Genomic DNA, 115,343 nt, shown 5'->3' with positions numbered 1-115,343 from the left:
GCGCATGATGCTGGCCTGCCGTATGCCGGCATCATGATCGAAACGCCGGCCGCTGCCGTACAGGCCGCGTCATTGCTCGCCGTGGCGGATTTCGCGTCGATTGGCACCAATGATCTGGCGCAATACACGATGGCGGCTGACCGGCTTGACAGCAGCCTGTCCAGCCTGCTCGACCCATGGCAGCCCGCCCTGCTGCGCATGATGCGGATAGCCGTCGAGGGCGGTCTGGCAGCCGGAAAACCGATTAGCGTGTGCGGCGAAGCTGCGGGCGATCCTCTGCTGGCATTGGTGTTTGTGGGCTTAGGCATACGGTCGCTGTCGATGGCATGGCGGAAGACGGTCGCTGTACGGTCCGCGTTGCGGTTGCACAGTCTGGCTGATTGCAAGCGTATGGCACAAGCCGCGCTCGACGCGCGTTCGGCGGTGGAAGCCCGTCAATCCGCGTTGGCGCTCGCCGACGTCAGGCTGCGTGATGTGCTGTGATTTCGACGGTTTAACCGCGGAAGGTGCAAGTGGAGCACTCGTGGGACGCTGACATGGGGGTTCAGCGAATTGGCTCGAGCAGCGCGGTGGTTTCGGCGAAATCGGCCGTGGCGTTCGCCGCCGCCACTTGCGCGGTCTTCTCCAGAGAGGAGAGCGTCGATGCCGGCACGCGGACAATAAGCGCGCGACGGTCCACCGAGAAGCGGATGTGGCGCGTCTCCGGCAACATATCGCCGTCCACCTGCGCCTTAGCCGGCTTCTCCAGCGTGATTTCGGCGGCGGTGCCCTGAATCTGCTCCACGGTCGAGTTCGTGGACAGCGGGTTCTGCTCGGGCTTGCCGGTCAGCGTCTGATGCACCACGTCGCCGAACAGATTCGCCCAGCCCAGGATGCCGCCGGTGGTGTCGATGACCTCGAAATCGAGGATGCCGTCGTCATATGAGGCGGCCGGCATCAGAGAGAATACCGGAATCTGGCCGCAATTGCCGGCCATGATTGTACGGAAGTCGAGATTGCGGATGGAGTGCGAGGAGCCATCGGGACTGGTGATGGTCAGATTGGCCCGGTATTTCGGGGCGAACAGGTTCTTGAAACCGCCCACGAAGTAGGCGAGCCAGCTGATGTTGGCTTTCAAAGCGGGATCGGTGTCGTCGATCATGGCCGCGTCGAAACCGATGCCTGCGATGATGAGGAACGCATGGCCGTGGTCGTCCTCAGGATGGTCAAGCAGCCAGAGTCGCCCCATATCCACCAGACGTGAGCCGTGGGATGTCGCCACGGTCAGCGCCGCGTCGATGTCATCCACCGGAATGCCCATGTTGCGGGCGAACAGGTTGCCGGTGCCGATCGGGATGATGCCGAGGGCGTGGCCGGTGCCCGAAACGGCGCTCGCCACCGTGCGCACGGTGCCGTCGCCTCCCACTGCGATGACCACGTCGGCGCCGTCCGCCAGCGCCTCCTTGGCGCAGGCGCGCCCGTCCTTGTCGAGCTGCGTGTCATAGAAACGAATACGGTTCAGGCCTTTGGAGCGGCAGAACTCCTGTATGTGCAACCGCTGCGTCGCTGCCTGCGGTTTGGAGGGGTTGATCACGAAAGCGTACTGCACCTCGTCGTCACGACGTTTCTCCAATGATTCCGCCAATTTGCGGCGGCGTCGCGCTCGCAGCACGAGTGCTACGGCGGCTATGGCCACGATCACGAGGATAACAACGGCGACGATGAGCGCGGTGACGACAGGCTGAGACATGACTCCTATTGTTAGCGTGACCGTGGGAATAAGCGGCGCAAGATGCGTGAACATGAACAGTTTGTGCACGTCATGCGCGGCAGGGGTTGCTGTCGTGATGGTTTGTTGCGGTGGAGTTTGCGGTTGTTCGCGGGCAGACGGCATGCATGATGCGCGACGCACTCAAGGCCATTCGGCCAAATTGCTTGTGCGGTTCGGCTGGGGTGTGGGGTGACATTTCATTCGTTCGCTGTTCGGACTGTACGTCACAGCGGTGCAGGTGGCGTTTCCGGGGGTGCTTCCGGCATTCGATACGAATGCCGATTCGGGCTTGCTTGTGCATACCGCGTGTCGGCTTGCGGCGGTAGTGTTGGGCGCATGCTTGATATTCAATTCATTCGTGAACACGCCGATATCGTCAAGGAATCCCAGCGCAAACGCGGCGAGTCCGTGGAACTCGTCGATGAGGTGCTCTCCTCCGACGCCACCCGTCGTGAATCGCTGAAGGCCTTCGAGGAGGCCCGTGCCCAGCAGAAGGAGATCGGCAAGCAGGTGGCCGCTGCCCCCGCCGACGAGAAGGCCAAGCTCATCGCCCAGACCAAGGAGCTGGCAGCCAAGGTCGCCGAATACAAGGCCAAGGCCGATTCCGCAGCCGAGGAATACACCACCGCCATGTGGAAGCTGTCCAACATCGTCGAGCCCGAGGCTCCCGAAGGCGGCGAGGACGATTACGTGGTCGTCAAGAAGGTCGGCCAGATCCGTGACTTCGCAGCCGAGGGCTTCGAGCCGAAGGACCATCTGACTCTTGGCACCGAGGTCGCGGGCATCGACATGCGTCGTGGCGTCAAGGTCGGCGGCTCCCGCTTCTACTTCCTGCGCGGCGCGGTTGCGCGCATGCAAATCGCCATGCTGACCATGGCCGTCGACCAGGCGGAGCAGCACGGCTTCGTGCTCGCCATCACCCCGACGCTGGTGCGTCCCGAGGTCATGGCCGGCACCGGTTTCCTCAACTCCCACGCCGATGAGATCTACCGCCTGCGCGAGCCCGACGACCAGTACCTCGTCGGCACGTCCGAAGTGGCACTCGCCGGCATGCACGAGAACGAGATCCTCGACCTGTCCGATGGTCCGCTGCGTTACTGCGGCTGGTCGTCCTGCTACCGCCGCGAAGCCGGTGCCGCCGGCAAGGATACGTCCGGCATCATCCGCGTGCACCAGTTCGACAAGGTAGAGATGTTCGTGTACGCCAAGCAGGAGAACTCCTATGCTGAGCACCAGCACCTGCTCGAGATGGAGCAGGAGATGCTCGCCAAGGTCGAAGTGCCGTACCGCATCATCGACACCGCCGCCGGCGACCTTGGCTCCTCCGCCGCCCGCAAGTTCGACTGCGAGGCATGGGTGCCGACCCAGGGCCGCTATCGCGAGCTCACCTCCACCTCCAACTGCACCGAGTACCAGGCTCGCCGTCTCAACATCCGCGAGCGCACGGAAGACGGTTCCACCCGTCCGGTCTCCACGCTCAACGGCACGCTGGCCACCACCCGTTGGCTGGTCGCCATCCTCGAGAACCACCAGCAGAAGGACGGCTCCATCGAGATCCCGAAGGCCATGCGCCCCTACATGGGCGGTCGCGAGGTCATTGAGCCGACCAAGTGGGAAGCCTGATTCGTCAGGCATGTCGCCAATGTGCGTCACACGGCTGCGCAATGTGTGCTGCATATTGACCGGCAATCGCAGAAGATTCCATATTCCATACAATCCCAGAAGATGAGTGCATGTACTCGTTTTCTGGGATTGTGTATGTAACGCTGTTTGTATGATGCTTATAATCACGCCGAGAGAAGATAGGCTTTTTGTGGGCGGTCTAGATAGAGGACGAGGGCGCTGTGCGGCATCGGTTTCCGTTGATGCATCGTATCTATCAGATTGGTCTAATGACAGGCCGGAGAATGGTAGGGGTATGAAATGACTACGGATTCTGATTCGGTACAGCAGCGACAAGGTGATTCCGGAGTTGGCCCATCGTCCTCAGTGAGGGGTGTTATCGCCCGTCTGCTTATGGTGCCATACGCCATGCTGGTCGTGTTTGCAGTGGTTGCGGCTGCAGTCGTTGTTTTTTCGCAGTTTTTCCCGCATTTCAGTGTGTTTGGCGCGTCACCGGAATCTTGGGCCGGTCGTGCTATGAACTCTATTGCGAACGATATGGTGTCGGCCAATCCCGATAATGAGCTCAGCCGGCAGTATGTGGAGGCTAACCCCAATCGTTCCCTATCGTATGATGGCGCTGAAGGTGCGTACGTGGTGATGGGATCGATATCCGGTCTTTTCCGGTTGTTGTGGTGGGTATTCAGCAAATATGCGATTGTGTGCGTGGTACCGTTCGTTGTGTTGTTGTTCCGACATTGGAATCGGCCGGTTCGTGGCTATCTGGACTGTCTCGTTTGGCCGGCGAGGATGTGGACCAAACTGGTTGCCGGGAAGGTCGGCAAACTGTTCCTGATAGGCACTGGCATCATTATTCTGGTCAATGTAGCCGGTGGTGTGGCTATGGGCCTGGCGCTTCTGATGGCTCATATCCTAACAGGTAGCGGCGTCGGTGTGTTGAGCGGTCTTACGTGGGTTATGGCCGGGCCGATTAGGGTGCTGCATTGGGGTAATCAGTTCGGTTCCGGAATTCGTGGTGTGACCGGAGGCGGCATGGTTGACCCAGTGACCTGGCTGCTGTCTTTCTTCATGATCGTCGGGACCGTGTTGTTGGTTCCGGGGCTGGCTGCGCTTCTGGCCGATGTAGTGTGCTGGGGTGTGCTAACGTTGCCGGTTACGCTGCCGATACTTGGATATATGTCCGCTCATCGCATGATTGGCGATCCGCACACCGTGCTGTGGGGCTTCGTGGAAACATGGGTATTGTGGTGGCTGGCTGCATCGATAATTGCAAGCGTCGTGTTGTGTGCCATTCCATACTTCGCCGGTCTGGTGCTCAGTGCTGGAGACGTCGGGGCTGCAGCCGCAGCTGCTTCTGCTGAAGATCAACCGGATGAGGGAAGCGGCAATTGACCGCACAGACAGCCATAGCCTAACGACAAGTGTCGAGACTGTCTGATGCATGGTTCGATTTCATCGATGATATGCAGAACGACGTATGTCGGTGTTCGCTATTTTCGCCATGTTGCGCTACACTGTAACGGCTGACGTGCAAGACGTTTGCGAGTACGAATATATGGACAGATGTCTGAGCGGTCTAAAGAGACGGTCTTGAAAACCGTTGAGGGGCAACCCTCCGCGAGTTCGAATCTCGCTCTGTCCGCCACCAAGGGTTTCAGGCAATTGCCTGAAACCCTTTTTTCATGTCGAAATGCCTGTAATTCCAAGGGTTTTGGCGTATCTTCCCTTGTTTGTTTGATTATGCGCGATCGCTCGAATACACTATCGATGTGGGGCGGCTGGTGGGGCGATAATTTCCGTGTCGAATCCCGCCCGCTAACCCTGGGGAGGTTCAGGCTATGCCAAGGAAGGCGAAGCGCAATGCATTCGGCAGTATCAAGGCTCGCAATAACGCACATGGAGTGGTGTATCAAGCCCGCTATAAGACCCCTATTGAGATGTTCTCTAAATATGACGAACCTACGCGACCTACCGACCTACACCTACTGCCATAAGGGATTCAGCCGCCTACATATGCAGCCTACGCGGCCTACAAGCAGAATGCCTGTAGGCCGCGTAGGCTGCACGTGTAGGTTGCGAAACCCCAATGATTCCAAGGTGTAGGTCGGTAGGTCGCGTAGGTTGCACATGTAGAGAATGAAGAAGAAGGTAGAAGGGTGAGAAAGAATTGAGATAGGGTATGAGATCTGGTCTGACATCCATCGGCACCGTCCTCCGCCGGCTCTCCGCCGGCGTTCAACAGGTAGTATGCGTAGCCGACTAGGGGGCGGCAATTGCGGTGAGGATTCCTGTGGTCCACATGATGAACTGGTAATGGTTGCACCATGTGATGATTTTCCACAGGATGTTCATGCCTTCCATTGAACCAGTCATGCGTGGAGCACCGGTGCGAAAGGCGAAAAGATCGTGGCTCCGAGATTGTTTGTTACGTACAATCGCCGTACACTTATTGGCATGGAAACAATAACCAACAAAGCAAGCCGATTCGAAATGCGGCTCACCCCCACACAAAAGCAACGCCTCGACCAAGCCGCCGAACTCAAAGGGCTCAGCACATCACAATGGGCGCTCACCAACCTGCTCGACGCCGCAGAACGAGACATACACGAATCCCGCATCATCCGTCTTGACGACGAAAACTGGGACTCGTTCATTCGCGCCCTGGATGAGCCAATGCCCCAGCAGATGAAAGAGCTCCTGGAAAGCGAACCGATCTGGTCATGACCGCATTCGCCAAACCACGAAGACTGACCACCGACGACGACGTAGCGGGATTCGATTGCGGCCTACCAGTTGTGAACAACTGGCTTCAAAGGCATCTCAAAGGCGCATCAAAGCAACATACCGCCGTCGCATATGGCACTTTCGCTGACGGCTCCCTTGCCGGCTACTACACACTCAGCGCCTATAGCGTCGCTCATATCGAAGCGAACGGCTGGCTGAAACGTAACAGCCCCGATCCGGTTCCTGTCGTCTTGTTGGGCATGCTGGGGGTCGATATACGGTATCAGACCATGCATCTTGGCGCCCAGCTTCTGCGTGATGCCACTTTGCGCGCGTGCGCCGCTTCGGAGATCATCGGCGCACGCGCCTTGCTGGTCGAACCTGCCGGCGTGAAGGCGTCCGGATTCTATGCCCGGTATGGTTTTCGTCCGATCGGAGCCGGGCGTCGTATGTTCCTGCCTTTGCCGTGTTGATCGGTGTCATGCTGGGCGTCTCCTACCAGCGGATGCATCGGCCTGTTAACGCCTGAAGTCATTGACGACAACCCTACGGTGTGATGCTAGTCGATGACGCCGCTCTTATCATCTCCTGCACTAGGCCATGCGGGCTCTCACCGACCCGGCATTGGGAATCGGATTGATTTCATAGGAGAATTATCGACAGTGGATTCGGTGAATTTGCATGATCCCTATCGATGAATCTGCTGGATTGGTAAGGTTTGAGCTGCTGCCGCGCGACCACTTCGCTTCGTTCCGTTGGGTCGCTTGCCCTTCTCTGTCAAGGGTGCTTTTGCGAGAAGGATAGTGCAGCTTGGCAAGTGTTCTTATCGGTGCTGAATGCTTGGGCTGCTGCAAATCTATGCCATCGCGATCTGCCGTCGAAAAACCGAGAGTGACCACTTGTCTTCTCCTGTCCGTGTTGGATGGAACCAAGCTTCGCGAAAGGAGAATAACGATGAAATCGGCAGGTAGCTGCTCGCTGAATGGTGCGCGGCAAAAGGAACAGCAAGCATAGCAAGTGTGGCCACACTTGCTGCATCTCCGGTGTTCCCGTCGATGGCGGGACACCCGCGACCCGATAAATGTAAGCATGCTAAGGACGCATGATGACTACCACGGTTGAGGACATCAGAAAGGCGCTGAGCCCTGAGGCGGTTCGGCGACGCCAGGAAGAGCATCGTGCTGCACGAGAGCAAAAAAGAGAATCGTCTGAACGACTTCAGAGCAGTGGTATCAATGAAGCAATCGCCCGCGCCGAAGAGAGATTTGCTGCAGAATATGATGAATATCAGTCTCTGTCCGAGTTCTTAACCCGATTGTCGAAGAGGGGAGTGCCCAAGCCGGATGATTTCGTCTACGAATTGCGAGTGCGTGAGGCTAGAGTCTCGCTAGCCGCCAAAAAGCTTGAAGAATTACGGGCGGTCAAGCAATCGATGAGCGCACAGCATCAGCATCAACACATCTGTCAACGCAGACGGACAAGGGGAATAAGATAAGGTTCCCCGGAGATGCTGGGCTATCTTTCCTGATTGATTTTGGGTGTGCGCTGTGTATCGTTGATTGACCGCCAGTATGCATCGATGTCGCCGGACTGGGCGGCGGCATACCATTCCGGCTCATAGGTCGACCCGATGGCGAAGCCGAGCCATTGATCATACCTGTGTATGCGCTCCGTCCAGAACTCCTGCAGCAGCCTTCTTTCTTCAAGCTGCCCGGTCTTCTTCAATGTGCGACGCAAGGCGGTGATCTGCCCGACCGCGTACAGGTGCGAGGCGAGATAGGATCCAAGGTCTCTGAAGCGAGTCGAGGCTGTACGTCCGTCGTCCTTGCGGGCGGATTCCCACACACGGCAGAACGCATGCATATATGCGCGGGAGAAAACAACCTGCCAGTCATCGGAAGGTTTGACGGCGGGGATGTCCAGACAGACGAAGTCGATGATCTTCTCGTCTACGACTCCGAGCCACTGCGGGTTATCAGAGGTGGTTTTGCGATGCAGTGCATGGAGGAGTGTTTCAAGCTGCTGCCGGGACGTCGTCTTGCTCTCAGTGGCGTTGTCCTTCACGAAATCCCGAACCGATGGATCATGGTCAGTGCTGGTGCGAGAGGTCCATTCCTGTGTCCAGGACCACTCGATGCCCTTGTCGGATATGCCGCAGGGGATGAGCTTGGCCAACAGAGTGGCCTCAACCACGTCATCAAGCGGCACCCCGCTGACCAACACCGCTCTCACGCTTCGCTCAGCTCTCCACCGCACGGTATCAGTCAATCCACACATCACTGCCGCCCTCATCGAATAGTTTTGACACCATACTATCGTGGGCTTGAAAAAAAGATGTCCTCTCGAACTGAGCGGATTCGAGAGGACATGGTGTTGTCTTTTTTCAGGCGTGTTGCCGTTCCAATTCCCGGTGGCACGCCTCACGCATGATGTCCGCGAAAGAGATGCCGCGGCGCTCGGCGGCCTCACGCAGGGCGTTCGCGTCGTTTTCTGGTATACGGAATGTGATCGGAACCATCGGCTCCTCGTAAAGCGGTGGACGGCCCAGCGGTTTGTTGATGACAAGCTTGCCGGGCTTGCCGTGGAAGATGCCGTTGTCGGCGTCCTCGTCCCACTGGTCGATCATATCGTCGGTGATTTCGATTCCACCTTTTGCCTTGTAATCTGCCATCTTGGTCACCTCCTTCCGATGAGTTGTCGTATCTCTGCGTCCGAGAATCCCATCTCGGCCAGAAACTTCTTGCGTGCTGGCGCGACGTGGAAAATAATCCACTCGTTGTCCTCTTCGCCTTCATAGGCGATGAGTTCGGTGAGCCGTCCATGCCAGTCCCATCCGACGGCCATCTTCTGATTGGGCTCGTATTCGCCCTGACGGGGCAATATTCGTGCGGCGTCCATCCAAGTGGAGAGTATTTCTCTCTCGTTCAGCCAGGGGCGTTTCTGCAACACTCTTGGGTGTACGAGTATTGTCATCACACCTCCTCTCTGGAGTTTCGTATACGAAAAGAATACCATTATGTATACGAAAAGAAAAGGGGTCGTTGGTAGGGTGTGAGGGCGAGGGGGCGAGGGCTTCGAGGATTGTCGGGTCTTCTCTCAGAAATGCTCTGTGGTTATTTGGCTGCCCCTGCCGGTAGAATCGCCTGTAGCGGTTCGGTAATTGCTCGACTCCTGTGGAGTTGAGATGATGGGCCAAGTGAACGATATGGGGCGCGATGTGGTGCGTCCCATTATTGTATGGCTAGAAAACCCAATGTTTCCAATATCTGAACGCCAATATAATGGTGACCCTCGCTCTGTCCGCCACCAAGGGTTTCAGGCAATTGCCTGAAACCCTTTTTCGTGTCGAAACGCCTGTCATTTCAAGTGTAATTTCAAGGGCTCTGGCGTGTCTTCTCGTGTGTCTTCGCGAGTGATTAGGTCTCGTTGGATTGTCGGCGTTTGCTGATGATGATTGCCACGGGCAGCACGGACGTGAATCCGAGACACATGATTACTACGGCGCCGAGTACAACCAAGGAGGTGTAGTCGCCATCCGCCACGTACCGGTTCGGGTCGGCTGGATCGTACCGTATGATTATGGCCTGCCCCACCTTGTATCGCGGCGGGGATGACGATACCGAGGACTCCTGTTCGTAGATTCTTCCGTCTACGTCGTACCGGAACACCGGCTTCCAGGTGACGGAGTCGTCGTCCTCGACGCGGATCATCTGTGTCACGGTGCCGTCGGTGATTTCGGTACAGTCCATTCGCAGGTTTATTTCGCCGATGAGGGCTCCGGCGAAGCCCACCAGCAGAATCACGCCGACGAGACTGAACCATCCGCATATAGAGTCCCGCATCCATCGATTCCAGAAACCGCGGATGCCGCCGCCGTAACGGGCATGCTGTTGATTGGTGTCGCTGGTTGATTCGGAAATGCTGTGATCGTCTGAAACCATGATTTGCCTTCCGCGAGCTTCTGCGATACTGCGTGCAGGTCGACGACGTCGTTGTTCGTTATTCCACTCCTGACTATATCAGGAGTAATCGTCTTGCCGGGGTGGATTTGAGATGATGGGCCAACATGAACAATGTGGGGTTCGATGCGTGGCGGCCCATTTTTATGGCTGGAAAACTCAATGTTTCCAATATCTGAGCGTCAATACAATGGTGACTCTCGCTTTGTCCGCCGCCAAGGAGGGTCTAGATGACCTGTCTAGACCCCTTCTCGTTGTTGCGTAACGCCTTATGGCTCCACTAGTGTGTATTTCTGCGTTACGCGGGGCTGATTTGGACTGTCGGGAAGGTCTATCTGTGTTACGAGGGGCTGGTTGCTGGAGTAGCAACGCCGCAGAATGGCTGAATGGCGTTGGCGCAATGCGGTTTCCACGCACGGGGCTTGGGGAAGCCAGCCCCTCGTAACGCAGATGGATGTTCCGGCAAGCGGAAATCAGCCCCTCGTAAGCGAGTTGGCTGCATAACTGTGCCTCAACTATCCGCTCGTACTGGACTGTGTGGGTCGAAACATAAGGTAAACGCGTCTGCGGTTTATGTTTCGACCCATTTTGAGGGTAGAGAATGGGACGAAACATAAACCGATGCCATGAATAACTTATGTTTCGACCCATGTGCTGCCGAAGAAGTGCTGCCGAAGAAGTCATCTGAAAGGCCGGCACCGACGTCCAAATACAGATCCCACTGGTCCGGCGACGACTGGTCCGGCACCGACCGCCAAAACGGCGTTCAGGCCCAAACCACCCAAGCCTGTTTTGTTCCATTGATTGTTCAGCCGTGGTGCGCGGCGAGGGGCATGACGAATGGCACGGCGAATAGTATGGCGAATGGCATGGCGAGGGGCATGACGAATGGCACGGCGAATAGTATGGCGAATGGCATAGCAAATGAGACTTCGATCACAGCTTCACACTTTGTTCACAGAACGGATACATGTCCGAGTGGCGAGGCGCGCGATTGGTGATATCATGTAACCGGTCACGCGATCAAGCGAACATCAGGATATGCGCAAGGGAGGAGTCAATTAGTTAACAGACTTAATGTATGTCGAAACGGTTGAAACAACATGTTTTTCCGCGAGGCTCGCTGAGATTGTTAGCAAAGTTGACAATTCTTAACAGAAAGCATAGATTGAGATTGTTCGTCACAGAGAAGTGATGAAGCCATAACGAAGGAGTAGAGATATGGTATCGCACAACAAGCGCCTTGTGGCTGCGCTCGCGGCGGTCGCCGCTATGGGTATGGGTCTTGCCGGTTGCGGCAGCGACACTGCCGGCACGGACAACGGTGGCAGCAGCGACGGCGGCAAGGTCACCATTACGTACATGCACCGTCTTCCTGATTCCGAGGGCATGACCCTGGTCAAGGACATCGTCGCCAAGTGGAACAAGGAACACCCGGACATCCAGGTCACGGCCACCAAGTTCGATGGCAAGGCCTCCGAAATGATCAAGAAGCTTGAGACCGACGTCAAGTCCGGCGAGGCTCCGGATCTCGCCCAGGTCGGCTACGCCGAGCTGCCTGAGGTCTTCACCAAGGGTATGCTGCAGGACGTCAGCCAGTACGCCGATCAGTACAAGGACCACTACGCCGCCGGTCCGTTCAGCCTGGCACAGGTGGGTGGCAAGACCTATGGCCTGCCGCAGGACACCGGCCCGCTGGTGTACTTCTACAACAAGGCCGAGTTCGACAAGCTCGGCATCACCGAGGTTCCGCAGACCGAATCCGACTTCATCGAAGCCGCCAAGAAGGCCGCCGCTGCCGGCAAGTACATCATGTCCTACCAGCCCGATGAGGCCGGCAACATGATCTCCGGTCTGGCCGGTGCCTCCGGTGGCTGGTACAAGGTGGATGGTGACTCCTGGGTCGTCAACACCGAGACCGATGGCTCCAAGGCAACCGCCGACTTCTACCAGCAGTTGCTTGACGCCAAGGCCGTGACCACCAACCCGCGTTGGGATCCGTCTTTCGATGCGTCCATCAAGAACGGCCAGCTCATTGGCGCGGTGGCCGCCGCTTGGGAAGCCCCGCTGTTCATCACCTCCTCCGGTGGCACTGGTGCCGGTGAGTGGCAGGTCACCCAGCTTGGTGATTGGTTCGGCAATGCTGGCAAGACCGGCCCTGACGGTGGTTCCGCTGTGGCTGTGCTGAAGAGCTCCAAGCACCCGAAGGAAGCCATGGAGTTCCTGGATTGGTTCAACACCCAGGTTCCTGACCTGGTCTCCCAGGGTCTGGTTCCGGCAGCCACCACCGAGGATGCCAAGACCCCGTCCGACTGGTCCGACTTCTTCAGCAAGCAGGACATCATGAAGGAATTCAAGGACGCCAACAACAACATGGGTGATTTCACCTACATGCCTGGCTTCTCCGCCGTCGTCGCCAAGATGAACGAGACCGCCGCCAAGGCCTCTGATGGCTCTGGCAAGGTCGCCGACATCTTCTCCGAAGCGCAGACCACTTCCGTGGATACGCTGAAGAACCTCGGCCTGTCCGTCAAGGAGTGATAACGGCTAAGGTCCCTTCCAGCCGCTAATCTCATCACTTGCAAATTGAAAGGCCGGAGCTCGATACTCCGGCCTTTTTTCATCCATGATGCAATCGGTCATCTTCGTGGGCATCCGATTTGAAACACCACGCATGACTGTTCATACTTCTTCTTTTTCACTGTTCTTTTGAAAGACAGGTTTCCTATGACTGCAACAACACAAACGGCGAAGACGGGAGTCGCCAAGCGTGCCGCCAAACCGAAGGCTTCCGACGCCGCCAAGCGTGAGAACCGCACCGGCTGGGCCTTCATGGCACCGTTCGGCATCCTGTTCGCTCTGGTCTTCATTCTGCCCATCATCTGGGCCATCTATTCGAGCTTCTTCCGTCAGGTCACCGTGGGCGGTGGCGCATACGGCGGCGGCGAACTGGTGAACAAGTTCGTCGGTCTGCAGAACTTCCAATATGTCGTCACGTCCGGAAACTTCTGGGCCGGCGTGGGCAGGGTGGTCATCTACACCCTGGTCCAGGTGCCGATCATGATCATTGGCGCATTGGTGCTGGCCATGCTCATTGATTCCTACATCGTCAAGCACATCACCGCATTCCGTCTGAGCTACTTCCTGCCATACGCCATTCCTGGCGTGGTGGCGTCCATCATCTGGGTCTACCTGTACAACGGTCAGATTTCCCCGTTGGTCAAAATGCTGGCCGCAATCGGTATCAAAGTCGATTTCTTCGCTGACAATGTCGTGCTCGCTTCCATGGCCAACATCACCACATGGACGTTCACCGGTTACAACATGCTGATCTTCCTCGCCGCGTTGCAGGCCATTCCGCATGACCTCTATGAGGCCGCCCGCATCGATGGCGCCAACGGCTTCCAGATCGCCATGCGAATCAAGCTGCCGAACGTGCGTGCAGCCGCTCTGCTGGCCATGCTGCTGTCCATCGTCGGCACCATCCAGCTGTTCAACGAGCCTCAGGTCATGGCCATCTCCGATCCGAGCATCTCGAAGTCGTACACCCCGATGATGATGGCCCTCAACACTTCGCAGGGCACATTGACCCCGGGTGGCGACGGTCCGGCATCTGCAGTGGCCATCGTGATGGCATTGATCGCAGGCGTGCTCGCCGTGGTCTACACGCTCGTTGAAAGGAAGGTGAACGCAGAATGAGCACCGCAGAACTGAATGACAAAGAATCCCGTGCCGCTGCGCGAGCACGCAAGAAGGCCGACAAGATCCGCGACAAGCACGCGAACGACCTGCCTCGCTCCATGCAGCCGAATGCGCTGGTCAAGACCGTCACCATCCTCGTGCTGGTCTTTGCGCTGATCTATTTCCTGTTCCCGATTTACTGGGCCATCATCGCGTCCACCAAGACGCCGAGCCAGATGACCAGCGGCAATGGTCTGTGGTTCGCAGTGGGGCTGCCTGATCTGCCTGCCGCCATCGCCAAGAACTATTCCACGCTGCTCGGTTGGACCCGCGGCCAGTTCTGGCGTTGGGTGCTGAACTCTCTGATTTACTCCGGTGTATCCGCGTTGGTCGGAACCTTGGTGGCCGTAATGGCCGGTTATGCCACCGCGAAGTTCAACTTCAAGGGCAAGAACCTGGCCATCGGCGTCATCATGGGCTGCATGCTGATGCCGGCCGCCCTGCTGACCATCCCGCAGTACTCCATCTTCCATGCCGTGCACCTGACCAACACGATGCTGGCCATCATCATCCCGTGCTGCGTCTCGCCGTTCGGCTTCTTCCTGGGCCGCGTGTATGCGCAGACCTCGGTGCCGAACGAGCTGCTCGAAGCAGCCCGCATCGATGGCGCCAGCGAGGCGCGAATCTTCTTCACCATCGTGTTGAGGATTCTCGCCCCGGCCATGGTCACGATCTTCCTGTTCCTGTTCGTGGCTACGTGGAACAACTTCCTGCTGCCGTTGATGATGGTCTCCTCCGACACCCTCAAGCCGGTGACTCTGGGTCTGTACGGCATGGTTTCGCTGGCCACGTTCACCGATCGTGGCGCCCTGATGATGGGTGCCCTGCTCGGCGTGCTCCCGGTGATCGTTCTCTTCCTCGGTCTCCAGCGTTACTGGCAGGCCGGTCTGGCCGCCGGTGCCGTCAAGGGCTGAGAGCACTGCCGCACATTCCACGCCGCCCGACATACTTGTACCACTCCTTCGATGTCGGGCGGTGTCTTCCTTTTACCTTTGGAAGGAGTGGACGCCCCGCAATCGTTGAGATGATCGCCAGGTTGGCGATGTCCTTGATTGCGGGGTGTGATCATATGCTTCCGGTGCTGTGGTCGGTTCCGCAGGGTTCCCGCAGTCAGAATCCTGATTTGGAGCCGATTGCGGTGCCGGATTTTTTGTATGAACGTATGCCGGCGGCTTCTGTGATCGTTCTCATTGGACGTAGTCCGATGCATCGAGGTGCGTCACCGTATATTCACACCATATGTTCATGCGAACCGCCCGAGTTTGTTTGATTTTGTCACTATTTTTCAGTAAACTCAGAAGTGAAAGAACAAAAGCGCACATTCTGGAAACAGAAATGCACATCCTTCAAGGAGAGCACATGACCACTGTTCTGGTTACGGGTGGCGCGGGCTTCATTGCCACCCATACTGATGTAGAACTCTTGAACAAGGGATACGATGTGGTGTCCGTAGACAACTACGGCAACTCATCCCCGATCGCCCTCGACCGCGTCGAGCAGATCACCGGCAAGAAGATCAAGCGTTACGACGGCGACGTGCGTGACGAAGCTCTGATGAACAAGATCTTCGATGAGAATCCGATCGACTGGGTCATCCACTTCGCCGGCCTCAAGGCTGTGGGCGAGTCCGTGGCCAAGCCGATCGAATACTACGACAACAACCTGTACTCCACGCTGGTGCTGCTCAAGGTGATGCGCGCCCACAACGTGAAGAAGATCATCTTCTCCTCCTCCGCCACCGTCTACGGCACTCCGAAGGAGCTCCCGATCACCGAGGAGACCCCGACCGGCGGCACCACCAATCCGTACGGCACCTCCAAGCTGTTCCAGGAGCAGATCCTGCGCGATGTGCACGTGGCCGACCCGGAGTGGACCATCGTGCTGCTGCGCTACTTCAACCCGGTTGGCGCCCACGAGTCCGGCCTCCTCGGCGAGGATCCGAAGGGCATCCCGGCGAACCTCACCCCGTACGTGGCCAAGGTCGCCATCGGCGAGCTCAAGGCCGTGCAGGTCTTCGGCGACGACTACGACACCCCTGACGGCACCGGTGTGCGCGACTACATCCACGTGGTCGACCTGGCCAAGGGTCACGTCGCCGTCATCGATCACATCGACAAGACCGGCGTCTTCACCTACAATCTGGGCACCGGCCACGGCTACTCCGTGCTCGAGGTCATCAAGGCCTACGAGAAGGCCGCCGGCCACGCCATCCCGTACGTGATCAAGCCCCGCCGCCCCGGCGACATCGCCGCCTGCTACGCCGACGCCTCCAAGGCCGCACGCGAGCTGGATTGGAAGGCCGAGCTGACCATCGATGATATGGCCAAGTCCTCCCTCAACTGGCAGACCAAGAACCCGAACGGTTTCCGCGACGCCAAGTGACGAGACTCGGTTTACTCGGCTTATTTGCCGAGCCGCTGATTCGCTAATCATATGACTAAGTCCCCTCCAACGAGAGGGGACTTAGTCATATATGGGCTCCATACAAGATCGGCGCATGCGCGGTCATACGATTCGTCGGTCAGCCGCCCAGCGCGTGAGCTCGGTGCGGTTGGAAAGCTGAAGCTTTCTCAGCACCGAACTCACGTGCGTCTCCACGGTTTTGATGGAGATGAACAGCTCCGCAGCCACCTCCTTATAGGTGTATCCGCGGGCGATCAGACGCATCACCTCCTGCTCTCGTGCGGACAGCCTATTTAGTTCCTCGTCGTGAACCGGCGTGTCGGAAGCGGCCCCGAACGCGCCGCCTTGGAATGCCGACAAGACGAATCCGGCCAATTTCGGCGAAAAGACCGCATACCCTTCCTGTACCTGCTTGATGGAGGAGATCAAGTCGGCGCCGGTGATGGTCTTGGTCACATAGCCACGCGCGCCGGCGCGAATCACCGAACCCACGTCCTGCGGGGCATCGGAAACGGACAGTGCCAGAAACGCAGTGTTGGGGGAGTAGGGGCGCGATTTCAGCAGGATTTCCGCGCCTCCGCCGCCTTCACCGCCCGGCACGTGCACATCCAGCAACACCACTTGCGGCTTTGTCTGGGCGATCACCGCCACGGAACTCGGCACGTCGGCCGCCTGACCCACAATGTCGAATTCATCGCGCAGCGTGGCGATGACTCCCGCGCGGAACATCTCATGATCATCGACCACCGCCACGCGGATCCTCGTATCATCCGTCTCGCTCATGCTTTCTCCTTCCATGTCTGCCGTTCTCTTCTCCCGAAGCCGGAACGCGATGCTGCGCTCACATGCCGCCTGATGCGGTGTCCGCTGTGGTTTTCGGCGCACTTGGCGTTTTCGGCGTATTCGGCGCAATCGGCATATGCATGCGGACCTCCGTGCCCCATCCCGCTCTGGATACGATTTCAACTGTACCGCCCCGGCGTTCGACGCGGCCGACAATCGATTCCCGAATGCCCAGTCGGTCTTTGGGCACGGTGTGGATATCGAAACCGGTGCCATGGTCACGCACGAACACCTCCACCAATGAAGGACCGGCCTCACAATAGAGCGAAATCGGTTCTCCGCCATGCGTCACGGCATTGACTAGCGCCTGACGGGTGGCATCCAGCAAGGCATCGGTCTGTGCGCTGGGTCTTGCGTCCCCCACGGTGACCACTTCGATCGGCTTGCCGTGGCCATCTTCGACCTCGGCGGCGATGGACCTGAGCCCCGCGCTCACCGAGCGGTCGGTGGTGGAACGCTCCTGATACAGCCATTCGCGCAGTTCGCGCTCTTGGGCGCGCGCCAGGGTGAACACGCTTTCCGGCTCTGAGGAATGCAGCTGAATAAGCGCCAGCGTCTGTAACACGCCATCATGCAGATGCGCCGCCATGTCCGCGCGCTCCTCCTCGCGCTCCTTGAGGGACTGCTCGCGTGCGAGTTGTTGCAGCATGGTATTGGCCCATGGCAGTATGGCCACCACCATCGCAACGATCATCAGAAAACCGGACGCCATGATTCTCCGGGGCGAGGTGCCCCAGCCGATGAACGAAACGTTGGACACATACATGGCCCAGCCGATGAAGATCAGCAGCAGTCCACCCAGCATGGAGGCCAGTTGTATGCCTCGGGGTGCCATATTCATCCAAGCCAGTGCGATGCCGGCGAACACCAGGAGCAACGGCATGATGATCGCATCATCCACACCGGCGCTCATGAACAGCATGCCGATGGCCATCAATGCGAAACCGCCAAGGGCCACAAGCGCGGGTTTGGGGGCGCGCTGCACCGCTTCGGTCAGGGATTCATTGGTGCCGAAGACGTCTTCTGCGGGGATCGCGGATCCATGCGCGTTGACCGGTTGGTTGCCTTTGGACAAAGGTGCCTGATCGGGCGGAACCGTGTCCCTCCGGGCTGCCGTCGCGGCGACCGGGTCTCCGGCAGGTACGAAAATCCACAGGAAGACATACCCGATGATGCCGGAACCATACAGCATCGTCAATACGATGAACGCCAATCGGACCCAGACCACGGAGACGCCCAAATGCAAGGCGATGCCTTGGCATACGCCGGTCAGCCATCGGCCGTGCTTGGGGCGCATCAGGGGCATGCGCGACGGCAGCAGGGGCTCGGCGTCATGCAGGGTAGATGAGGTCATGATTCCATTGTGCCGCGTTCGGGGAGCCCACATCGGGTTTTACGCCGATGTTCAGGGACGAATCAGGGTGTTCTCCGGGGAGTATGCCGCGCGCCGCGCGCTGTAATGGAACCATGAGCAATCCGAATATGAATCACCATCAACCGCAGAGTCAGAACACTGTACTGCAGCGGTTCTTCACTTGGATACGTTCCAGCGGACTGATGCGTGGCGACGACCGGTGGGTCGGCGGCGTATGTAGCGGCATCGCCGCGCGACTCGGCTGGAGCCCGACCTTGGTACGTGCGCTGGTCATCGTCTTCACACTGTTCTTCGGTTTCGGCGCGGCACTGTACGCGTTCGGCTGGTTCCTGATGCCTGATGCTCGCGATGGTCGCATTCTCGGCGAGGAACTGTTCGCCGGCAGATGGGATTGGAACTGCCTCGGTTGCTTTGTGTTCTTTGCCGTGGCGTTGCTGATTCCGGGGGCTGGCTGGGTGTGCATCGTGCTGGCGTTGCTCGCCTTGTGGTGGCTGGCCAAAAGCGGCATACGGCAGCGCGAGGGATACGGGTTCGGGTATCGCGGACCACAGCGCAATGGTATGCAGCGCAACGGTATGCAGCGCAACGATTCGGCCGCGCCGTATGCGGGCGGGCAATATGCGCAGCCGGGATTTACGCCGACCGGTGCTCCTAATGGCATGCCGGGAGGCGTTCCGTACGCACCATACGGCTCGCCTCAGTCATATGCCCAGAACGGTGCCGGTATGCCTGGGGCGGCATCTGCCGGCTCATATGGCTCCGTTGATACGACTCATGCGGCATCGGTGAATCAGCCAACCCAGCCCCCGGTCGGTATCTTCCATCCGGCTCCTGCTACGTCGCAGGAATCCCCGTTCATGCCGCAGGCATCTCCTGCCGCGCCGCAAACGCCGTTGGGTGAGCCGCAACCATCGCCATATGTTTCACAGAGTGTTTCACATAATGGTGCGAATGCGGGTGCCCCGGCACCGGCAATGACCGCGAGCGCCGTCGTCGCGCCCCCGCAACAGTCTTCGCGCCGCAAACCCGCAGGTCCTATCGTGGTACTGGGCATCCTGGGTGTCGCCTGCATTTCCTTCGCCGTACTGATGGGATGGATATGGTTCGACGATTTGGGCATCGAATCCATAGTGCGTTGGGGAACCATATGGATTTCCGCAGTGTGCGTGCTGATGGGCATTGTGGTCGTGGCGCTGGGTATCAAAGGCCGGCGGGCCGGAGGGCTGATTCCGCTGGGCCTTATCGCCGGATTCTGCGCCACATGCATGATCATGGTGAGCAGCACATATTCGGTGCATTGGTACCGCTATACGCTTGCCGATAGGCAGAATACCTTGCAGACCATCGAACTCAAGGAAGGTGCGGGTTCCGAGAACTGGTATGGTATGAACGAAGTGCAGGTCGGTCGCACGTTCGCTGCTGATTCCAGTGACCGCACATTCGGCAAGCTCGAGCAAGGTGTGGCGTTTGACGGCGATAGCTATGACGAAAGCAAAGCCATTCTCGATTTGTCCGCATGGGGAGACCTCCATCAGCCGCATCAGGTGAAAACGTATAGCGGCAAGACCATTACCAGCAGTTGCCCGGTCGGCAGCATCAAGGTCGCCGCCAGAAGCGCGCAGGTGCACATCATCTTGCCGGACGGCTGCACGTACGGCTTCGGTTCTGAGCAAACCGGATACATGATTGGGCCTGCCAGTGTAGGCGGCAAATACACTCTGGTATATGACACGTCCGGCTCGTTCAATTTCTCGTTGGATGGCAGCTCGACGTTTCCTTCCGCGCCTATAGGAGAAAAGAACTATGAATGGATGACGAACTCGCCTGACCTGGAACCGGAATCCGGCCCCGAACTGCTGATCGCCGTGCCCTATGCCGTGGAAGGCCGTGTCAACGTGGTCTACGCGTCCGATTGGGAGGATTACAACTTCCGTGACTATGCCGACAGGTATGGCACTGAAAGTGGGAATAAGGAACGCCAGCGGTATCTGGATGCCGAATCCGATTCCGCAGCCGGCAATCAGGATTCCGGCACATCCAATGATTCCAGCAAGGAGACGGAACAATGAGCAACGACGTCAACGAAACCAAGGAATACCATTCCGTTCAGGATATGGCCGAAACCCAGGCCTTGCCCGCTGAACCGCAGCCTGATGCTGCAGGAGGTGACACTTCGGTCTTTATGTCTGTGGCCGATGGCAGCCAGACTCAGGTGCTGCCTACGGAAAACGACGGGCAGCGTACGGCAGCGCTCAATGTGCAGCCGCTTGATGGCGAACAGGCTGAGACTGGCACTATGGCACTGCAGTCGGTGGCTGATGCTCAGGAGGTGGATGCTGCTGATTCCACAATGGATGATGCCGAGAAGACTGAAGCCTCAGATTCCGCGACTGATGACGGCACCAAGGAGACTGCGGCCAAGCCTGATTTGGATGCGCCATTGGCGGACGCGTTCGCGCAGCCGGCGGCCGCCGCGCCCACGGTGACTGCTGCAACAGCTGCCGCTGTGCAAGACGCCGATGTGAAAGCACCCAAGCGCGGAGCCAGTGTCCCGACCATCATCTTCGGCGTTCTCGGCATTCTGGTCGGTGCTGTCGGGCTGTTGTTCGGCTGGGCGTTCCCCGGTCTGATCATTCAGAACATGCTGATCGTCGATCCGCGCATGCTGGCGGCCATCGTATGCGGTGTGGTGGGCGTGATTCTGGTGCTTGTGGCCGTTATCTGGGCCATAATGGGCTCTAGAAAACAGCGCGGGTGACGGTGAGTTGGACAGTGCTGCGAGTACACCTGTTGACGTCGCAGACCGGGGAGGACTGATGAAACGAGTGGCGCGGGTCGCTGCAATCGCACTGGTGCTGATGCTGGTATTCGCGCTGCTTGGTTGGATGATGATGCCAAGATGGGACAGCCGGCCATATACCGATCACATCGATGTGTCCTCCTCCGAACCGGCGATTATTCCGGCACATGCCTCCATCGCACATGAAGGGCGATACCCCACTCGTGAAACGCAGCTGTCCATCGATATCGGCAATGGCAAAGCGCTGTCCGCCATCCTGCGGGAACCGGTGGGTGCTGCCGGTCCTCGTCCGGCATGCCTGTTCATCCATGGTTCGGGAACCAGCGGGGCCGAGGATTTCGGCGACATCGCCAATGCCATGGCTTCGGCCGGCATCGTGACCCTGGTACCTGCCAAAAGCAGTGACGACTACACCGTGCTGCATCGTGATTATCCGCGATTCGCCTCGGAATACGGGCGTGCATTCGATACGTTGCTTGGAATCCGAGGCGTGGACCGGTCCCATGCCGGCATCTATGCCGAATCCGAGGGCACCTGGATCGCCACGATATTGGCATCCCAGCGTCATGACATCGCCTTCGCGGCGCTCACGTCCGCACCGGTGTTCAAAGGCCGCGAGCAGATGGCTGTGGCCATGAGCACGTATGCGCATGAGGCCGGGGCTCCCAAGCCGGTCATCGATGACACGCTGAAGCTGCTTTCGCTCGATTACAGGCCGTTCGGATTGCAATACGCCGACTTCGACGCGGACCATTATCTCGAATCCCTTACCATGCCCATTCTGGTGAGTTACGGCGTATACGACACCGCCATGCCCATCGAACAGGGGGCGCAGCGCATCATGCAGGTCGCGCAACGCAATGGGAACCATGATGTGACTGTGCGATACTTCGCCGGCAACCATCAGATGAGAGCCGGCAGGGGCCTGTTCGCCCCTGGCCTGCCGCTTGCGGATGGGTACACGCAGGCGCTGGAGAACTGGGTGAATGGTGTCGCATCAGGCGCGGTAGCCAGTGGATGGGCCACGCCTCAGGTGGCTGGAGTGAAGCCGAATCAGCAGTTCGCGGCTCCGGAACGCACCAATTCGGGCATCATCGGTTCGCTGGGCGTGTTGTTCGGCGTCATGTTGGCCGGACCTGTGCTGTTGGCGCTGGCGTTCCTGCTGGGCATCGTGGCGACGATTCGGGCCGGCGTGCGTGAACGTGACGGATTGGTACGCGTGCGTGGCAGGTACGTGTCGCTGCGATCGGCGCCCGCCGCACATGACACGGGGCGACAGCGGTATGCCAATGTCAGTGTGGCCGAACCATGCTGGAGCATGGGGTTGTCGGCTCTGGTCCTGTCTTTGCTGGTGTATGGGTATCTGTCGGCCGTCGGTGCCGCAGCGGTATTCGCCCTGACGCCGGCTCCGCATATGTTCGGCATCGGTTGGCATATGCTGCAGGTGCTGACGGTGGTCGTGGTAGTGGTGTTCGCGTGGGGCATGGAATCACTCTGGGCCAAGCGCGGACGCATCGATGGCATACGGCGTGCGATCTGTGTGCTGGTGATCGCCGCTGTGCTATGCATCTTCCTATCTCTGGCCTTCTGGGGACTGTTCGGCCTCTAGCGGTCTGCATCCATACCAGGGCTCCCCTTGTCAGGACAGCACCGTAAAGCAAACAGCGGAGCTGTTTGTAGGTGCTGTGCGAGCCGACAGGCGAGCTGGCAAACCATGCGCGAAGCGCGTCCACGATTGCAGGACGAGCTGGCCTGCGAAGCAGGACTGAGGGGTAGTCATTTTCGTCCTGGTTCTGTTGCCGCGGCACACTAGTGCTGCGCGTCCTCGGCTTCGACCAAAGAATCGAAGCCGCCGAGCCGTACCGTATGCAGCAGTGTCTCCTCGGTGATGTTGCGCTGCGGGGAGACTTCGGCGCGCTCGCGGATCATGGATTCATACAGCCTGAAGGTGGCTTCGGAATACGTGCCCAGTTCACCACGCAGATACGTCTCGAACGATGTGGCCGCCGAAGTATCCTCACTGGTGGTGAGTACACGCATGGCCTGTCCGAGCTTCGGGTATCGTGCGCGGAAATCAGCCGCCCATGCCACCTGCTGTGCAATCACCTGTTCCTGCCGCGCGATACGGTTCGGGGACAGTGCGGGGATGTAGGGCTTGATGTCGCGCGCATACTCCTCGGGCGCGGTGGACGCCATCATGCGACCGTATTTTTCCGTGATGAGATTGCGCCCTTCATGGTCGGCCTCATCCAGATCACGTGCATAGCTGGCCAGCAGATCATGCTGCCAGGTGCGGAATTGGGCCAAACGCATCTGATGGAACACCGGCCAATTGCCTTGGCATGCTGCACGGCCGCCCTCGTTGTTGGTGTCCTGGAACTGGTTCCACTCATGGCGCACGATGGCTTCACGCAATGCCTCATCGGTTATTTCACTACCCATGTCGTCCCCGATTCATCACAGGCTGTGCAGCACGGGTGTGTCGGAGGTGATGTGTTCCTCGACGTAGGGGCGCTGCCATTCCAGGAAGGTCTCGCCGGATTCGGTCAGACGCTCCCGTTTGAGTTCCTTGACTGTTGCGGCCGCGATTCGCTCCACAATGTCGGTAATCTGATGGACGGCGGTGTCTGAGCCCTTGCCTCCTTCGCCGAACGCCGCGCCGCCATAGCAGGCGGCGGATCCCAGGCGCATCATCGTTTCCAATTGTCCGCAGATATCCGGCAACAATGCGAACATCGAGCCGGAAAGCCTGCGCAGCGCGGCGAACCGCCACTTGTAATACGGCGCATATCCCACCACCATCGGCCTGTTGATGAGGAACACCAAGGAAGAGGCGGCTTCGACGAACTCGCTGATTGACAGCCATGCCGCCGCCGAATCACCTCGACGCAAGGAGCGGGGAAGATTGTATTGTCCGGCCTGGGCCATCATGCCGAGACGGCGTGAGATCAGGGAGAGCCTCACATCGTCGGGCATGTCCTTGAACCCTTGGCGCACTTTGGAAAACGCGCCTATGGGGTCTTGGAATATCACGCCGTTGGTGGCCGCGGACAGTGTAGCCTCGTCCAGCATCAGCCATTCATGCGGCGCATCCTGTGCGGGTGCCTGATCGTAGCCGGTGATCGATCGGAAGAAATCGCCGATGCGGAATACGCCGTCGCGCCGGCCTTCACCCTGCGCTCGCGGTGTGGTGGGGGAATAGGGGTGTGCGGAGGAATCCTGCGTGAGGCTGTCTTCCGGAATGGCGTTCTGCGGGGTGCCGCTTACCGTCGTTCGGCCTGTCTGTTCCGTGCCTGCGCTGTTTTCGGAGTCGAAGGTCACCTTGCCGGTGCCGCTGATGGTGAATCTGCGCGGCAACGCCTCATAATCGGCCTGCAGACGTTCGCCAATAGCATCGTAGTCCTCGTCGGAAAGCCACAGGCAGAAGCGGGGGCCGAAATCGTGATCCTGCGAATACTGGTCGTCGAATCCGTAGCATTCCGAACCATGGCCCACCAAGCCTGCGGCGATGCGGCTGGCATACTGCGGGTACCGTCCTGCGATCATAGGCTTGCCCACTTGCTCCCAGAATGCGCGGGCCAGCGCCAGACCGGAGACCGGAATCGTCGCGGGGGAGTCGGCCCCGGCATCGGCGGCGGTGGAGCCTGCACTGGAGGAGACGGAGCCTGTATCGGAGGCGACACCGGTCGCGGAGCCAGGCATTGCGGAACCGCGCGGGGTCTCGCCGTTGCCGTCAACATGCGCCTCGGCTTCGCGAAGGTTCGCATCGGTGGTGCGGTAATAGTCGGTATCCTTGCCGTAGCATTCGGCGATCACCGCGAGTGCATTGCGATAATGGGCGGCCGCCTCGCCATAACGCCCCTCGGCATACAGCACTTGCGCGTAGCCGGCGAGCGCGGATGCATAGTGGGCGGAATGCGTCAGCCTTCCGGTTTCATAGATGGTCAGCGCTCTGTCGGCATGGGTGTGTGCTTCCTTGAGCCTGCCTTCCTGAAGCAGCACCAAAGCCAGATTGGTGTGCGATGAAGCCACGTCAATGTCGGCGTCGGGGTTCACGCTTGCCGCCTCGATGATATGCAGCGCCTGCCGCAATTCGGTTTCCGCCTGTGGTAGACGGTCGGTCTCGCTGTAGAGCATGGAGAGGTTATTGTGGAGCGCGGCAAGACGTCGGTCATCGGGCTGATACACCTTCTGTGCACACGCCAATGCTTGGTGATACAGGTCCTCGGCCTGGTCATAGTGGTGTGCCGCGCGCATGGCGGTGGCGCAGTTGATCAGGGTGGTGGCCCATCCTTCGGTGCCTTCAAGCCCCATATGCAGCGCCAGCTCGATGGCGCGCTGCACGATCCACTGGTTCTCCTTATGCCGTCCCTGCGAACGGTAGAACCCCATCGTCTCGTTCAATACCGTCAACAGTCCGGCTTCGTCGCCGGCGTTTTCCGCATCCACGGCGGCCTGTTCCAGATAGGGGCCCGCCTTCTCCGCGGCATCGTGGGCGTCGAAGATGGCGTCGAGACCGTGGAGGAATGCGTTGACGTCGAAGTCGTGCGGCTCGTCATTGCCGTGCGCGTCCGTCGAATCGTCCGGTGCGTCGAAATCGTGTGCGTGCTTCGTCTGCATGCCGAGCAGTGCCTGCTCCAGCTGCGCTTCCGTCGCATCCTCGCCCATGTGCAATCCCTTCGTCGTTGAGATATCGGTCATCGATAGGTTCCAGCGTACTGGGTGTGGATTCTCGGGTGACTGTGTGAGTGTCGTTACAGTGTGCGTCGACTGCCGGCGCAGGCAGGCTTGCCGTTGCTCCTATCGTCGGAGCCAATGGAGATAGATTCGGCGGGCATGGAAAAGCCCCGCATGCCGTAGCGTGCGGGGCTTTTCCTCGGTATTCAGTTATCGGTTATTGCCGTGCCTGTACAGTCGTCGGGCAATCGTTCAGCGCTGCTGGCGACGGCGCAGCGCGATGGTCGCGCCACCGGCTGCAGCGAGCAGGATGACTGCGGCGACGATTCCGGCGACGGAGGCACCGGTTCCCGGCAGATCGGCCTTGTTCGGCTTGGCCGTCGGCTTCTTGTCGGCGTTGGGCTTGTTTCCGCTTTGGTTGTTGTTTCCGCTTTGGTTGTTGTTTCCGCTTTGGTTGTTGTTTCCACCCTGTTCGCCGGAACCGTTGGAGTGAGCCTTTTCGGCATCCGCGATCTCGGCGTCCGTGTAGAGCAGCTGCGGGTTGACGGTGGAGACGGAGCTGCCGAACGTCTTGGCTTCATCGGCGCTCAGCGTCTTGGTCACGGTGAACTCGGAAGGCTTGGCTTCGCCGAGCTTGGTCACTCCGAAGTCGACACCGTTGACGTAGAGGCCAAGAGCCAGAGGCTTCGGGGCGTTCGCGTAGACCGGCAGGTCGAAGGCCACGGACACCTTGTTGCCGTCAACCGAGGAGCTCTTGAGCTCGATGCCTGCGGGGGAGGTGTCGCCCTTGACGTCCTTGTGGGAGCCAAGGTAATCAATCAGACCGTCGACGTCGACCGTGCCGGTCAGCTGCGGCTGGCCCTGCGCGGTGAATCCGGTGAAGCCGTCGCCGCCGGCCAGCAGGAAGGAGTTGCCGGCGACCGTCACCGCGTCGTCGTCCTTCACCTGCTTGCCGTCGACGAACACGTCGGTCACGGTGGCGACCGGAGCCTTGGTGTTGGCGTCCGCGGCCAAGGTGTAGACGAAGGTCACGTTCGAGGAGATACCCAGACGGACCACGTTGGACTTGCCGTCCTTGATCTGCCACTGCTGGGCGAGGACGTCCTTGAGCTGCTTGCCGGTGAGGGTGACCACACTGTTGTCGTTGCCGAACGGCAGCATGCTGTACGCCTCTTTGACGGTGATCTGCTTGTCGCCGTCAAGGTCGAGGTTGTCGGTACGCAGCCCGCCGGGGTTGATGAAGCCGATGGAGGCCTTCGCACCCACGGACGTCTTCTTGGCGGACTCGAGCGCGGCGTCGGCGTTCAGGGTACCGAGCTGGGTCTCGGCGCTCCAGTCGCCCTTGGCGAAGTTCGCGGACTTGTCGATGGTGCCGACGACCTTCTTGCCGGCTTCGGCGGAATCCGCCTGCGCCTGCTTGTAGACCTTGGCGGCCGGGCCGTTGTCATCGCCTTCGAAGCCTTTGGACGGAGCGGTGCCGTCCTTGTTGGTCACGAATGTGACGTCATACTGGGAGGCGTTCTGCACGGTGACCTTGGCGTTCTTGCCTGTGCCCTCGATGTAGAGGTCCTGGGCGGCGGCGTCCTGACCGTACTTGCCGGCCTCGATGATCGGGGCGCCGGACTTGGTGGTGGTGCCGTACTCGTTACGGTGGCTGTGGCCGCCGTAGACCAGATCGACATTCGCGTTGAGGCCTTCGCCGTCGGAGGCGATGGTTTCGCCGTCCTCGTGGATCAGGGCTACGACCGCGTCGGCCTCGCCGTTGGACTCATCGCCATCGGACAGCTGGTCGGCGACCTTGTTCACGGCCTGGACCGGATTGGTCACCGTGACGCCCTGCATCACGCTGGGGGAGACCACATTCTTCAGATCGGACGTGATGGCGCCCACGAAGGCGACCTTCTTGCCGTTGACGGTCTTGATGGTGTACGGCTTGAGACGATCGGATGTGAGCGCGCCGCCGGAGATGTTGGCGGCCACCCAGTCGATGCCGTACTGCGGGTCGGCGATGCGGTTGTTGAAGTCCGCAGTGCCCTTGTCGAGCTCATGGTTGCCCAAGGCGCTCACGCTCAGGCCCCAGGCTTTCGCCATGTTCAGGGTCGGGGTGTCCTGGAAGTAGGAGGACTCGAACGGGGATGCGCCTACAAGGTCGCCGCTGGAGACGAACACGCTGTTGCCGGGGTTGTGCTGGACGGCGAGCTTCTGGTAGGCAGCTTCCATCCACTGGCCGGTCTCGATGTGGCCATGGAAATCGGTGATGTCGAACACCGTCACCTGCTTGGCGTCCTTACCGGGCTGGTCAGGCTTGGTGGAGCCGTTGTTGTCGGAATCCGGGTGGTTGCCGTTGTCGGCGTATTCCTCACCGATCACCGACGGGGTGGCTGCGCCGGGCTCGACCTTGACCACGTCACCGTTCTCGTCAAGGGTCACGGTAGCGCTCAGAGCGGCGGCCAGGTTGATGCGCTGCCAGCCGGCGGAAGAGGAGTCGAGCGGGTATCCGCCATCGATCGCGGTCTTGGCGAGGATGGCCTCGCGCTGGTCGCGGTGCAGCTTCGGGTAGGCGATCTTCAGCAGGTCGGCGGAACCCTCAGGGGCGGTGAATTCGGTACCGGCGGTGGTCTTGTCGAAGCCGTAGGTCAGACGGTTCGTGTAGACGCGCAATGCCGAGGCGCGGTCGGTGACCGGCTCCTTGCTCACGGCGTCCACGAAAGCGTTCTGGTATCCGTTGGAGGCGTTCGCGCCGAGGTTGTTCACGCACTCGGTCACGGTCGCGTAATCGGAGTCCTGCTTGGTGGCGTGGCCGTCCGCCACACATTTGGCGGCCAAGTAGGACTGCAGCTGGTCGGATGCGGGCTTGACGTACTTGTCGTAGTAGGTGCTCCAGTAGTAACCATTCGCCACCTCGCCGTCGATGCGGCCGCCCATGATGTCGAGCGGGTAGTGCACGCCGAGCACGATGCGGTTGTTGCCCGCCTCGGAGGTACGGGTCAGGATCTCAGGCGCGAGCTGCGGAAGCATGCCGGCCAGAGCCACGCCCCAGGAGTAGGCGCCGGTGGTGTGCCCGGACGGGAAGGAGCCGGAGCCGGCCAATCCGTCATATTCGGCGGAATGCGTATTGCCCTGGGCATCGGTCCAATCCGGCACGCGCTTGATGTTCCCGTTGATGTTCGTGATCTCGTTCTTGCCGCCGTTGGTGCGGTCCTCGAACGGACGTGGATGCTGGAAGTGCTTCTTGGCGGTGGATGTGGAGATAGTGTCGTACTTGAATATGTCCGAGACCTTCTTCAGGCTGCCATCGGCCAGACCAGCGGAGAAGTATCCGCCAAGCACCGGGCCGAGGGAGTCCGGCAGGGTTTCGGCGGCGCTCATGTCCGCATCCACCAGGGCGCGCTGCTGCTGGGCGGTCGCGGTGGTGCCGTCGCCGCCTTCGGCTGCGGCGTTGTTGATCTGCTGGATGTACGCGTCATCGTGGTCGAGCACCGTCTGATTCAGCACCTTGCCGCCAGCGGTTTCGGTGGCCGGCTGCCAGTAGCTGTCATACTCGCCGAGCAGTTGCACGAGATTCGGCTTGGCGGCACGTGCCTGCGGGGCCGCTGCATAGCCGGAGGCGTCATTCGCGTCGGTTTCGGCATCATAACGGCCTTCGGATGTGGTCGCGTACCTGGTCTCGTCGAATGCATCCGTGGCACCGCCGGCGGCGATGCCGCTGACGCCAGCCGATGGCTGCGATGGAGCGGATTCATTTGCGGAAGCGGTCGTGGTCGCAATCGCGACGCTGGACAGCGTCGCTGCGGCGACGAGCGCGGCGATCATTCTCGCCGTGAACCTGATGGGTTTCACTGTATTCCCTTCCTCTGTGAGGCATTCATAAGGAAAATGCCTTCCCAGACAAGGAACCTAGGAAGGCAAGGTGGAATACGCGCGCAATGAAAGCAAACCGCAGATGAACTTCAGCCGGAAGAGGCCAATATCACACCTTGATCTCGCGCAGACGATGTGCGGCCTCGGTGTCCGTCTCGCAACGCCACGAGTAGAACGCCAACAGTCCCACGGACAACACAGCCAGCGGCAGCCCGCCCAAGCCGGTGAAACGGTAGTTCATCGAGAAGGTGGTGAGCATGGCCCCGCCGATGATGGAGCCTACGGCATTGCCGAAGTTGAAAGCGACCTGCACGGCGGCGCCGGCGATCAGTTCGCCGCCGCCTTGTCCGGCCTCGGTCATCAGCAGCTGCTGCGGCGCGGAAATGAAGAACAGCCCGAATGCAATCCAGAACGTCAGCAGCGCGGTGGTGACGTGATTGCCGGGCAGCAGCAGTACCATGAGCAGTCCGATACCGGAGATTGCCTGTCCGAGGGCGGCTGTGCCGGCGTGGCGCCAACGATCCGTGATGCGACCGCCGATGAGGCCGCCGACCACCATGCCGAACCCTGCCAGCATCATCATCACGGGCACCAGCGCGGAAGACCATCCTCCGGTCTTCTGCAGCCAAGGGGAGACGTAGCTCCACCAGCAGAACACGCCGGCATTGCCGGTGAACACGGCGGCCAGGATCACCCATGGCCCACGGCGGGTCAGGAACCGGAACTGTCCGGCGATGCCGGCGTCCTTGATCGGAGCCACATACGGAATCATGGTCACGGTGAGCACGATGGTCATGGCGGCCCATGCGGCGAGCACGCCGAAGGCCAGACGCCAGTTGAGGTATTCGGCCAGCAGCGTACCCGCCGGTACGCCCAGCATGTTGGCCACGGTCTGACCGGTCACCATCACGGATACGGCCTGTGCCTCCTTGCCCTTGTCGGCCAAGGTCTTGGCGATGAGCGTGGCTGTGCCGAAGAACGCGCCATGCGGCAGCCCGGAGATGAACCGCGCGACGATGAGCACGGCGGCATTTGGCGCGAACGCGGACATCGTGTTGCCTACCAGCGCGATCACCATGAACAGCACGATCAGATTGCGCGGCGGCACCTTGCGGCCGAAGACCAGAATCAGTGTGCCGATGCACACGCCGATGGCATAGGCGGAGATGTAATTGCCTGCGGTGGGGATGGAGACGTGCGTGGCTTCGGCCGCCTGCGGCAGGATGCCCATCATCACGAATTCGGCAGCGCCGAGAATGAAAGCGCCTGAAGCGAGCGCCAGCAAGCTTTTCTTCATGCTGTCAGATTCCCTCTGTTTGTCTGTGTAGTCTGTCCGGTGTCTCTTCGTGCATCGATGTATGTATATGGCGATTGTCAGCCATGCCTATTGATGCCGGCGGGAATTGTACCGCTGTGGGTGCACCGGAATCGGTCGTGAACAATAAAAAAGGAACCACTGGAATTCCAGTGGTTCCTTCCGAGTTGTCGGGCTGGCGGGATTTGAACCCGCGGCCTCTTCGTCCCGAACGAAGCGCGCTACCAAGCTGCGCTACAGCCCGTTTGACAACAGACGTAAATACTACAGTGTTCTTGGCGGAGCGCAAATGCCGGCGTGTCGCGGCATTGTTCGGCCGGAAAACGTTAATCGCCGGTCTTGCGTACACTGATGAATCATGGCTGAAGTTGTTGAAAACACCGAAAAAAGCGAGAATGAAACCCCGGCCGTCCCGCAGATGAGCACTGTCGAACGTGCGGAAATGCTGCTCAAACAGGACGCCACCATCACTGAGAAGATCAAGTCCGGCGCCACGCTGGACGAAGCCGTGGACCCCAGTAATAAGGAGTTCGGTCCGCTGGCGCACCCGGAGCAGGTGCAGATGCGCGTGGCCAAGCGCGCCATGATGCTGGACGCCGGCATCGCCCCGTACCCGGTGCATCTGGACGTGACCACCACCATCGAGGCCGTGCGCGCCAAGTATGACGGCAAGCTCGAGGCCGGTCAGGAGACCGAGGACATGGTGGGCATCGCCGGCCGTGTGCTCTTCCTGCGCAACGCCGGCGGACTGTGCTTCGTTCAGCTGGCTGCCGGCGACGGCACCAAGATCCAGGGCATGATCTCCAAGAAGGAGATCGGTGCCGATTCCCTGAAGCAGTTCAAGCAGCTGGTGGACCTTGGCGACCATCTGTACCTGAAGGGTCGCGTGATCGCCTCCAAGACCGGCGAGCTCTCGGTCTTCGCCACCGAATGGGCCATCGCGTCCAAGGCGTTGCAGCCGCTGCCGGCCCTGCACAAGGACCTCAACGAGGACACGCGCACCCGCAAGCCGTACATCGCGATGATCGCGGACGAGAAGACCCGCAACATGGTGCGCAACCGCTCCAAGGCCGTGGCCTCCCTGCGCCACACGTTCGCCAGCCATGACTTCCTCGAGGTCGAGACCCCGATGCTGCAGACGCTGCACGGCGGCGCGGCGGCACGCCCGTTCACCACGCACATGAACGCCTTCGACCTTGACCTGTACCTGCGCATCGCTCCGGAACTGTTCCTCAAGCGCTGCCTCGTCGGCGGCATCGACCGCGTGTTCGAGATCAACCGCGACTTCCGCAACGAGGGTGTCGACGCCACCCACGCCCCCGAGTTCACGATGGTCGAGGCATATCAGGCGTATGGCACTTATGACTCCATCGGCCAGCTGGTCAAGGAGCTCGTGCAGAAGACTGCTATGGATGTCTACGGCTCCCACAAGGTTACGTTGCTCGACGGCACCGAATACGACTTCGGCGGAGAATGGAAGACCATCAGCATGTACGATTCCCTGTCCGAGGCGCTCGGCGAGGAGATCGTGCCGAACGGCGGCCCCGAGCATCCCGGCACCTCCGTCGAGCACCTCGGCGAGATCGCCGACAAGCTCGGCGTCGAACGCGACGAGGTCGAGAACCACGGCAAGCTTGTTGAGCACCTGTGGGAGCACTTCTACGAGGACAAGCTCTACGAGCCCACCTTCGTGCGCGACTTCCCGGTGGAGACCTCCCCGCTCGTCAAGGGTCATCGCACCAAGCCCGGCGTGGTCGAAAAGTGGGATCTCTACGTGCGCGGCTTCGAGCTGGCCACCGGCTATTCCGAGCTCAACGATCCGGTCGTGCAGCGTGAGCGTTTCGTGGCCCAGGCCAAGGATGCGCTCGCCGGTGACGAGGAGGCCTGCGATATCGATGAGGACTTCCTTGAGGCGCTCGGCGTGGGCATGCCTCCGGCAGGCGGCATGGGCATGGGCATCGACCGACTGCTCATCGCGTTGACCGGCGCCACGATCCGCGAGACCATCACCTTCCCGCTGGTCAAGCCGCTGGTGGCCTGATGAACTGATCTCCTGATTGTCTGATCGCAATGTATTGCGGCTCCGGCTCCTTCCGCTCTCCGTAGGGCGGAAGGAGCCGGAGCCGTTGTTCGTTGTATATTGATCGTCTCGGGGTTCTCGGTTCCTCTGGAGCGGCGACGACGGCGTGTCTCAACCGGGCGGGGCGATACCATCGATAATTTGTTAAGGGCGTTACTCCTTTGGGGAGGCGTTACCGGCCACGAAGCAGCATATCGTGTCTGTTCTCGCGGATATGGCAACCAGAAAACCAAGAACGGAGTAACAATTGGCCTCCTCCTCTGCGCCCCAGAACATGCCTCAGAATACGGCATCCCAGAGCGCCATCTCTCAGGGCCCGGCACCCGACAAACTCGGCAACGCCCCATTCTCGGTCCTTGTGCCAGTCATGATGTCCTTCTTCGTGATGGGCTTCGTGGACCTTGTCGGCACGGCCTCCAACTATGTGCAGACTGATTTCGGCCTGTCCGATTCGGTCAGCAACATCTTCACCACCATGACCTTCTTCTGGTTCCTGGTGCTTTCCGTGCCTGCCGGCATGCTGATGAACCGCATCGGCCGACGTATGACCGTGCTGGTGGCCATCGCCATCACCGCAGCCGGCTGCCTGCTGCCGATCATCGGCTATCTCATTCCGGTGCCGATCGTGCAGCTGGTGTTCGTCATCGGCTCATTCTGCCTGCTGGGCATCGGCAACACCTTCATGCAGGTCTCGCTCAACCCTCTCGTCGGCAACCTCGCGCATGACGAGAAGCTTGCCGGCATGCTCACCTTCGGGCAGTTCGTCAAGGCCATCGCCTCCTTCATCGCACCGCTGATCGCTGGGTGGGCCGCCACCATGTTCGGCAAATGGTGGCTGCTCTACCCGATCTATCTGGTGTGCGCGATTCTCGCGTTCGTGATGCTCGCCTTCGACGATATCAAGGAGAACGCGCCGGATACCGGCAGAACCAGCATGCTCAGCTGTTTCGCGCTGCTCAGGAACCCCGTGATCCTGCTGTGCTTCCTCGGAATCGTGTGCCATGTGGGCGTCGACGTCGGCATCAACGCAACCGCACCGAAGATTCTCATGGAGCATTCATCCATGGGCATCGAGGTGGCGGGTGGCGCCACCAGCGTCTACTTCGCGTTCCGCACGTTGAGCTGCCTGTCCGGTTCCGTGTTGCTGCAGAAGTTCACCCGTAAGCAGATCCTGCGCGGCTGCGGTGCTCTGATGGCGCTTTCCTCGTTGTGCTTCATCCTGTTCGCCGGATTCGATGGCATGCCGGTTTGGCTTGCATATGCCGGCCTGGCTTTCGTGGGCATGGGCAACGCGAACGTGTTCTCCATCATGCTCACCACCGGTCTGTTGCATCTGCCGGAACGGCAGAACGAGGTTTCCGGCCTGATGATGATCGGCTTGATCGGCGGCGCCATCTTCCCGCCGCTGATGGGTCTGGCCTCCGACGCCATGGGTATGCAGCTCGGCGCGATCCTCGTCATGACTGTCGGCGTGGCGTATGTGGCATTGCTCAGCATCTTCTTCAAGTCATACGGCACCACACGCTGACCGACGGTGCGCGGCTTTCGGTTGATCGCGCACGATTCCTGGCCGGCACTGGTCCCGCCATGCCCATCATTGATATGGGCGTGGCGGGACCTTGTCGTAGTGCGGTCATTCGCTGAAGCATGACATATGCAGAGCGTCATGCGGGTATGGTGGAAGCCATGAATCTGCGTGTATGGATGGGTGGATTGCGTCCGAAGACGCTGCCTGCCTCGATCGCCCCTGTATTGGTAGGTGCAGCGGTGGCGTACCGGCATATCAACGAGCTGAACATCTGCACCTTGGTATACCCCACGCCTCCGCAATGCGTGGCGCGAGGCGTGTTGTACTCGGCGTTGCTCAGCCGATTCTGGCCGGTGTTCATCCTGTGCTTGGCGGTGACGTTGTTGCTGCAGATCGCGGTCAATCTCGCCAATGATTATTCCGATGGCGTGCGCGGCACCGATGAAGGGCGCGATGCAGACGAATCGGATTCCGGACGCAATGGCCGTGACGCCAAACCTCGGAGGTTGGTGGCCTCCGGGGTGCCGCCCAAGCAGGTGCTGTGTGCCGCCGGTGTCGCAGCGGGTCTTGCATGCGTGGCTGGGCTTGTGGCGGTGGTCCTCTCGCAGGCGTGGTGGCTTCTGGCTGTGGGCGCGCTCTCGGTGGCGGCCGGCTGGTTCTATACCGGCGGCAGACATCCCTACGGGTATGCCGGTTTTGGTGAAGTCGCTGTGTTCCTGTTCTTCGGGCTTGCCGCCGTACTGGGCACCGAATATGCGTTGGCTGGCGCTGTGGACGGGCTGGGCGTCGCGGCGGCGGTCTGTTGCGGATTGAATGCGGTGATGCTGCTGATGGTCAACAATCTGCGTGACATCGACGGCGATCGGATTCATGGCAAGCGGACCTTGGCGGTTCGCTTGGGGGAGCGGAGAGCCTCGGTGCTGTTGGCGGTGTGCTGCATTATCGCATGGGTGATCGGCTCGTTCATCTGCATGATGCTGTGGATGCCTTGGGGTGCCGTTGTACTGATCTCCGGCGTCGCCGTGCCGATTCGCATGGTATCCAGCGCATTCAGGCATCAATTCCGCACGGCGCTGAACGACGCCGGTTTCCAGACCTTGTTGTTCGCCGTGGTGGTGGTCGTGTCCGTGGCGGTGTCCTTCTGATGGAGACGGATGTTGCCTCGGCGGGACTTGCCGCAGTCCGCGATTGTCTACGAATAACGCTTGCAATCGCCTGCGATTATGCCAACGCTGTCTAAACGATGCATAAAACATAAGATGAATGCTCGCGTTTGGCGTCATGGGGCGGTAGACTGGCCGTATGTCTTACAAACTAGTACTGCTCCGTCATGGACAGAGCGCATGGAATAAAACCAATCAGTTCACCGGCTGGGTCGACGTACCGCTGACCGAGCAGGGTGAAGCCGAAGCCAAGCGCGGCGGCGAGCTGCTCAAGGAGAAGAACGTCCTTCCGGACATCGTGTTCACCTCCCTGCTGCGTCGCGCCATCAACACCGCCAACATCGCTCTGGATTCCGCAGATCGTCTGTGGATTCCGGTCGAGCGTAGCTGGCGTCTCAACGAGCGTCACTACGGCGCTCTGCAGGGCAAGAACAAGACCGAGATTCGTCAGGAATACGGTGACGAGAAGTTCATGCTGTGGCGTCGTTCCTACGCCACCCCGCCGCCCGAGATCGATCCGGACGACCAGTACGCGCAGAACCACGATCCGCGCTACACCGGCGACCCGGTTCCGGAAGCCGAGTGCCTGGCCGATGTGGTCAAGCGCGTTGAGCCGTACTTCAAGTCCGACATCGAGCCGCAGCTGCGTGCCGGCAAGACCGTGCTGATCGCCGCTCACGGCAACAGCCTCCGCGCCATCGTCAAGATGCTGGACAACCTGACCGAGGAAGAGATCGCCAAGGTCAACATCCCGACCGCCATCCCGCTGCTGTACGAGCTGGATGAGGACTTCAAGCCGATCAAGCCGCGTGGCGAGTACCTGGATCCGGAAGCCGCCGCTGCCGGTGCTGCCGCTGTCGCCGCTCAGGGCCAGAAGTGAGCTAGCTCGTCAAGAGCGCATATCACCTAAGGGGAAGCCACTATTGTGGCTTCCCCTTTTGCATATCCGAATATCATACCCACCGTGTAGTGAAAACACCACCGTGTAGGGATATGCCCACGGTGTAGGGAAACGCCCATGATGTAGGGATTGAAAACGGCTTGATTCCGCCGAAAACATGTTGTTGCTGATACAAGGGTCCCTACATGATGGGGAATTCCCTACATCATGGGAAGTTCCCTACACCGTGGAGCCGTCGTTTCGTTGCCGGGCTCGTTGCCGGTTGCGGCAGGGTGCATCATACGGCAAAAGAAAACGGCGTCCAGTCGTAACCGGATCGCCGTTTCGGGCATCCCCGAGGGGATAGGTATTGAATTATGCCATCGCGTGACCGCGCATCAGTCGATGTCGGTGCCTTCGTCGCGAGTGGGCTTCTTGGAAGGGTCGAAGCCGGAGACGATGTACGCCACACGACGGGCAGCGGAGACGGCGTGATCGCCAAGGCGCTCCAGGAAGCGGCCCAGCAGTACGATATCGGTGGTCTGCTGACGGGTCACTTCATCGGAGAGAGCCAGTTCGAAGGTCTTGTGGTGCAGGTCGTCCAGCTTGTCGTCCGACAGGATGATGTTCTCCGCAAGCTTCTCGTCGCGGGTGTCGAGCAGGGCGACGAGTTCGTCGGCGGTGTGGTTGAGGAACTCGATCATGTCGGCGAACAGCGGCTGAGCGGACTCAGGCAGCGGGGACGCCGGGTACGTGCGGCGTGCGGACTCGGCCACGTGACGAGCGAGGTCGCCCATACGCTCGAAGGTGGAAGCCAGACGCAGGGTGGAAACCACGACACGAAGGTCGGTGGCAACCGGGTTCTGCTTGGCGAGCAGCTTCACGCACTGGTCGATGATGGAAGATTCAAGGGCGTCAATCTCGATGTCGCCGTCGATGACGGTTTGCGCAGCTTCGACGTCCTGCTTCAACAGGGCTTCGCCGGCACCGTTGATCGCCTTGCGAACATCCTGCGCCATATGGTCGAGGTCATCAGCAACCTGCTTCAGCTCCTCGTTGAAAATAACGCGCATTTCTCTAGCCTTTCATGCTGTGGTATTACAACCTGTACCAGTGTATTATTCCGGCTGCGACATGCTACATCAACGTAGATAATCGCAACCTCTTGTTGTTCAACTGTTCATTGGACTGTTCACTTATCATTCATATTGTCGGCGCGCCGTACCGAAACACCCGGGTCCATGAAGACCTGTGGAAGAATGGTCTCATGACACAGATGCCGGTCGTCGTGCTTACGATTCTTACCATACTATCCATCGCGTTCGTAGTGCTAGTCGTCGTCATGGCGATCGGCATCGTGACGCATCGGGTCTCAATCGCCTCATCGCATGAGCATGACGATTCGGATGATCTGTCGGACGATACCAGGGCGTTGCTGGCCATGATTCCCGGTGCTTCCATCGTGGTCGACGAGCATGATGCCGTTGTCCGATGCAGTCCGGCTGCCTACCAGCTCGGTGTGGTGGAGGGGGACGCCATCATCGATTCCGAGGTATTGAAGGCCGTGCGTCAGGCCCGTCGATCGGGAGGCAAGCGCCAGTTCGATGTGACCACAAACACTCCCGAACGTTACGCGGGTGGGGACAGGGGCGACGGCGGGCGTGTGGTCACCCGGTCGGTGACGCGTCCGAACTGGCTGAAGGTCACTGTGGCGCGAATCAGTGATGCGTTCGTCATCGTATTGGTGTCAGATGTGAGCGAAGTGGTGCGATTCGGGCATGTTCGTGATTCGTTCATCACGAACGTATCCGAGCAGCTGCTCAAACCCACGGAGGCATTGGGCCAATTGGCTGATGTGCTTGAACGTGATGATCTTGACCACGAACAATTGGTCGACGATGCGCGCCAGGTGCGTTCCAGTTGCAACAAGCTCAATCATATGGTCTCCGACCTGCTGTTGCTGATCCGCGCTCAGGAGCCCATCACGCCTTCATCCGCTAACCGCCTCAATGTGATGGACGTTCTGCGGGTCACGATGCAGCGGCTTGAGCCGGAAGCGCAACGCGCCGACGTGCGGCTGAACCTCAAGGGTGACGATGCGCTGGTGGTCAATGGACAGGCCGATCAGCTCGACAGTGCGGTGACCAAACTCGTGGAGAACGCCATAGGGTATTCGCAGGAAGGCGGCATCGTCAATGTGTCTGCCGTGGCCACCAAGGATGGAGAGCATGCGGCCATTCGCGTAATAGATCAGGGCAGAGGCATCGCGAAACAGGACCAGAGCCGGATCTTTGAGCGCTTCTATCGTGGTTCCTCTCAGACCGAACGTACGGCAGATGGCGTGGGGCTAGGTCTGGCCATTGTCAAGCACGTGGCATTGACCCATCATGGCGATGTGTCGGTGTGGAGCGCTCCCGGTCAGGGCAGCACGTTTACGTTGACCTTGCCTCTGGCACACTGATTGCAATCCAGTATCACAATGCGGTGATGACGTGCAGTAAAGACGGGAGAATACCGAAGAATGGTAGGGCGGTCGTGGGGTATGTTGAGACGGCTCGCCTACAGGCCCAAACGGCGGTAATCCCACCGGTCGAAGAATTCCCAGATCAGCAACAGCAGCCCGATGATGACGCCGGACGCGCACAGAACGACCAATGACTCCGATCCCATGCCGAGGGTCATCATGATGAGCGAGACGATGAGCGCCGCGGCCCATAGACCGGTGCCGATACCGAACACCTTACGCAAATCGACCCGCACCGGCTTGGGTGCGGGTTTGCGAACGGCTGGGTCGATGATGGGCGCAAACTTCATAGTCATAGACTGTAGTAAAGAGGAACGTCAAACGTCCTTTTTACCACGATTCTCCCCTTGCTGCAGTCTTGTGCCAGTAATTCGTTGACCGTATTCCGGCTCCCCTTGTCAGGGGAGCCGTTCGAAACCACTGTCACCGGTGAACTAACCCAGATCACTGTGTTCCGGCTCCCTTGGTCAGTTGTCAGGGGAGCTGTCCCGCGAAGCGGGACTGAGGGGTAGTCATTTCGTCAACGAACTTCCGGCACAAATGCTGCTTGCCTTGTAACGGTCAAAGAGCCTGTGCCCTCGTGTGCGCGTTACAGGCGATCGACTACATAGTCGATGCACTTGGTCAGATTCACCACATCCGCAGGCTCCACGGACGGGAACACGCCTATGCGCAACTGGTTGCGGCCCAGCTTGCGGTATCCGGCGCAATCCACGATGCCGTTTTCGCGCAATATCGCCAGCACCTGATTGGCTTGGACATGCTCGTCCAGATCGATGGTCACCACTGAATGGGAGCGTGCTGCGGGGTCGGCGACGAATGGCTGCGCATAGGAGGACTGTTCCGCCCAGGAATAGAGCAACGACGCGGACTTGGCGCATCGCGCGGTAGCCCAGTCCAAGCCCCCGTTGTCGTTGAGCCATCGGACCTGATTCTCCATCATGATGAGATTGGCCACTGACGGCGTGTTCAGCGTCTGGTCCTTGCGGGAGTTCGCCAAAGCGCTGGTGAGCGAGAGGAATGGGGGCACCCAGCGGCGCACGCCGTCCAGATGTGCGCTGGACTCCACTCGTTCGGCTCGTTCGATGGCCGCCGGGGAGAGCACGGCTACCCAGAGGCCTCCATCCGATCCGAATGCCTTCTGGGGGGAGAAGTAGTACACGTCGGTCTGGCTGATGTCCACCGGCAGGGCACCGGCCGCACTGGTGCCGTCGATGATGGTGAGGGCCCCGGATTCCTGACTGCCCGGCACGCGGCGTACGGGTGCCGCCACGCCGGTGGAGGTTTCGTTATGCGCCCAGCAGTAGGCGTCCACGCCTTCGGTGAATTCGGGCAGACGATAGGTGCCGGGATCGGAGGCGAACAGGGCCGGCTTCTCAAGGAACGGAGCGTTCGCGGCCGATGTGGCGAATTTCGCGCTGAACGAACCATAGGTGCCGAACGCGGCGCGGCGGGTGATCAGCGAGGCGCAGGCGATCTCCCAAAAAGCGCTGGCGCCGCCGTTGCCCAGTGCGATTTCGTAACCGTCCGGAAGACGGAAGAAGTCGCTCAGCCCGCTGCGGATGGAGCCGACCAGCTGCTTGACCGGTGCCTGACGGTGCGAGGTGCCCATCAATGTGGTGGTGCCGGCTTCCAAGGCGGCGATCTGCTCGGGGCGGACCTTGCTCGGGCCGGAACCGAACCGACCGTCTTCCGGCATGATGGAATGAGGAATCTTTACTGTCGTAGTCACGCGCATAAGGGTAATCGTCGGGTCTGAAGAATGCCTTGATGTGCTCGATTAGCGGATGCGACATGCGCAGTCGCGAGGCTCGTATATCGTTTGACGAGCTGCCGGCTGAGTCAATGTGAACATCCCTATGACACGTGGTCGTTGTACAGTAAGCATCAGTGTCGGTACGGCAGCGCACAGCATAGTGGTGTCGTCAGCCCAACCAAGGAGTTTACAGAGTATGAAGCATGCTTCGCACAAAGCGACCGCGGTCTCGCGCCAGAAGTTCAGCTTAGCGAAGGCGCTGTTCGCCTCCGGAAAGGGCACCCATTCCATTCGTTCCGTACGCGCCGTGCAGTCTGCGGGCGACGATGCGGCAGTACTGGGACTGGATCCCGCAGTGGCTGAAAAAATCAACGAGATTGCTCCGCAGACCCGTCGCTCCATCCGTCAGGCGGCTCGAGCGGCCGAACGTCGTAGCCATATTCTTGCTTCCGCATCGCTGGCGGCTCTGGTGGGCACCGCCGCAGGGGCAATGGCGTTCTCCAACGCGAACGAGGACATCCCGCTCGCTGAAACCACCACCACGACGACCACGCAGCTCAAGCGTGTGGCCGATACTGGAACTGCATCCCGTTCCGAGGCCCGTTCCGATTTGAACGATTCCTCCAGTGTCCAGTCTGCATCCACTGATTCCAATGGCGGATGGGATTTGAGCGTATCCGACAGCTCGTTGGACACCGCTTTGATGAACCGCAATACGGCTCAGAATGTCACGGTCTCCGACCTTATGGATCAGGACCAGGGCGCGCTGCCGGCGGGATTCAACCCGAATCATGATACGGGTGCCAACGCCAACAACTATCCGTGGGGCCAGTGCACGTGGTACGCATACGAGCGTCGCGTGCAATTGGGTCTGCCGGTCGGCGGCAACTTCGGCGACGCCGTTTCATGGGCCGAATCCGCAAGCGCACGCGGGTACTGGGTGGATAACACACCCCGCCATGTCGGCGATGTGGTGGTGTTCGCACCGGGGCAGGAGCACGCCGATTCCTATTATGGCCATGTCGCCGTGGTCGAGAAGGTCAATGCCGATGGCTCCATTGAGATTTCCGAATCGAATTACAAAGGCCTCGGCGTGATTTCCAGCCGTACGTTCTCCGCCGCGCAGGCCGGCGCGTTGCAATACATTCATTACTGATGCTTGACTGCCAATGCTTTATGGCGTTGAGTCAGCAACGTGTCGGTTGCGCTGAGAATGTGGCTGACATTTTGGTACGGTCTTCGGTTGTGCGCTGACGTGGTATACAAGGTTTCTGATATTCGCTGAACGATAAAGCGGTTGGTCAACACGCCGAAGGGTGTGTGGTATTTCATAGTGTCCTGCTTCGCCAAGCATATGTTGCGGGAATCGGGGTCGTGTACAGTAATGGAGTTATGAGGATTGATTCCAAGATAGCTTCCGTGGTCGCTGCGTGCGCGGTGACCGCAAGTCTGGTTTCCTTGGCGCCGGCAGCTGCGGCTGACGAGGGAACCGTCACTTCCACCAAGTCCTTCCCCTCCTACAGTCAGGTGCGTAAGGATTTTGTCGCTGAAGCCACTTCGACCGATGTTTCCAGTGACTCCAGCTGGGGTGATGTTGAAAGCCTGAACGTTCCGCAGACTCAATCGCAGGCCGAAAAGGATGCCGAGGCGCAGAAGAAAGCTCAGGAGGAGGCGGCCAAGAAGGCTGCTGAGGCCCAGAGCCAATCCCAATCACAGGCGGCAAGCCGCGATGACTCCCGGTCCTCGTTGAGCTATTCCGACTCCGGAGCCACCGCTTCTGCCGACGCTGCGGCTTCGATCGATCGTGCATATTCGCTCATCGGCGCTTCCATGGACTGCACGGCGTTGGTCACCAGTGCTCTGGCGGCCCGTGGCATCAATTTCCACGGCTGGCCCGAAGAGTATGTGAATGTGCCTGGCGGATATGTGGTCACCGATGGTTCTCTTCAGCCAGGCGACATCCTGATTTACAAGTACACCAATGGCACCAATGGCGGTTTGCATTACGATCATGTGGCGTTGTACGTCGGCGGCGGCAAAGCCATCCACGGCGGATGGACTGGTGGTGTGGTGGCGTTGGCCGGCACGTTGCCGAACAAGCTCACCACAGTGGTGCGCATTCCTTAAGGTCTTGGTTTTCGATACGTCGAATGGGGCCGGGCGAACAGGTGTCGCCCGGCCCCATTCGACGTATGCGCGTTTTTCCTCAATTCGCTACCGGCCAATCCGAGTGTCGGGGGGTATTGTTGAAGCTACGCGGAATGAAAAACCGCGATAACTTCAAGGAGGTCGTCATGATTAACGACAAGGCCATACTCGTCGGCGTTGACGGGTCGCATGCCAGCTATAAGGCAACATGGTGGGCCGCGAATTATGCCAAGCATGCCGGGCTCACGCTGCAGATTGTCTGCGCGTATTCCCTGCCAAGCTATGCTGCCGTGTCATTTGATGCCACCTACACGGCGATGGGGGATGACAACGCGGCTCATTCCGATGCCCAGGAGATTCTCTCCAAGGCCAAGGCCATCGCGGACGAGCAGGGTGTGGAAGCGGCCACTCTGATTGTCACAGGTGATCCTGCATCCGTGTTCGTGGAGCTTTCCCGCAACTACAATCTCATCGTGATCGGCAACCGCGGCAAGGGTGGTCTTGCGGAACGTCTGCTGGGCACCACGTCCTCGTCGTTGCCCGCATATGCGTATTGCCCGATCGTGGTGGTGCCGTATACCGATGATGACGGCAACCTGATGCACCTGAACAACACGATTACCAAGGTCGCAGTCGGTTCCGACGAGTCCAAGTGGGGGTTGAAGGCTCTGGAGATCGCTGCCGACTTCGCCGCTTCCTGGGGCGCCGAGCTTGACGTGCTCTCCGCCGTGCCGAATCTCAAGGGCATTGACGGCGAAGACGACGTGATGAAGTCCTATCAGGAGGACTTGGACGTACGCGTGAAGCCTCTTCTGGAATCTCACCCCGATTTGAAGATCAACAAGCACATCGTCTCCGGTCCGGCCGTCAGCGCCCTGACGAAGGCCAGCTTCGACCATGATGTGGTAGTGGTGGGCTCCCGTGGGCGCGGCGGCTTCACCGGCCTGCTGCTGGGATCCACCAGTCAGGGGCTGCTGCAGCATGCGGCTGGCCCGGTGTATGTGGTGCCGCGCAAGTATGTCGAGGCGGCCGAATCCCGTCTTGACACGGTGCCGAGCTCGCCGGCCGAAGTGCCTACCAAGTCGCTGGAGGAGATTGCCGGCGTCGAGGAGATTCCGGTGGCAAAGGCCGAGCCGGAAGTGGCCGAGCAGATTGAGAAGACCATCGATCCGGACAAGCAGTAGCTTCACAAAACAATTGACAAAACAACCCTTGCCCGAGAAAAACGTCACTGACGATGGCTCAGTGCACGAGATTCTCGGGCACTGGGCTCATTTCGAGAACAAACGGCGCTGAGTAGCTCTCAGCGCCGTTTGTTCTCGAGCGCACTGTCATATGGTGTCTGAGATCCCCCAGACTCCAATCGGTCGTAAGGGAACCGGTTTCAGTGCTTCACTGTCACGTTCATGCGGACCGGGGTTTCCTGCACATACGTGTGCTTGACGGTGCAAGCCTTATCGATATGACGCGTGATGCGTTCCTTGAGTTTGTCGGCATCCTCCTGAGACAGTCCGGCGTCGGAGGCATCGACTACAACCTGTTCGTCGAAACTGGTGTATGCATCGTTCTCGGGATCGTACGTGCCATCCACCACGATCTTGGCACCCTTGCCTTCGCCAAGCGCATGCTCGATGGCGAACTGGCTGGACAGCGCCGCGCAGCCGGCGAGAGCCACCTTCATCAGGTCACCGGGGGTGAACTGGCCGCGATCCTTGCCGAACTTGATGTGTGCGCCGTCATCGCTGAAGGCGTCCCATGAACCGTCCTTGTTGCGCTCCACCCACAATCGCTTGCCCATGATTCCTCATTTCCGTAGATGCTTCGCAGACCCGACTGACTATGGCAGGGCCCGCGGGGGAGTGCGGCGTTATCCACCGCATCCCCGCTTGATATGGACTGTTCCATTATGCCCCTAAGCTACACTGGTGCACATGGCTTTGACCGAAGAACAACTTGCAGATATCCGTTCGCGTATTCCCGCACGTCCTCAGACCGACATTCCGATGCCATATGAGGATCTGGTGCGTAGGATTCTTGAGCAGGGGACGCTGAAATCCGATCGTACCGGCACTGGCACCATCTCGTTGTTCGGGCAGCAGATGCGGTTCGACCTCTCGAGCTATTTTCCGCTGTTGACCACGAAGACGGTGTTTTTCAAGGGACTGGCATACGAGCTGATCTGGTTCCTCAAAGGCTCCACCAATGTGCGCTGGCTGCAGGAGCACAATGTACATATCTGGGATGAGTGGGCCGATGAGAACGGTGATCTGGGCCCGGTGTATGGAGCGCAGTGGCGTTCCTGGCCCGCTCCCACGCCGGAGGACCCCCATCGCACCATCGATCAGATCAGCAATGTCATGGATCTCATTAAGCACCATCCCGACTCCCGTCGCATGGTGGTCTCCGCATGGAATCCCGCAGAAGTGGAGCTGATGGCGCTGCCGCCATGCCATGCGCTGTTCCAGTTCTATGTGGCCGACGGCAAACTGAGCTGTCAGCTCTACCAGCGCTCCTGCGACATGTTCCTCGGCGTGCCGTTCAACATCGCGTCCTATTCGTTGCTGACGCTGATGATGGCGCAGCAGGCTGGACTGGAACCGGGCGAATTCGTCTGGACAGGCGGTGACTGCCATGTATATGACAATCACATCGACCAGGTGCTTGAGCAGCTGAGCCGCGACCCGTATCCATATCCGCAGATCGAAATCCGTAAGGCTGATTCGCTGTTCGATTATCAGTACGACGATTTCAAGATTATCGGATACCAGCATCACCCCACCATCAAGGCGCCGGTGGCTGTCTGACTTCGTCATCCAGCCACCTTCGGCGACACGGTGGTGTCGCCTCACCTCACCTACGGACAGTCCACAGGACTGTCCGCTTGACGGTTCGGCTGTCTGAGAGTCGGGCGCATCAACTACACTGAGGCGCAGTTCCTTGAATTCCAGGAGGAGTAGACGAAATGGAGCATGACAGTAGCCGCAGCGGCTATCACGAACCCGAGCCCGGATCTGCCGGGCTGTCTGAAGTCGAAGAGGACTGGGGGGATGATTTCCCCAAGACCTTTTCGGTCAATCTGATCTGGGCTGAAGCCCGCGACAAAGAAGGTCGTCCGGGGGCTATCGGTTTCCAGGGTGGAATGCCTTGGCATTGCGCGGAAGACATGAAACACTTCAAAGAGCTGACTGTCTCGCACCCGGTGATCATGGGGCGCAAGACCTGGGAATCTCTGGGATTGAAGTACCGTCCGCTGCCGAATCGCGACAACATCGTCGTTTCTCGGGATCCGTTGTACAGTGCGCCGGGCGCGACAGTGGTCACCAGTCTGGACGACGCCCTCGATTTGGCCCGTCAGGAAGCCATTCCCGATGATGGTCTCGATCGGTCGGAAATCTGGATAATCGGCGGAGCGCAGCTGTTCGCCAAGGCTCTTCCATTCGCCAACAAGGCATATATCACCACACTGGATGCCGAGGTGGATGCGGATTCCTACGCTCCAGACATGCAGGCTCTGATCGAGGCCGGCTTGTGGAGCGAGGCCGAGGTGGGGCACTGGCACAAGCCCGCCGATCCCGATTGCGGCATTCGCGCATACCGGTTCTCCGTCCTGACCAAGACCAAGTAATAGATATCAGGCATTACGCCATACTCCATATCACAGAATGATTGAGCATCGATGAGCAATACCCATCCCTATACCGTAATGACTGTGTGCACTGGCAACATCTGCCGTTCCCCGATGGGGGAGATCATCCTGCGCCATTTCTTCAATGAACGTGGGTTGGCGGATCAGGTCACAGTCGAGTCCAGCGGCGTGTCCGACGAGGAATGGAGTCACCCTATCGATCCGCGCGCTGTGCGCGTGTTGCGTGAGCGCGGTTATGGCGATGAGATTCCCCGCGACCATTTCGCTCACCGAATCTCGCGTGACGAAATCAACCGTACCGATTTGTTCCTGCCGATGACGGCGTCGCATATGCGTGCCCTGCTGCGCATGCTGCCGTCCGGCAAACGCGCCGAAGTGCACATGTACCGCAGCTTCGATCCGAACCTGCCCAAGCCGAAGCCGGGCCGTGAAGACCAGATCGATCTGGTCGACCCGTGGTACGGCGGCCCTCATGAATTCGAAGTGGCCATCGATCAGATTGAGGAGGTCGCTCCGTACATCGTCGATTGGGTGGCCAAACAGCTTCAGACGACTTCAGACAACTGAGTGAAGCGCTGACGTGCTTCCGTCCTGCGCGGCTTGCCTATCCTCGGTTTCGCCTCCGGTTCCTGATCAATGAAGGGATCGGAGGCGAAACCATATGCGGGAGTCAGATGACGCGGGTTTCCGCCAGGGCGTTTCAGCTAGAACACCAGTTGCACCATGATCATGTATGCCAGTGTGCCTGCTGCTATGGAAAGCATCATATTGCGCTTCCAACAGTGCAGCACCACGATGATGACGCATGCCGCCAATTCGGGAATACCATGCGAACCGGTGAGGATGGGAGTGTTCCTCAGGGCATACACCACCAATAATCCGGTCATGGCATAGGGAAGCACCGACCCCAGATACTCGATCAGCCGAGGTGGCTGCTTCGATTCCGGGAAGATGATGAATGGGAGGAATCGAGTCAGCATGGTACCGGCCGCCACCGCGGCGACGGTCAGTATGCCCTGCCATATGGTCATGGTCATGCCTGATGCTCCTCCTGAATGTGAGAATCGGCGGTTGAGGGCTGATGATGCAGCGTATCAAGATGAGGCCGCAGTAGCACGAACAGCGCCAGCATGATGATCATCGATGGAATCATGAAATCCTCCGCTCCAAACAGCGCCAGGCAGACCAGCGAAGACAGTACCCCCACTATCGCCGATAGGTGTTCGCGGTGTTTGCCGCTGAGCCATTGATCGAGGAAAATCACCAGGAACAATGCGGTCAGCACGAATTCCAAGCCATCGGTGTTGAACGTCAGGTTCGACCCGATTAATCCGCCCACCGTGGCACCTGTCACCCAGTAGATCTGGTTCAGCACCGTGACCCAGAGATAGAACCATCCTCTATCCACATCGCGTGGGATGCGCGCGGTGGAATTGATGGCGAATGTTTCATCGCACATGCCGAAAATAAGATACGGGCGTTTCCATCCCATGCCTTTGAATGAATTGAGCATGGATAATCCGTAGAACAGGTGTCGCGCGTTGACCATAAGCGCCAGCAGGAACGCGGCTATAGGATTGAATGCCGACAGCAGAAGGTTCACGGTGACGAACTCCATCGAGCCGGCGAAGATGAATGCGCTCATGCACATGGGCCATACGAACGAGAAGCCCTTGGTCCCCATGAGGATTCCGTATGAGGTGCCGAGAAAGAGGAAGCCGAGGCAGATGGGCATGGTGAATGGAAACGCCGCGCGCAGGGCCTGAAGCCGTACGCTGGAGCGATGATGCCTGGTAGGTGAGGGCGTTGCTGTGGTGATGCGCGTGTGTGCCATCCATGCCTCTTGTCGATACTGTCAGGATTGGTCCGATGACAGTCCAATGCTCTGCGATACGAGATATGAACATATGCACAGACCTCGACCGTCGTATTGGGCGGATGGTTCCGGGATTCCGCGGCGCTCGGGTTATGCTTGGTAAAGATCTTTACTAAAATCGCGGGGAGAATGCCGATGGCAACATTGAAAGAGGTCGCCGAGAAGGCCGGGGTGTCGCAGAGCACGGTGTCGCGGCTGCTGAACGACCCATCGTTCTCGATTAAGGAGGAGACGAAGCGCCGCGTGCTGCGCGTGTGCGAGGAGCTGGGCTATCGTGATGTGTTCCGGCCGGCTCTTGCGGTACTGGATGCGCCGCCGTCTGGCGAGGAGCTGCAGGATGCGTATTTTGCGGAGCTACGGACGATTCTGGCCGATTGCGCTCAGGAGTCGGGATTGGACCACCTGACATTCGTCCATTCCATTGGCGAGCTGACCGAGCGGGCGGATGAGTTCGATGGGTTCGTGACGATCGGTGCGACCGTGTTCCCTGCGAATGATTTGCGGGCATTGCATGAGGCGCTGCCGCATGGCGTGTGCATCGACACGAACCCGGCTCCGCATCTGTTCGACTCGGTATGTCCCGACCTGTCGCAGACCATGCTTGACGCGTTGGATGCTCTGCTCGCATCGGGGCGGCGCAGAATCGCATTCATTGGCGGAGTAGGCAGCCTCATGGGCCTGCACGACTATCCGGAGGACATCCGCGAGGCGTCCTTCCGCCAGTGGGCCGCCCATCTGGATCTGGACGTGGATGGTCTGGTGTATTCGCGCGGTACGTTCACCGTTGAAAGCGGCTACGAGCAGGCTTCGCGCTTGGCCGCCGACCACCGTGATGCGGGGACTATGCCGGATGGACTGATTGTGGCGGCGGATGTGCTTGCAGTAGGTGTTCTGCAGGCGTTGAATGCGCTGCACGTCCGCGTGCCGGACGAGCTGGCCGTGGTCAGCGTCAACAATCAGTCCATTGCTCGATACACGTCGCCATCGTTGAGCTCATATGCCATCGATCAGCGGGAACTTGCCCGTACGGCGTTGGCCACGCTGATCGATGGACTCAGGCATGAGCGCAAGGTTCGCCGTCACGTTTTGCTCACCACCAAGCTTGTCGCACGCGCCAGTTTTGCTCCGTCAAGTGAGTGATACAGGCAGGTGGCGGGCTTATGCAATTCAGATGAGTTCGATGTCCACATCAAGGGTAAGCGGCCGGCTTGCGGGCAACTGGTAGGCCGTGTGGACGGGTGCGCCCCATGAATCGTCGCCGCCGACGCCCATCTGGGCTGCTAGCAGCCGCAGATAGGTATGTCGTGGTTCGGGCAGGTCTTCCCGCCGGCGTGCGGCCTCGATGGTGTAGGTGTCCCATGGCAGTAGGCTTGCGGCGAAACGGCGGTCGCCGTGCTGCCGGACGCGCAGACCGTGCCCGTGTGCGTCGGTGGCTTCGAGCCAGCGCACGTCCTCCCGGTTGCCGGTCTCCTGGACCATGAGGTACGGGGCGAAGCTTTGCGCGGCGGTGGTGTTCCATATGCCGAGCCGGCCGCCGTGTTTGCGGTCGCGGTAGGTCTCTTCGGGGCCGGGACCGTAGTAGCGCAGCCGGTCGTATTGTGCCGGCAGCTGCCATTCGATGCCGAAGGCGGGCAGGCTTGCGGCACTGGGGTCGCCGCCCGGGTATTTGACGGTCATGTGCAGGCGCATGTCCTGGTCGATGCGGTAGATGATGAATGCGGGCGTATGGTCGGGGTCGGCGAGTTCGAACTGGTATTCGGCTACGAGTTCGCTACTGTCCGTCCGGCTGATATGCGTGCCGGTGGTGACGGCGTAGCGGCCGGCGGCGTACCATGCGGCGCGGTCGAATCCTGAGTGGTTGCCTCGGTCGTTGTCGGTCAGTGGGCGGAAGGTGACGATGTCGGGGCGGCGGATGACCCTCTCCCGGCCGTCGCGCTTCCAGGAGACGATGCCGCCCTGTGTGCGTGACAGGAGGATCTCCTCATTGTCGCGGCGGATGCCGGCGTTCCAGCGGCCGAGCGTGACCGTGGCGGAATCGTTGTCCGTGAGGCCGGCGTCGTCGCTGCGGTCGGTCGTGACGAGTCTGTCGGTAATGATGCGATGGCCTCCGGTCTCGGGAGTGCGGGTCCGGCTTTCGCTGTCGGAGCGGGTGTCGGACGTGCGCCCGGAGTTGAGGACGCCGACGAGCTGGCCGAACGCGAGTTCGTAGCCGGCCGGTGCCCAGTCGGTGGTGTTGGCGAGACGCATATCGACCTCGTAGACGATCTCATGCACGCCGTCACTTGGGCTTGAGCTTGGGCTTGGACGGGTGCCGGTGTGAGTGGAGCCGTTGGAGTCGGTGATGGTGTTGGCATCGGGGTAGTCGATGTCGTGGCGTGTGGTCTGGCCGGCGGGTACGTCGAATTGGTAGTCGCAGTGCCAGATTTCGTGCCCGTCCAGGAGGAGTCTGGCGGTGAATAGGTAGTCGTCGGTGCCGGTGAATTGGTTGCGGTTCTCGATGGTCACGCCGTGTCCGTCGGGGGTGAGGCGGATCGGCGAGTACAGTTGTTTGATTTCCGGGGCCTTGGGGCTGGGGGTGCGGTCGGCGAACACGATGCCGTTGCCGGCGAACTCGTAGTCGGTGGGCCGGTCGCCCCAGTCGCCGCCGATCGAGAGGCGTTCCGTGCCGTCGGGAAGGCGTTGGACGAGGGCCTGGTCGATGTAGTCCCAGATGAACCCGCCCGCATAGCAGTCATGGGATTCAAGGTCGGTGAACTCGCTGAGCCCGCCGCACGAGTTGCCCATCGCGTGCATGTACTCGCAGCTCATGAACGGCTTCCTGGGTTTGCCGCTTGTGCTGGCTGCGTGGTTCTGGTGTTCGAGCCAGTCGCGGATCTCATCGGGTTTGGCGTACATGCGGCTTTCGAAGTCGCTGATCGCCTCGTACTCGCGCCTCCAGGTGACGCCCTCGTAGTGGACCGGCCGGGTCGGGTCGATGGCGTGCGCGTGCTCGCTCATGGTCTTGAGGACCTCGCCGGCGTAGGATTCATTGCCCAATGACCAGATGATCACGCTGGGATGGTTGCGGTCGCGCCTGATCATGCTGTCGAGCCGGTCGAGGCAGGCTGGCGCCCAGGCGGGGTCGTCGCCGGGGATGGACGTTCCGACCGGGATGTCGCCGGGGCTGTTCCAGCTGCCGTGGGTTTCGAGGTTCGTCTCGTCGATCAGGTAGATGCCGTATTCGTCGCACAGGTCGTACCAGCGCGACTGGTTCGGGTAGTGGCTGGTGCGCACCGCGTTTATGTTGTGCCGCTTCATGAAGCGCACGTCCCAGAGCATGTCCTCCTCGGTGACCGCGCGGCCGCGCCGGCAGTCGAACTCGTGCCGGTTCACGCCACGCAATACCAGCCGCCTGCCGTTGATCTTCAATACGCCGTCCTCGATGCCGATGCGACGGAAGCCGAGGTTGGTCTGGGCGGCCTCGATGACTCGGCCGTCCGCGTCGTACAGGGTGACGGTCAGCGTGTACAGGTTCGGCGTCTCCGCGCTCCACGGGTCCACGCCCTCGAGCGTCGCCTCGGCGTGAACCGTGCCGGTGCCGGTGGATGACGTGCCGGTTGACGTGTTTGTGGTCGTCATGTCTGTGGTTGCCGTGTCGGTGATTGACCTGTCAGCTATTGACGTGCCTGCGACGAGTGGCGTGGCGGTCTGCCAGACGACCGTGTCGCCGTCCACGTCCGTGAGCGTGACGTCCGCGACCGTCGCATGGGTCGCGCCCTCGATCGTGGCGTCCACCGTGAGCAGGCCCTGTTTTGCGGCCGGATCCCAGTCCGCGATGGTGTTGAGGTCCGCGACGTGCGCGGCCGGGTGGGCGGTGAGCTCGACCGAGCGGAACAGACCGTGCAGCCGCCAGAAGTCCTGGTCCTCCAGCCAGCTCGCGCTCGAATACTCGTAGCACGCCACTGCCAGCACGTTCAAGCCCGTGCGAAGAGCGGCCGTGACGTCGAACTCGCTGGGCGTGAACGAATCCTCCCCATAGCCGACGAACACGCCGTTCAGCCACACATAGACCGCGGTCGCCGCCCCGTGGAAGGTGAGCGTCACCCGCCGGCCCTCGCGCATGGCTTTCGCCACCTCGCCCTCCGGGCGAAACACGCGACGATACAACGCCACATGATTATCCGTCGGAACCGCAGGTGCCTCAAGGTCCTCATGCCCATCCCACGGATACTGCACATTCACATATTTCGGCGGCAGTAACCCTGCCATCTCCAGATGGCTAGGTACCACAATCCGCGCAAAAGTCGAATCGTCGATATGCAATGCCGCGAACCACGGGGATGCGTCATTGGTATGGGCCGATGCCTGACTATCCGCGCAGGTGCCGTCATGGTTCGGAGCGCTATCGTTATCGTCGACTGCGCTGCTCGTGCTGTGGCCATCGGGGAATCGTATTTCATTGGCGGGCATGATGCATACGGACCATTCGCCATCCAGGCTTTGGGTGAGATTGCCGTCTTCACCGGGCCGAGGCATATGGGGCCAGCAGGTGTGGTCCGAGTGTGCTGCGAGTCGATTCACCGCGAACGTTTGCGGGTCGGTGAGCCATGCCGTCGTCGGACCGTCGGCTGATTCGACCGATGTGATGGACGTGGTGCTGTTGTCGTGTTCGGTATGAGTGGGGTTCATTGGTCCTCTCTTCCATATTGATTGATTGCGTCGCGTCATTGCCGCCGCAAGTGAAGTGGTATACAACACTTCTTGCGCAGAGATAATAATCATTTTTACTGAAATAAGCAAATAGTTTCTTTGAGGATGTGTTGAGCGTGTATGGCGCGGTGTTGTGGCGAAGTGAGGTTAGAGATGCGTGGCTTTGTTGTTTTGTGTCGGGGTTTTAAGGGATTGGCTTTGCAAAGTAGGCTTTGTGGCGTGGGGCTTTGCGGAGTGGGGCTTTGCGGGGGTGATGGGCACAGGGGTGCAATAGCTACGGATGCTGCCTGGTGGATGCTGTGTTTGAGAGATATGCGGTATCGTCTTTACGACTCGCCGTAATATTATTTACTTTCTATCGAAAGTTCTATACTCGCGTGGTGCAGGGTCGGAGAGGATTCTGCCGGAACAACTTCAGGTCGCAAGGAGGCCACAACATGACTGAATCCACATCACATCATCCGGAAGCATCGGAGCGAAGCGGGACGGGCGGATCTACGCGCAATATCGGACGTCGTGTGGCGTATGCGGTGGGTAATTTGGGTCAGGCGGCGTTCTATAACACGATGAGCACGTTCTTCATCACGTTCGTGACGACGGCGTTGTTCGTGAACGTGGACAAGGCGTTGGCGGCGCGCATGATCGCGGTCATCACGGGTCTGGTGGTGGTGATCCGCATCGCGGAGATCTTCCTCGACCCGCTGCTGGGCAATCTCGTGGACAACACGGACACCAGGTGGGGCCGGTTCCGCCCGTGGCAGTTCATCGGCGGCATCGTGCCGGGCATCCTGCTGGTGATGGTGTTCACCGGACTGTTCGGCCTGGTGGACGTGAACACGGGCTTGTTCATGGTCCTGTTCGTCGTCGTGTTCATCCTCCTGGACGTGATCTACTCGCTGCGCGACATCTCCTACTGGGGCATGATCCCCGCGATCTCCACCGACTCGCATGAACGCGGCGTGTACACCGCGCTGGGCACGTTCACCGGATCGATCGGCTACAACGGCGTCACCGTGATCGTCGTGCCCATCGTCAGCTGGTTCACCTTCAAGTTCACCGGCCAGTGGGCGCAGGGCCGGTCCGGCTGGGCCGCGTTCGCGATCATCATCGCCGTGCTCGGCCTGATTACCGCGTGGAGCGTCGCGTTCGGCACACGCGAGAACCAGGACCAGCTGCGCGCCAAGGCCCGCGAGGGCGGCAACCCCATCCAGGCGTTCAAGGCCATCGCCCAGAACGACCAATTGCTCTGGGTCGCATTGAGCTATCTCCTGTACTCGGTGGCGAACGTGGCCACCACCGGCGTGCTGTTCTACCAGTTCAAATACGTGCTCGGCGCGCCGGACAGCTTCTCCATCGCCGGAGTCATCCCGATCGTCACCGGACTGGTCACCACGCCCCTCTACCCGGTGCTCAACCGCCGCATCCCGCGCCGCTGGCTGTACGTGGCCGGCATGGCGTTCATGATCGCCGGCTACACGCTGTTCATCATCAACCCCATGAACCTGCCCATGGTCATCGTCGCGCTCGTGTTGTTCTATCTTCCCGCGCAGACCATCCAGATGACCGCGATCCTGGGCATGACCGACTCCATCGAATACGGGCAGCTGAAGACCGGCCGGCGCAACGAGGCCGTGACCCTGTCCGTGCGGCCCATGCTCGACAAGATCGCCGGCGCCCTCTCCAACGGCATCGTCGGGTTCGTGGCCGTCGCCGCCGGCATGGTGGGCGACGCCACCGCCGCCGACATGACCGCCGCCAACATCCGCACCTTCAAGACCTGCGCCTACTACCTGCCATTGGGCGGCATCATATTGAGCCTCGTCGTATACCTCCTCACCGTCAAAATCGACGAGAAAATGCACGAGCAGATCGTCACACAACTCGAGCAACAACTCAGCCACGGCGACGTCGACGTCGACTGACGCCATTCGCGCGAATCGGTTATCGGCCACTGGTTTTCGGGTTGTCGGCTGTCGGCTACTGGTTTCCGGGTTGTCGGTTGTCGGCTGTCGGTTGTCGGCTGTCGGCTTTTCGGGTTGTCGGCTTTTCCGCTGTATGTTCGCGCTTCAACGCAACCGCCGCGAACATACAGCCGATTCCGCGCCGCTAAGAGACTGTATGTTCGCGGCATCCTTGTTCGGACGCGAACATACAGCCGATTCACGCGCTGTAATCTGTCGTAAGACCTCACCAAACGTACGCTGAGTAGGAGCCAATGTACGTTTGGTGAGGTTGTGTATGAATGAGCTTGGGAGGGGACGACCTAAGACAAAGTTAGACCGGTCAACAGGCGGTGTGCTGCAAGATCGCCCCTGAGTCACTTTGCTAGTGAATGTGCTGGGTTTATGCTGGGCTGAGGAGTTTATGCTGGGTTGCTTCCGGAATCAAGAAACCCCGCAAGCCTTGGAATGATTGGCTTGCGGGGTTCCGCGTAGTGGCTCCGAACGGCGTCGATCCGTTGACCTAGCGATTTTCAGTCGCTCGCTCTACCAACTGAGCTACAGAGCCATTGAATAGTTTCGGATTTGACGAATCAAACCTTGACCATCCAGCGACCCCGGCCGGACTTGAACCGGTGACCTCCGCCGTGACAGGGCGGCGCTCTAACCAACTGAGCTACGGGGCCGTGTTCTCTGTCTTGCAACAGACAACAGATAGATATAATACTGGAAAACCATATTCCTGCAAATCACGGCGTGTCTATAGTGTTTTCAACGGTTTGCGGCAGTTGCTGTGACTGAGGTAAGCGATTGTGATTGTGGTCGCGATGTCGGCTGAATGTGTGCGCAGTTGTTTTTCGTGGCTCGTCTCGCTGATAATAGGGATCCATCCCTCCCATGGAAGCGTCGATGGTGGCCCATGTATCTGAGTGTCATTGCTGCTGGGGCATTGCCGCTCTGTCAATTGCGAGACGGGCATTCGAATATCGAGTGCTGTAATGGCCGATCGTGGAAACGAAGTGATTCCTGTTCCGTGAGGCGTCGGACTCACTGGCGAACCAGTCGGCTTGGCATGGCGGGTGGCACAATGGACGGATAGCGAATTCGTACAGTGGCATCAGCAATCTTGACGAAAGGCCAAGCAGCATCATGACCGTTACCCAAGTTCCCATCGAGCCGACGCACGACAATCCGGACGTCGAGCATGCCGTCGAGCATGTTGACGACGCCGGCGCTCCTTCGCATCCGATTCATAAGGTGTTGTCTTTCGTGCGCCGCTCCGCGCGTCTCGACGCTCGTTTGCAGCGTGCCTGGGACAATTACGCCGACACGTATCTGTTGGATATCGCTGCCGGCAATGGTCCGCTTGACGTGCGCGAAGGATTCTCGCTGACTAAAGCGTACATCCATTCCATCTGGGGCAATGATAATCCGCTGATTGTGGAGATCGGCACCGGTCAGGGGGAGAACGTGGTTGCCGCCGCGGCCGCCCATCCGGAGATCAATTTCCTGGCGCTGGAGGTCTATGACCCTGGTGTGGCGCATACATTGCTGTTGGCCGGCAAGCAGAATCTGACCAATATCCGTATAGCGCAGGTCAATGCGGCGGAACTGTTCAAGGTCACTGAAACTGGCGTGCTTGCTGAGGTCTGGACGTTCTTCCCGGATCCCTGGCCGAAGAAGAAGCATCACAAGCGTCGCATCGTCCAGCCCGCACTTGCGGACAATATTCACCGCGCGCTGCGGCAGGATGGCGTCTGGCGCATCGCTACCGATATCGAGGATTACGCGTTGCACGTGCACGAGGTCATGGACCATCGCGAGGGTTGGGAGAATCTCGGCACGGTGGCCGTGAGCCTCCCGTTGGAACATGTCGGCAAAGGCAATGCTGATATGGCTGACGGCATGCCGCATGCGGACTTCATTGAATCCGAACGGTTCGAGGGGCGTGTGCTCACAAATTTCGAGAAGAAGGGCATCGACGCCGGAAGGGTCATCCACGACTTCGCCTATCGGGCGAACGCTCTCTGATAGGACTTGGCGCGCGAAGACGCAAATGGGGTGTGCGGGGTGGGGCACTGTGTTTCAGACAGGTGTCTCCATCCCGTTCGCTCGCATGTGCATCGCGCTGCATGGCTGCGCGGCCATTGGGGAGTATTCGCGTTACGTCGCGCGGCTGAATCCTACGCTGAATCCTGCAGACGGTGGGATGTGACTTTCATGATTTGCGATTAGCGGCTGCACTGCTGTACGGCGACAGTTGTAGAGGTTGTACCCATGTCTTCTGCCTCGACACGCCGATGAGGTGTCGATTTGCGTCGCATCGGGTTCATCAGTATAGTTACACGAGTTGTCCGCCCCCATCGTCTAACGGTTAGGACACCAGACTTTCAATCTGACAACGAGAGTTCGACTCTCTCTGGGGGTACTTCAACAAAACCCTTGAAAACATTAGGTTTTCAAGGGTTTTCTTTTTCCGTTTGATACAGGTCTGATACAGGCAATCGGTTGGCGTATCCCGCCGTTTGTCCATTCGGAACGCATTCAAAACACCAAAACTGGCGGAATTCCGCTATTGGCACATTCAGCGCACCTGATAACCACTCTGATTACAGTTCGCTTGCCAGGTATGGTTCTACGAATGCGAGGTTGCTGCCGCGTTCGAGTGAGTGGCAGTCCTGCATAGCGTATTGCCAGGTTCCTCCCAAGTGACCGGGTTGCCGTGTATGCGTCGCAGGGATTGGAGAGTCGTCGAGAACAGGTTTGGGTCCTGCGTGAAGCGATCGGCCAGTTTGATGGCACCGCTTTGTTTGTGTTGTGCGTCCAGGTTGTCAGTCCTGCCTCGGAACGCGTGTTCAAGGTTGCGGCTGACATAGAACAGACGGTATGGAATCACAGCGGTGCGACCGCCCTGCTTCTTCCTGAATCCGTCGAGTTTGAGCAGGGCGTCCACGCCGTTTCTCTTTGTCTTTCGATCCGCTATCAGGGCGTCGCGGTTCGTGGTGATGATGTCCGTCATCGAATAGTGGGTTCCATCCACTGACGGGTCCTCCCGCACTCGGTCGTCGGGCGCGAATGCCCCGTCGAGGTCGCAGATCTGGATGACATGGCCGAGCTGACCCCATGTGCGATCATGGTCCTTGAGATAATTCTCGACGAGTTCGCGCACGGTTTGCGAGGGTTTGTTCGCAGGGTAGAACCCGTTGCGCCGGTAGAACTCCTCGCGGTGATTCGGCGCGGTCAGCACGTCGCAATGAAATTCCTGACCTTGGAACAGGCGGTTCTCGATCAACGCCGAGAACGCCGGAACGAGCAGGCTGGCGTCGCTCGAGCCCTCCACGACCAGCAGGACGATCTTGCGTTTAGCCACGCTCCGCCTCCGTTCCGGCGGCATTGAGTGCGGCCAGATCGTCGTCGATGTCATCGTCCTCGTCGGGGTGGCCGGCGGCGTAGAGGCTGTTGCCGAACATGCGCGGTATGGGCGGATCATAGATGTCCGGTCCGCTCCATCCGAGCTCGCTGGCCGTCAGGTACCGTCGGCGCTGGTTGTTCGTGGAGGACTTGCGAGGGATGGTCGCGAACCGGTTGTCGGGATCGGTCACCGTCGTGCGGATGCAGCTGTTCGGCAGCACCTCCAACGCCCGCAGGTTATGGGCGGTGAACACCAATTGCCCCGCGCACCCGTCCGCCAGCTGATACAGCATGTCGCCGAGCAGCAGTTCGAATACGCCGGAGTCGAACTCGTCCACGGCGACCAGCGCGTTCTCGTCGTTGTACGCATGTTTGAGGTAGCCGAGCAGAGCGGTGATGCGTATGATGCCCTCGCTCTCGCAGCGGAAGGGCACCGTGACGTCGCCACGGCGGGAGAACAGCTCCGCGGTGACTCGATCCTCGCCGTCCTTGCCGGAAGGCGCGGTGCCGGTCTTCAGCAGGACGTGCAGGCCGGGCACGATGGTGGGCAGGATGCGGTCGAAGGACTCCACGGTCTGTCCGAGCCGTTTCGCCTGGCCGGGGGTCAGCGGATTGGGCTGCAGCAGGTCGAACGCGAACTCCGTGTTACGGCCAGCCTGGTTCTCCTCCATGATCGGGATGATCGCAAACGCGGCAAAGGAGCCACGACGGGTGGTGGATACGAAGATGTCGTTGGTCGCATAGCCGCACAGGGCCTCGCGCAGACGAACGAACTCACCGAAACGCTCGTTGATATACGTCAACGACCTGGAGGACACGCCGTTCGCCTCCCGCGCGCGGGCCACCGCCCAGTCGATCAGAAACTCGGCGTCCGGCCGATCGTCGAGCGTGGCGCACCGGGAGAACAGGAACGAGCGCCCCTCCATGTACGCGCGATCTGCGGTCCGCGAGACCACGGTCTTCACCGAAGCGATCGCTTCGATGGAACGCCACACGTAGACCGGGGTCGACACGAACCCGTCCGCCTTGGAATCCTCCATGCGATGTCCCAGCACCTCGCGGCCCAGGCGCGAGAGGTCGTCGCCGATGCGCACCGACTCGGCGACGACTCGCGCCCGCGTCGAATCCTTGTTCGCCTTGCGCATGGACACCCTGTACTCAAGATAGCTGGGCTTCTGCTTGTCCCCAATGAGGAACGTCGCCGTCACGGCCGCCGTACCGGCGCTGGCGCTGACGACATCACCGGCGGTGTCCGGCAGTATATTCCCGGACAGCAGTGCGCGCAGTATCCCGATCGCGTCGATGACTGTGGTCTTGCCCGACCCGTTTTGCCCGTAAATGCCCGTGACGCTGCCACCGGCGGGCAGATCATCGAAATCCAGGACTCCATGCGATATGTTCCTCATGTCGTCCAGAACAAGTCTTTTCAAACGAATCATCGCATTGCCATTCTCTAAAACTCATAATAATCAATTTTTAATTGAAATACATGACTATTATACGATGTGACTTGTATGCATACCGCAGCGTTTCGCAATCAGATCATAACCAGAGCGATACAACAGTCCCGATCCGCGATGAGGTGGTTCAATCGAGGCAACATCTGTCCGCCGCAGGGCCACCTGGCGCGGGGTGATGCTGATGGTGCGTTCGTGGTCCGGCGGTTTGCCGTCGGGCTTGCGGGCGTGCTTTTCTTCCAGGGACCCGGGAGGAGGCGGGTTCTGGAGTCCCCGTTTCCTCTCTTTCCCGGAGAAAAGCGCTTCTGTCGCATGAGGGAAAGGAATGGCGTTATTCCGCGGATTTGAAGTGATGGGGTGGTGGCAAGACGGTGCATAAAAAATGCCACGCCAACGCAAACTGGTAGGTGTTGCGTTGGCGTGGCGCATCTTACTGGCAGTATCACGCCCTCCACCAGGGGCGCAGCGGATACCACTTGCCGTCCGGGTGACCAACGCGATCCGGCTTGACGGCGAGGAACTGATGAATCTGGATGCCGTCGAGTTCGAAGTTCAAGGCACAGGCGGCCATGTACAGGCCCCAGACCTTGGCGCGCTCGAAGCCGACCTGCTTGACCGCGTCATCCCAGTGTTCGGAGAGGTTCTTGTTCCAGTGGTGCAGGGTCAGCGCGTAATGCTGGCGCAGGTTCTCCTGATGCACTACATTGAAGCCGGCGTCATGGATGCAGGATTCAATGAATCCTGGCGCGCCGAGGTCGCCGTCCGGGAAGATGTAGCGGTCGAGGAATTCGTCGGTGCCGGGCTTGCCGTCCGGCTTGTCGTGACTGATGGTGATCTGATGGTTGAGCAGCCGGCCCATCGGCTTGAGCAGTCGGTACATGTCCTCGAAGTAGCTCTGGTAGTTCTTGGTGCCGACGTGCTCCATCATGCCGATGGAGCAGATGCCGTCGAAATCGCGTTCGGGCACTTCGCGGTAATCCTGCACGCGGACTTCGGCGAGATGCTCCAGACCTTCGCGGCGAATCCATTCGTTGGCATAGGCGGCCTGTTCCTTGGACAGTGTGACGCCGAGCGCCTTGATGCCTCGGCGCGCGGCGGTGATGACCATCGAGCCCCAGCCGCAGCCGATGTCCAGCAAACGCTCTCCCGGCTGCAAGCCGAGCTTGTCGAGAATCAGTCGCAATTTGTTGGCCTGAGCGTCCTCGAGACTCATATTCTCGTCATCGAATACCGCGCAGGTGTAGGTCATCGAAGGGCCGAGGAAGTCGGCGTAGAACTCGTTGGACATGTCATAGTGGAAGCTGACGGTCTCCGAATCGGCTTTTTCGGTGTGGGGGAGCAGTCCATGCTTGATGCGGTCGAACTTGCTCGGGCCCTCGGTGGAGGGGACCGGAGGCTTCCTGAAACCATGGCTGAGAATGCCGGCGGATACGCGGGCTACGGACATGGGCGTGAGGGGCTTGACGTATTTGGCCAGTGAAATCAGTTGACGCATCGCCGGATACGGATCCGCATAATCGATGCCGTCGATGTCGAAGTCGCCGAGCACGTAGGCGCGCACCACGCCAATCTCATTGGGATGGGTCAACAGCTGATACATGCAGTTCGGACTGGTGATTCTGACTTTGAGATCCGCATTCGCGGGGCCGAAGTGCGAGCCGTCGAATGCATCCACACGCAACGGCGCAGCTGAATCCACGAACAGCGAGACCATCTCGGCGACGGTCATCGTTTTGCCATTTGCCATACCTACCTCATTCTCTTATGGTGATACACCCCCAACTTCGGCATTGATTCTAGTCCTCTTCCGGAACGCACAATATATTGGCTACCGGTTTTCGCGACAGGCGTTTTCCCGGTGTTTCGTTCCATGTTCTATGGCTTGTCGTGTTAGTCGCTTCCAGCGTGTTTTCAGGAATACCGATATGCGCAGAGTACAGTAGTGGATTGTTGGGCCGCTCACTGATGGAGAGGCCTGAACGCAGATGCACACCGCTCAAAAGGAGAGCAACGATGGTATATAGGATGATTTTCAACCAGACCGCATACTTCGGCCGTGGTGCCATCAAGGAAATTCCGACTGTGGCGAAGCAGCATGGCTTCACCAAGGCGTTCATCGTGACCGACCCGGTCCTGCTTGAGACTGGCACCGCCGAGAAGGTCACCAAGGTGCTGGACGAGGCTGGTCTGCCCTATGAGGTCTTCTCCAACGTGAAGCCGAACCCGCCGGTCGAATGCATCAAGGACGGCGTCGAGTAGTTCGCCGCATCCGGCGCTGACTTCCTGATCGGTCTGGGCGGCGGCTCCCCGCAGGACACCTGCAAGGGCATCGGCATCATCACCGCCAACCCGGAGTTCGCTGACGTGCTCTCCCTCGAGGGTGTGGCAGACACCAAGAACCCGTCCGTGCCGATCTTCGGTGTGCCCACCACCGCTGGCACCGCCTCCGAAACCACCATCAACTACGTGATCACCGACACCGCCAACAAGCGCAAGTTCGTGGCGGTCGACCCGCACGACATCCCGATCGTCGCCTTCGTGGACCCGGACCTGACCGACTCCATGCCGCGCGGCCTCAAGGTGGCCACCGGTCTCGACGCACTGACCCACGCCATCGAGGGGTACATCACCCCGGGTGCCTGGAGCCTGTCCGACTGCCTGTCTATGCAGACCATCCGCATGATCGCCAAGAACCTCGCGAAGTCCGCCGACGGTGACATTCCTGCCGGCGAGCAGATGGCTTACGCCTCCTACATCACCGGTATGGCCTATTCCAACGTCGGCCTCGGCCTGGTGCACGGCATGGCCCATCCGCTGGGCGGCCGCCTCGGCGTGGCCCACGGTGTGGCCAACGGCATCCTGCTGGCCCCGGTCATGGAATACAACAAGGACTTCACCGGTGAGAAGTACCGCGACATCGCCGACGCCTTCGGTGTGGAGGATGCCTACACCGGCGACCTCGAAAAGGTGCGCGAGGAGGCCGTTCAGGCCGTCCACAAGCTGACCGTGGACCTGAAGAACCCGACCACGATCTCCGAAGTTGGCGCCACCGAAGCCGACCTCGCCCCGCTGGCGCACGACGCCTTCAACGACGTGTGCACCCCGGGCAACCCGCGCAAGGCCACCGAGGAAGACATCCTCGCCATCTACAAGAGCCTGATGTGATCCGTCGATTGCCATAGTCGGCCCCATAGTCTGCGATATACGGCAACAGGCATAGTAATACGATTGAGGGGAGCTGCGGACCTATTTCCGCAGCTCCCCTCAATCTGTTTTTCGGCTGTTTTCGGCTACTTGCCGTGCTTCTCGTCGTATTCCTCGTCGGTGGGCGTCTCGTCGTAGAGCTTCTTGCCCTCGGCCTCGGCCAGCTTCATCTGCTCATTGATCCATGCGGCTTCGGCGGGATTGATATCCGCGGAATCAAGCACTTTCTGCCATACCGGATAGAACAGATGCATCACCGGATACATGGCGGTGAAGAGCACCTCCGGCTTATGCTTGCGCCAATGCTGGGGATGCGCGTTGAACGTGTTCTTGAACCGACGCATGTAATTCAGGAACGAACCCAGCGAAGTGTCCATGCGCCGCGCGCTCATGGCCGCAATCATGCGCGGCGAATACACGGTTTTCAGATTCCTGCCCATCAGATGCAGGGAGACGTCGATATCCTCATGCATCACATCGGCTTTATCCCGGCAGACTTCGTTTGCGATCTGCTGCCAGGCGGTTGCGCGCAACGCCATATTCGAGCCGAACAGCAACGGCTGGCCGCCGTCGGCGCGGTAGATGCGCTTGCGCAGGGAATTGTCGCCGCGAAGCCCGAAGTGACGGGAAGGCATGTCATAGTACATCACAGGGCCAGTGGCACCCATTGCATCGGCGTCTTCGGTGAAAATACCGCTGACCACCTCGACCCAGTCCGGACGAATCATGCAGTCGGCGTCGAAACGGCCCAACACATCGCCGGTGGCATGGTTGAACCCGTAATTGCGGGTGGGAATCAGTCCCTGCTCATCGTTCTGATGCAGCAGTTTGACAGGAGCATCCGGATGCTCGGCGATGAACTGCTCAACGATCGCACAGGTGTCGTCGGTCGAGCGATTGTCCACCACCAGCACTTCATAGGGCATGACGGTCTGCCGCGTGGCGTTCAGCAGACAGTCTCGGATACGTTCGGCTTCGTTCCACGCGGGGATGATGATCGAAACGGTAAGCATGACTCCAGAATAGAAAAGCGGGTGTACGCCACCGGGAAGAACGGCCGGACATCTCGGTCCCCGCTACAATGGGGAGCCATGAGCGAAAGCGCACGCAATGACACGACACCGGATGCCGGTGCCCAAGCCTCAGGCCGTAAAGGCCCGGGTGCCCCGTCCGATACCGAAAACCGCATAGATCTCGGGTCGCTGTTCCCCGCGAAAGGCGATCCTCGCAGACCTCCCGAATGGTTCGGACGCGCCCTGCTGTATGTGGCGATGGCCATTGTGATATTCAGCTTCTGCTGGCGCTCGTGGGGCAGCATCTCGTATCTGGTGCTCGACATCATCATCTCGCTGTTCCTGGCGCTCGCCATCGAGCCGCTGGTGATCGCGATGGTGAGCCATGGATGGAAACGTGGCGCGGCAACGGCGATCGGTCTGGTGGGCGTGGCCGTGATCATCGGCGTGTTGCTGACGCTGTTCGGCAGCATGTTCGTTTCCCAGGTCGTCGCCATGGTGAGCGGACTGCCCGCCATGTACGAACAGATCCGCGAGTTCCTCGGACAATACAGCACATTCAATCTTCCGGAGATCAACAGCCTTGGTTCCGAGATCATCAACAACATCCAGACTTCCTGGGTCACCGACTTCGCCGGTACCGCGATGAACACGGTCGGCGGTCTGCTGAGCTTCCTGCTCAACCTGATGACCGTGGTCATGACCACGTATTACATTTCCGCCGCCGGACCGAAGCTGCGCCGCTCGTTCTGCCGTTGGCTCGCGCCCGATACGCAGCGCCGGTTCCTGCTGGTATGGACCGTGGCGCAGGATCAGATCTCGTCCTTCCTGTTCTCCCGATCAATCCTTGCGCTGATCAACGCGGCCTGCACCGCCATCTTCCTTGAAGTGCTGCAAGTGCCCTATTGGCTGCCGTTGGCATTGTTCTGCGGCGTCGTCTCCCAGTTCATCCCCACTGTCGGCACTTACATCGGCGGCGCGTTGCCGGTGCTGTTCGCCTGGGGCAACCGCGGATGGACCTATGCGCTCGCCGTGTTGGTGTTCATCATCATCTACCAGCAGATCGAGAACCTCATCCTTTCGCCGAAGATCTCCCAACGCACGATGGACATCAACGCCGCGGTCGCTTTCCTGGCCGTGCTTGCGTTCGGTTCCTTGTTCGGCGCACTGGGCGCGTTCCTCGCACTGCCGGTCACCGCCTCGATTCAGGTGATTTTCCGCGCCTACACCAGACGGTATGAGCTGATCGACTCGCCGCTGATGTACGATCCGACACCTGAGAAGAAGTCGAAGATCGTGGAGGCGTCCGAGGCGTTCGGCGAGCATGTACTGCACCCTATCGGCGAGCATGTGCCGCGCGCCGCCAAGGGCTCCACCAAGAGGGTGCCTATGGACGACGAGCTGTGCAAGCTCCAGCAGGAGTTGTATGCCCTTGAGACGGGTGGTCCGCTGCCGAAGGACGATGACGAGGATGAATCAGCCACTGTGGCGATTCCGAAGCGTGTTCTGGATGGCGAGCACAAGAAGCGGACGCTGCATGGCGTCGAGGGGCACGACGCCGACGCCCCTGCCGCATCCTCCGACAATCCGAGAACGGGGTGGCGCTGATGACGCTGCTTTCCGTGCTTGACGTGCTGTTGTTCATCATCGGTGGTGCCGGCATGGTGTATCAGGGCGTGTGCATCGTCATGTCGCTGTTCGCCAAACCGGTGCGCTTCCCGGATGCGCCGATGACCAACCGATATGCCGTGCTGATCTCCGCCAGAAACGAGGAGAACGTCATCGGCAATCTCATCGATTCGATTCGTGCGCAGACCTATCCCGCGGATCTCATCGACATCTGGCTGGTGGCCGACAACTGCACTGACAGGACCGCCGATGTGGTGCGCGCACGCGGATGCCATGTGCTCGAGCGGCATAATATGCAGCAGATAGGCAAAGGATACGCGCTGACGTATCTGCTTGGGCACATGCTCGAAACCGGGGTGTCTGACGATTACGACGCCTACTTCGTCTTTGATGCGGACAACAGGCTCGACAGGCACTACTTCGAGGAGATGAACAAGGGCTTCAACGCAGGTTTCAAGATCCTGACCAGTTACCGTAACTCGGTGAACCTCGCCGACAACTGGGTCTCCTCCGGTTCGGCGCTCTGGTTCATCCGTGAATCGAGGTTCCTGTCCAATTCCCGGATGATTCTGGGGTCCTCCTGCCATGTGGGCGGCACTGGCTTCATGTTCTCCCGCGATGTCATGAAGCGCAACAAAGGCTGGAAATTCCATCTGCTCACCGAAGACCTCGAATTCACGATGGATTCGATTCTGCACGGCGACCGCATCGGCTACTGCGGCAATGCGATCCTGTACGACGAGCAACCGGTCACGTTCGCGCAAAGCTGGCGTCAGCGCCTGCGTTGGAGCAAGGGATTCCTTCAGGTCTTTCGCTATTACGGGCCCGCCCTGCTCAAACGCGCGGTTCGTGAGCGTGATTTCTCCTGCATCGACTTCACGCTGATGCTGTGTCCGTTCACTGTGCTTGGTGTGATTCGCATATTGATGGGCGCGTTGTTCGCGGCCTTCGGCTTTGTCTCCTGGGCTAGCCAATTGCAGTCTCTGATCGGCTGGTCAAGCGGCATCGTGACCTCGGTGCTCGGTCTGATGGCGTTGGCCGCACTGACCATCATCGTGGAACGCGACCAGATCGGAGCCTCCAACAAGGAGCTTCTGGCATACGTGCTGAGCTTCCCGATCTACATGCTCAGCTACGTGCCCATCTCCTTCCAGGCCATCTTCGCCAAGGCGCAGTGGAAGCCCATCACCCATAAGGGCTGAATCCCGAAGTCCGGGAGGTTCGCTGTAATGCAACCCATGAAACCGCACATCGGAGGAGATTTATGAGCAGAACAGGCGCGGACGGAGACGTGTCGCATGGCCGCGGCCGTATGGGCCGTCGCATCACCGTGACGATCTCGTCCATCGTCACTGTCGTCTTGTTCACCGCATATTGCATCGCGGACGTCGAGGACATGGTTCCGGGCATACTCACGGCGAAGCCTGTCTCCGCAGTAACCTTCCCGCAGACGGTCGCGGCCAAGACGGGTGACGGTCTGGTCGCCTCGGTCGATCTCGGCAGGTCCATCGACAGTGCACAGGCGCAGCGATTGGTCACTGACCTGCTTTCGGCCGATGGCGTGGGACATGATGTCTCGGTGATCATCCAAGACGCGCAAGGCCATACCGCAGCCGAGCATGCGGCGTCCACTCCCCGGGAACCGGCATCCACATTGAAGACGCTCACCGCCTTGGCCGCATCATCCACGTTGGACATGGCCTCGACGCTCGACACCCAGACATACATCTCCGAAGACTCCGGCGATACGGTGGTCACGCTCAAAGGCAACGGTGACATGCTGCTTTCCGCAGGACAATCGGACCCCGACCACATCAACGGACGCGCAGGCCTGGCCACATTGGCCCAGGCGACCGCCGCCGCACTCGCCCAACGGGGCATAGGAAGCGTGAGCCTGCACTACGATGACACGCTGTTCGGTGACAGCCGCATACCGCAGGGATTGGCTTCAGGCGATTCGGTGCAGACCGATTACACCATGTATTACACGCCGGTTTCTTCGATGGCCATCGACGGCGGCCGCCAATACGGCGACGGCTTCCCTGCGCCTGCGGACCCCGATGATTCGACGGGATATCCAGAGCTCTCGCAGCATACCGTACAGGATACGGTCACACGGTTCGCCAGGCTGCTTGCGGACAATGGCATCACGGTAACTGGCGACCCCTCCGCCTCCGCGGCTCCGGAAGGCGTGAGCCCTATCGCCTCGGTCAGTTCGGCGACCCTTGGCGAGATCCTGGCCTATACGCTGAGGCATTCCGATAATACGCTCGCCGAGGAGTTCGGACGGCTGACAGCGCTTGCCTCAGGTGCCGGGAACGGTCCGGAAGGGGGCGTTCAAGCGGTGCGTTCGGCGCTGGAGAAGCTCGGCATCGATACCGCAGGACTGACCATGGCCGACTGCTCGGGGCTCTCGGATGGTTCCCGCCTCACCGTGCACACGTTGGCGGCCGTCCAGCAACGCAATCTGCATGAAGGTGTGGGAGCGGCCGCTGCCGAAGGCCTGTCGGTCGTCGGCCTGACCGGCACGGCCGCCTACCGATATACCGACGAGAAGGTGGCCGGCCTGATTCGCGCCAAGACCGGAAGCCTCGCCCATGTGACCTCCATGGCGGGCAATGTCTTGCGCCTCGATGGGGGAGTGCTGGCATTCGCCGTGGTGGTCAACAACCCGGATGATTATGAGGCCGCGCGCAATGCCGTCGACGTGTTCGTCACCGGACTGGCAAGGCTGTAACGCAGGATCGGATAAGGATTCATATGGTGTATTCGGCACGACTGCGCACCGCCGTGGGCGGGGTTCGTCTGGCGCTCGCTCAGGCGGGGATTGAACGTCAATCGCCGGAATTCCTGCGCCATGGCGAGCATGAGCCTGCTGCTGATGCGCCGCTGGTGTTGGTCGCATGCTCCGGTGGACGCGATTCGATGGCGCTGGCTGCGGTAAGCCATATCGTATGTGCCTCGCTGGGATTGCGCTGTGGGGCGGTCATCGTCGATCATCGGCTTCAGTCCGGCTCCGGTCTGGTCGCCGACCAGACCGCGCGGCGGTGCCGCAAGCTCGGTCTGGAGCCAGTTCTTGTTCGCGCGGTCGAGGTGCATGACCGCGGTGAGGGGCTGGAGGCCGCCGCTCGCGCCGCGCGCTATCAGGCACTGTGCGACGCCGCGCGCGAATGGGGCGCGGCCTGCGTGCTGCTGGCCCATACGATGGATGATCAGGCTGAAACCGTGCTGATCGGCTTGCTGCGTGGCCACGGTATCGACATGGTGGCCGGCATGCCGCCCGCCACTGTGCGTCAGGACGTCCGGTTCCTGCGCCCGCTGCTGGACGTCACACGAGCCGACACCACCGGCATCTGCGAGGATCTGTCGCTCGACTATTGGGACGATCCCACCAATGGAGAGCAGGTCGATGGCCCGTTGCCTGACGGCTATCCACTGCGTTCGCGCATCCGCCATGACCTGATGCCGGTGCTGCGGCGGCTCGCCGGGACAGATGTGGCACGCCATCTGGCCGCCAACGCGCGCCTGATTCGGTATGACAAGGAGTATCTCGATCGGCAGTCGGCTGCAGTCGGGGTGCAGGCGGTGCGCGTCACCCCTGATCCCTGCGCTTCCCGTGATTCCACTGCACCCGACGCCGTCGCTCTTGAGCCGCGGGCGCAGCAGGGGGCTGGTGCCACAGTGATCATCGATGCAAGGCTATTGGCGGAAGAACCTCCCTCGATCCGTCTGCGCGTGGTGGCGCACGCGCTGAGCGAGGCGCGGATCGCTGCCAGCGCCGCGCACATCGAGGCCATCGATCGTCTGATCGTCGATTGGCATGGACAGTCAGCTGTATGTCTTCCCAGTGGATATTCAGCGAACCGCAAGAAACACGTCATTCGCGTGTGCCAAGATAGAGCGCATGCGAATCGCTGATGTTAAGGAAGAGATTGACCACGAGCTGGTCAGCAGAGCGCAGATCGACGCCAAGATTCATGAGATGGCCGCACAGGTGAGCCAGGACTACCGCGACAAGAACCCTTTGGTGGTCGCGGTGTTGAAGGGGGCCGTCAATACGCTGGTGGAGTTCACCGAAGCGTTGAGCATCCCGGTGCAGATCGACTTCATGAGCCTGTCCAGTTATGGTTCCGGTACTGAATCCACCGGCACAGTGACGGTTCGGCAGGATCTGTCCGCTGATGTTCGCGGACGGCACATCCTTATCGTGGAGGATATTATCGATTCCGGACGTACACTCGCGTGGTTGGTCGATGAGCTCAAGCGTCGTGGTGCCGCATCGGTGGAGGTGTTTGCACTGCTGAACAAGCCATCCCGCCGCGAGGTGGATGTGGAAGTGAAGTACCCGGGTTACGAAATCCCGGATGAGTTTGTTGTGGGCTTCGGCCTCGATTACGACGAACGTTACCGCAATCTCGAATCGATTGCGGTGCTGAAGCCGTCCGTGTACCAAGGAGAACAAGCATGACTTTCCCCCAGGGGCCTGGTCAGGGCAACGGGAACAACCCCAATAACAACCGCAATAACGGCAATCCGTTCACCAACCCGTTCAACCGGGGCAACGGCAACGACGGTCGCGGCAAGAACGGCAACGGCAACGGCAACGAGAACCGGCCGGTCTGGCAGTCGCCGTGGCTGTGGGGTGCCGTGCTCGTGGTCATGGCCGTGCTGATGTTCCAGATGTTCACCACCGGTGCCACCAAGACCATCGACACCAAGGATGGTTTTGCACTGATCAAGCAGGGCAAAGCCACCTACGCCGAGATCACCGATAACAAGCAAGTGGTGCGCCTGGAGCTGAAGGACGACTTCTCCAAGAAGAACCCGGACACCGGCAAGGTCACCAACTACGGCAAGGACGTGCAGTTCTACTACACCTTCGCCCAAGGTGCGCAGGTGGCCAAGGCCGTGGAGGACGGCGACCTCGAGAAGGGCTGGACCTCCAACATCGAGCAGACCAGCATGCTCAGCTATCTGGTGACCTCCATCCTGCCGTTCATCATCTTCTTCGCGTTGTTCTGGTGGCTGATGAGCCGCATGGGCGGTGCCGGCGGCATGCTCGGCATGGGCGGCAAGAAGAACAACGGCAAGCTGCTCGAAGGCCAGACGCCCACCACGAAGTTCTCCGACGTGGCCGGTGAGGATGAGGCGCTCGCCGAAGTCGAGGAGATCAAGGACTTCCTGAAGGATCCCTCCAAGTACAAGGCATTGGGCGCGCGCATCCCGCGCGGTGTGCTGCTGTACGGCCCTCCTGGAACCGGTAAGACCCTGCTCGCCCGCGCCATCGCCGGCGAGGCCGGCGTTCCGTTCTACTCCATGGCGGGTTCCGACTTCGTCGAGATGTTCGTCGGTCTGGGTGCATCCCGCGTGCGTGACCTGTTCGATGAGGCCAAGAAGAACGCCCCCGCCATCATCTTCATCGATGAGATCGACGCTGTGGGCCGCAAGCGTGGCTCCGGCATGGGTGGCGGTCATGACGAGCGAGAACAGACATTGAACCAGCTGCTGGTGGAGATGGATGGTTTCGACAACGACACCAACCTGATCATCATCGCCGCCACCAACCGTCCCGATGTACTTGACCCGGCTCTGCTGCGTCCTGGCCGATTCGACCGTCAGGTGGGAGTGGCAGCTCCCGACCTCGAAGGCCGTGAGGCGATTCTCAAGGTTCATGCCAAGGGCAAGCCGTTCGTGCCGGACGTGGATCTGCATATGGTGGCCGTTCGTACGCCCGGCTTCACCGGTGCCGATCTGGCCAACGTGCTCAACGAGGCCGCGCTGCTGTGCGCCCGGGCCGGCGCCCAGCTCATTGACAACCGAGCCATCGATGAGGCCATCGACCGCGTGCAGGCCGGCCCGCGTCGCAAGTCCAAGGGCATGGCCCTCGAGGAGCTGCGCAACACCGCATACCATGAGGGCGGTCATGCGCTGGTTGCCGCCGCGCTGCGCAACACCGACCCGGTGACCAAGGTGACCATTCTCCCGCGCGGCCGTGCACTCGGCTACACCGCCGTGATGCCTACATCAGACCGCTATTCGCAGTCGCGCAACCAGCTGCTTGACCAGATGGCGTACGCGATGGGCGGTCGTACCGCTGAGGAGATCGTCTTCCATGATCCCACCACCGGCGCCTCCAACGACATCGAGAAAGCCACGAAGATCGCCCGCACCATGGTGGTCGAATACGGCTTCTCCGATAAGCTTGGCGCCATCAAGTGGGCCGATGACGACGACCAGACGACGGTGATGGATGGCCTGTCGCCGCGCAAGTACTCCGATCGCACCGCCGAGGTGATTGACGACGAGGTGCTGAAGCTGGTGGAGACCGCGCACACCGAAGCGTGGAACATCATCAACGACAACCGTGACATCCTCGATGAGCTGGTTCGCCAACTGCTGGTCAAGGAGACGCTCAACGAGAAGGAACTGGCTCAGATCTTCGCCCCGATCAAGAAGGCTCCGGAACGTCAGGTGTGGCTGTCCAACGATCGCCGCCCGGATTCCGACAAGCCTCCGGTGGAGATTCCGGAAAGCCTGAAGCGTTCGGTCGGCTTGAAGCCCGAAGAGCAGTGAGCCTTGGTCTGCTGACTTGACGTATTCCATGAAAAGCCCGCAGTCTTATCTGTCTTGCACGATAGGCTGTGGGCTTATTCATTGGTGTTGTCCATTACGATGAATGGGATGGAGAGGAAATGACCGAGGAATCGACAGGTGCCGATCGCGTCGCCCAATATGATGAGGAAGGCGTGCGCGAGGCTGTCCGCCTGTTCCTGAAATCCATTGGCGAGGATCCTGACCGTGAAGGTCTTCGCGAAACGCCGGATCGCATAGCCCGTGCCGGACGCGAACTGTTCTCCGGCTTGGGTGCTTCGCCGGCCGATGTGCTGGAAAAGCATTTCGACGTGGACACTGACGAACTGGTGCTGGTCAAAGACATCGAACTGTATTCCGTATGCGAGCATCATCTGCTGCCATTCCACGGCGTGGCCCACGTGGGTTACATTCCAGCCAAAGACGGCGTCATGGGACTCAGCAAGCTGGCGCGTCTGGTCGAAGTGTACGCCCGTCGTCCACAGGTGCAGGAGCGTCTCACCCAGCAGATCGCAGACGCCTTGGTGGAGTATGCCGGTGCACGTGGCGTGATCGTGGTCACCGAATGCGAGCATCTGTGCATGTCTATGCGCGGCATCAAGAAATCCTCCGCTCGCACGGTGACTTCCGCGGTGCGCGGATTGCTGCGCAATCCCGCCACCCGTGCAGAAGCCATGAGCCTCATCCTGGATAAATAACCGGATACATAATTGGATAAATAACCGGATACATAATTGGATAAATAAGTCTTGTATATGATTGGTTCGTCACATAGAGGGGGACATATGACTGATCTACAGGCATTGCATGACGCACCATGCACCATGGTGATGGGCGTGCTCAATATCACCGAGGATTCTTTCTCGGACGGGGGCCTCTGGCTCGACCCCGACAAGGCCGCCCAGCACGGTCGTTACATGATGGCGGCCGGTGCCGACATCATCGACATCGGGGCCGAATCCACCCGTCCAGGAGCCAAACGAGTCAGCGAAGAGGACGAGCATCGTCGTATCACCGGTGCCGTCAGCGCATTGATTCCCGCTGGCGCCGTGCTGTCCATCGACACCACGCGCGCATCGGTGGCGGCTGCGGCGCTGGAAGGCGGGGCGCAGATCATCAATGACGTCTCAGGCGGCACATTGGATGCCGAACTGCCGCATGTGGTGGCCGACCATGACTGCCTCTACATCGTGCAGCACTGGCGTGGTTGGCTCGCCGGTTCCAAAGGCGCCAATCCCGATCAGGATACGTCCGTGTACGAGCACGGTGTGCTCATCGACGTGCATGACGAGCTGATGCGTCAGGTCGATGCCGTGCTGGATGCCGGAGTCAAGCCTGAACGCATCATCATCGATCCGGGTCTGGGATTCTCCAAGCCGGGCATCGAACATAACCTGCCGCTACTGACCGGATTGAAACTGTTCCGTGCCGCGGGATATCCGGTGCTTATCGGCCAGTCACGCAAGCGCTTCATTTCCGCCATGCTCGCCGATGCCGGCATCAGCGAGCCTTCCATGGAACAGCGTGACGATGTAACCGCCGCCCTTTCGGCATTGAGCGCGGAACATGGTGCATGGGCCGTGCGCGTCCATGACGTGGCGAAAAGCCGTGCCGCCGTCATAGCAGGCAACACCTGGCGCCAATACCTATAAGCTATCAGTCCTTCCGACTCCTCTGAAGAGTGACGTGCACGCTCTCGGTTCCCCTCCGAGAGGTTGCCGTGTGCAAGGTTCATTCCTCCTCTGGCGTCCCTACTCTAGGGGCTGCCGGCAAAGTTCGTTCCTCCTCCGGTTTCCCTTTCCGAGGGGGAGCTGTCAGCGAGGTTCGTTCCTCCTCTGGCTCCCCTCTCTGAGGGGAGCTGTCAGCGACGCTGACTGAGGGGAGTCAATCACATCACAACGAAAGACCTCCAATGGACACCATCACCCTTACCGGCGTACACGCCAATGGCACTCACGGCGTGCTCCCCTTCGAGCACGAACGCCCACAGACCTTCATCGTGGACGCCACCTTGCACCTCGACCTCGCTGGGGCCGGTGCATCCGATGATCTGCAGGACACCATCGACTACGGACGTGTCGCCAAAGACATTGTCGCGGTCATCGAAGGCGAACATGTGGATCTGATCGAACGTCTGGCACAACGTATCGCTGACCGTGTTCTTGCCGACGCGCCGGCCGTACGGGCCATCGACATCACCGTGCACAAGCCGCATGCGCCCATTGTCGTGGCGTTCCAGGATGTATCGGTATCCATCACACGTGTGCGGAATGAGCATGGCCGTGCCGTGCCGGTGTCGGCGACCGAGTCCGCTCCAATCGGGCTGCGATCCGACGCCGGGCCTGAACCGAGTGTCGATGCAGGCGTATCATCCCCGGTCAGCAGACGCGACGTCGCCGTCCATCATGCCGTAGTGGCATTGGGCGGCAACCTCGGCAATGTGGAATCCACCTTGCGTGCGGCAGTGCGCGAGATCGACGGACTCGCCGGCACACAGGTGACCGGCATATCGCCGTTGTATCGTACCGCCGCATGGGGCATGGCGGACGGCGCCCCTGACTTTCTCAACGCTGTCGTGGAATTGGAGACCACGATGGGAGCACATGACCTGCTGGTTGGGTTGCAGGACATCGAGCGTGCGCATGGACGCAATCGCGAACAGCATTGGGATTCACGCCCTCTGGATCTCGATATCATCGATTTCGACGGCGTGCGCAACGCCGATCCGGATCTTGCGCTGCCCCACCCACGCGCATGGCAGCGCGCCTTCGTGCTGGCACCTTGGGTGGCGCTGAACCCATCTGCGCGCCTTGCCGGTGCGCATGAAGGGCTGGTCCGCGATCTTCTGGCCTCGGCTCCTGACCGGGATGCCGTACGTCTCGCTTCTGAGGATTGGATGCTGGGCGGCCATGCCGCCGACGATGAGGCTGGTGCCGATGCGGTGCGTCCGGACGACGGTTCTTCGCCGGCCAAGACGGCGGCAAAGCCCTCGCTGGCTTCGGCGGAACCCGCACCTGTCTCCCGTAAGGCGGTCATCTCGTTGGATTCCACGTCACAGGATGCCGAACACCTGTTCCGTGAGTCGATTGTGTCCATCGACAGCATCCCTGGCAATCAGGTGCAGGGCATCTCCCCGCTGTATCATGTATCGCATTTCGATGGGCCGGATGCGCTGAGCGCGGTCATCCAAGTGGAGACCAAGCTGCCCGCCGCCGACCTGATCACGGCGCTGGGCAGCGTCGAAGCCGTGCACGAGGGGAGCGTCGATCTGGATCTGATTGATATGGAGGGCGTGGCCTCGGACGTTCCGGACTGCCGTGTGCCTTGGCCCTCCGCCAGAACCCATGCCTCGGTGCTGGCACCGTGGATGGACATGGACCCCGAAGCCACATTGGGCGGCGAGCCGGTATCGTTCCTGCTGGCCACGGCACCGGATGCCGGACAAGTGGGCATGCTGTCCGACCATTGGATCATGGCGGCCGAGTAATGGTTGCCGTTGTGCTGCTTAGGTGGCCCTCCGCATGCATCGCTTGTTCGTCGGCCTGCGGCTGCGGCTGCGGCACCTCGCCGGGGCCGCAGCCTTGCGAAACAGGGCTGCAAGAATGCGGGGATTGCGGCTGGGCGCGTGGCGGTAATGCGGTTGATGGCAATATATGAGTGATTGTGGTATTTGAGCTAAGGAGGTGGCGCGTGAAGGTACGCCGAACGCCATGGTGGCAGTATGTGATTGGCGCCGTTCTGGGGTTGCTCGCCGGAATGGGACTGGCCTTATATGGCGAACAATCAGGTCTTTCCCTGATTGGCACGCCTTGGGTGGTGGCCGGATTGCTGGCCGTGTTGGGATTGATTGTGCTGGTTCTGGCGCTCCAGGTGCACAAATACGCGAACACCGATCCCAAGAAGCGCCCGCACAGCTTCATCAATCCTACCGTCGCGGTGAATACCCTGGTGCTGGCCAAGGCGCTCGGCCTCGCCGGCGCAGCGCTAGCCGGATGGTATGTGGGACAGATCCTGATGAGCGTCAGTCACATCGAGGCGCCGTTCTACCATGACGCCATCATCCAGTGTGCGGTGACGGCGGTGGTCTGCGTCGCCGACATGATCATCGGCATCATAGGCGAATGGCTATGCCAATTGCCGCCGAATGAGGGGCCTGAGAATCCCAAACTCGCCGAGGCGAAACGTCGTCAAGAGATGGCCAAGGCGTATCGGGAGCAGTAGCCTCCCGCTAGGCCCTCGGTGTTCCGGCTTGTGCTGCAGCGCCGCTTCTTATTGTCGTGGTTAATGCCGTGGTACGCGGACCATGGCCTCCTGTGCGATTACGGCGACCAGATCTCCGCTTTGCGAATACACCTTGGCGTTGCCGAGACCGCGTCCGTGCGCCGCGATGGGCGTATCCTGCACGTACAAATGCCACTCATTGATGTCGAGATCGCGATACCACCACATCGAATGATCAAGAGAGGCGTAGGAAATGCCCGGCGTGGAGATCGACAGACCGGCGCGACGAAGCACCGGTTCCATCATGAGCTGGTCGCAGCCGATGGCCAGCAGCGCGCGATGCATCACCTGCGGTACATCGACATGCCCATCGACTTTCATCCACACCATCTGCTTGCCGGGATCATGCGCGGCGGATTTCTTGTCGGCCTGAAGCATCACCGTGGGAGTGATGTGGCGGATGTCGAATGGTGATTTTTCCGCATAATAGCTGGCGAATGGGGACTTTTCGGCAAATGGCTGCATCAGTTCCTTGGCTGAGGTCAGCGATTCCGGATCAGGCAGATCGTCCGGCATTGGATCGGAGAATTCCACACCCTCCTGACCGGTTTCCTGGAAGGATGCAATGGCGGTGAGAATCGATCCTTCCGCCTGCGTGACATTGACGCGGCGGGCGGAGAAGGAGCGGCCGTCGCGCAGGTTCTCCACATCGAACAGCAGATCCTGACGGATGTCTCCTGCGGTGATGAAATAACCGTGGATCGAGTTCGGCAGTCGGGAGGCCGAGACGGTTTTGGATGCGGCGATGACCGATTGGGCGATGACCTGACCGCCATAGACGCGGCCGGTGGGGAAGTACATGCTTTCGCCGTTGATGTATGTGTGGTTGCGGTAGGTGGATGGCTCTCCAAGTCTCAGCACCTTCACCAAGTGATCCAATGGGGTAACGGTGTTTGTCTGAGTCATGGGCGCCTCGATTCATACGACGATTGTTCAATACTGGTAGGCAGTCTACCGATTGAGAGTTAAGAGAGTGTGCAGGGGAATGTAAAAAGCCTATGAGGAAAGTAAACGTTCGGTGAGGTATGGTCATGTTTCATAATGCGGTTCTGAAAGTGGACATGTCTCACGTCGGTGCCAATCACTCCGGCCCCCTCTGATGAGGGGCTGTCAGCGAAGCTGACTGGGGGAGAGACAAAACCAAGTTGACTATCCCTCAGTTGGTTGTGCGGAAACAATACAAAAGCCGCCACCGCAAAGCGATGACGGCTTGGATGTGCCAACCAAACGATGAATCAGCCGCGCACGAGCTTCTTGTGCAGACGGTGCGGGCGGGCCGCGTCCTCGCCGAGGCGAGCGATGCGGTTCTCCTGATACGCCTGGAAGTTGCCTTCGAACCAGTACCACTTCGCTGGGTTATCGTCATCGCCCTCCCACGCGAGGATATGCGTGGCGACACGGTCGAGGAACCAACGGTCGTGGGAGATGACCACGGCGCAGCCCGGGAAGCCGAGCAGTGCGTTCTCGAGACTTTCGAGCGTCTCGACGTCCAGATCGTTCGTGGGCTCGTCAAGGAGCAGCAGGTTGCCGCCCTGCTTCAGGGTCAATGCCAGGTTCAGACGGTTGCGCTCGCCGCCGGAGAGCACACCGGTGAGCTTCTGCTGGTCGGAGCCCTTGAAGCCGAAGCTCGCCACATAGGCGCGGGTCGGCACTTCGACGCCGGCCACCTCGATGAAGTCAAGACCGCCGGAGACCGCCTCCCACAGGTTCTTGTTCGGGTCGAGGCCTTCACGGTTCTGATCGACGTAGCTGATCTTGACGGTGTCGCCGATCTTCAACTCGCCGCTGGTGAGCGGCTCGAGGCCGACGATGGTCTTGAACAGCGTGGACTTGCCGACGCCGTTCGGGCCGATCACGCCCACGATGCCGTTGCGCGGCAGCGTGAAGCTCAGGTCGTCGATGAGCACGCGGTCGCCGAACGCCTTGTGCAGGTGGTTGGCCTCGAGCACCAGCGAGCCCAGACGCGGGCCGGCCGGGATCTGAATCTCGGAGAAGTCCAGCTTCTTGTTGTTGCGTGCCTCCTGCTCCATCTGGTCGTAACGCTCAAGACGGGCCTTGTTCTTGGCCTGACGGGCCTTCGGCGAGGAGCGAACCCAGTCGAGCTCGTCTTTGAGGCGCTTGGCGAGCTTGGCGTCCTTGGCACCCTGGATCTCCATACGCTTGGCCTTGGTCTCCAGATACGTGGAGTAGTTGCCCTTGTACGGGTACAGGTGGCCGCGGTCGACCTCGCAGATCCACTCGGCTACATTGTCCATGAAGTAACGGTCGTGGGTGACGGCGATGACGGCGCCCTTGTACTGGTGCAGGAACTGCTCCAGCCACAGGATGGACTCGGCGTCCAGATGGTTGGTGGGCTCGTCGAGCAGCAGCAGGTCGGGGGCCTCGAGCAACAGCTTGCACAGGGCCACGCGGCGGCGCTCGCCACCGGAACAGACATTGACCGGGGTGTCCGGGTCGGGGCACTGCAGGGCGTCCATGGCCTGCTCGAGCTGGGAGTCGAGATCCCAGCCGTTGGCGGCGTCGATTTCGGTCTGCAGCTTGCCCATCTCGTCCATCAGGGCGTCGAAATCGGCGTCCGGGTTGGCCATCTCCTCGCCGATCTCGTTGAAGCGGGCCACCTTCTCGGCGATCGGGCCGAACGCCATCTTGATGTTCTCGCCCACGGTCTTGGTGTCGTCCAGCGGCGGCTCCTGCTGCAGGATGCCGACCGTGTAGCCGGGGGTGAGCGTGGCCTCGCCGTTGCTCACGGTCTCTAGGCCGGCCATGATCTTGAGCAGTGTGGACTTACCCATGCCGTTGGGGCCCACCACGCCGATCTTCGCGCCCGGCAGGAAGCTTAGGGTCACGTCGTCAAGGATCACACGGTCGCCGAAGGCCTTGCGTGCCTTGATCATTTGGAACACGAATTCTGCCATGAGGTGCAGCTACTCCTTAAAAATGTTGGAATTCCGCCGTTTCTTTGGTTCGTGCATGCAGATTGACACATGCGATCGACGGTCACCGTCCGTAGATCGCGTTGCCGTCGTCCCGCCTTGCCGTCCGCTTCCATGCGGCGCGCGTCCGCATAGCGGCCGATTCCATGCCAAACCACCGCCCACCATGGTAACGGAAGGGCTGGAATGGCGGGGTGGTAGCGGGTTGGATGTGGTGACTCGTGCGTGGTCAGGGTCATCGAACGAGATGCCGTGGGAATTCGCGCGGCGGTGCCGTCGGCGTGCGAGAGATGACTGCCACGGCTGCAGCCGTGGCGATGATGACGAGTGCAGCGATGAGGAAACTGTCGAGTATCGAGGATTCCGTAGGCCTTGGCGGCCATTGTTGTAGTAATTGCCATAACATTGCTGTAGTCGATGCCAAAAGTCTGCTTTAGTGTTTGTCGCATCTTTACGGGACGGCCGGTGGGACAGCTTATGGCGCGGTTTTACGAGGCTCGGGGCGGCGATGCGATGGAGTGACGAGTATCTGGAGTGAGAGCGGAAACGATACTGGCGAAACGGGGGCGATGCATGGGGTCGATCGGACAGGCGGAATCGTTGAAGCGGAAGGCGGCGTTCGTCGCCGGAGCGGAAAGCGTGGTGTGCTCCCTTGGATGGGTGGTCGTATTTGCTTTGGGGGCTGATCGTCCCGTACCACCGGGGTTTTGGAAGCTTGTCGTGCTGGTCGGGGTATTGATGGTCGCTCAGTTTCTATACGTGCGTCGGCTATTGGCGGACATGCTATCGGCACAACCGACGTTTCGCCGTAACGAGGTGATGTTCGCCGTGGCGGGTGTGTCACTTGCCGTCCTGACGGGATGGTGGTGGCATACGGATTTCACCGGCATGGCCGGCGTCATCTGGCTTGTGGTGGTGACCGGGGTCGGATTCGTGTACGGCACCGTGCTATGGACGGTGAATCGTACGTTCATCCGGATATTTCGCGGCCGCATCCGGGCGAACGTACGTTGACGGGCACTCGCCGTACATTCGACCGGAAAAGATGGAGGAATACCCGGACGAACGTACGCCCATGACCAGATTCCCGTTGGGGCTGGTCATGGGCGTACGTCTACGTCGGTTACGTCGGCTATGCCGGTCACTTCCCGCCGCCGATGGCGCGCAGCACGTTGACCATCTCGATGGCGCCGAGCGCGCAGTCGAAGCCCTTGTTGCCGGCCTTGGTGCCGGCGCGTTCGATGGCCTGTTCGATGTTCTCGGTGGTGATCACGCCGAAGAGCACCGGCATGTCGGAGTTCAGCGACACCTGCGCGATGCCCTTCGCGGTCTCGTTGCACACGAGGTCGTAGTGGGAGGTGGAGCCGCGGATGATCGCGCCGAGGCAGATCACCGCATCGTAGCGGCCGGTGGACACCATGCGCTTGGCCGCGATCGGGATCTCGAACGAGCCGGGCACCCACGCCACGTCGACGTTCTCGTCGGCCACGCCGTGACGGTGCAGACCGTCTCGGGCCCCGGACAGCAGCTTCGAGGTGATGAACTCGTTGAAACGGGCGACGACGATGCCGATGCGGATCGGCGCGTTCGCTTCGCTTCCGGCGAGGGTGGTGGTGTTCGCGACCAGCTGGCCTTCGAATACGGTCATGTCAGTTCTCCTTGGTGATTGTTGCAGTGGTGGTTGCAGTGGTTGCGGCGGTTGCGGGAACGCCCAGCAGGTGCCCCATGCGCCGTTGTTTGGTGGACAGGTAGTTCGCGTCGTGCGCGTTCGGTGGGATGACGATCGGCACGCGGGATGCGACGGTGACTCCGGCACGCTTCAGCTGGTCGATCTTATCCGGGTTGTTCGTCATCAGGTCGACGGATGCGATGCCGAGATCGCGCAGCATGGCCGCCGCCGTGTCGTACTCGCGTGCGTCGGCGGGGAAGCCGAGCTTCAGGTTCGCGTCGAGCGTGTCGAAGCCCTGCTCCTGCAGCTCATATGTGCGCAGCTTGTTGAGAAGCCCGATGCCACGGCCCTCCTGGCTCAGGTAGAGAATCACGCCGCGGCCCGAGTCGGCCACGCGGCGCATCGCCTCGTGCAGCTGTGGACCGCAGTCGCAGCGCTGGGATCCGAACACGTCGCCGGTCATGCACTGCGAGTGGATACGGCACAGCACGGGCGGAATCGCCGCCGCCGTATTGGATGCGCCGGAGACGCCTTCCGCGCCGGCCATCGCCGTGAGGATGTCGTCGCCCATCACCAGCGCCACATGCTCGCAGCCGTTCTCGGATTCGTAGCCGACCATCGTGAATCGGCCGTAGTCGGTGGGTAGATCCACCTGCGCGATGCGACGCACCGTGTGCGGGAACGCGTGCGTGCGCCGGTACTCCTGCAGCTGGGCGATGGTGATGTACGCGAGATCATGCTCGGTGGCGAACCGTTCGAGATCGCCGCGTCGCATCATCGTGCCGTCCTCCTTCATCATCTCGCAGCACAGGCCGCATGGCTCGAATCCGGCCAGTCTCGCCAGATCTACGGTCGCCTCGGTGTGCCCGTTGCGTTCCAGCACGCCGCCCTCGCGCGCCACCAGCGGGAACATGTGTCCGGGGCGGCGGAAGTCCTCCGGGCGCGCATTCGGGTCGATGCAGGCCAGCGCGGTCAACGAACGGTCGCGTGCGCTGATACCGGTGGACGTGGTCACGTGATCGATGGATACGGTGAACGCCGTGTGATGGTTGTCCGTGTTCGTGGCGACCATCGGCGGCAGTTCGAGTCGCGATGCCAGTTCGGCGCTCATCGGCGTGCAGATGAGTCCCCGGCCGTGCGAGGCCATGAAGGCGATGTTGCTCGGTGTGGCGTGGCGGGTAGCGCAGATGAGGTCGCCTTCGTTCTCGCGCCCCTCGTCGTCCGCCACGACGACGATGCGTCCCGCCCGGATGTCGCGGATCGCGCGTGCCACCGCCTGATTAGTGTTCGTGTGATCGGTGTTCGATGAAGCCATATGTTGTCCTTTGGTTCTTTGTCCTTTGTCGTTCGTGTGAGCGTCAGAAGCCGTGCTCGGCGAGGAAGTTCTCGGTGATTGCCCCGGATCCGCCGGAGCCTCCCTTGTCGGCGTCGCCATCGCGCGACGGCAGTGCAAGCAGGCGATTCACGTATTTCGCGATTGGATCGGTTTCGAGATTGACGATGTCGCCGACACCGCGCTCGACAAGCACCGTGTGCGAGGCGGTGTGCGGGATGAGGGAGACGCCGAACGCGGTCTCCGTCACGGTCGTCACCGTCAGACTGATGCCCTCGACGGCGATCGACCCCTTTTCGGCGATGAACCGCATGAGCTCGTACGGCGCGCGGATCGTATAGACCGTCGCGATGCCGTCGGGCGTGATTGACTCGACCACGCCGGTGCCGTCGATGTGTCCGGAGACGATGTGTCCGGAGAAGCGGCCGTCGGCGGGCATCGCGCGCTCCACAGCGACATGGTCGCCGCGCCGTAAGGTTCCGAGGGAGGAGCGGCGCAGCGTCTCATGCATCACGTCCGCGGTGAACGCCGTGCCATGCACGGCCGTCACGGTCAGGCATACGCCGTTGACGGCGATGCTTTCGCCGATGGCCGTCCGGTCGGTCACCACCACCGGCGAGTCGACGGTCAGATGGGCGAAATCGGCTCCGCGATCCAATCGCACGACCGTGCCCAGATCCTCAACGATTCCCGTGAACATACTCGACACCTCCCTCGATGACGATGTCGCTTCCCACCGTGGCGACGGTGCGGTCGATGATACGGAAGGCATCATCGGGAGCCGCGACGCCCTCGCCTCCCACCGGGCCGGGTGCGTTCCGCCCGCCGAACAGTTTCGGCGCGACGTAGGCGCTCACCTTGGACACCACACGATCGCGCAGCGCCGACCACGCCAGCGTTCCGCCACTCTCGATCATCACGCTGTCCAATCCGCGCTCGTCGAGCGCCTTCACAATCCCGGCGACGTTCACGTGGCCGTCGCCATCGGTGTCCGCGTTGAGGATTTCGCAGCCAGCCTCACGGTAGGGGAGCGTGCGTTGCTCGTCGTCGACCGCCGTGGCGATGATCGTCGGCGTCTCGCGCGCGGTGGCGATGAGCGCCGCATCAAGGGGCGTGCGCAAATGGGTGTCGCACACCACGCGCACCGGATTGTGACCGCCCGGGATGCGGCAGGTGAGTTGCGGATTGTCCACCAGCACGGTGCCCACGCCCACCATGATCGAGGCGAACCTGCCGCGATCCTCGTGCGCGCGACGGCGCGCATCCTCGCCGGTGATCCAACGGGACAGGCCCGTGGAGGTGGCGATGCGGCCGTCCAGCGTCATCGCGTATTTGAGCATGACGAATGGCGTGCGCGTGGTGATGAAATGCAGAAAGATCTCGTTGAGCCGGTCGCATTCGTCCCGCAATACGCCTTCGACGACCTCGATACCGGCGGCGCGCAGCTGGCGCACGCCCTTGCCGGAAACCAGCGGATTCGGGTCGGGGGAACCGACCACCACGCGGGCCAGCCCCGCATCGATGAGCGCCTTGGAGCACGGAGGCTGCTTGCCGGTATGGCAGCACGGTTCCAATGTGACGTAGATGGTGGCGCCGCGAACATCTACGCCTGACTGTTTCGCGGCCTCGAGCGCGGCACGTTCGGCATGCCAGCCGCCGAAATGGTCATGATGACCGGCGGCGATGATCGTGCCATCGCGCACGATGACGGCGCCCACCATCGGATTCGGGTTGACCCTGCCCGCTCCGAGCCGTGCGTGACGCAACGCCACGGACATAAAGTCCCTATCGTTCATGAATCCCCTTTCGCTCGATAGGGCATGTCCAGGGGTTCATGGGAAGGCTGACGCGAGCGTATGCCGGACCAAGCCCTCGCTCGGCCCCGAAAACGCGAAAGCCCTGGATTCCAAAGGAATGCCAGGGCGTCGTCAAAGGGGCCGCGCAAGGGCATGCCGATGCATGCGCATGCGCGCGCCGCCGCAACTTCTTCCATCCAGACTATGACTGTCGGTACCGGAATCGCACCGGTTCGGCCCCTCGATCGCTCGCGGGGCTCGCGGACTGTACCGCCGATCGGGAATTTCACCCTGCCCTGAAGATGCTTGTTCAATTAGCGGTTATTGAACGTACAAGGCCGGCAGGACAGGTTTGTCTGGCCATCTCGGGATTCGGACCATTGCGGCGCCTCAGGGCGATGGGCATCCACGATGGATGAGTCATGCCGGATGCGACGGCATGGGGAGCAAGCCGGCATATCGGCGATTGGGGCAAAGGATCGAAGAGTATGGTCACCGCGAATAGAAGTCGTGTCGTCGTTGTGGGTACGGGCAGTGTCGGTGCGGCGGTATCGAGCGCCATCGTGCAGCAGGGTGTGTGCAACGAGCTGGTGCTCATCAACCACAATCCCGACAAGGCCAGGGGGCTCGCCATGGATCTGGCCGATGGCTCGGAGTTCCTGAATCGATTCGTCAAGATCCGGCAGGGCGATTGGGGGGATTGCGCCCTCGCCGATGTGATGATCATCGCCGCCGGTCCGAAGCCGAAGCCGGGGGAGACGCGCATGCAGGAGCTGGACGCCGCCATCGATATCGTCGATCCGATTCTGCGCAGCATCGCGGCCTCGGGTTTCGACGGCATCCTTATCATGGTCTCGAATCCGGTCGATGTACTCAGCTGGTTCGCATGGAGGCGCACGGGCTTGCCCCGCGCCCAAGTGCTTGGCTCGGGCGCCGCGCTCGACACATCCAGATTGAAGACGATCATCGGGGAGACGACGCGCCTCGACCCGCGTCTCGTCTCCGGCTACGTGATCGGCGAGCATGGCGATTCGCAGTTCGTGCCGTGGTCCAACGTCTCATTTATCGGCAAGTCGTTCGCTCAGTACCTGGAGGATAATCGCTCGCGCTACCCGGGCGTCACGCTCGCCGGTATCGAGGAGGAGACACGTCGTCGCGGGCTTGACATCAAGGGGTTGCGCGGCGGCACGAGCTACGGCATCGCCGCCACCGTCGCTGGGCTGGTGCGTACGATCCTGTGGAACGAGCGCAGCGTCGTTTCCGTATCCACTCTGATCGATGGCGAATACGAGTACGATGAGCATGACGTGTTCCTCTCGCTGCCGGTCGCGCTCGACGGCAACGGTGTGGGTGATTTCGTCGATTTGCATCTGAACGACGAGGAGCTGTCGAGGTTCCGTGCTTCCGCCGCCGTGGTACGCGAGCACTGCGCGCTCATCGCCGGGCGTCTGTGAGCGGTCGGATGCGGTGATCATTCTGGCCAAGTTCGGCATCTCCGCCTTGGCTGGCGGCATCCCGCATTTCCTCGAGTGCCTGACGTCCATGGGCTTCGGATTTATCCCGGTAGGCGACGACCTGCGCCCGGGAGACCATGCGGTTGCCTTTCGCGCCATATCTCGTGAACGGGATTTCCCCGGAGTCGAGGATGCGCGCGACCGTCTTCGGGGAGACGCCAAGAATCTGCGCGGCTTCGCCTGCGGTGATGAGGTCCGTGCCGTCGCCATGCACAATCGCATCGAACGCGCGACGTAGCTCCTCTGCGTCCAGCGGTATTGCTGTGCCGTCTCCTGATGTGATGTATGCGGACCCCTTGCTGACTTGGGGAATGGGGATTGCCTCGAATGTGGTCATGACTGTTCCTTTCCGATGGCGCTTCCCCTTGTCTGTAACTGCTACTGGACATATCGGCAATATCGGACAAATCGGACATATGTTGCTGATTATGATCTGAGCGATTACCGTCTGAGCGATTACCGCTGATTCGCGATGGGAACCCCTACTCGACCCTGCGGCCGTGGTCACGGATGAACAGGGAGGCGACACGAGGCAGACCGCGCACACGATGGCCACGTCGCGGAACGAGGCGCGCATGCCGAGGGTGGAGGCGGCGGCCTCGTCCATTCCGGAGTGGACGGCGCTCGCGGCGTGCGTGTTCATGATGGTGATGAGCAGGGCGATGGCCATCGCGCCGGAGGTCTGGCGCATCGTGTTGTTCATCGCGGTGCCATGGGGAATGCGCGTGCCGGGCAATTGGTTCAGCGCGGCGGTGACCAGCGGCATCGAGCTGAACGCGGAGCCGGCCAGCAGCACCGTGAAGTAGAGCGCCGGCTGCCAGACCGGCGTGTGCTCGTTCATTGTGGCGAGCAGCACCGCGGCTACGGTGAGCAGGGTGAAGCCAATCAGGGCGATCGGGCGGCCCCCGATGCGGTCGTAGAAGCGCCCGGCGACCGGATTGAGCAGACCCATCACAATGCCGCCGGGCATCATGATCAGGCCCGATTCGAGCGCGTTGACGCCGAGGTCGTTCTGCAGGTACAGCGGCAGCACGTTCTCGATGCCGATGAACGAGGCGAAGCCGATCACCGACACGGTCAGGCACAGCGAGAACATCGGAATCGTGAAGATGCGGAAGTCGAGCATCGGCTGGTCAAGCTTGAGCTGGCGGACGATGAGCAGCACAAGTCCCACTACGCCGACCGCCAACGAGACCAGCACCGTGGCGCTCGCCCATCCGGCCTTGCCCGCGTCGGAGAAGCCGAACAGCACGCCGCCGAAACCGAGTGTGGAGAGCACCACGGACGCCACATCGATATGCGGGTGCGTCGGCTCGCCCACGTTGTAGACGGTGAACCATGCGGCCGCGAGCACGGCGCCGGCGATGGCGACGAGGATGGCGAACATCCAACGCCAGCTGAGCCATTCGACCAACAGGCCGGAGATGGTGGGGCCGAGCGCGGGCGCAAAGGCGATGACCATGCCGAACATGCCCATGGCCTGACCGCGGCGTTCGGGCGGGTAGACGCGGAACAGCACGGTCTGCAGCAGCGTCATGAGCACGCCGGCGCCGCACGCCTGCAGGATGCGGCCGGCGAGCAGTAGCGCGAAGTTCGGAGCCAGTGCGCAGGCCAGCGAGCCGACGAAGAACATGCCCATCGCGTAGCCGAACAGCTGACGTGTGGTGAAGGTCTCAATGAGAAACGCGGTGATCGGGATCATGATGCCGTTGGTGAGCATGAACCCGGTGGTGAGCCATTGCACGGTGCTGTTGGGCACGTCGAACTCGTGCATGAGCGTGGGTAGGGCGGAGATCATCAGCGTCTGGTTGAGCACGGCGGCGAACGAGCCGATCATCAGCGTAACGATCATTGCAGTGGTGGTGTTATTGGAATGATGCTGTACGTCGTATTGAGCTGAAGCCATGTGTTGCTCGTCGTTCCTTATCCTGTGCGGTTACGAAGCCAGTGAGTTCCCTGTGCTGGTGGTTGCCTCCGAGAGACGGTTTTCGCAATGAACCTTAGGGAGGCGCTGGGACGGATGATGCGATACATATATGCGGTGGACGGAATCCGATGCTTGTTCGTCTGTTGTTCATCTGCGGCGCGGGTGTGGTTGCGGGAGTGTGGGCATGATGGAGTAATGGCAGATGATTATCAGCGTTCATTCGAGGAAGAATACGGGACCAGGCTTTCTGCAGGGCGCGGCAGTGTGGCCGGCGTGGTGACCGATGCCGAGCGTGCGGCGGTCGGCAACATCCGTCTCAGGGCTCTGCTCTGGATCATGGTGTTCCTCATCGTGCTGGGTACGGCCATCGCCGCCGGGACGGATCGCAGCGGCGGACCGGCGCAAGGCGAGCAGGTGACTGCCGTCGTCACCAATGTGGATACCAGAAAGAACAGTGTCACAGTTTCGGCCCACGGATCCGACTACCCGTTCCGGCATCGCACGAAATCGGTCTATTCCTACCATGTGGGCGAACAATTGCAGCTGTACCTATTCAACGGCGAAGCATATGAGTCGTTGCAGGGCGTCACCAATCTCACCCCTCTTGGCAAAGCCTATCCATGGCTGGCATGTGCGGCGTTCGCGCTCGCCGTGGTCGCACTTACATATTTGGTCGGATGGCGTAGGGCGGCGGCAGTCGTGCGGGACTCGGACGCCGGCGATCCCATCGCGATCGCCTATCTCAAGCGTGGTCCTCAACTGGGGTCGGTGGAGTGGTGGTGGGCAACTCCACCGGTCCGGCCCAAAGCCGAACGCCGCAAGGTGGTGGCCATGGGCGTCGTGTTCGCGGTGGCGGCGGCAGCGTTCCTGGTGATGGAGATGACGATGTGGCTGCTGGACAAGCCGGCTGGAGTAAGCAGTATCCTGGTGGCAGCCCCGTTCGCGAGCGTGCCGTTCCTTGCGCTCGCCGTATGGTGCTTCCTGTTCGCCGCACATCCGACGGAACGGCTCATCCGCATGCTCGGACGGGTGAGATGGGGACTGCTCGCCATCGGTCTCATCGGCTTGCTGGTGACCGGTATGGTGGCGCAGGATTTCTACGCCGGTGGCCTGCTTGCAGCGGTATACGTCACGTCACACACGTTCATCCAGGCGTTGCGGGCATTGGCCACCACCGCATTGCCGGGGCCGGTGACCATGCCGCGATACCGTGAGGAGATCGAACGGGACGTGGCCAGACGGGCGCAGGCCGAATCCCAGGTCGCATCCGAAGGTTGGGGATTGGAGATGGTCCGCGCCAAGCGGGAACGCCGCATGTTCCTGAGATACACGTTGATATCCATCGGGCTGATCGCGTGCATCGCGCTCGCCACATGGGCGAAACTGCAGTTGGGCTGGTGACGTCCGTGGTAATGGTCGGTGCACGATTGCAGCCGTCAGCGTGGGTAGCCGCCGTTCCGGCGCCTTCAGACCAAGGCCTCTGGCGCCGTGAGATGGAGATGACGCCTATCTATCGCTCCTCTTCCGGATAGGTCATGCCCCACTGGGCGCGGCGGATGAGCGTCATCATGTCCATCACATCGCGCGTGTAATCCAGATGCATGACGTTGCGGTCGCCAGCGATGGCCGCTTCCATGTCCGCAACCTCATAGGCCAGCGCCTTGGCCGTTTCCCCGGCTTCGACCACCTCGGTATGGCCATCCTCCACATAGGTGATGGTCGCGCGTTCGCCGCGAGGATAGTCGTAGATCTCCACGTATCCTTTGTCGAACGACAGCAGTCCGCGCTTCGGCTGCTTGGCGTGCAGCGAGAGCGTGACCGTGGCCATCTGCCCTTCACGATTGGTCAGGAGGATGCCGGCTTGCTCGTCTACGCCGGTGGGTGCGAACTTGACTTGGGAAAGAATCTGATCGGGGGTGGAGCTCATGAACCAGCGCACGAAGGACAGCGCATACACGCCGATATCCAGCATGGCTCCGCCCGCCAAATCGCGGTTGAAGAAGCGGTTCGCCATGTCGTATTCCTTGTAGGAGCCGAAATTCATCTGAATGAGCTTGAGCGTGCCGAGCTTGCCGGATCCGATGATCTCGTTGAGTTTTTTGTACAGCGGCATATGGTAAATGGTCATGGCCTCGGCGAGCACCAGATTGCTGGCTGCGGCCAGCGCCACTGCCTCGTTGAGTTCCTCGCTGTTCAATGTGATGGACTTCTCGCACAGGACATGCTTTCCGGCATTGAGCGCCTTGCGCAGGAAATTGATGTGGGTGTTGTGAGGTGTGGAAATGTAGATGACGTCCACGTTCGGATCGGCGAACACATCGTCAATGCTGTCGTATACGGTGCCGATGCCGTATTTCTGCGCGAAAGCCATGCCTTTGGCATGTGTGCGGTTCGCCACTGCATAGAGTTTGCGCCCTTCACTCTCCAGTGCCTGCTCAAGCTGGTTGGCGATGACACCGCATCCTAGCGTAGCCCAATTGAGTGTACGCATGATCGTCTCCTTTGCCTTGCGTTTTCCTTGTGTCCAGCATACTGCCGCCCCGGAGGCAATCGGATACGCCACGCATGGACGCGCATGTTCCTGTGGAGCGACACGCCGAAGATGACGTTCAGGTGAACAATCATGTATTGTGTCCTCTTGTGCTTTGTTGCAAGGCACAACGGCCCCGTAGCTCAGTTGGTTAGAGCGCCGCCCTGTCACGGCGGAGGTCACCGGTTCAAGTCCGGCCGGGGTCGCCACCAAGCTTCCGACATGTCGGAAGCTTTTTTGTTATCCGCGCTCCCGTTCAGCATACGTTTGCTGAGAAAAAGTTAGAGAGTCTCAATAAACGTACGCGGAGCAGCAGCCGTACCGCAGCAGTTGGGCTGGCCGGTTATTTCCAGTGGCGCGAAAACGGTCGGTTTGTGTGACCGGCCGGGTGATGGGCCAGAGGCAAAGAAAGAACAAGGCGTCGGGAACCGTAGACTATGCCGGATATGCGACACGCCGCCGTCTCGCGAGCGGTTGGGAAACGAATGCTAACGTTTGCGCTAACAATCGTTGTTTTGCAAGGAAGCCGCTGATGGTGATGCATGAGACAGTATATGCCGCCAATCGTGCAGCTTATGTACCTGATGGTAGTTGGGTCACCCCTCTTCGTTACTATTTCAGTAGTTCCATAGGAATCCCATACTCAAGGAGCGAGTCATGACTACACTGGCCGTAGATATCGGAGGGACCAAGATCGCCGCTGCCGTGTGCGATGAAAACGATAGCATTATTCAGCGTTGGCGCGTGCCCACGCCGATGGACGCGAACGCCATCAACCAGCACATCGCCGAGGCGTATCGCGAAGCCGTCGCCTCCGGGCATACGGATATTCAGGCCATCGGTATCTCCGCTGCGGGCAATGTGAGCGCAGACCGCAAGACCCTGACGTTCTCCGCCAATATCCCTGCCTGGATCGATTACAACCTGTCCGAGCATGTCGGCGCGTTGATCGATCATGCGGTGCCAGTCATCGTGGAAAACGACGCCAACTGCGCCGGATGGGGCGAATACGTGCATGGTGCGGGGCAGGGCAGCCGGAATATGGTGGCTCTGACCGTGGGCACCGGATTGGGCGGTGCCATTGTCATCAACGGTCAGCTGTATCGCGGTTCCTTCGGTATGGCCGCCGAGCTGGGGCATCTGCCGATGGTCCCGGATGGCGACACCTGTGGCTGCGGTTTGCGTGGCTGCGCCGAGCGTTATACCTCCGGCAGCGCGCTGGAGCACTTCGCCAAGTCCGCAGTGCGTCGTCGTCCTCAGGATGCCAAGCGACTTCTCGAGCTGTGCGGCGGCGATGTGAACAAGCTGGAGGGGCCGATGGTCTCCCAGGCGGCTCAGGAAGGCGATGCGCTGGGACTGTACGCATTCGGCAAGATCGGCGAATGGCTTGGCCGTACGATGGCCGCGGTCTCCGCCGTGCTCGACCCTGACCTGTTCGTCATCGGCGGCGGCGTGGTCGCCGTCGGCGACATTCTGCTCGAGCCGGCCCGCTATAACTACCAGCGCTTCCTGGAAGGCAGCGCATACCGTGGTCACGCCGAGATCGTGCCCGCCACCGCCGGTCAGGACGCCGGTCTCATCGGCGCCGCCAATCTGGCCCTGCGCTGACGCCTTCCTCGGTGTAAAGCATTGTCCCCTACGGTCCTGTGCACATAGGTGCCAGGACCGTTTGTCGTTGTCCGGCCGTTTCGGCCCGCCATATTCGCCGGGATGGGGTATTCGCCGGGTTGCTTGACATGGCATAAACGAGATGTGTGGAGAGATGTGTGGACGGCACGCCGAAGCGGGTGTGAATAATCTGCGGACTTGTGGATGACAGTCGCCTGATTGGTGGATGGGCCGCATACAAACGGGGTTATCCACGGGGATTCGACTTGGTTGTGCACATTCCGTGACCCTTGGCGTCGTGGGTTGTGCACTTATCCACAGGTTCGCCCGGCGGGCTTGCGGTCGGATTGCGGAGCGCCGTACAGTGTGCCTCACGGCGGGCAAGGAAGCCCGCCGTCCACACTTCAGGAAGGGGACGATGATGTCCATGGTTACAGTTGCCGCGATCGGCGATTCCGATTCGCCCGCCATGCTTGATACCAAAGACGTGGTGGATATGTTCAAGCGCTCCAATCTCGCCGTCTATGCCGAGGCTCGCCGCGAGTTCTATCGCAAGGTGAATCTCAACCCATTCAAACCCCATTCGCAGTATGTGCTTCAGCTTGTTGAATGGTCGTTCCTCGATTGGTTCTCGTTCGATTGCCGAATCAGCGGCTCCGGCATCACCGGCAACGAGTACGAAGACATGCTCGTCGAATTGGAATACGATGCCTTGCGGGGCATCTCGCCGTTCCGGGCCGCTGCGGAATACCTGCATCGTCATGCCGGGGGAGTGGGGGACATCGATCTCGACGATTTGCGTGAAGTGGATGAGACCAATTTCGCGTCCATGTTCTGGATCAGGGACGCCAATGCGGTTCAGGGGCGACTCATGGTGGAGGATCTCATTCGTGGCGAGTTATATTCCGTGTTCGATCCCAGGGCTGCCGCACGATATGACGGGGCGCATGGTGGTTTGATTGTCAATCGCATTGCGCGGGCCCGAGGTATGTGGCGTTCGTGCGCCATACCGTTGTACGAGGCGCGCAGACCGGATGCGTTGGATGCCAAAGCGGATATCTCCAGGGAATTCCGAGACACGGGGTATACGCCTGATGTGGCCGGATTGCTGAGATTCTTCTATGGGCGTGCCAAGGATACCGGACTCGGCTGGGAGGATGCGGTGTCGTTGCGCAACACCGGAGTGCTCGACCGATTCCTGAATCGTATCTGTGATTGAAGATGGCGCATTGCCGCCCTCATTGGGGCATTGCGCAATGAGGGCGGCAATGTATGGGGAAGGCTCCTGAAGGGCTTATACGATTTCGGCGGGCCGAGGAAGGGGCGGCACGCCGATTTATTAATTCATCCATTTGACAAATATAGTTCAATGGTTTTATTATTAACGTGTCGTTCGTAGAAACCACTACTGAATATGCAAAGGAGCTCACGACATGGGTCTGTGGGATGTTGACAAGGTTGAGTACGTCGGTCGTGCCAAGGGACCGAAGGAGGGTCTGGCCTTCCACTACTACGATGCCGACAAGGTCGTTGCCGGCAAGAAGATGAAGGACTGGCTGCGTTTCGGCGTCGCTTGGTGGCACACCTTCAACCAGGAGCTGGTTGATCCGTTCGGCACCGGCACCGCGCACCGTCCGTACTACAAGTACACCGATCCGATGGATCAGGCTCTGGCCAAGGTCGACTACGCCTTCGAGCTGTTCACCAAGCTCGGCGTCGAGTACTTCTGCTTCCACGACCGCGACATCGCCCCCGAGGGCGACACCCTGCGCGAGACCAACGCCAACCTCGACAAGGTCGTTGACAAGATTGAGGAGAACATGAAGGCCACCGGCGTCAAGCTGCTGTGGAACACCTCCTCCCTGTTCACCAACCCGCGCTTCGTGTCCGGCGCCGCCACCTCCCCGTTCGCCGACATCTATGCCTACGCGGGCGGACAGCTCAAGAAGAGCCTTGAGATCGGCAAGCGCCTGGGTGCTGAGAACTACGTGTTCTGGGGTGGCCGTGAAGGCTACGAGAACCTGTGGAACACCGAGATGAAGCGCGAGACCGACCACATCGCCAAGTTCTTCCACATGTGCGCCGACTACGCCAAGGAAATCGGCTTCGACGCCCAGTTCCTGATCGAGCCGAAGCCGAAGGAGCCGACGCTGCACCAGTACGATTTCGACGCCGCCACCGCCATCGAGTTCCTGCGCAGCCATGATTTGACCGACGTCTTCAAGCTGAACCTCGAGGGCAACCACGCCAACCTGGCCGGCCACACCTACCAGCACGAGATTCGCGTGGCCCGCGAGTCCGGCTTCCTGGGCTCCCTCGACGCCAACCAGGGCGACAAGCTCATCGGCTGGGACATGGATGAGTTCCCGACCGACCTCTACGAGACCGTGGCCGTGATGTGGGAGGTCCTGCAGGCCGGCTCCATCGGCCCGAAGGGCGGTCTGAACTTCGACGCCAAGCCGCGTCGTACCTCCTTCTACGCCGAGGACCTGTTCCGCTCGCACGTCGCCGGCATGGACTCCTACGCCGCCGGCCTGCTGGTCGCCGACAAGATGAATCAGGACCACTTCATCCAGGATCTCATGGAGGAGCGCTACAGCTCCTACGACTCCGGCATCGGCAAGGACATCGACGAGGGCAACGTCACTCTGGCCGACCTCGAAGCCTACAGCCTCGACAAGCCGCAGTCCGAGCTCATCGCCGCCACCAAGTCCGACCACCTCGAGTCCGTCAAGGCCACCATCAACAACTACATCGTTGACGCCCTGGCCGAGGTCGAGTGACCTGGTGAATACCTGGTCGAATGGCCCGGTCGAGTGGTCTGATTGAATGACCTGGCCGAGTGACCTGCGGGTTCTGAGCTAAGCCTCTCCGACCCTTTGTATGTTCGCGGCTTGACGAACATGTCGCGAACATACTAAGGGAAATACGCATGAAACCGGCTGTATGTTCGCGTCGCTCTCGTTGAGCCGTGAACATACAGCCGGTTTCGCTATTTCCTCTTGGCCTTCTTCACGCGCTTGGGCGCCGCGGCCGGCTTTTTGGGCTCGAGGAACGGCCACTTGGCCAATGCCCATGCGTGCAACGGCGGAATCTTGCCGATGGCGAACCCAATGACCAGTCCTATGACGATACTCCAGGTTTCCATATCGCGTCCGGCGATCAGCAGGCCGATGAATACCGCGGCGATGACGAAGCTGACAAGCTGCGATACCTTGGACTGCTTGTCGGTCACCTGATCCGCCCTCATCGGTATGAGTCCCAGATACAGGCCGCATGGCACGCAGACCACGGCAAGTACGACGCTGAGAACAATTGACATAGTTGCTGCATCCATGATGATCCTTTGCTGCACGTGGATTGAAAATAAGGGTCTACTGCGCAATGGCCATGCGCTATGGTTGAAAACCGCAATGATGATAGATCATTGCGGTTTTCGCCGTTATCGCCCGTCCCTGGTGTCGTGGGTTTTGGCGGGCGTCGGGGCGTCGCCGGCGCTATCTGAGCTGCCCTGTGACGACTGTTCGTCTGTAGTGGAGGTAGTAGAGGCGGCGGAGGTAGTGGAGGCCTGTCCGTCGAATGCGTCGGCTGGCGTATCGGCTGCCTCGTTGTTCCTGCCCGGTTGACGCCACCACAGTATCAGTGCGCTGACAATGCAGTAGATGGCGGCGATTCCGATGCACACCAGGAACACGATGGTCGTGGTGTCCGGCGCGCCGCCGCCCGATAGTGTCCCTTTGACGGATTCCCAAATCCAGATGATGCAGGCCGTGGCAATCAGGGCATACGTCATCATGCGCGAGCGATCATTCATCGGTGTCTCCAGACGTTATCCAAATGACTTGATTATAGGCATCATGACGCGATGACGGAGCACGTCGTTGGCGGGCATAGGGAAGCCGCCAAGTGAATCCTGTGCCGACGGCATTGCGAGAGATGGCTTTGCCGGAGATTCACTTGGCGGCTTGCGGATGGTAATCGTTACTCAGTTGTTATGATGCGCGCGTCGCTCAGCCGCGGGCCTTGGCGTAGGCGGCGTAGACGGCGTCGGTGGGTTCGCCGGTCTCCACGCCTTCGATATTGAGCTTCCAAGCCGGCGGCTCAGCCTCGCCGGAGAGCACCCAGGCGGCCTGGCGGGCGGCACCGATGGCCACATACTCGTCAGTAGCCGGACGGGTCACGTCCATGCCGAGAATCGAAGGGGCCAACGTGCGAATCGCCGCGGATTTCGCGCCGCCGCCGATCAGCAGGATACGGCTGATCTTCGCGCCGAGCGAGCGGATAAGCTCCAAGCAATCACGCTGGGAGCACAGCAGACCTTCGACGAACGCTCGGGCCAGATTCTCCTTGGTGGTGTTGTGCAGCGTCAGACCGGTCAGGGACGCGGTGGCGTCCGGACGGTTCGGCGTGCGCTCGCCATCGAAGTACGGCACCAGTGTGATGCCGCCCGCACCCGGCTCGGATGCGAACGCCAATCGCGCCAGCTCGTCGTAGTCCACGCCAAGGGCAGCACGTCCGGCGTCGAGGATGCGCGAACCGTTGATGGTGCAGGCCAGCGGCAGGTAATGACCGGTGCAATCGGCAAAACCAGAGATTGCACCAGTCAGGTCATAGACCGGATTCTCGGCGATGGCGGCGGCCACGCCGGAGGTGCCCAGGGAGATGGACACATCGCCCACGGCCATGCCAAGGCCCAGCGAGGCCATCGCGTTGTCGCCGCCGCCGGGCCCCAGAATGCAGCCGCCTTCAACGTCCTCGCCGGCGATGGGCGGCGCGGCCTTGACTGCCGCGGCTTCGGTGGGACCGAGCACGGTGGGCAGCACGATGCGTTCGGCGTGCTCTCGCGCCGCTTCCTCGCCCTCGGCGGCGGTCAGCACCATGGCGATCAGATCGCGACGGTACTCATTATGCGCGGCATCGTAATAGATGGTGCCGGAAGCATCCGAACGGTCGGTGAACAGCGCTTCGAGATGCGCGTCCTCGCCCTCGGCCACAGGACCGTAGCCGGCGATGCGCCAGCTCAGCCAATCGTGCGGCAGGCAGATGGCGGCAATCTTCTTGGCGTTTTCGGGCTCGTTCTCGGCCACCCATGCCACCTTGGTCAGGGTGTAGGAGGCGACGGGGGAGGAGCCGACGGCCTTGACCCAGCGCTGCTTGCCGCGTGCGGTCACGTCCTCCGGTTCACCGGCTTCGGCCGGGGCCTCGCCGAGGCATTCGATTAGCGCGGCGGCCTGCGGTGCGGAACTGATGTCATTCCACAGCATGGCGTCGCGAATCACATTGCCTTGCCTGTCCAGAATCACCATGCCATGCTGTTGGCCACCCACGGCGAGTGCGGCCACATCGTCCAGTCCGCCGGCCTGTTTGGCGGCTTGGACGAATGCCTCCCACCAATACTCAGGGTTGACTGAAGTGCCGTCTGGGTGCTTGGCCTGTCCGAAACGGACGAGTTTGCCTGTTTCGGCATCTGTGATGCGGACCTTCGTCGACTGGGTAGACGTATCGACGCCCGCCACCAGAGTCGTTGCCATATGTTCCTCCTCAGTGAGGTTCGCGCTCCGGGGGCCGGCGCGCCTCGACCAATAAGTTAGACGATTAAACTATACTGTATCGCAAGGATGGGAGGCAACCGGGAACACGCGATGCCGTCCGTCCGGATTCGGTGCGATGGCGCATAATGCATAATGAATGGACTGCCGATGCCGAACGCGCACAAGATGCAGCGACGGCATTGGATATGGGATCGGCGAAGGGGAGACGTGATGGGGAATCTACGCAGCATCAATCAGGAGGATTTGCGCAACCACAATCTGTCGGTGACCCTGGACACGATGCTTCGCGCGGATGGGCCGATGAGCCGAGCCGATCTGGCCAAGGAGACGGGGTTGACCAAGGCCACTTTGTCGCTGCTGTCGGCATTGCTGTTGGACAACGATATCGTGCGCGAAGGCGAACCTGTGGCGAATGCCTCATTCGGCAGGCCAAGCAAGCCCCTGACAATATGCGGCGGAAGCATAGCGGGCATCGGGCTGCAGATCAACACCGACGGCTATGGCTGCCTCGCGCTCGACCTTAACGGCGACACGTTGGACAGGCAATGGGTCGATGAGGATATGACCGGCGCCGACCCTACCGAGATCTTTGCCAGACTCGATGCGATGACTTTTCCGTTGGAGCGCCGGCTGCGTCGGAAGGGATGCAGAATCGTCGGGGCGGGTCTCGCCTTGCCTGGCATTGTGACCGACGACATGCGACTGCTCGTGGCGCGCAACCTTGGCTGGGAGAACGTGGAACTGGGACGGTTCAACGTGGTGCGCAGGTTGGACGCCGTGGCGGGCAATGAGGCGATGATGGCGGCCATTGCGCAGATTCCGGGCTATGCCACCGTGCGTGCCGATTTCCTGAACGTGGTGAACCGCACCGATTCGTTCATCTACCTGTCGACCGATATCGGTATCGGCGGCGCTGTGGTGCGCGATGGCGCCGTGGTGACCGGATCGCATGGTTTCGCCGGGGAGATCGGCCACGTGTCAGTGGCGATGGACGGGCCATTATGCCAGTGCGGCAGACGCGGATGCCTTGAAGCGTTCGCCGGCCGCCGTGCATTGGTGGAGGCCGCAGGAATCGGCCAAGGCGATGAGGCGGCCAGCTCCAAGGCCATAGAAGTGTTCCTGAGTCGCTGGAAATCCGGGGAGCCTGTAGTCGCCGCAGTAATGGATAGGGCTGTCGATGCACTGGTCTCGGCCATTGCTTCTGCAGTGAATCTGGCGGATGTCGATACGGTGCTGCTTGGTGGATTGTGGTCCCATTTCGGCGATGAGTTGGGCAATGTGCTTGAAGGGCGATTGCGTTCGGAGATTTTGGGCTACCCCGCAATAGGGATTCGTGTGTTCGTGCCGCCTGTGGCCGAGCATCCCTCGCTGTATGGCGCGGCCGAGATGGGGTTGCGCCGGTTTATCGACAATCCGTTGCAATACCTTGTGGAGCAAGGAAAATAGCGCAAAACCGCGGAGTGAGGCTCATGTCGGCTCATGTCGGCGGACGTGCTACACTTTTGCGAGTTGGCTTTTGCCGATGCAAACCAATGTGGGGCCGTAGCTCAGTCGGTTAGAGCATGCGACTCATAATCGCCCGGTCCAGGGTTCAAGCCCCTGCGGCCCCACTCATTTCCTTATATGATGCGCTGCGCTTTCCCGCTGATGTGAAGGAACGATTCGCGTGTCTGCAAGGCGCATTCACGTCCACATGCGCGAGTATTATCCCTTAGGTTCCGGTTCACGCTATGCCATTGGGGTATGGCGACCCGGGTCCCCCGAATCCATAGGAGACGCAAATGAAGCAGGGTATCCATCCTGATTATCACCCCGTTGAGGTGACGTGCTCGTGCGGCAACACCTTCGTGACCCGCACTGCTGGCAAGGAAGACCACATGTTCGTTGACGTGTGCTCTCAGTGCCACCCGTTCTACACCGGCAAGCAGAAGATCCTCGACACCGGTGGCCGTGTTGCTCGCTTCGAGAAGCGCTACGGCAAGAAGAGCAAGTAGCATACTTCGCGCCAGTCCGACTCGGTTCGGCATGCTTCGGCATACCGGACGCGGACTGGCGTTTTTGTATGTTGTGAAGTTTTTTTGATATTGGGTGCCGATTTAAGGACCATAAGGAAAGAGCAACGACATGGCAGACGAACAGTTCCCGGCTGCGGCGACCGCACTTGAGGAGTATCGGTCCATCGAAGAGCAGATGGCGGATCCTGAAATCGTGTCCAATCCGGACAAGCTGCGCAAACTCGGACGTCGTCATGCCGAATTGGGCGCAATCGTCAGCGCCTACACCTCATGGCTGCAGACCAAGAACGATCTTGAAGCGGCCCGCGAAATGGCCGATGAAGACGCCGACTTCGCCGAAGAGGCCAAGCGTCTGGAAGAAGCATTGCCCGCAGCCGAAGAAAAACTTCGCACCGCGCTGATCCCGCGCGACCCTGATGACGCGCGCGACACCATCATGGAGATCAAGGCCGGCACCGGCGGCGAGGAGGCCGCGCTGTTCGCCGGCGACCTGCTGCGCATGTACACGCGCTACGCCGAAAAGCGCGGCTGGACGGTGAACATCCAGTCCGAGAATACCACCGAGCTCGGTGGCGTCAAAGACGTGCAGATCGCCATCCGCGCCAAGGGCACTCCCGCTCCGGAAGACGGCGTATGGGCGTCGATGAAATACGAGGGTGGCGTGCACCGCGTGCAGCGCGTGCCCGTCACCGAATCGCAGGGACGCATCCAGACCTCCGCAGCCGGCGTGATCGTGTTCCCCGAAGCCGACGAGGATGACGACGAGATCGAAATCGATCCGAAAGACCTGAAGATCGACATCTTCATGAGCTCCGGCCCCGGCGGCCAGTCGGTGAATACCACCTATTCCGCCGTGCGCATGACGCACATCCCCACCGGCATCACGGTGAACATGCAGGATGAGAAGTCGCAGATCCAGAATCGCGCAGCCGCATTGCGCGTCCTCAAATCCCGTCTGCTCGCCATGAAGCACGAGCAGGAGGCCGCCGAAGCCGCGGACATGCGTCACTCCCAGGTGCGTTCGCTCGACCGCTCCGAGCGCATTCGCACCTACAATTTCCCGGAAAACCGCATCGTCGACCACCGTACGAACTATAAGGCGTACAATCTGGATGCCGTGTTGGACGGCGACCTGCAGGCCGTCATCGATTCGGACATCCAAGCCGACGAAGCCGAGCGTCTGGCGAACCAGAAGTAAGCTCCATCAGAGCAGTGGCTTGGCCGGGGTTGGCGGGGACATATGATGTTCGACACACTCAAGGCCGTTCGGCCAAGCCTACGGTCTCACATCACATGTCCCGGCCAACCCCTTTCTGCGCTGATAATCTGCGTTTGCGGCCGGATGGGATGAATAGGTGACGACCGTAGGTTCCGTTGGTGATGTAATCCGGAATGCGGCGGCGCGGTTGCGCTCGGCGGGCATCGAGACGCCGGAGCATGACGCCAAGTTGCTGTTGGCCGAGGCTGCGAGCGTGGAGCTTCGCGATATCGACAAAGCCATGCTGATGGGATCGGATCTCGACTACGATGCCGGGCGCTTCGGCGCAATGCTGGAACGCAGGGCCAAACGCGAGCCGTTGCAGTACATCGTGGGCCATGCGCCCTTCCGATACCTCGACCTCAAGGTCGGTCCCGGCGTGTTCATTCCGCGTCCGGAGACCGAAACCGTGGTGCAGGCTGGCCTTGACTGGCTCACCCGCCACAGCATGATGACCCCGCTCGTGGTGGACCTATGCGCCGGATCAGGTGCCATCGGTCTGTCCGTGGTCACGGAGGTGCCGGGCAGCCGTGTCTGGGCCGTGGAATTGGAGCCCCGTACCGCCGAATGGACCCGCCGCAATCTTGCGGAGACGGCGAAGCGATACCCCTCCATCGCGTCCAATTATCAGCTTGAGGTCGCCGACGCCACGTCGATGGCCACTCTGGCCCATCTGGACGGCACGGTGGACATGGTCATCACCAATCCGCCGTACATTCCCGAGCTTGACGTGCCCGAACAGCCGGAAGTACGCGACTGGGACCCCGAATTGGCGCTGTATGGCGGCTCCACGGACGGTACGCTGATTCCCGAACGCATCATCGAGCGTTCGTTCCGTCTGCTGAAGCCGGGAGGCGCGCTCGTCATGGAACATGACGTGAGTCAAGGCGACCGTCTCGTCGCCTATGCCAAGGCCACCGGGTTCACCGAGGCCTCCACCGGCAGGGACTGGACCGGTCGGGACCGCTACCTCTTCGCCGAAAAGTAGGATGCAACGGTCTAACGACTGCATGTGGATATGCGCGGGACACAAGTGCATTATCGCTCGGGGGGGTGCGGTTGCGTCCCACGACCGCTAGGAAATTATACTTGCGTCCTGCGGATTCGATGAAAGGAATCGTTGGAAATCCGCCATTCGCTGTGCGCGCATCATTCTGCACAGTGGGCCGCAACCGCAATTTCGGCATGTATGCACTTGCGTCCCACTGCTGCCGCTGGAAGGAAGAGCTACTGCGCGCAATACTGGAGCTCGGCCGCGTCCTTGTCGGTGATCTCCCTGATTGGTCGCGCCGGATTGCCTACGGCCACAGTGTGCGGCGGAATATCGCGTGTAACCACAGCACCGGCCCCGATCACGCAGCCTTCGCCGATCGTCACCCCGCCGATTACCGTCACATTGCCACCGAACCAGCAGTTCGAGCCGATGACGATCGGTTTGCCGTATTCATAGTCGTACATCGAGCCGTCCTCGGCCTGACGCACATTGCGATCCTGCCAGCGCAACGGATGCATCGGCGGCAGCAGTGAGACATTCGGCCCGAACAGCACATCGTCGCCGATCGTCACCGGGCAGCAGTCCAGCACCGTGAAATTGAAGTTTGCGAACACACGATCGCCGATGGTGGTGTTGCACCCGTAATCGAAGAAAATCGGTCCCATGACATCCAGACCCTTGCCATGTCCGGGCAATAGCTCATCGAGCAGCGCGCGTCGTGTGGCATGATCGCCACGTGGCGTGGTGTTGAATCGCGTGCACAGGTCTCCTGCCTTCTCTCGCAGGGCGGTGAGTTCAGGATCGGCCGGATTGTAGAGTTTGCCGGCCAGCATCTCCTCGCGCTCGCTGGCGCGCGGGAAACGCGGTTTGACAGGAGGCAGCTCAGCTGCGATTTCGATGCTCATGGACGCTCCTTTGTTACCTGTTTTCAAGCCTGTGCATGCGATGGCCATGCAGCGTGCTTTCTGCATCAACCATAATCGGCATACGCCATATGCGCCGGACATCTGTGTCACGGCATCCGACAGGTGGACGCGCGGTCGGGATCGGTCGGCTGAATGGAGTTGCGGGGATGAGGTCTACGGTCTTGCCATATGATGCACGTCGTGGTGCGATGATGCAATAGTGGATTGTTGGTTACGACAAGTGAACGGAGATGGCGGACGGCTATGGGTTCTGCACAGGCGTTGAAGATCACGGATGAGTCACTGGAGCGGGCCGCGCGCATCGTGCGCGAAGGCGGAGTGATTGTCATTCCGACGGACACCGTATATGGTGTGGCCTGCGATCCGCGCAACCGGGAAGCCATCGCACGTATCTACGAACTCAAGCATCGTCCACGGTACAAGGCATTGCAGGTGCTGCTGTCGTCCATCGACCAGCTCGACCAGCTTGGATTGGACCTGCCCTCGCCGCTGAACCGGCTGTCCGCGGCATTCCTTCCCGGAGCGTTCTCTCCGATCGCCGTGGCCCGCCCCGATTGCACGCTGGCGACTCTGGCGGACACCGCCGAAGGACGTCCGGGGACCCAAGGCATACGCATCCCCAACTCCCGGCTCTGTCTGGAGATTCTGAAGGCCACAGGGCCTGTCGCCGCATCCAGCGCGAACCGGTCCGGCGAGGAAAGCGCACAAAGCGTGGAAGAGGCCATCGCGGCCTTCGGCGATGACGTCGATCTGTATCTGGATGGCGGTTCCACGCCGGGCCACGTTTCCAGCACTGTAGTAAAGGCCGACCCGTATGGGCGGGACGGCATCGAGATATTGCGTGAAGGAGTCATTGCGCAAAGCCTGATTCGCAAGGCGCTTCACCTGAACGGCGGAGGACTGGGCGCGTGAGAATCTATCTGCTGATTGCTGCCATCGCCGGCGGAGTCACCTGGCTGGTGACGCCGCTGATTCGCCATGTCGCCATCGAGATCGGCGCGGTGGGGGAGGTACGTGCGCGCGACGTGCACACCATTCCGACTCCGCGCATGGGCGGACTCGCCATGCTGATCGGCTTCACCGTGGCCACGATCTTCGCTAGCAAGACCATGTTCCTCTCCGGACTGTTCACCGGCAACTACCAGATGTGGGTGATTCTCGCCGGCGGCATCATGATCAGTCTGCTGGGCATGGCTGACGACCTGTGGGACCTCGACTGGATGCTGAAACTCGCCGGGCAGCTGCTGATATCCGTGTTCGTGGCATGGGGCGGCCTGCAGATCATATCGTTGCCGTTCGGCGGTTCCCTGATCACGGCCTCGCCGAGCCTGTCCATGGCCATCACCGCGTTCCTCATCGTGGCGTCCATCAATGCCGTGAACTTCGTGGACGGTCTGGATGGCCTGGCTTCGGGAATCGTGGCCATCGGAGGCATCGCGTTCGCCATCTATTCGTATATCATCGCCCGGTATTCGCCCAGTTACGCTTCGCTGGCCACGTTGATCGACGTGATGATGGTCGGCATCTGCGTAGGGTTCATCCTGCACAACTGGCATCCGGCGAAACTCTTTATGGGCGACTCCGGTTCGATGCTGCTCGGCTATCTCATCACCTGCGCTTCGATCGTGATGACCGGCCGCCTTGATCCCGCATCCATCCACGCCAGCATCTATCTGCCGGTGTTCATGCCTATTCTGCTGCCGATCCTGGTGCTGTTCCTGCCGGTGCTCGACATGTGCCTCGCCATCGTGCGTCGTCTGGCCAAAGGGCAGTCGCCGATGCATCCCGATCGTATGCACCTGCATCACCGCATGCTGCGCATCGGCCATTCCGTTCGCGGCGCCGTGCTGATCCTGTGGGGTTGGGCCGCTCTGATCGCCTTCGGCTCGCTGATGATTCTGTTCTTTAAGGCCCAATATGTGATGATCGGCATGGCCGTGGCCGTGGTGGTGCTGACTGTGGCGACGATGTATCCGTATCTGAAGCACCGCATTCCAGAAATGCAGGCCGAAAACAGAGCGATGGAGGCTGTTCGAGCGGGTGCGCAGCATGCTGCGTCACCAGGGGACACGAAGGATGCTGAGGATTCAGAGCTGAAGCCGTGATCGTTGCCGGTGACCTCGCGGGAGTGTGTCGCACGAGGTCAGCGCATGTTCATATAGTGTTTACATGGCTACAAACCTTGATGAATTGAACGCCCAGTCGGCGTACGCCCCCCTTCCCCCGATTTTCGCCAAGCTCGGCCTTGCCTATGATGATGTGCTGCTGCTGCCGAACGAGACGGATGTGATTCCTTCCGAGGTGGACACCAGCACCCATCTGACCCGTAAGATCACGATGAAGGCCCCGGTGCTCTCCGCTGCCATGGATACCGTGACTGAATCCGAGATGGCTATCGCCATGGCCCGCAACGGCGGTATCGGTGTGCTGCACCGCAACCTCTCCATCGATGACCAGGCCGCCCAGGTCGATGTGGTCAAGCGTTCCGAATCCGGCATGATCACCGATCCTCTGACCGTGAACCCCGACGTGACGCTCGCCGACCTCGATAAGCTCTGCGGCAAGTTCCACATCTCCGGTCTGCCGGTCGTGGACAAGGCCAACAAGCTCGTCGGCATCATCACCAACCGTGACATGCGCTTCATCGCCTCCGAAGACTACGACACCCTGAAGGTCAAGGATGTCATGACCAAGGAGAATCTGGTCACCGGCCCGTCCAACATCTCCAAGGACGACGCCCACCGCCTGCTCGCCCAGCACAAGGTCGAGAAGCTGCCGCTGGTCGACTCCGAAGGCCATCTGACCGGTCTGATTACCGTCAAGGACTTCGTCAAGACCGAACAGTACCCGGATGCCACCAAGGATGAGCAGGGTCGTCTGCGCGTGGCCGCCGGCGTCGGCTTCCTCGGCGACGCTTGGCAGCGCGCCTCCGCCCTGATGGAGGCCGGCGTGGATGTGCTGGTGGTCGACACCGCCAACGGCGAGGCCCGTCTGGCGCTCGACATGATCTCCCGTCTGAAGCACGATTCCGCATTCGACAACGTGCAGATCATCGGCGGCAACGTCGGCACCCGTTCCGGCGCCCAGGCCATGATCGACGCTGGCGCTGACGCCGTCAAGGTCGGCATCGGCCCCGGCTCCATCTGCACCACCCGCATCGTCGCCGGTGTCGGCGTGCCGCAGCTCACCGCCGTGTACGAGGCCGCTCAGGCCTGCCGTGCCGCCGGCGTGCCGTGCATCGCCGACGGTGGCATCCACTACTCCGGTGACATCGCCAAGGCCCTCGTGGCCGGCGCATCCTCCGTGATGCTCGGCGGCACGCTCGCCGGTTGCGAGGAGGCTCCGGGCGAGAAGGTGCTTCTGCACGGCAAGCAGTACAAGCTGTACCGTGGCATGGGCTCCCTCGGTGCCATGGCCCCGCGCGGCAAGAAGTCCTACTCCAAGGACCGCTACTTCCAGGCCGACGTCACCTCCAACGACAAGGTCGTTCCGGAGGGCGTCGAGGGCGAAGTGCCGTATCGTGGCCCGCTGAACGCCGTGCTCTACCAGATGCTCGGCGGCCTGCACCAGTCCATGTTCTACATCGGCGCCCACAACATCGCCGAAATGCCGGAGCGTGGCAGGTTCATCCGCATCACCGACGCCGGTCTGCGTGAATCCCATCCGCACGACATCGTGATGACCGCCGAAGCCCCGAACTATTCCGGCTTCCACAACTGATCCGGAATATCGTTCTCCTCGGCCTATATGACCGATGTTGATTGACGAAAGGGCCCCAAGTGGGCCCTTTCTGCGTATCTGGGCGCGTGCTTCCTCACATGGATTCGCAGACGTGGAACAATCTCAGGCCGGAGCGGTCATGTCGCATCTGGGCTTGTATTCTCTGCGGTATAGTCTGAACTGTTCTGATATGACGGATATACCCGGGAAAGGGGCCCATGATGGTGGATGCGCATGATGCGGAAACCTACAGCGCGAAGGATTCGCGCCTGATCTGGATCGACTGCGAGATGACCGGACTCGACATCTTCGGCGGCGACGAACTGGTCGAGGTGTCCGTGGTGCCCACGGATTTCGACCTCAACGTGCTGGATGAGGGCGTCGATTTCGTCATCAAGCCGAGCCAGAAGGCCGTGGACCATATGAACGACTTCGTGCGCCAGATGCACACCCGCTCCGGGCTGATCAACGAATGGGAGCATGGCCTGAGCCTCGAGGAAGCCGAGAAGAAGGTCACTGAATACGTGCTGCGATTCACGCCGGAAGGGGTCAAACCGCTGCTGGCGGGCAACACCATCGGAAGCGACAAGAAGTTCCTCGACCATTACATGCCCGGCCTCATGAGCCACCTGCACTACCGCAGCGTGGATGTGAGCACCCTGAAGGAACTGGCCCGCCGCTGGTACCCGGCGGTCTATGAGAACCGTCCGCCGAAGAACGGCGGCCACCGCGCGCTCGCGGACATCATCGAATCACTTGACGAGCTGCGCTACTACCGCAAAGCGTTCATGGCGCCGGTCCCCGGCCCGGACGATGTCGAAGCCAAAGCCATTTCCGCGGACATCGTGGCCACCAGTCTGCTGAACAAGTAACGTTGGACAACGTGGACTGAGCAACCACAACGAGGGGAGTTGGAGATGTTTATGTCGAAACACGAGCAGGAAGCAGCGCCGAGCACGCTTCCGACGCACCTTCTGCCTTTGCCGCCGAAGCCGGGAACAGCAAGACGGGACAGTTCGGACGGTAAGGTTCCGAGGTCCTCCCAGCCTGCGCCTGCCAAGTCGACGCAGACGCCAGCCCGGTCCATACAACCAAACGCCCCGCAGACTGTTGCGGCCTCAGTGCCTGCTGGCTCGACCGGCCAAACCTTCCGTCCGACAGCTTCACCGGCAGCCGCCCATGTTTCAGTGCCGGCAGCCGCCCATGTTTCAGTGCCGGCAGCCGCCCATGCTCCGGCGCCATCCGCTGCCGATGGCGTACCCGCAGGGCAGCGCGATTTCTCCGGACCCGCACATGCCGCGCTCAAACAGTTCTTCGGCTACGATTCCTTCGTGCCCGGTCAGTTCCCGGTGGTCAACTCCATCCTCAACGGACGCGATGTCATGGCTGCCATGCCTGCCGGTCCCGACAGATCGTTGTGCTATCAGTTGCCCGCCACTGTTCCGCATACCTTTACCTTGGTGATTGTGCCATCGTCTGCGACGGCGGGCATCGAGGTGGAGCATCTGCGCAGACGCGGTATCGCCGCTGCACTGATTGACGGCCAGACCGACAGGCAAGAGAGCGACGAAATCTATGCCGCAGCCGCCAACCGGCAGATCAGCTTGCTGTACACCGCGCCCGAACGCCTCCTGAGGCCTGATTGCATCGACTTCGCCAAGCAGGTGCGTATCGACATGGTCGTCGTGGACGAGGCCCAGTGTGTGCTCCAGGGGAATGCCGGTTTCCGCACCGAGTACCGCAATATCGCCGGTTTCGTGCACATGCTGCCCAAGAGGCCCGTGCTCGCCGCATTCGCCGATGTCACCGATCCGGGGCAATGCGATGCGATCATCACCGAACTTGGTCTGAAAGACCCTTACCGTATCAATGCAGGTTCCGGCCAGCCCGGTACCCAATCGCGTGCGTCCGAGACCACGTCGGCCGCGCTTCAAGCCAACAGCGCCACTGCCGACCGGAAGAAGACGGCAGCCGCCTCTAAGCCTGAAATCCACAAGACAGAGACGAAGACGGGGCAGAAAACAGGGGATGCAGACAAGAAGAAGCAGAAGCGCAAACCATATAACTATACGCACACCCAGGAAGAAAACGACCGTCTTATCGCCGCACTCAACCCAGCCGACAGGCAAACCGTCGAGCAGACCGTTGTGGAACTGATTGCGCAGCGCTTCGCCAGCAACGGCAGGGACCCCGCCATCTCCACCATAGTGAGCACATTGAACGGAGATGCGAACGCGTTCTTCGGCGTGACCAAGCTGCCTCAATTCGGCATGTTCAAAGATCGCTTCAGCGCGGATACCGTCATCGCCGTCATCGATGATCTGACCAAGCGTGGCGACATCGCGCGGGACGACAATCGTCTTCGTCTGATCGGAGAACGCGCCAAGAACGCGTATGCCGCCGCAGGAGTAGACGCAGACAAGTCGATGAACCGCTCTGATACCGAGCCGAAGGCCTCCAAGAAACCTCGTCCGAAGCGAGCTGATCGCCTGACCGATAAGGAGAAGGCGGCGCAGGCCGCGAGACATGCCGAGACCGTCAAACGAAATGAGGAGCTGCAGGCACGTGTGGCCATGATTGACGGTGTCGAGCGTGCTGCGGCGGAGCGTGCCATAACCGGATTGGTCGGTGAGCTGCGTGCGGCCAAGGGGGAGGACCCCGCCGTCTCTTCGGTCACCTTTACGCTGGCGGGTGAGGCCGCGGACTTCATCGCCGCTGCAGGATTGACATCGAATCCTCACTTCGGCGAGCTCAAAGGTCGTTTCGACCGCGATCTGTTGCGTGGAATCGTGATGGACATGACGCAGCGGGGTTCTCTGGTCATGGAGAACCGGCGTCTGCGCCTGCCTGGCGCAGGTAGGTCCTCCGGTCCCGGCCCGTCCGCGGCCCCGCAGGCCTGACATCGGGGACTTGACAGGTATGCGTCAATCCGAAGCGCTGGCCATCCTGAACGCCGGCGCGAACGTGTTCCTGACCGGTGCGCCCGGTGCCGGCAAGACCTATACGCTCAACGAGTTCATTCGCGGGGCTCGTGCGGATGGCGCCGATGTGGCGGTCACCGCGTCCACCGGCATTGCCGCCACGCATATTAACGGCCAGACTATCCACTCATGGAGCGGCGTGGGCGTGGCTACCTCGTTGACCGCGAATCTGTTGAAGCTCATCCGCTCGCGCCGCAAGCGCAAGATTGAAGCCACCGACATCCTCGTCATCGACGAGGTTTCCATGCTCCACGCATGGCTGTTCGACATGGTCGATCAGGTATGCCGGGCGGTGCGCCATGATCCGCGGCCGTTCGGCGGCATCCAAGTGGTGCTCTCCGGGGATTTCTTCCAGCTCCCTCCGGTCTCCGTTTCCGGGCGCAACAACGATTTGATTGCGCCCACGCCGGAGTTCGTCGCCTCCCGGGAACGGTATGCGCAGGCCGGGCGCAATCCCGAGGGTTTCGTCACCGAATCGTTGGTATGGGATGAGTTGAACCCGGTCATATGCTACCTGACCGAGCAGCACAGGCAGGACGCCGGCGATCTGCTCACGGTCCTGACCGATATCCGCCGCAGCGCCGTGACGCAATCCGACCGGGATACGCTGGTCACACGTCTCGGCCGCATGCCCGAACCCGGACAGGTCGCCGTGCATCTGTTTCCGGTCAATCGCCAGGCCGACGGGCTCAATGACCTGCGGCTCAACCAGATCTCGCTCGAGCCGCATGAATTCCATGCCGAGACCGCAGGCCCAGCCAATCTGGTCGATCGGCTCAAGAAGAACATGCTCGCCCCCGAACGGTTGGTGCTCAAGGAGGGCGCGGCGGTCATGGCCCTGCGCAACGATGCCGACCGGCAGTACGTCAACGGCTCGCTTGGCACCGTGCGCGGCTTCGCGCCGGAGGCCAAAGGCGGCTGGCCGATTGTCGAATTCGAGAACGGCAACATCGTCACCATGAGGCCCGCCGCATGGGAGATGATGGACGGCGAGACCGTGCTCGCATCCGTTCAGCAGGTGCCGTTGCGCTGTGCTTGGGCAATCACCATCCACAAGTCGCAGGGCATGACGCTCGATCGGGCGGTCATGGATCTGCGCCGCACGTTCGCGCCCGGCATGGGCTATGTGGCGCTCTCCCGCGTGGAGTCGTTGGACGGACTCTATCTTGCCGGTGTCAACGAACGCATGTTCCTGGTTTCGCCCGATGCCGTGACGTTGGATGGTTCCTTGCGCGACGCATCCGCAGCCGCCTCCGACCGTTTAGCCGATGAAGGCGTTACCGCGTTCAAGCCATCCGCCACCGCGCTCGACGCCGCAGATGACGACTTCGCACAGGATGCCTTGTTCTGATATTGGGTTTGTGCCCTTCTGGAGTCGTTTCTGCGTTACGAGGGGCTGATTTCAGGGTTTCGGAACATCTATCTGCGTTACGAGGGGCTGGTGACGTGGTAACAGCGCGGTAAGAGCCTCTCACAAATGGCGGAATAACGGTGTTGTAAGGGCATATTCAAAGGATGGGGAGCCCCTCGTAACGCAAGTAGTGCTTCCGGGAAGCCGAGATCAGCCCCTCGTAACTGAGATAGGTATCGTAAACTGGATTCTTTGCGTCCTGGAGTGGCTACCATGGAGTGCAGGGGTGGTGATCATGTCGCTATCTGAACAGACTCATGGAGACAACGAAGTTCGTGTGGCCGCAGCGTCTGCCGGCCGTGGCGCTGGAAGCAACGCAGACCGCAACACCGGTCGTAATACGGGAAGGAATCGTCCACCTGCCGTGGCCGGCGCGTTCTATCCTGCCGACCGCACTGCGCTCAAGCAGCTTATCAACCAGCAGCTCGATTACGGGCGTGCGCTGGTGAAACAGCTGGCATCGCGGCTGCCTCAAGGAGCGCCGAAAGCGGTAATCGTGCCGCACGCCGGTTATGGTTATTCGGGCACGACTGCGGCGTTGGCGTATGTGCTGCTCGAACGTGGGCGCGGCACGGTGAAGCGTGCAGTGATCGTCGGGCCGACGCATCGGGTGGCCGTGCGGGGCGTGGCATGTTCGACGGCTGACGTTTGGTCTACGCCGTTGGGCGTGATTCCAGTGGATGTGGAGTCCGAACGAAAGGCGATGGGGCTGTCGGATCGTGACATCTCAGGAACCACTCGTATGTGTGGCGGCGATCATGATGGCATGGCTGCGGGTGCTGGCGTTGAACCGCATGATGACGCGCATGACAACCCGCATGCCGAGCCGTTGCGATCCGGTATGCGCGCCCGCTCTGGGGCTCCGGCTCCGGCGATGATCGTCAACGATCCCACGCATGCGCAGGAACATGCCGTTGAGGTGCAGATTCCATTCCTGCAGACCGTATTTGGCCCGGATCTGGCCATCGTGCCGCTCAACGCCGGTGATACGAGCCCCGAAGAGGTGGGCGACGTGTTGCGCGCGTTGTGGGGAGGTCCTGAAACTGTGATTATCATCAGCTCCGATTTGTCGCATTATCATCCCGAGGCGTATGCGCGGCAACTCGATGACGAGACGATATCCGACATCGCACATCTCAGGCTGCCGATTCATCCGCGCAGGGCATGCGGGGCGTATCCAATCAACGGGCTGCTGGATGTGCTGGTGCGTGGCTTGACGCCGGCACAGCATGAAACGTCGTGTGAAACAATTCGTGAAACGTTGAAGGCGAATCAGGCGAGCGGCACAAGGCCGGCAGTCGAGACAGATCAAGAGAGCGACCGTCAAGAAAACCGAGCATGTCTGCATGCTGTCGAACGCCACTTTGACCTGCGGTTGCTGGGGCGCAGCACCTCAGGTGATGACGGTGTAGTGGCGCTCGCGGGTGAGCCTCGCCCGGCTATGGACGATCCTGATGAGCCGGTGGTGGGGTATGCCTCGTTTGCCGTATGGCAGGAGGAGGCTGCTCAAGAGAGTGCAGAGGATGCAGATGATCCAGGGAATGTACGTGGCGACAATGCCGGCGGTATCCGGCAGACCAAATCCTCTCCTGAATCTTCTGCAGAATCCTCTGCAGAAAGAAGGAATGCCGGGGATGCGGCTGGGCAATCTGACGGGTCCAGTACATCTGAGCGGTCGAATGGCACCGACCGAGGTGCGACCCTGCTGAAGCTGGCGCGCATATCGATTCGTGAGCATCTGGGCCTTGACGGCGATTCCGACGAGTCCCCCGAATCCATCATCGCACGTAATCCTTGGCTGGAAGAGCCTGGCGCAAGCTTCGTGACCTTGACCGAGAACGGTCGGTTGCGTGGCTGCATCGGCACGCTTGAAGCATATCGGCCGCTCGGCCGCGACGTTGTCGATCACGCGGTCGACGCCGCTAGCCGCGATCCGCGCTTCAATCCGCTTACGGCTGCGGAATACCCGCTCATTGATGTGGAGGTATCCGTATTGGGCAAGCCAGAGCCGATCATAGGGTCGGATGGCATCCCGGTGCGTTCGCGTGACGAGCTGGAGTCGGCGCTGCGCCCCGGTGAGGATGGGTTGATTCTTACCGACCCGCGTGGTCGCAGGGCCACGTTTCTGCCGCAGGTGTGGGAGCAGCTGCCCGAACCGCATGATTTCGTCTCGCACCTACTCGCCAAAGCGGGAATCCGCCCGTCCTACGACTGGGCCAACGGCGACATCGAATGCGAACGGTATGAGGTGACCGCATATGCCGAACGTTGAATCAGATTCAGTTCCGGCAGTCGCCATCGGCCGTTGGCAAACGCAATTCCACGACGGCACAGGCCGTGCACGATGCGAACTCTGCCCACGGCGCTGCGTGCTTCGCCCGGGCCAGCGCGGCTTCTGCTTCGTGCGGTCGAATCACAACGGCGTCATCGTCTGCGACACGTACGGTCGCAGCTCCGGATTCGCCGTAGACCCGGTGGAGAAGAAGCCGTTGAACCATTTCCACCCCGGCTCCAGCGTGCTGAGCTTCGGCACGGCCGGCTGCAATTCCGGTTGCCGCTTCTGTCAGAACTGGGATATCTCCAAGGCGCGCGACTTCGACAGACTCGGCGTGGAGGCAAGCCCAGAGAAGATTGCGCAGGTGGCGCACGAGCGTGGTATCGACTCGGTGGCGTTCACCTACAATGATCCGATTGTGTTCGCCGAATACGCGATAGACACCGCGCAGGCCTGCCGTGCCCTCGGCATCCATCCGATCGCCGTGACGGCCGGATACATGAGCGCGGTGGCCAGACCGGATTTCTATGCGGCGATGGACGCGGCGAACATCGACCTCAAGGGCTTCACCGAGGACTTCTATTGGAAAGTAACTGGAACGCATCTGGCTGATGTGCTCGACACCATCGACTACGCGGTCAATGATGCGCGCACCCCGGACGGCGGGCATGTGTGGGTGGAGCTCACCACATTGCTCATACCGGGGCTCAATGACGACGATGCTCAGCTGCACGCCGAATGCACATGGATTCGGGAGCATCTGGGCCCCGACGTGCCATTGCACTTCTCGGCATTCCACCCGGCGTGGAAGATGCAGGATGTGCCGCCCACGCCGCATGGCACGCTGACCCGGGCGCGTGACATCGCGCTCGCTGAGGGATTGCATTACGTGTATACCGGCAATGTGCACGACCGTGAGGGAGACACCACATACTGCCCGAATCCGCAGTGCCATGCCGTGCTGGTGGAGCGCGACTGGTATCGAATCAATGCCGATCGCCTGTCCTGTGATTGCGGCGGCGACGGTCGATGCCCGGAATGCGGCACTGCCATCGCGGGCCGTTGGTAGGGGAGGGCTGCTGGCAGGCAGACCGTCATCGTAGGTCGCTGATGCGCGAGGCGATGCTCCTCATCGATCGCATACTGGCTTCGTACCGCGCCGCCGCAGCGATGAGCAGCACGCCGCCGACAAGCAGCCACACCCACCAGTAGTGGCGCGAGAATTCGGCCAGCCAAGGCCAGATCACCGTCAGCACATGAATGACGAGTATCACCGTGCCGTACACCAGCGGGGCCTGCAATCCCCGCAGTGCACCGAGCAGCAGTGCGCAAATCGAAATGGCGAACAGTGCGAGGACGCGCGGCAGCGACAGTGGCTCGAACCAGCTGATGAGCAGCGATGGCACCATGAGCAAAGTCAGTGCAGGCCATAGCGCGGGCCAACTGCGCAACGTGGGGCGGACCTGCATCCAACGTACGCCTATGACAAGGGCCGTCGCGCCGGACACTACGGCGAACAGATCCACCGGTGCATATGGCTGCGGGTTGTCTACCGCCAGATACATCAGCGACAGACTGGTGATCGCCGTGAACACGGTGACGGTGATGTGCTCGGCGGGGAGAGGTTTCGATGCTGTGCCGTGCGGCAGCGCCGGTTGCGGCCATCGTGGCTGTGCTGGCTGTGGCATCGCCTGTTGAGGCTGCTGGATTGACTGTGGTGCCGACTGGGTCACTGGGGAGGCTGTCGGATGTGCGGCGACAATCCATGAAATCGCGGTCACTGCGAGCATCACCACAAGGCCCACGATCGAAACCACCATCGGCAGGGGACTGCCATGTGTGAAATCGCTGTCGATGACGATGAGCATCATGAGCGAGCCTATGACACTTGCCGAAACGCGTTCCTGCTTGCTGATGGTGAAGCGCTTGGTGCGGCGGAACATCAGCGTGGCGGCGGTGATCGTGAACCCGGTAAGGGCGATCATCAGCAGGTCGGCAACGGTCTGAGCCGCCT

Annotated in this window: 90 protein-coding genes, 7 tRNA genes, 1 pseudogene and 1 riboswitch (2 of these 99 cut by a window edge); of the genes and pseudogenes, 60 read left to right on the top strand and 38 right to left on the bottom strand. The window is 60.5% G+C overall.

Going from position 1 to position 115,343, the window contains the following annotated elements; all coding sequences use genetic code 11:
• Positions 1-483: the final stretch of a phosphoenolpyruvate--protein phosphotransferase gene (ptsP, locus tag BW09_RS02525; protein ID WP_258184953.1), read on the top strand. It extends 1,323 nt beyond the left edge of the window; 483 of the gene's 1,806 nt are visible here — the last part of the coding sequence; its start codon lies beyond the left edge, outside the window; the stop codon is at positions 481-483.
• Between the two features lie 61 nt (positions 484-544).
• Here ptsP and BW09_RS02520 read toward each other — a convergent pair whose 3' ends face one another.
• Complete coding sequence (locus BW09_RS02520) at positions 545-1,729, bottom strand: diacylglycerol kinase family protein (RefSeq protein WP_181161747.1); 1,185 nt, start codon at positions 1,727-1,729, stop codon at positions 545-547.
• Between the two features lie 357 nt (positions 1,730-2,086).
• Between BW09_RS02520 and serS the strand changes: the two genes are divergently transcribed.
• The 6 genes from serS to BW09_RS02490 all read left to right on the top strand — a co-directional run bounded on the left by serS (position 2,087) and on the right by BW09_RS02490 (position 7,592).
• Positions 2,087-3,373, top strand: coding sequence for a serine--tRNA ligase (serS, locus tag BW09_RS02515; RefSeq protein ID WP_140464675.1), 1,287 nt, complete (start codon positions 2,087-2,089; stop codon positions 3,371-3,373).
• 408 nt (positions 3,374-3,781) lie between these two features.
• A complete protein-coding gene (locus BW09_RS02510) occupies positions 3,782-4,765 on the top strand; it encodes a hypothetical protein (protein ID WP_140464673.1) in 984 nt (327 codons plus the stop codon).
• Positions 4,766-4,930: 165 nt separating this feature from the next.
• Positions 4,931-5,018: transfer RNA gene (locus tag BW09_RS02505), tRNA-Ser, on the top strand.
• 809 nt (positions 5,019-5,827) lie between these two features.
• Positions 5,828-6,097 carry a DUF1778 domain-containing protein gene (locus tag BW09_RS02500; protein WP_140464671.1) on the top strand — a complete coding sequence of 90 codons (270 nt, stop codon included), beginning with the start codon at positions 5,828-5,830 and terminating at the stop codon, positions 6,095-6,097.
• A complete protein-coding gene (locus BW09_RS02495) occupies positions 6,094-6,570 on the top strand; it encodes an N-acetyltransferase (protein ID WP_258184952.1) in 477 nt (158 codons plus the stop codon). Before BW09_RS02500 ends, BW09_RS02495 begins: the two co-directional genes overlap by 4 nt.
• A 629-nt stretch (positions 6,571-7,199) precedes the next feature.
• Positions 7,200-7,592 (top strand): hypothetical protein, encoded by a 393-nt coding sequence (locus BW09_RS02490; protein ID WP_044088946.1) that lies wholly within the window; start codon positions 7,200-7,202, stop codon positions 7,590-7,592.
• 20 nt (positions 7,593-7,612) lie between these two features.
• Here the strand turns inward: BW09_RS02490 and BW09_RS02485 are convergent, their stop codons facing one another.
• From BW09_RS02485 to BW09_RS02470, 4 genes are all read right to left on the bottom strand, one after another.
• Entirely contained in the window at positions 7,613-8,329 is a 717-nt protein-coding gene (locus tag BW09_RS02485) for a hypothetical protein (RefSeq protein WP_140464667.1), read from the bottom strand.
• Between the two features lie 151 nt (positions 8,330-8,480).
• Complete coding sequence (locus tag BW09_RS02480; RefSeq protein ID WP_044088949.1) at positions 8,481-8,768, bottom strand: ribbon-helix-helix domain-containing protein; 288 nt, start codon at positions 8,766-8,768, stop codon at positions 8,481-8,483.
• A gap of 5 nt (positions 8,769-8,773) precedes the next feature.
• Positions 8,774-8,995 carry a hypothetical protein gene (locus BW09_RS02475; protein WP_241451160.1) on the bottom strand — a complete coding sequence of 74 codons (222 nt, stop codon included), beginning with the start codon at positions 8,993-8,995 and terminating at the stop codon, positions 8,774-8,776.
• 518 nt (positions 8,996-9,513) lie between these two features.
• Complete coding sequence (locus BW09_RS02470) at positions 9,514-10,038, bottom strand: DUF3592 domain-containing protein (RefSeq protein ID WP_044088952.1); 525 nt, start codon at positions 10,036-10,038, stop codon at positions 9,514-9,516.
• 1,239 nt (positions 10,039-11,277) lie between these two features.
• Here BW09_RS02470 and BW09_RS02465 point away from each other — a divergent pair.
• From BW09_RS02465 to galE, 4 genes are all read left to right on the top strand, one after another.
• Positions 11,278-12,597, top strand: a complete 1,320-nt coding sequence (locus BW09_RS02465) for an ABC transporter substrate-binding protein (protein WP_140464665.1) — start codon at positions 11,278-11,280, stop codon at positions 12,595-12,597.
• Positions 12,598-12,783: 186 nt separating this feature from the next.
• On the top strand, positions 12,784-13,755 hold the full coding sequence (locus BW09_RS02460) for a carbohydrate ABC transporter permease (RefSeq protein ID WP_140464663.1): 972 nt from the start codon (positions 12,784-12,786) through the stop codon (positions 13,753-13,755).
• Positions 13,752-14,711 carry a carbohydrate ABC transporter permease gene (locus tag BW09_RS02455; RefSeq protein WP_140464661.1) on the top strand — a complete coding sequence of 320 codons (960 nt, stop codon included), beginning with the start codon at positions 13,752-13,754 and terminating at the stop codon, positions 14,709-14,711. The genes BW09_RS02460 and BW09_RS02455 overlap by 4 nt, the downstream gene beginning before the upstream one ends.
• A 445-nt stretch (positions 14,712-15,156) precedes the next feature.
• The gene (gene galE / locus BW09_RS02450) at positions 15,157-16,179 is read left to right on the top strand and encodes a UDP-glucose 4-epimerase GalE (protein WP_140464659.1); all 1,023 of its coding nucleotides are present in this window, start codon (positions 15,157-15,159) and stop codon (positions 16,177-16,179) included.
• A 123-nt stretch (positions 16,180-16,302) separates the two neighbouring features.
• Here the strand turns inward: galE and BW09_RS02445 are convergent, their stop codons facing one another.
• Positions 16,303-16,983 carry a response regulator transcription factor gene (locus tag BW09_RS02445; protein WP_044088957.1) on the bottom strand — a complete coding sequence of 227 codons (681 nt, stop codon included), beginning with the start codon at positions 16,981-16,983 and terminating at the stop codon, positions 16,303-16,305.
• A 58-nt stretch (positions 16,984-17,041) separates the two neighbouring features.
• A complete protein-coding gene (locus tag BW09_RS02440) occupies positions 17,042-18,397 on the bottom strand; it encodes an ATP-binding protein (protein WP_140464657.1) in 1,356 nt (451 codons plus the stop codon).
• 113 nt (positions 18,398-18,510) lie between these two features.
• Here BW09_RS02440 and BW09_RS11055 point away from each other — a divergent pair, with 113 nt between their 5' ends.
• Genes BW09_RS11055 through BW09_RS02425 form a run of 3 tightly spaced genes read left to right on the top strand, consistent with a single transcriptional unit; the run spans position 18,511 to position 22,827 of the window.
• On the top strand, positions 18,511-20,487 hold the full coding sequence (locus BW09_RS11055; RefSeq protein WP_258184949.1) for a PspC domain-containing protein: 1,977 nt from the start codon (positions 18,511-18,513) through the stop codon (positions 20,485-20,487).
• The gene (locus BW09_RS02430) at positions 20,484-21,176 is read left to right on the top strand and encodes a hypothetical protein (protein ID WP_044088959.1); all 693 of its coding nucleotides are present in this window, start codon (positions 20,484-20,486) and stop codon (positions 21,174-21,176) included. Before BW09_RS11055 ends, BW09_RS02430 begins: the two co-directional genes overlap by 4 nt.
• Before the next feature lie 58 nt (positions 21,177-21,234).
• Positions 21,235-22,827 (top strand): S9 family peptidase, encoded by a 1,593-nt coding sequence (locus BW09_RS02425; protein ID WP_044088960.1) that lies wholly within the window; start codon positions 21,235-21,237, stop codon positions 22,825-22,827.
• A gap of 200 nt (positions 22,828-23,027) precedes the next feature.
• On the opposite strand, the gene BW09_RS02420 is transcribed toward BW09_RS02425, so the two are convergent.
• The 5 genes from BW09_RS02420 to BW09_RS02400 form a co-directional block, all read right to left on the bottom strand.
• A complete protein-coding gene (locus BW09_RS02420; RefSeq protein WP_140462662.1) occupies positions 23,028-23,660 on the bottom strand; it encodes a DUF4125 family protein in 633 nt (210 codons plus the stop codon).
• Between the two features lie 15 nt (positions 23,661-23,675).
• Positions 23,676-25,886 (bottom strand): DUF4037 domain-containing protein, encoded by a 2,211-nt coding sequence (locus BW09_RS02415; protein ID WP_140462717.1) that lies wholly within the window; start codon positions 25,884-25,886, stop codon positions 23,676-23,678.
• A 261-nt stretch (positions 25,887-26,147) separates the two neighbouring features.
• On the bottom strand, positions 26,148-29,735 hold the full coding sequence (locus tag BW09_RS02410) for a 5'-nucleotidase C-terminal domain-containing protein (RefSeq protein WP_238567004.1): 3,588 nt from the start codon (positions 29,733-29,735) through the stop codon (positions 26,148-26,150).
• A 130-nt stretch (positions 29,736-29,865) separates the two neighbouring features.
• Positions 29,866-31,053 (bottom strand): MFS transporter, encoded by a 1,188-nt coding sequence (locus tag BW09_RS02405; protein ID WP_044088964.1) that lies wholly within the window; start codon positions 31,051-31,053, stop codon positions 29,866-29,868.
• A gap of 188 nt (positions 31,054-31,241) precedes the next feature.
• Positions 31,242-31,315: transfer RNA gene (locus tag BW09_RS02400), tRNA-Pro, on the bottom strand.
• 114 nt (positions 31,316-31,429) lie between these two features.
• Here BW09_RS02400 and lysS point away from each other — a divergent pair.
• The 4 genes from lysS to BW09_RS02380 all read left to right on the top strand — a co-directional run bounded on the left by lysS (position 31,430) and on the right by BW09_RS02380 (position 36,722).
• On the top strand, positions 31,430-33,112 hold the full coding sequence (gene lysS / locus BW09_RS02395) for a lysine--tRNA ligase (protein WP_044088965.1): 1,683 nt from the start codon (positions 31,430-31,432) through the stop codon (positions 33,110-33,112).
• 313 nt (positions 33,113-33,425) lie between these two features.
• Positions 33,426-34,679, top strand: coding sequence for an MFS transporter (locus tag BW09_RS02390; protein WP_081886558.1), 1,254 nt, complete (start codon positions 33,426-33,428; stop codon positions 34,677-34,679).
• A 158-nt stretch (positions 34,680-34,837) separates the two neighbouring features.
• Positions 34,838-35,824, top strand: a complete 987-nt coding sequence (menA, locus tag BW09_RS02385) for a 1,4-dihydroxy-2-naphthoate octaprenyltransferase (protein WP_044089045.1) — start codon at positions 34,838-34,840, stop codon at positions 35,822-35,824.
• 157 nt (positions 35,825-35,981) lie between these two features.
• Positions 35,982-36,722 carry a phosphoglyceromutase gene (locus tag BW09_RS02380; RefSeq protein WP_044088966.1) on the top strand — a complete coding sequence of 247 codons (741 nt, stop codon included), beginning with the start codon at positions 35,982-35,984 and terminating at the stop codon, positions 36,720-36,722.
• A 398-nt stretch (positions 36,723-37,120) separates the two neighbouring features.
• On the opposite strand, the gene phoU is transcribed toward BW09_RS02380, so the two are convergent.
• Positions 37,121-37,795: a phosphate signaling complex protein PhoU gene (gene phoU, locus BW09_RS02375; RefSeq protein ID WP_140462663.1), complete on the bottom strand. Its 675-nt coding sequence runs from the start codon at positions 37,793-37,795 to the stop codon at positions 37,121-37,123.
• A 194-nt stretch (positions 37,796-37,989) separates the two neighbouring features.
• On the opposite strand from phoU, the gene BW09_RS02370 reads away from it, so the two are divergent.
• Positions 37,990-39,183 (top strand): cell wall metabolism sensor histidine kinase WalK, encoded by a 1,194-nt coding sequence (locus tag BW09_RS02370; protein ID WP_044088968.1) that lies wholly within the window; start codon positions 37,990-37,992, stop codon positions 39,181-39,183.
• A gap of 98 nt (positions 39,184-39,281) precedes the next feature.
• On the opposite strand, the gene BW09_RS02365 is transcribed toward BW09_RS02370, so the two are convergent.
• Both BW09_RS02365 and serC read right to left on the bottom strand, forming a co-directional pair.
• Positions 39,282-39,536 carry a hypothetical protein gene (locus BW09_RS02365; RefSeq protein ID WP_044088969.1) on the bottom strand — a complete coding sequence of 85 codons (255 nt, stop codon included), beginning with the start codon at positions 39,534-39,536 and terminating at the stop codon, positions 39,282-39,284.
• Between the two features lie 299 nt (positions 39,537-39,835).
• Positions 39,836-40,978, bottom strand: coding sequence for a phosphoserine transaminase (gene serC / locus BW09_RS02360; RefSeq protein ID WP_044089046.1), 1,143 nt, complete (start codon positions 40,976-40,978; stop codon positions 39,836-39,838).
• 220 nt (positions 40,979-41,198) lie between these two features.
• On the opposite strand from serC, the gene BW09_RS02355 reads away from it, so the two are divergent.
• From BW09_RS02355 to BW09_RS02345, 3 genes are all read left to right on the top strand, one after another.
• Positions 41,199-42,158: a CHAP domain-containing protein gene (locus BW09_RS02355; RefSeq protein WP_044088970.1), complete on the top strand. Its 960-nt coding sequence runs from the start codon at positions 41,199-41,201 to the stop codon at positions 42,156-42,158.
• Positions 42,159-42,394: 236 nt separating this feature from the next.
• Positions 42,395-43,129: an NlpC/P60 family protein gene (locus tag BW09_RS02350; RefSeq protein WP_044088971.1), complete on the top strand. Its 735-nt coding sequence runs from the start codon at positions 42,395-42,397 to the stop codon at positions 43,127-43,129.
• 167 nt (positions 43,130-43,296) lie between these two features.
• Entirely contained in the window at positions 43,297-44,334 is a 1,038-nt protein-coding gene (locus BW09_RS02345; protein ID WP_044088972.1) for a universal stress protein, read from the top strand.
• A gap of 200 nt (positions 44,335-44,534) precedes the next feature.
• Here BW09_RS02345 and BW09_RS02340 read toward each other — a convergent pair whose 3' ends face one another.
• The gene (locus BW09_RS02340; RefSeq protein WP_044088973.1) at positions 44,535-44,948 is read right to left on the bottom strand and encodes an OsmC family protein; all 414 of its coding nucleotides are present in this window, start codon (positions 44,946-44,948) and stop codon (positions 44,535-44,537) included.
• Positions 44,949-45,153: 205 nt separating this feature from the next.
• On the opposite strand from BW09_RS02340, the gene BW09_RS02335 reads away from it, so the two are divergent.
• From BW09_RS02335 to BW09_RS02325, 3 genes are all read left to right on the top strand, one after another.
• Positions 45,154-45,954: a thymidylate synthase gene (locus BW09_RS02335; protein WP_181161750.1), complete on the top strand. Its 801-nt coding sequence runs from the start codon at positions 45,154-45,156 to the stop codon at positions 45,952-45,954.
• Positions 45,955-46,112: 158 nt separating this feature from the next.
• The gene (locus BW09_RS02330; protein ID WP_140462666.1) at positions 46,113-46,775 is read left to right on the top strand and encodes a dihydrofolate reductase; all 663 of its coding nucleotides are present in this window, start codon (positions 46,113-46,115) and stop codon (positions 46,773-46,775) included.
• Between the two features lie 51 nt (positions 46,776-46,826).
• On the top strand, positions 46,827-47,363 hold the full coding sequence (locus tag BW09_RS02325; RefSeq protein ID WP_044088976.1) for a low molecular weight protein-tyrosine-phosphatase: 537 nt from the start codon (positions 46,827-46,829) through the stop codon (positions 47,361-47,363).
• Between the two features lie 137 nt (positions 47,364-47,500).
• Here BW09_RS02325 and BW09_RS02320 read toward each other — a convergent pair whose 3' ends face one another.
• Both BW09_RS02320 and BW09_RS02315 read right to left on the bottom strand, forming a co-directional pair.
• Positions 47,501-47,833 carry a branched-chain amino acid transporter permease gene (locus tag BW09_RS02320; protein WP_044088977.1) on the bottom strand — a complete coding sequence of 111 codons (333 nt, stop codon included), beginning with the start codon at positions 47,831-47,833 and terminating at the stop codon, positions 47,501-47,503.
• On the bottom strand, positions 47,830-48,630 hold the full coding sequence (locus tag BW09_RS02315; RefSeq protein WP_044088978.1) for an AzlC family ABC transporter permease: 801 nt from the start codon (positions 48,628-48,630) through the stop codon (positions 47,830-47,832). The genes BW09_RS02320 and BW09_RS02315 overlap by 4 nt, the downstream gene beginning before the upstream one ends.
• 171 nt (positions 48,631-48,801) lie before the next feature.
• Here BW09_RS02315 and BW09_RS02310 point away from each other — a divergent pair, with 171 nt between their 5' ends.
• On the top strand, positions 48,802-49,812 hold the full coding sequence (locus tag BW09_RS02310; RefSeq protein ID WP_330935788.1) for a LacI family DNA-binding transcriptional regulator: 1,011 nt from the start codon (positions 48,802-48,804) through the stop codon (positions 49,810-49,812).
• Positions 49,813-49,839: 27 nt separating this feature from the next.
• Here the strand turns inward: BW09_RS02310 and BW09_RS02305 are convergent, their stop codons facing one another.
• Positions 49,840-53,340, bottom strand: a complete 3,501-nt coding sequence (locus BW09_RS02305; protein WP_081886557.1) for a glycoside hydrolase family 2 TIM barrel-domain containing protein — start codon at positions 53,338-53,340, stop codon at positions 49,840-49,842.
• Positions 53,341-53,798: 458 nt separating this feature from the next.
• Here BW09_RS02305 and BW09_RS02300 point away from each other — a divergent pair, with 458 nt between their 5' ends.
• Positions 53,799-55,283 (top strand): glycoside-pentoside-hexuronide (GPH):cation symporter, encoded by a 1,485-nt coding sequence (locus tag BW09_RS02300; RefSeq protein ID WP_044088980.1) that lies wholly within the window; start codon positions 53,799-53,801, stop codon positions 55,281-55,283.
• 513 nt (positions 55,284-55,796) lie between these two features.
• On the opposite strand, the gene BW09_RS02295 is transcribed toward BW09_RS02300, so the two are convergent.
• A tRNA-Phe gene (locus tag BW09_RS02295) sits at positions 55,797-55,869 on the bottom strand.
• A gap of 44 nt (positions 55,870-55,913) precedes the next feature.
• A tRNA-Asp gene (locus BW09_RS02290) sits at positions 55,914-55,987 on the bottom strand.
• Between the two features lie 463 nt (positions 55,988-56,450).
• On the opposite strand from BW09_RS02290, the gene trmB reads away from it, so the two are divergent.
• Both trmB and BW09_RS02280 read left to right on the top strand, forming a co-directional pair.
• Positions 56,451-57,332, top strand: coding sequence for a tRNA (guanosine(46)-N7)-methyltransferase TrmB (gene trmB / locus BW09_RS02285; RefSeq protein WP_140464655.1), 882 nt, complete (start codon positions 56,451-56,453; stop codon positions 57,330-57,332).
• Positions 57,333-57,657: 325 nt separating this feature from the next.
• A tRNA-Glu gene (locus BW09_RS02280) sits at positions 57,658-57,729 on the top strand.
• A gap of 207 nt (positions 57,730-57,936) precedes the next feature.
• On the opposite strand, the gene BW09_RS02275 is transcribed toward BW09_RS02280, so the two are convergent.
• The 3 genes from BW09_RS02275 to BW09_RS02265 form a co-directional block, all read right to left on the bottom strand.
• Positions 57,937-58,671, bottom strand: a complete 735-nt coding sequence (locus tag BW09_RS02275) for a hypothetical protein (protein ID WP_223847941.1) — start codon at positions 58,669-58,671, stop codon at positions 57,937-57,939.
• On the bottom strand, positions 58,664-60,151 hold the full coding sequence (locus BW09_RS02270) for an AAA family ATPase (RefSeq protein ID WP_044089006.1): 1,488 nt from the start codon (positions 60,149-60,151) through the stop codon (positions 58,664-58,666). The genes BW09_RS02275 and BW09_RS02270 overlap by 8 nt, the downstream gene beginning before the upstream one ends.
• 460 nt (positions 60,152-60,611) lie before the next feature.
• Complete coding sequence (locus BW09_RS02265; RefSeq protein ID WP_140464653.1) at positions 60,612-61,916, bottom strand: class I SAM-dependent methyltransferase; 1,305 nt, start codon at positions 61,914-61,916, stop codon at positions 60,612-60,614.
• Positions 61,917-62,182: 266 nt separating this feature from the next.
• Between BW09_RS02265 and fucO the strand changes: the two are divergent.
• Positions 62,183-63,334: pseudogene (gene fucO / locus BW09_RS02260) on the top strand (lactaldehyde reductase).
• A 125-nt stretch (positions 63,335-63,459) separates the two neighbouring features.
• On the opposite strand, the gene BW09_RS02255 reads toward fucO, so the two are convergent.
• Positions 63,460-64,386 (bottom strand): glycosyltransferase family 2 protein, encoded by a 927-nt coding sequence (locus BW09_RS02255; RefSeq protein ID WP_044089011.1) that lies wholly within the window; start codon positions 64,384-64,386, stop codon positions 63,460-63,462.
• Between the two features lie 78 nt (positions 64,387-64,464).
• On the opposite strand from BW09_RS02255, the gene BW09_RS02250 reads away from it, so the two are divergent.
• The 10 genes from BW09_RS02250 (at position 64,465) to BW09_RS02205 (ending at position 76,827) form a co-directional block, all read left to right on the top strand.
• Positions 64,465-65,994, top strand: coding sequence for an AI-2E family transporter (locus BW09_RS02250; RefSeq protein WP_140464651.1), 1,530 nt, complete (start codon positions 64,465-64,467; stop codon positions 65,992-65,994).
• Positions 65,994-67,217: a glycosyltransferase family 2 protein gene (locus BW09_RS02245; protein WP_140464649.1), complete on the top strand. Its 1,224-nt coding sequence runs from the start codon at positions 65,994-65,996 to the stop codon at positions 67,215-67,217. Before BW09_RS02250 ends, BW09_RS02245 begins: the two co-directional genes overlap by 1 nt.
• Positions 67,218-67,279: 62 nt before the next feature.
• Positions 67,280-68,752 (top strand): D-alanyl-D-alanine carboxypeptidase/D-alanyl-D-alanine-endopeptidase, encoded by a 1,473-nt coding sequence (locus BW09_RS02240; protein ID WP_140464647.1) that lies wholly within the window; start codon positions 67,280-67,282, stop codon positions 68,750-68,752.
• Positions 68,753-68,775: 23 nt separating this feature from the next.
• The gene (gene tilS / locus BW09_RS02235; RefSeq protein WP_140464645.1) at positions 68,776-69,933 is read left to right on the top strand and encodes a tRNA lysidine(34) synthetase TilS; all 1,158 of its coding nucleotides are present in this window, start codon (positions 68,776-68,778) and stop codon (positions 69,931-69,933) included.
• Positions 69,920-70,483, top strand: a complete 564-nt coding sequence (gene hpt / locus BW09_RS02230; protein ID WP_044089018.1) for a hypoxanthine phosphoribosyltransferase — start codon at positions 69,920-69,922, stop codon at positions 70,481-70,483. Before tilS ends, hpt begins: the two co-directional genes overlap by 14 nt.
• Positions 70,480-72,588, top strand: coding sequence for an ATP-dependent zinc metalloprotease FtsH (gene ftsH / locus BW09_RS02225; protein WP_044089019.1), 2,109 nt, complete (start codon positions 70,480-70,482; stop codon positions 72,586-72,588). Before hpt ends, ftsH begins: the two co-directional genes overlap by 4 nt.
• Before the next feature lie 119 nt (positions 72,589-72,707).
• Positions 72,708-73,304, top strand: a complete 597-nt coding sequence (folE, locus tag BW09_RS02220) for a GTP cyclohydrolase I FolE (RefSeq protein WP_044089020.1) — start codon at positions 72,708-72,710, stop codon at positions 73,302-73,304.
• Positions 73,305-73,391: 87 nt separating this feature from the next.
• Complete coding sequence (gene folP, locus BW09_RS02215; protein ID WP_140464643.1) at positions 73,392-74,258, top strand: dihydropteroate synthase; 867 nt, start codon at positions 73,392-73,394, stop codon at positions 74,256-74,258.
• Between the two features lie 260 nt (positions 74,259-74,518).
• Positions 74,519-76,093 carry a 2-amino-4-hydroxy-6-hydroxymethyldihydropteridine diphosphokinase gene (gene folK / locus BW09_RS02210; protein ID WP_140464641.1) on the top strand — a complete coding sequence of 525 codons (1,575 nt, stop codon included), beginning with the start codon at positions 74,519-74,521 and terminating at the stop codon, positions 76,091-76,093.
• A 203-nt stretch (positions 76,094-76,296) separates the two neighbouring features.
• Positions 76,297-76,827: a DUF3180 domain-containing protein gene (locus BW09_RS02205; protein ID WP_140464639.1), complete on the top strand. Its 531-nt coding sequence runs from the start codon at positions 76,297-76,299 to the stop codon at positions 76,825-76,827.
• A gap of 60 nt (positions 76,828-76,887) precedes the next feature.
• On the opposite strand, the gene BW09_RS02200 is transcribed toward BW09_RS02205, so the two are convergent.
• Both BW09_RS02200 and ettA read right to left on the bottom strand, forming a co-directional pair.
• The gene (locus BW09_RS02200; protein ID WP_140462670.1) at positions 76,888-77,793 is read right to left on the bottom strand and encodes an acyl-CoA thioesterase II; all 906 of its coding nucleotides are present in this window, start codon (positions 77,791-77,793) and stop codon (positions 76,888-76,890) included.
• A 329-nt stretch (positions 77,794-78,122) separates the two neighbouring features.
• A complete protein-coding gene (ettA, locus tag BW09_RS02195) occupies positions 78,123-79,802 on the bottom strand; it encodes an energy-dependent translational throttle protein EttA (RefSeq protein ID WP_140462671.1) in 1,680 nt (559 codons plus the stop codon).
• A gap of 591 nt (positions 79,803-80,393) precedes the next feature.
• On the opposite strand from ettA, the gene BW09_RS02190 reads away from it, so the two are divergent.
• Positions 80,394-80,834: a hypothetical protein gene (locus tag BW09_RS02190; RefSeq protein ID WP_140462672.1), complete on the top strand. Its 441-nt coding sequence runs from the start codon at positions 80,394-80,396 to the stop codon at positions 80,832-80,834.
• 127 nt (positions 80,835-80,961) lie between these two features.
• On the opposite strand, the gene ribE is transcribed toward BW09_RS02190, so the two are convergent.
• Genes ribE through ribD form a run of 4 tightly spaced genes read right to left on the bottom strand, consistent with a single transcriptional unit; the run spans position 80,962 to position 84,618 of the window.
• Positions 80,962-81,468: a 6,7-dimethyl-8-ribityllumazine synthase gene (ribE, locus tag BW09_RS02185; RefSeq protein ID WP_140462673.1), complete on the bottom strand. Its 507-nt coding sequence runs from the start codon at positions 81,466-81,468 to the stop codon at positions 80,962-80,964.
• Between the two features lies 1 nt (position 81,469).
• The gene (ribB, locus tag BW09_RS02180) at positions 81,470-82,804 is read right to left on the bottom strand and encodes a 3,4-dihydroxy-2-butanone-4-phosphate synthase (protein ID WP_140462674.1); all 1,335 of its coding nucleotides are present in this window, start codon (positions 82,802-82,804) and stop codon (positions 81,470-81,472) included.
• A gap of 43 nt (positions 82,805-82,847) precedes the next feature.
• A complete protein-coding gene (locus BW09_RS02175; protein WP_140462675.1) occupies positions 82,848-83,522 on the bottom strand; it encodes a riboflavin synthase in 675 nt (224 codons plus the stop codon).
• A complete protein-coding gene (gene ribD / locus BW09_RS02170) occupies positions 83,503-84,618 on the bottom strand; it encodes a bifunctional diaminohydroxyphosphoribosylaminopyrimidine deaminase/5-amino-6-(5-phosphoribosylamino)uracil reductase RibD (RefSeq protein ID WP_140464637.1) in 1,116 nt (371 codons plus the stop codon). Before ribD ends, BW09_RS02175 begins: the two co-directional genes overlap by 20 nt.
• 181 nt (positions 84,619-84,799) lie before the next feature.
• A riboswitch (FMN riboswitch) is annotated at positions 84,800-84,926 on the bottom strand.
• Between the two features lie 180 nt (positions 84,927-85,106).
• Between ribD and BW09_RS02165 the strand changes: the two genes are divergently transcribed.
• Positions 85,107-86,072, top strand: coding sequence for an L-lactate dehydrogenase (locus tag BW09_RS02165; RefSeq protein WP_140462677.1), 966 nt, complete (start codon positions 85,107-85,109; stop codon positions 86,070-86,072).
• Here BW09_RS02165 and BW09_RS02160 read toward each other — a convergent pair.
• Positions 86,053-88,038: a DHA2 family efflux MFS transporter permease subunit gene (locus BW09_RS02160; protein WP_140462678.1), complete on the bottom strand. Its 1,986-nt coding sequence runs from the start codon at positions 88,036-88,038 to the stop codon at positions 86,053-86,055. The two genes, BW09_RS02165 and BW09_RS02160, sit on opposite strands and share 20 nt — an antisense overlap.
• A gap of 216 nt (positions 88,039-88,254) precedes the next feature.
• Here BW09_RS02160 and BW09_RS02155 point away from each other — a divergent pair, with 216 nt between their 5' ends.
• Entirely contained in the window at positions 88,255-89,460 is a 1,206-nt protein-coding gene (locus BW09_RS02155; protein WP_140462679.1) for a hypothetical protein, read from the top strand.
• Positions 89,461-89,569: 109 nt separating this feature from the next.
• On the opposite strand, the gene BW09_RS02150 is transcribed toward BW09_RS02155, so the two are convergent.
• Positions 89,570-90,550, bottom strand: coding sequence for a Gfo/Idh/MocA family protein (locus BW09_RS02150; protein ID WP_140462680.1), 981 nt, complete (start codon positions 90,548-90,550; stop codon positions 89,570-89,572).
• 171 nt (positions 90,551-90,721) lie between these two features.
• Here BW09_RS02150 and BW09_RS02145 point away from each other — a divergent pair.
• The 4 genes from BW09_RS02145 (at position 90,722) to xylA (ending at position 94,980) form a co-directional block, all read left to right on the top strand.
• A tRNA-Asp gene (locus BW09_RS02145) sits at positions 90,722-90,798 on the top strand.
• Between the two features lie 448 nt (positions 90,799-91,246).
• On the top strand, positions 91,247-92,197 hold the full coding sequence (locus BW09_RS02140; RefSeq protein WP_140462681.1) for an ROK family glucokinase: 951 nt from the start codon (positions 91,247-91,249) through the stop codon (positions 92,195-92,197).
• Between the two features lie 421 nt (positions 92,198-92,618).
• Positions 92,619-93,416 (top strand): hypothetical protein, encoded by a 798-nt coding sequence (locus BW09_RS02135; protein ID WP_140462718.1) that lies wholly within the window; start codon positions 92,619-92,621, stop codon positions 93,414-93,416.
• Between the two features lie 214 nt (positions 93,417-93,630).
• The gene (gene xylA / locus BW09_RS02130) at positions 93,631-94,980 is read left to right on the top strand and encodes a xylose isomerase (protein WP_140462682.1); all 1,350 of its coding nucleotides are present in this window, start codon (positions 93,631-93,633) and stop codon (positions 94,978-94,980) included.
• Positions 94,981-95,189: 209 nt separating this feature from the next.
• Here the strand turns inward: xylA and BW09_RS02125 are convergent, their stop codons facing one another.
• The 3 genes from BW09_RS02125 to BW09_RS02115 form a co-directional block, all read right to left on the bottom strand.
• On the bottom strand, positions 95,190-95,534 hold the full coding sequence (locus BW09_RS02125; RefSeq protein ID WP_140462683.1) for a hypothetical protein: 345 nt from the start codon (positions 95,532-95,534) through the stop codon (positions 95,190-95,192).
• A 105-nt stretch (positions 95,535-95,639) separates the two neighbouring features.
• Entirely contained in the window at positions 95,640-96,011 is a 372-nt protein-coding gene (locus BW09_RS02120; protein ID WP_140462684.1) for a hypothetical protein, read from the bottom strand.
• A gap of 196 nt (positions 96,012-96,207) precedes the next feature.
• Positions 96,208-97,728, bottom strand: coding sequence for a xylulokinase (locus tag BW09_RS02115; protein WP_140462685.1), 1,521 nt, complete (start codon positions 97,726-97,728; stop codon positions 96,208-96,210).
• 231 nt (positions 97,729-97,959) lie between these two features.
• On the opposite strand from BW09_RS02115, the gene BW09_RS02110 reads away from it, so the two are divergent.
• The 5 genes from BW09_RS02110 to prmC all read left to right on the top strand — a co-directional run bounded on the left by BW09_RS02110 (position 97,960) and on the right by prmC (position 102,010).
• On the top strand, positions 97,960-99,195 hold the full coding sequence (locus BW09_RS02110; RefSeq protein ID WP_140462686.1) for an ROK family protein: 1,236 nt from the start codon (positions 97,960-97,962) through the stop codon (positions 99,193-99,195).
• 90 nt (positions 99,196-99,285) lie between these two features.
• Positions 99,286-99,359 (top strand) — tRNA-Ile (locus tag BW09_RS02105).
• Positions 99,360-99,530: 171 nt separating this feature from the next.
• Entirely contained in the window at positions 99,531-99,743 is a 213-nt protein-coding gene (gene rpmE / locus BW09_RS02100) for a 50S ribosomal protein L31 (RefSeq protein WP_044089693.1), read from the top strand.
• A gap of 130 nt (positions 99,744-99,873) precedes the next feature.
• On the top strand, positions 99,874-100,962 hold the full coding sequence (gene prfA, locus BW09_RS02095; protein WP_140464635.1) for a peptide chain release factor 1: 1,089 nt from the start codon (positions 99,874-99,876) through the stop codon (positions 100,960-100,962).
• A 157-nt stretch (positions 100,963-101,119) separates the two neighbouring features.
• A complete protein-coding gene (gene prmC, locus BW09_RS02090; RefSeq protein ID WP_140464633.1) occupies positions 101,120-102,010 on the top strand; it encodes a peptide chain release factor N(5)-glutamine methyltransferase in 891 nt (296 codons plus the stop codon).
• 239 nt (positions 102,011-102,249) lie between these two features.
• Here prmC and BW09_RS02085 read toward each other — a convergent pair whose 3' ends face one another.
• Entirely contained in the window at positions 102,250-102,921 is a 672-nt protein-coding gene (locus BW09_RS02085) for a sugar O-acetyltransferase (protein ID WP_140464631.1), read from the bottom strand.
• A 264-nt stretch (positions 102,922-103,185) separates the two neighbouring features.
• Here BW09_RS02085 and BW09_RS02080 point away from each other — a divergent pair, with 264 nt between their 5' ends.
• The 8 genes from BW09_RS02080 (at position 103,186) to amrS (ending at position 114,398) form a co-directional block, all read left to right on the top strand.
• The gene (locus BW09_RS02080) at positions 103,186-103,854 is read left to right on the top strand and encodes an L-threonylcarbamoyladenylate synthase (RefSeq protein ID WP_140464629.1); all 669 of its coding nucleotides are present in this window, start codon (positions 103,186-103,188) and stop codon (positions 103,852-103,854) included.
• Positions 103,851-105,047: an MraY family glycosyltransferase gene (locus BW09_RS02075; RefSeq protein ID WP_140464627.1), complete on the top strand. Its 1,197-nt coding sequence runs from the start codon at positions 103,851-103,853 to the stop codon at positions 105,045-105,047. Before BW09_RS02080 ends, BW09_RS02075 begins: the two co-directional genes overlap by 4 nt.
• Positions 105,048-105,111: 64 nt before the next feature.
• Positions 105,112-106,662 (top strand): IMP dehydrogenase, encoded by a 1,551-nt coding sequence (gene guaB / locus BW09_RS02070; RefSeq protein ID WP_140464625.1) that lies wholly within the window; start codon positions 105,112-105,114, stop codon positions 106,660-106,662.
• A 221-nt stretch (positions 106,663-106,883) separates the two neighbouring features.
• The gene (gene orn / locus BW09_RS02065; RefSeq protein WP_140464686.1) at positions 106,884-107,534 is read left to right on the top strand and encodes an oligoribonuclease; all 651 of its coding nucleotides are present in this window, start codon (positions 106,884-106,886) and stop codon (positions 107,532-107,534) included.
• Between the two features lie 339 nt (positions 107,535-107,873).
• Positions 107,874-109,562, top strand: coding sequence for a DEAD/DEAH box helicase (locus BW09_RS02060; RefSeq protein ID WP_181161748.1), 1,689 nt, complete (start codon positions 107,874-107,876; stop codon positions 109,560-109,562).
• Between the two features lie 19 nt (positions 109,563-109,581).
• Positions 109,582-110,994 (top strand): PIF1 family ATP-dependent DNA helicase, encoded by a 1,413-nt coding sequence (locus tag BW09_RS02055; protein WP_140464621.1) that lies wholly within the window; start codon positions 109,582-109,584, stop codon positions 110,992-110,994.
• A 295-nt stretch (positions 110,995-111,289) separates the two neighbouring features.
• On the top strand, positions 111,290-113,326 hold the full coding sequence (amrB, locus tag BW09_RS11050; protein ID WP_258184941.1) for an AmmeMemoRadiSam system protein B: 2,037 nt from the start codon (positions 111,290-111,292) through the stop codon (positions 113,324-113,326).
• Entirely contained in the window at positions 113,313-114,398 is a 1,086-nt protein-coding gene (gene amrS, locus BW09_RS02035) for an AmmeMemoRadiSam system radical SAM enzyme (protein ID WP_140464619.1), read from the top strand. The genes amrB and amrS overlap by 14 nt, the downstream gene beginning before the upstream one ends.
• A gap of 25 nt (positions 114,399-114,423) precedes the next feature.
• Here amrS and BW09_RS02030 read toward each other — a convergent pair whose 3' ends face one another.
• Positions 114,424-115,343: the end of an SCO7613 C-terminal domain-containing membrane protein gene (locus tag BW09_RS02030; RefSeq protein ID WP_140464617.1), read on the bottom strand. 1,378 nt of this gene lie beyond the right edge of the window; the window shows 920 of its 2,298 coding nt (coding positions 1,379-2,298); its start codon lies off the right edge, out of view; it ends in the stop codon at positions 114,424-114,426.

This window comes from Bifidobacterium sp. UTCIF-1, assembly GCF_006408915.1.
In the GTDB taxonomy this organism is placed as follows: Bacteria; Actinomycetota; Actinomycetes; order Actinomycetales; family Bifidobacteriaceae; genus Bifidobacterium; species Bifidobacterium reuteri.
Note: the sequence above shows the minus strand (reverse complement) of the source record. Positions and strands in the feature narration are given on the sequence as shown.

Bases quoted from the DNA above. Each gene is read 5' to 3' on its own strand.
- BW09_RS02520 (WP_181161747.1), bottom strand. From the start codon at position 1,729: ATGTCTCAGCCTGTCGTCACCGCGCTCATCGTCGCCGTTGTTATCCTC.
- serS (WP_140464675.1), top strand. From the start codon at position 2,087: ATGCTTGATATTCAATTCATTCGTGAACACGCCGATATCGTCAAGGAA.
- BW09_RS02510 (WP_140464673.1), top strand. From the start codon at position 3,782: ATGCTGGTCGTGTTTGCAGTGGTTGCGGCTGCAGTCGTTGTTTTTTCG.
- BW09_RS02500 (WP_140464671.1), top strand. From the start codon at position 5,828: ATGGAAACAATAACCAACAAAGCAAGCCGATTCGAAATGCGGCTCACC.
- BW09_RS02495 (WP_258184952.1), top strand. From the start codon at position 6,094: ATGACCGCATTCGCCAAACCACGAAGACTGACCACCGACGACGACGTA.
- BW09_RS02490 (WP_044088946.1), top strand. From the start codon at position 7,200: ATGATGACTACCACGGTTGAGGACATCAGAAAGGCGCTGAGCCCTGAG.
- BW09_RS02480 (WP_044088949.1), bottom strand. From the start codon at position 8,768: ATGGCAGATTACAAGGCAAAAGGTGGAATCGAAATCACCGACGATATG.
- BW09_RS02475 (WP_241451160.1), bottom strand. From the start codon at position 8,995: ATGGACGCCGCACGAATATTGCCCCGTCAGGGCGAATACGAGCCCAAT.
- BW09_RS02470 (WP_044088952.1), bottom strand. From the start codon at position 10,038: ATGGTTTCAGACGATCACAGCATTTCCGAATCAACCAGCGACACCAAT.
- BW09_RS02465 (WP_140464665.1), top strand. From the start codon at position 11,278: ATGGTATCGCACAACAAGCGCCTTGTGGCTGCGCTCGCGGCGGTCGCC.
- BW09_RS02460 (WP_140464663.1), top strand. From the start codon at position 12,784: ATGACTGCAACAACACAAACGGCGAAGACGGGAGTCGCCAAGCGTGCC.
- BW09_RS02455 (WP_140464661.1), top strand. From the start codon at position 13,752: ATGAGCACCGCAGAACTGAATGACAAAGAATCCCGTGCCGCTGCGCGA.
- galE (WP_140464659.1), top strand. From the start codon at position 15,157: ATGACCACTGTTCTGGTTACGGGTGGCGCGGGCTTCATTGCCACCCAT.
- BW09_RS02445 (WP_044088957.1), bottom strand. From the start codon at position 16,983: ATGAGCGAGACGGATGATACGAGGATCCGCGTGGCGGTGGTCGATGAT.
- BW09_RS02440 (WP_140464657.1), bottom strand. From the start codon at position 18,397: ATGACCTCATCTACCCTGCATGACGCCGAGCCCCTGCTGCCGTCGCGC.
- BW09_RS11055 (WP_258184949.1), top strand. From the start codon at position 18,511: ATGAGCAATCCGAATATGAATCACCATCAACCGCAGAGTCAGAACACT.
- BW09_RS02430 (WP_044088959.1), top strand. From the start codon at position 20,484: ATGAGCAACGACGTCAACGAAACCAAGGAATACCATTCCGTTCAGGAT.
- BW09_RS02425 (WP_044088960.1), top strand. From the start codon at position 21,235: ATGAAACGAGTGGCGCGGGTCGCTGCAATCGCACTGGTGCTGATGCTG.
- BW09_RS02420 (WP_140462662.1), bottom strand. From the start codon at position 23,660: ATGGGTAGTGAAATAACCGATGAGGCATTGCGTGAAGCCATCGTGCGC.
- BW09_RS02415 (WP_140462717.1), bottom strand. From the start codon at position 25,886: ATGGGCGAGGATGCGACGGAAGCGCAGCTGGAGCAGGCACTGCTCGGC.
- BW09_RS02405 (WP_044088964.1), bottom strand. From the start codon at position 31,053: ATGAAGAAAAGCTTGCTGGCGCTCGCTTCAGGCGCTTTCATTCTCGGC.
- lysS (WP_044088965.1), top strand. From the start codon at position 31,430: ATGGCTGAAGTTGTTGAAAACACCGAAAAAAGCGAGAATGAAACCCCG.
- BW09_RS02390 (WP_081886558.1), top strand. From the start codon at position 33,426: ATGCCTCAGAATACGGCATCCCAGAGCGCCATCTCTCAGGGCCCGGCA.
- menA (WP_044089045.1), top strand. From the start codon at position 34,838: ATGAATCTGCGTGTATGGATGGGTGGATTGCGTCCGAAGACGCTGCCT.
- BW09_RS02380 (WP_044088966.1), top strand. From the start codon at position 35,982: ATGTCTTACAAACTAGTACTGCTCCGTCATGGACAGAGCGCATGGAAT.
- phoU (WP_140462663.1), bottom strand. From the start codon at position 37,795: ATGCGCGTTATTTTCAACGAGGAGCTGAAGCAGGTTGCTGATGACCTC.
- BW09_RS02370 (WP_044088968.1), top strand. From the start codon at position 37,990: ATGACACAGATGCCGGTCGTCGTGCTTACGATTCTTACCATACTATCC.
- BW09_RS02365 (WP_044088969.1), bottom strand. From the start codon at position 39,536: ATGAAGTTTGCGCCCATCATCGACCCAGCCGTTCGCAAACCCGCACCC.
- BW09_RS02355 (WP_044088970.1), top strand. From the start codon at position 41,199: ATGAAGCATGCTTCGCACAAAGCGACCGCGGTCTCGCGCCAGAAGTTC.
- BW09_RS02350 (WP_044088971.1), top strand. From the start codon at position 42,395: ATGAGGATTGATTCCAAGATAGCTTCCGTGGTCGCTGCGTGCGCGGTG.
- BW09_RS02345 (WP_044088972.1), top strand. From the start codon at position 43,297: ATGATTAACGACAAGGCCATACTCGTCGGCGTTGACGGGTCGCATGCC.
- BW09_RS02340 (WP_044088973.1), bottom strand. From the start codon at position 44,948: ATGGGCAAGCGATTGTGGGTGGAGCGCAACAAGGACGGTTCATGGGAC.
- BW09_RS02335 (WP_181161750.1), top strand. From the start codon at position 45,154: ATGCCATATGAGGATCTGGTGCGTAGGATTCTTGAGCAGGGGACGCTG.
- BW09_RS02330 (WP_140462666.1), top strand. From the start codon at position 46,113: ATGGAGCATGACAGTAGCCGCAGCGGCTATCACGAACCCGAGCCCGGA.
- BW09_RS02325 (WP_044088976.1), top strand. From the start codon at position 46,827: ATGAGCAATACCCATCCCTATACCGTAATGACTGTGTGCACTGGCAAC.
- BW09_RS02320 (WP_044088977.1), bottom strand. From the start codon at position 47,833: ATGACCATGACCATATGGCAGGGCATACTGACCGTCGCCGCGGTGGCG.
- BW09_RS02315 (WP_044088978.1), bottom strand. From the start codon at position 48,630: ATGGCACACACGCGCATCACCACAGCAACGCCCTCACCTACCAGGCAT.
- BW09_RS02310 (WP_330935788.1), top strand. From the start codon at position 48,802: ATGCCGATGGCAACATTGAAAGAGGTCGCCGAGAAGGCCGGGGTGTCG.
- BW09_RS02305 (WP_081886557.1), bottom strand. From the start codon at position 53,340: ATGAACCCCACTCATACCGAACACGACAACAGCACCACGTCCATCACA.
- BW09_RS02300 (WP_044088980.1), top strand. From the start codon at position 53,799: ATGACTGAATCCACATCACATCATCCGGAAGCATCGGAGCGAAGCGGG.
- trmB (WP_140464655.1), top strand. From the start codon at position 56,451: ATGACCGTTACCCAAGTTCCCATCGAGCCGACGCACGACAATCCGGAC.
- BW09_RS02270 (WP_044089006.1), bottom strand. From the start codon at position 60,151: ATGATTCGTTTGAAAAGACTTGTTCTGGACGACATGAGGAACATATCG.
- BW09_RS02265 (WP_140464653.1), bottom strand. From the start codon at position 61,916: ATGGCAAATGGCAAAACGATGACCGTCGCCGAGATGGTCTCGCTGTTC.
- BW09_RS02255 (WP_044089011.1), bottom strand. From the start codon at position 64,386: ATGCTTACCGTTTCGATCATCATCCCCGCGTGGAACGAAGCCGAACGT.
- BW09_RS02250 (WP_140464651.1), top strand. From the start codon at position 64,465: ATGAGCGAAAGCGCACGCAATGACACGACACCGGATGCCGGTGCCCAA.
- BW09_RS02245 (WP_140464649.1), top strand. From the start codon at position 65,994: ATGACGCTGCTTTCCGTGCTTGACGTGCTGTTGTTCATCATCGGTGGT.
- BW09_RS02240 (WP_140464647.1), top strand. From the start codon at position 67,280: ATGAGCAGAACAGGCGCGGACGGAGACGTGTCGCATGGCCGCGGCCGT.
- tilS (WP_140464645.1), top strand. From the start codon at position 68,776: ATGGTGTATTCGGCACGACTGCGCACCGCCGTGGGCGGGGTTCGTCTG.
- hpt (WP_044089018.1), top strand. From the start codon at position 69,920: ATGCGAATCGCTGATGTTAAGGAAGAGATTGACCACGAGCTGGTCAGC.
- ftsH (WP_044089019.1), top strand. From the start codon at position 70,480: ATGACTTTCCCCCAGGGGCCTGGTCAGGGCAACGGGAACAACCCCAAT.
- folE (WP_044089020.1), top strand. From the start codon at position 72,708: ATGACCGAGGAATCGACAGGTGCCGATCGCGTCGCCCAATATGATGAG.
- folP (WP_140464643.1), top strand. From the start codon at position 73,392: ATGACTGATCTACAGGCATTGCATGACGCACCATGCACCATGGTGATG.
- folK (WP_140464641.1), top strand. From the start codon at position 74,519: ATGGACACCATCACCCTTACCGGCGTACACGCCAATGGCACTCACGGC.
- BW09_RS02200 (WP_140462670.1), bottom strand. From the start codon at position 77,793: ATGACTCAGACAAACACCGTTACCCCATTGGATCACTTGGTGAAGGTG.
- ettA (WP_140462671.1), bottom strand. From the start codon at position 79,802: ATGGCAGAATTCGTGTTCCAAATGATCAAGGCACGCAAGGCCTTCGGC.
- BW09_RS02190 (WP_140462672.1), top strand. From the start codon at position 80,394: ATGGGGTCGATCGGACAGGCGGAATCGTTGAAGCGGAAGGCGGCGTTC.
- ribE (WP_140462673.1), bottom strand. From the start codon at position 81,468: ATGACCGTATTCGAAGGCCAGCTGGTCGCGAACACCACCACCCTCGCC.
- ribB (WP_140462674.1), bottom strand. From the start codon at position 82,804: ATGGCTTCATCGAACACCGATCACACGAACACTAATCAGGCGGTGGCA.
- BW09_RS02175 (WP_140462675.1), bottom strand. From the start codon at position 83,522: ATGTTCACGGGAATCGTTGAGGATCTGGGCACGGTCGTGCGATTGGAT.
- ribD (WP_140464637.1), bottom strand. From the start codon at position 84,618: ATGAACGATAGGGACTTTATGTCCGTGGCGTTGCGTCACGCACGGCTC.
- BW09_RS02165 (WP_140462677.1), top strand. From the start codon at position 85,107: ATGGTCACCGCGAATAGAAGTCGTGTCGTCGTTGTGGGTACGGGCAGT.
- BW09_RS02160 (WP_140462678.1), bottom strand. From the start codon at position 88,038: ATGGCTTCAGCTCAATACGACGTACAGCATCATTCCAATAACACCACC.
- BW09_RS02155 (WP_140462679.1), top strand. From the start codon at position 88,255: ATGGCAGATGATTATCAGCGTTCATTCGAGGAAGAATACGGGACCAGG.
- BW09_RS02150 (WP_140462680.1), bottom strand. From the start codon at position 90,550: ATGCGTACACTCAATTGGGCTACGCTAGGATGCGGTGTCATCGCCAAC.
- BW09_RS02140 (WP_140462681.1), top strand. From the start codon at position 91,247: ATGACTACACTGGCCGTAGATATCGGAGGGACCAAGATCGCCGCTGCC.
- BW09_RS02135 (WP_140462718.1), top strand. From the start codon at position 92,619: ATGTCCATGGTTACAGTTGCCGCGATCGGCGATTCCGATTCGCCCGCC.
- xylA (WP_140462682.1), top strand. From the start codon at position 93,631: ATGGGTCTGTGGGATGTTGACAAGGTTGAGTACGTCGGTCGTGCCAAG.
- BW09_RS02125 (WP_140462683.1), bottom strand. From the start codon at position 95,534: ATGGATGCAGCAACTATGTCAATTGTTCTCAGCGTCGTACTTGCCGTG.
- BW09_RS02120 (WP_140462684.1), bottom strand. From the start codon at position 96,011: ATGAATGATCGCTCGCGCATGATGACGTATGCCCTGATTGCCACGGCC.
- BW09_RS02115 (WP_140462685.1), bottom strand. From the start codon at position 97,728: ATGGCAACGACTCTGGTGGCGGGCGTCGATACGTCTACCCAGTCGACG.
- BW09_RS02110 (WP_140462686.1), top strand. From the start codon at position 97,960: ATGGGGAATCTACGCAGCATCAATCAGGAGGATTTGCGCAACCACAAT.
- rpmE (WP_044089693.1), top strand. From the start codon at position 99,531: ATGAAGCAGGGTATCCATCCTGATTATCACCCCGTTGAGGTGACGTGC.
- prfA (WP_140464635.1), top strand. From the start codon at position 99,874: ATGGCAGACGAACAGTTCCCGGCTGCGGCGACCGCACTTGAGGAGTAT.
- BW09_RS02085 (WP_140464631.1), bottom strand. From the start codon at position 102,921: ATGAGCATCGAAATCGCAGCTGAGCTGCCTCCTGTCAAACCGCGTTTC.
- BW09_RS02080 (WP_140464629.1), top strand. From the start codon at position 103,186: ATGGGTTCTGCACAGGCGTTGAAGATCACGGATGAGTCACTGGAGCGG.
- guaB (WP_140464625.1), top strand. From the start codon at position 105,112: ATGGCTACAAACCTTGATGAATTGAACGCCCAGTCGGCGTACGCCCCC.
- orn (WP_140464686.1), top strand. From the start codon at position 106,884: ATGGTGGATGCGCATGATGCGGAAACCTACAGCGCGAAGGATTCGCGC.
- BW09_RS02055 (WP_140464621.1), top strand. From the start codon at position 109,582: ATGCGTCAATCCGAAGCGCTGGCCATCCTGAACGCCGGCGCGAACGTG.
- amrB (WP_258184941.1), top strand. From the start codon at position 111,290: ATGTCGCTATCTGAACAGACTCATGGAGACAACGAAGTTCGTGTGGCC.
- amrS (WP_140464619.1), top strand. From the start codon at position 113,313: ATGCCGAACGTTGAATCAGATTCAGTTCCGGCAGTCGCCATCGGCCGT.